The sequence below is a fragment of the Weizmannia sp. FSL K6-3076 genome, assembly GCF_038007245.1.
GTDB lineage: Bacteria > Bacillota > Bacilli > Bacillales > Bacillaceae_C > Weizmannia > Weizmannia faecalis.
Genome location: NZ_JBBOWU010000001.1, coordinates 1,613,294 through 1,728,636 on the forward strand (window position 1 = coordinate 1,613,294; position 115,343 = coordinate 1,728,636).

At 47.6% G+C, this 115,343-nt stretch carries 113 protein-coding genes, 1 other RNA gene, 1 pseudogene and 1 riboswitch (1 of these 116 cut by a window edge); of the genes and pseudogenes, 32 read left to right on the top strand and 83 right to left on the bottom strand.

Annotated elements, in window-relative coordinates:
• Together NSS95_RS07455 and allC are read right to left on the bottom strand one after the other, a co-directional pair.
• Positions 1-210, bottom strand: the beginning of a protein-coding gene (locus NSS95_RS07455; RefSeq protein WP_225620889.1) for a pyridoxal-phosphate-dependent aminotransferase family protein. 1,044 nt of this gene lie to the left of the window's left edge; only the first 210 of its 1,254 coding nucleotides appear in the window; its start codon is at positions 208-210; its stop codon lies beyond the left edge, outside the window.
• A 27-nt stretch (positions 211-237) separates the two neighbouring features.
• Complete coding sequence (gene allC / locus NSS95_RS07460; protein ID WP_035184841.1) at positions 238-1,476, bottom strand: allantoate deiminase; 1,239 nt, start codon at positions 1,474-1,476, stop codon at positions 238-240.
• Positions 1,477-1,661: 185 nt separating this feature from the next.
• On the opposite strand from allC, the gene NSS95_RS07465 reads away from it, so the two are divergent.
• The 5 genes from NSS95_RS07465 (at position 1,662) to uraH (ending at position 7,110) form a co-directional block, all read left to right on the top strand.
• A complete protein-coding gene (locus NSS95_RS07465) occupies positions 1,662-3,251 on the top strand; it encodes a PucR family transcriptional regulator (RefSeq protein ID WP_046721170.1) in 1,590 nt (529 codons plus the stop codon).
• Positions 3,252-3,449: 198 nt separating this feature from the next.
• Positions 3,450-4,778, top strand: coding sequence for a nucleobase:cation symporter-2 family protein (locus NSS95_RS07470; RefSeq protein WP_407067034.1), 1,329 nt, complete (start codon positions 3,450-3,452; stop codon positions 4,776-4,778).
• Between the two features lie 2 nt (positions 4,779-4,780).
• Positions 4,781-5,323: a 2-oxo-4-hydroxy-4-carboxy-5-ureidoimidazoline decarboxylase gene (gene uraD / locus NSS95_RS07475; protein ID WP_052042176.1), complete on the top strand. Its 543-nt coding sequence runs from the start codon at positions 4,781-4,783 to the stop codon at positions 5,321-5,323.
• The gene (locus tag NSS95_RS07480) at positions 5,301-6,734 is read left to right on the top strand and encodes an NAD(P)-binding domain-containing protein (RefSeq protein ID WP_061086907.1); all 1,434 of its coding nucleotides are present in this window, start codon (positions 5,301-5,303) and stop codon (positions 6,732-6,734) included. The genes uraD and NSS95_RS07480 overlap by 23 nt, the downstream gene beginning before the upstream one ends.
• 16 nt (positions 6,735-6,750) lie before the next feature.
• Positions 6,751-7,110: a hydroxyisourate hydrolase gene (gene uraH, locus NSS95_RS07485; protein ID WP_035184831.1), complete on the top strand. Its 360-nt coding sequence runs from the start codon at positions 6,751-6,753 to the stop codon at positions 7,108-7,110.
• Positions 7,111-7,162: 52 nt separating this feature from the next.
• On the opposite strand, the gene NSS95_RS07490 is transcribed toward uraH, so the two are convergent.
• A complete protein-coding gene (locus NSS95_RS07490; RefSeq protein WP_014098289.1) occupies positions 7,163-7,957 on the bottom strand; it encodes a Cof-type HAD-IIB family hydrolase in 795 nt (264 codons plus the stop codon).
• Positions 7,958-8,109: 152 nt separating this feature from the next.
• Here NSS95_RS07490 and NSS95_RS07495 point away from each other — a divergent pair, with 152 nt between their 5' ends.
• From NSS95_RS07495 to NSS95_RS07520, 6 genes are all read left to right on the top strand, one after another.
• Complete coding sequence (locus NSS95_RS07495; protein WP_014098288.1) at positions 8,110-8,670, top strand: DUF420 domain-containing protein; 561 nt, start codon at positions 8,110-8,112, stop codon at positions 8,668-8,670.
• A 147-nt stretch (positions 8,671-8,817) separates the two neighbouring features.
• Complete coding sequence (locus tag NSS95_RS07500) at positions 8,818-9,201, top strand: hypothetical protein (RefSeq protein ID WP_014098287.1); 384 nt, start codon at positions 8,818-8,820, stop codon at positions 9,199-9,201.
• Positions 9,194-9,661: an aminodeoxychorismate lyase gene (locus NSS95_RS07505; protein WP_026683417.1), complete on the top strand. Its 468-nt coding sequence runs from the start codon at positions 9,194-9,196 to the stop codon at positions 9,659-9,661. Before NSS95_RS07500 ends, NSS95_RS07505 begins: the two co-directional genes overlap by 8 nt.
• Positions 9,662-9,794: 133 nt before the next feature.
• Entirely contained in the window at positions 9,795-10,778 is a 984-nt protein-coding gene (locus NSS95_RS07510) for an L-lactate dehydrogenase (RefSeq protein WP_014098285.1), read from the top strand.
• A 676-nt stretch (positions 10,779-11,454) separates the two neighbouring features.
• A complete protein-coding gene (locus NSS95_RS07515) occupies positions 11,455-12,201 on the top strand; it encodes an SDR family NAD(P)-dependent oxidoreductase (RefSeq protein WP_061565759.1) in 747 nt (248 codons plus the stop codon).
• Positions 12,202-12,503: 302 nt separating this feature from the next.
• Complete coding sequence (locus NSS95_RS07520) at positions 12,504-13,694, top strand: MFS transporter (protein ID WP_014098283.1); 1,191 nt, start codon at positions 12,504-12,506, stop codon at positions 13,692-13,694.
• On the opposite strand, the gene NSS95_RS07525 is transcribed toward NSS95_RS07520, so the two are convergent.
• The 8 genes from NSS95_RS07525 to NSS95_RS07560 form a co-directional block, all read right to left on the bottom strand.
• Positions 13,691-14,119 carry a cell wall hydrolase gene (locus NSS95_RS07525; RefSeq protein ID WP_035189861.1) on the bottom strand — a complete coding sequence of 143 codons (429 nt, stop codon included), beginning with the start codon at positions 14,117-14,119 and terminating at the stop codon, positions 13,691-13,693. The two genes, NSS95_RS07520 and NSS95_RS07525, sit on opposite strands and share 4 nt — an antisense overlap.
• A 214-nt stretch (positions 14,120-14,333) precedes the next feature.
• The gene (locus tag NSS95_RS07530; RefSeq protein ID WP_014098281.1) at positions 14,334-15,089 is read right to left on the bottom strand and encodes an exodeoxyribonuclease III; all 756 of its coding nucleotides are present in this window, start codon (positions 15,087-15,089) and stop codon (positions 14,334-14,336) included.
• A gap of 23 nt (positions 15,090-15,112) precedes the next feature.
• Positions 15,113-15,982: an NAD(P)-dependent oxidoreductase gene (locus NSS95_RS07535; RefSeq protein WP_035189855.1), complete on the bottom strand. Its 870-nt coding sequence runs from the start codon at positions 15,980-15,982 to the stop codon at positions 15,113-15,115.
• Between the two features lie 362 nt (positions 15,983-16,344).
• A complete protein-coding gene (gene glgA, locus NSS95_RS07540; protein ID WP_017550405.1) occupies positions 16,345-17,772 on the bottom strand; it encodes a glycogen synthase GlgA in 1,428 nt (475 codons plus the stop codon).
• Positions 17,773-17,785: 13 nt separating this feature from the next.
• Entirely contained in the window at positions 17,786-18,895 is a 1,110-nt protein-coding gene (gene glgD / locus NSS95_RS07545) for a glucose-1-phosphate adenylyltransferase subunit GlgD (protein ID WP_035184828.1), read from the bottom strand.
• A gap of 17 nt (positions 18,896-18,912) precedes the next feature.
• Positions 18,913-20,070 carry a glucose-1-phosphate adenylyltransferase gene (locus NSS95_RS07550; protein WP_014098277.1) on the bottom strand — a complete coding sequence of 386 codons (1,158 nt, stop codon included), beginning with the start codon at positions 20,068-20,070 and terminating at the stop codon, positions 18,913-18,915.
• Entirely contained in the window at positions 20,070-22,010 is a 1,941-nt protein-coding gene (gene glgB, locus NSS95_RS07555) for a 1,4-alpha-glucan branching protein GlgB (RefSeq protein ID WP_035184826.1), read from the bottom strand. The genes NSS95_RS07550 and glgB overlap by 1 nt, the downstream gene beginning before the upstream one ends.
• Before the next feature lie 300 nt (positions 22,011-22,310).
• Positions 22,311-23,306, bottom strand: coding sequence for a glycoside hydrolase family 15 protein (locus NSS95_RS07560; RefSeq protein WP_035184824.1), 996 nt, complete (start codon positions 23,304-23,306; stop codon positions 22,311-22,313).
• Positions 23,307-23,979: 673 nt separating this feature from the next.
• Between NSS95_RS07560 and NSS95_RS07565 the strand changes: the two genes are divergently transcribed.
• Positions 23,980-24,132 (top strand): YpzG family protein, encoded by a 153-nt coding sequence (locus NSS95_RS07565; RefSeq protein ID WP_014098273.1) that lies wholly within the window; start codon positions 23,980-23,982, stop codon positions 24,130-24,132.
• Positions 24,133-24,364: 232 nt separating this feature from the next.
• Here NSS95_RS07565 and NSS95_RS07570 read toward each other — a convergent pair whose 3' ends face one another.
• From NSS95_RS07570 to NSS95_RS07580, 3 genes are all read right to left on the bottom strand, one after another.
• Positions 24,365-24,871 carry a DsbA family oxidoreductase gene (locus NSS95_RS07570; RefSeq protein ID WP_014098272.1) on the bottom strand — a complete coding sequence of 169 codons (507 nt, stop codon included), beginning with the start codon at positions 24,869-24,871 and terminating at the stop codon, positions 24,365-24,367.
• Positions 24,872-24,894: 23 nt separating this feature from the next.
• The gene (locus NSS95_RS07575; RefSeq protein ID WP_014098271.1) at positions 24,895-25,404 is read right to left on the bottom strand and encodes a GNAT family N-acetyltransferase; all 510 of its coding nucleotides are present in this window, start codon (positions 25,402-25,404) and stop codon (positions 24,895-24,897) included.
• A gap of 218 nt (positions 25,405-25,622) precedes the next feature.
• Positions 25,623-26,249, bottom strand: a complete 627-nt coding sequence (locus NSS95_RS07580) for an NUDIX hydrolase (RefSeq protein WP_014098269.1) — start codon at positions 26,247-26,249, stop codon at positions 25,623-25,625.
• A gap of 308 nt (positions 26,250-26,557) precedes the next feature.
• Between NSS95_RS07580 and NSS95_RS07585 the strand changes: the two genes are divergently transcribed.
• The gene (locus NSS95_RS07585; RefSeq protein ID WP_014098268.1) at positions 26,558-27,850 is read left to right on the top strand and encodes an Nramp family divalent metal transporter; all 1,293 of its coding nucleotides are present in this window, start codon (positions 26,558-26,560) and stop codon (positions 27,848-27,850) included.
• 85 nt (positions 27,851-27,935) lie between these two features.
• Here the strand turns inward: NSS95_RS07585 and NSS95_RS07590 are convergent, their stop codons facing one another.
• The 4 genes from NSS95_RS07590 to NSS95_RS07605 form a co-directional block, all read right to left on the bottom strand.
• Complete coding sequence (locus NSS95_RS07590) at positions 27,936-28,385, bottom strand: Dps family protein (RefSeq protein WP_014098267.1); 450 nt, start codon at positions 28,383-28,385, stop codon at positions 27,936-27,938.
• Positions 28,386-28,465: 80 nt separating this feature from the next.
• Positions 28,466-28,930, bottom strand: coding sequence for a VanZ family protein (locus NSS95_RS07595; protein WP_014098266.1), 465 nt, complete (start codon positions 28,928-28,930; stop codon positions 28,466-28,468).
• Between the two features lie 183 nt (positions 28,931-29,113).
• Complete coding sequence (locus NSS95_RS07600; RefSeq protein WP_046721175.1) at positions 29,114-30,061, bottom strand: ABC transporter permease; 948 nt, start codon at positions 30,059-30,061, stop codon at positions 29,114-29,116.
• Complete coding sequence (locus tag NSS95_RS07605; RefSeq protein ID WP_046721176.1) at positions 30,058-30,996, bottom strand: ABC transporter ATP-binding protein; 939 nt, start codon at positions 30,994-30,996, stop codon at positions 30,058-30,060. The genes NSS95_RS07600 and NSS95_RS07605 overlap by 4 nt, the downstream gene beginning before the upstream one ends.
• A gap of 168 nt (positions 30,997-31,164) precedes the next feature.
• Here NSS95_RS07605 and NSS95_RS07610 point away from each other — a divergent pair, with 168 nt between their 5' ends.
• On the top strand, positions 31,165-31,503 hold the full coding sequence (locus NSS95_RS07610) for a hypothetical protein (RefSeq protein ID WP_026683400.1): 339 nt from the start codon (positions 31,165-31,167) through the stop codon (positions 31,501-31,503).
• Between the two features lie 44 nt (positions 31,504-31,547).
• Here the strand turns inward: NSS95_RS07610 and murB are convergent, their stop codons facing one another.
• The 3 genes from murB to NSS95_RS07625 all read right to left on the bottom strand — a co-directional run bounded on the left by murB (position 31,548) and on the right by NSS95_RS07625 (position 33,278).
• Positions 31,548-32,459: a UDP-N-acetylmuramate dehydrogenase gene (gene murB, locus NSS95_RS07615; RefSeq protein ID WP_014098262.1), complete on the bottom strand. Its 912-nt coding sequence runs from the start codon at positions 32,457-32,459 to the stop codon at positions 31,548-31,550.
• Positions 32,452-32,961, bottom strand: a complete 510-nt coding sequence (locus tag NSS95_RS07620; protein ID WP_014098261.1) for a DUF1189 family protein — start codon at positions 32,959-32,961, stop codon at positions 32,452-32,454. Before NSS95_RS07620 ends, murB begins: the two co-directional genes overlap by 8 nt.
• Before the next feature lie 71 nt (positions 32,962-33,032).
• The gene (locus NSS95_RS07625) at positions 33,033-33,278 is read right to left on the bottom strand and encodes a YuzB family protein (protein WP_014098260.1); all 246 of its coding nucleotides are present in this window, start codon (positions 33,276-33,278) and stop codon (positions 33,033-33,035) included.
• Between the two features lie 289 nt (positions 33,279-33,567).
• Between NSS95_RS07625 and gndA the strand changes: the two genes are divergently transcribed.
• Positions 33,568-34,980, top strand: coding sequence for an NADP-dependent phosphogluconate dehydrogenase (gene gndA / locus NSS95_RS07630; protein ID WP_014098259.1), 1,413 nt, complete (start codon positions 33,568-33,570; stop codon positions 34,978-34,980).
• Between the two features lie 35 nt (positions 34,981-35,015).
• Here gndA and NSS95_RS07635 read toward each other — a convergent pair whose 3' ends face one another.
• Genes NSS95_RS07635 through NSS95_RS07645 form a run of 3 tightly spaced genes read right to left on the bottom strand, consistent with a single transcriptional unit; the run spans position 35,016 to position 36,742 of the window.
• Positions 35,016-35,420: a MaoC/PaaZ C-terminal domain-containing protein gene (locus tag NSS95_RS07635; RefSeq protein ID WP_017550423.1), complete on the bottom strand. Its 405-nt coding sequence runs from the start codon at positions 35,418-35,420 to the stop codon at positions 35,016-35,018.
• Positions 35,417-35,866: a MaoC family dehydratase N-terminal domain-containing protein gene (locus tag NSS95_RS07640; protein ID WP_017550424.1), complete on the bottom strand. Its 450-nt coding sequence runs from the start codon at positions 35,864-35,866 to the stop codon at positions 35,417-35,419. Before NSS95_RS07640 ends, NSS95_RS07635 begins: the two co-directional genes overlap by 4 nt.
• Positions 35,867-35,881: 15 nt before the next feature.
• Complete coding sequence (locus NSS95_RS07645) at positions 35,882-36,742, bottom strand: SDR family NAD(P)-dependent oxidoreductase (protein WP_340713849.1); 861 nt, start codon at positions 36,740-36,742, stop codon at positions 35,882-35,884.
• Between the two features lie 92 nt (positions 36,743-36,834).
• Between NSS95_RS07645 and NSS95_RS07650 the strand changes: the two genes are divergently transcribed.
• Positions 36,835-38,199 carry an FAD-binding oxidoreductase gene (locus NSS95_RS07650; RefSeq protein WP_251459600.1) on the top strand — a complete coding sequence of 455 codons (1,365 nt, stop codon included), beginning with the start codon at positions 36,835-36,837 and terminating at the stop codon, positions 38,197-38,199.
• 102 nt (positions 38,200-38,301) lie between these two features.
• The gene (locus NSS95_RS07655; RefSeq protein ID WP_035184813.1) at positions 38,302-38,715 is read left to right on the top strand and encodes a hypothetical protein; all 414 of its coding nucleotides are present in this window, start codon (positions 38,302-38,304) and stop codon (positions 38,713-38,715) included.
• A gap of 84 nt (positions 38,716-38,799) precedes the next feature.
• Here the strand turns inward: NSS95_RS07655 and mnmH are convergent, their stop codons facing one another.
• Both mnmH and selD read right to left on the bottom strand, forming a co-directional pair.
• Complete coding sequence (mnmH, locus tag NSS95_RS07660) at positions 38,800-39,846, bottom strand: tRNA 2-selenouridine(34) synthase MnmH (protein ID WP_014098253.1); 1,047 nt, start codon at positions 39,844-39,846, stop codon at positions 38,800-38,802.
• 33 nt (positions 39,847-39,879) lie between these two features.
• Positions 39,880-40,929 carry a selenide, water dikinase SelD gene (gene selD, locus NSS95_RS07665; RefSeq protein ID WP_014098252.1) on the bottom strand — a complete coding sequence of 350 codons (1,050 nt, stop codon included), beginning with the start codon at positions 40,927-40,929 and terminating at the stop codon, positions 39,880-39,882.
• A gap of 202 nt (positions 40,930-41,131) precedes the next feature.
• On the opposite strand from selD, the gene NSS95_RS07670 reads away from it, so the two are divergent.
• Together NSS95_RS07670 and NSS95_RS07675 are read left to right on the top strand one after the other, a co-directional pair.
• The gene (locus NSS95_RS07670) at positions 41,132-41,851 is read left to right on the top strand and encodes a metallophosphoesterase family protein (RefSeq protein ID WP_013859407.1); all 720 of its coding nucleotides are present in this window, start codon (positions 41,132-41,134) and stop codon (positions 41,849-41,851) included.
• 205 nt (positions 41,852-42,056) lie between these two features.
• Positions 42,057-43,121, top strand: coding sequence for a permease (locus tag NSS95_RS07675; protein WP_340713850.1), 1,065 nt, complete (start codon positions 42,057-42,059; stop codon positions 43,119-43,121).
• Between the two features lie 64 nt (positions 43,122-43,185).
• Here the strand turns inward: NSS95_RS07675 and NSS95_RS07680 are convergent, their stop codons facing one another.
• Together NSS95_RS07680 and proB are read right to left on the bottom strand one after the other, a co-directional pair.
• On the bottom strand, positions 43,186-44,433 hold the full coding sequence (locus tag NSS95_RS07680; RefSeq protein ID WP_046720828.1) for a glutamate-5-semialdehyde dehydrogenase: 1,248 nt from the start codon (positions 44,431-44,433) through the stop codon (positions 43,186-43,188).
• Positions 44,434-45,528, bottom strand: a complete 1,095-nt coding sequence (gene proB, locus NSS95_RS07685) for a glutamate 5-kinase (protein ID WP_014098250.1) — start codon at positions 45,526-45,528, stop codon at positions 44,434-44,436.
• A 576-nt stretch (positions 45,529-46,104) separates the two neighbouring features.
• Between proB and NSS95_RS07690 the strand changes: the two genes are divergently transcribed.
• Both NSS95_RS07690 and NSS95_RS07695 read left to right on the top strand, forming a co-directional pair.
• Entirely contained in the window at positions 46,105-46,554 is a 450-nt protein-coding gene (locus tag NSS95_RS07690; protein WP_035184804.1) for a DUF1641 domain-containing protein, read from the top strand.
• A gap of 34 nt (positions 46,555-46,588) precedes the next feature.
• Positions 46,589-47,770, top strand: coding sequence for an NAD(P)/FAD-dependent oxidoreductase (locus NSS95_RS07695; protein ID WP_035189951.1), 1,182 nt, complete (start codon positions 46,589-46,591; stop codon positions 47,768-47,770).
• A 151-nt stretch (positions 47,771-47,921) separates the two neighbouring features.
• Here NSS95_RS07695 and NSS95_RS07700 read toward each other — a convergent pair whose 3' ends face one another.
• The 3 genes from NSS95_RS07700 to NSS95_RS07710 form a co-directional block, all read right to left on the bottom strand.
• Positions 47,922-49,109, bottom strand: coding sequence for a DHH family phosphoesterase (locus tag NSS95_RS07700; RefSeq protein ID WP_168986022.1), 1,188 nt, complete (start codon positions 49,107-49,109; stop codon positions 47,922-47,924).
• 52 nt (positions 49,110-49,161) lie between these two features.
• Positions 49,162-49,848 carry a ribose-5-phosphate isomerase RpiA gene (rpiA, locus tag NSS95_RS07705; RefSeq protein ID WP_014098246.1) on the bottom strand — a complete coding sequence of 229 codons (687 nt, stop codon included), beginning with the start codon at positions 49,846-49,848 and terminating at the stop codon, positions 49,162-49,164.
• Positions 49,849-50,109: 261 nt separating this feature from the next.
• Positions 50,110-50,805, bottom strand: a complete 696-nt coding sequence (locus NSS95_RS07710; RefSeq protein WP_046720879.1) for a C39 family peptidase — start codon at positions 50,803-50,805, stop codon at positions 50,110-50,112.
• Between the two features lie 365 nt (positions 50,806-51,170).
• Between NSS95_RS07710 and NSS95_RS07715 the strand changes: the two genes are divergently transcribed.
• Positions 51,171-51,491 carry a MerR family transcriptional regulator gene (locus NSS95_RS07715; protein WP_014098244.1) on the top strand — a complete coding sequence of 107 codons (321 nt, stop codon included), beginning with the start codon at positions 51,171-51,173 and terminating at the stop codon, positions 51,489-51,491.
• A gap of 44 nt (positions 51,492-51,535) precedes the next feature.
• On the opposite strand, the gene def is transcribed toward NSS95_RS07715, so the two are convergent.
• The 16 genes from def to NSS95_RS07795 all read right to left on the bottom strand — a co-directional run bounded on the left by def (position 51,536) and on the right by NSS95_RS07795 (position 69,827).
• A complete protein-coding gene (gene def, locus NSS95_RS07720) occupies positions 51,536-52,117 on the bottom strand; it encodes a peptide deformylase (RefSeq protein WP_014098243.1) in 582 nt (193 codons plus the stop codon).
• A gap of 217 nt (positions 52,118-52,334) precedes the next feature.
• Positions 52,335-52,514, bottom strand: coding sequence for a FeoB-associated Cys-rich membrane protein (locus tag NSS95_RS07725; protein ID WP_014098242.1), 180 nt, complete (start codon positions 52,512-52,514; stop codon positions 52,335-52,337).
• A 17-nt stretch (positions 52,515-52,531) separates the two neighbouring features.
• Entirely contained in the window at positions 52,532-54,526 is a 1,995-nt protein-coding gene (gene feoB / locus NSS95_RS07730; protein WP_014098241.1) for a ferrous iron transport protein B, read from the bottom strand.
• Positions 54,526-54,753: a FeoA family protein gene (locus NSS95_RS07735; protein ID WP_026104508.1), complete on the bottom strand. Its 228-nt coding sequence runs from the start codon at positions 54,751-54,753 to the stop codon at positions 54,526-54,528. Before NSS95_RS07735 ends, feoB begins: the two co-directional genes overlap by 1 nt.
• A 206-nt stretch (positions 54,754-54,959) precedes the next feature.
• Positions 54,960-56,144 (bottom strand): LL-diaminopimelate aminotransferase, encoded by a 1,185-nt coding sequence (locus NSS95_RS07740; RefSeq protein ID WP_061577604.1) that lies wholly within the window; start codon positions 56,142-56,144, stop codon positions 54,960-54,962.
• Positions 56,145-56,382: 238 nt separating this feature from the next.
• Positions 56,383-57,765: an argininosuccinate lyase gene (gene argH / locus NSS95_RS07745; protein ID WP_026683381.1), complete on the bottom strand. Its 1,383-nt coding sequence runs from the start codon at positions 57,763-57,765 to the stop codon at positions 56,383-56,385.
• 186 nt (positions 57,766-57,951) lie between these two features.
• Positions 57,952-59,166, bottom strand: coding sequence for an argininosuccinate synthase (locus tag NSS95_RS07750; RefSeq protein WP_014098237.1), 1,215 nt, complete (start codon positions 59,164-59,166; stop codon positions 57,952-57,954).
• A gap of 68 nt (positions 59,167-59,234) precedes the next feature.
• Positions 59,235-60,188, bottom strand: coding sequence for an ornithine carbamoyltransferase (gene argF, locus NSS95_RS07755; RefSeq protein WP_014098236.1), 954 nt, complete (start codon positions 60,186-60,188; stop codon positions 59,235-59,237).
• A 17-nt stretch (positions 60,189-60,205) separates the two neighbouring features.
• A complete protein-coding gene (gene carB, locus NSS95_RS07760) occupies positions 60,206-63,409 on the bottom strand; it encodes a carbamoyl-phosphate synthase (glutamine-hydrolyzing) large subunit (protein ID WP_340713851.1) in 3,204 nt (1,067 codons plus the stop codon).
• Positions 63,396-64,472: a carbamoyl phosphate synthase small subunit gene (locus NSS95_RS07765; protein WP_014098234.1), complete on the bottom strand. Its 1,077-nt coding sequence runs from the start codon at positions 64,470-64,472 to the stop codon at positions 63,396-63,398. Before NSS95_RS07765 ends, carB begins: the two co-directional genes overlap by 14 nt.
• 30 nt (positions 64,473-64,502) lie before the next feature.
• On the bottom strand, positions 64,503-65,699 hold the full coding sequence (locus NSS95_RS07770; protein WP_014098233.1) for an acetylornithine transaminase: 1,197 nt from the start codon (positions 65,697-65,699) through the stop codon (positions 64,503-64,505).
• The gene (gene argB, locus NSS95_RS07775; protein ID WP_014098232.1) at positions 65,692-66,480 is read right to left on the bottom strand and encodes an acetylglutamate kinase; all 789 of its coding nucleotides are present in this window, start codon (positions 66,478-66,480) and stop codon (positions 65,692-65,694) included. Before argB ends, NSS95_RS07770 begins: the two co-directional genes overlap by 8 nt.
• A 64-nt stretch (positions 66,481-66,544) precedes the next feature.
• On the bottom strand, positions 66,545-67,783 hold the full coding sequence (gene argJ, locus NSS95_RS07780; protein WP_026683379.1) for a bifunctional glutamate N-acetyltransferase/amino-acid acetyltransferase ArgJ: 1,239 nt from the start codon (positions 67,781-67,783) through the stop codon (positions 66,545-66,547).
• A 39-nt stretch (positions 67,784-67,822) separates the two neighbouring features.
• Complete coding sequence (gene argC / locus NSS95_RS07785) at positions 67,823-68,860, bottom strand: N-acetyl-gamma-glutamyl-phosphate reductase (RefSeq protein ID WP_014098230.1); 1,038 nt, start codon at positions 68,858-68,860, stop codon at positions 67,823-67,825.
• A gap of 163 nt (positions 68,861-69,023) precedes the next feature.
• Positions 69,024-69,350, bottom strand: coding sequence for a hypothetical protein (locus tag NSS95_RS07790; RefSeq protein WP_014098229.1), 327 nt, complete (start codon positions 69,348-69,350; stop codon positions 69,024-69,026).
• A gap of 15 nt (positions 69,351-69,365) precedes the next feature.
• The gene (locus tag NSS95_RS07795) at positions 69,366-69,827 is read right to left on the bottom strand and encodes a hypothetical protein (protein ID WP_014098228.1); all 462 of its coding nucleotides are present in this window, start codon (positions 69,825-69,827) and stop codon (positions 69,366-69,368) included.
• Between the two features lie 155 nt (positions 69,828-69,982).
• Here NSS95_RS07795 and NSS95_RS07800 point away from each other — a divergent pair, with 155 nt between their 5' ends.
• Positions 69,983-70,807 (top strand): manganese catalase family protein, encoded by an 825-nt coding sequence (locus NSS95_RS07800; protein WP_014098227.1) that lies wholly within the window; start codon positions 69,983-69,985, stop codon positions 70,805-70,807.
• A gap of 49 nt (positions 70,808-70,856) precedes the next feature.
• Here the strand turns inward: NSS95_RS07800 and NSS95_RS07805 are convergent, their stop codons facing one another.
• The 5 genes from NSS95_RS07805 to dacB form a co-directional block, all read right to left on the bottom strand.
• Positions 70,857-71,324, bottom strand: a complete 468-nt coding sequence (locus NSS95_RS07805) for a hypothetical protein (protein ID WP_017550441.1) — start codon at positions 71,322-71,324, stop codon at positions 70,857-70,859.
• 161 nt (positions 71,325-71,485) lie between these two features.
• Positions 71,486-71,686 carry a cold-shock protein gene (locus tag NSS95_RS07810; protein ID WP_013859436.1) on the bottom strand — a complete coding sequence of 67 codons (201 nt, stop codon included), beginning with the start codon at positions 71,684-71,686 and terminating at the stop codon, positions 71,486-71,488.
• A gap of 320 nt (positions 71,687-72,006) precedes the next feature.
• Positions 72,007-72,252, bottom strand: a complete 246-nt coding sequence (locus tag NSS95_RS07815) for a hypothetical protein (protein ID WP_014098225.1) — start codon at positions 72,250-72,252, stop codon at positions 72,007-72,009.
• A 207-nt stretch (positions 72,253-72,459) separates the two neighbouring features.
• Complete coding sequence (locus tag NSS95_RS07820) at positions 72,460-73,374, bottom strand: S66 peptidase family protein (RefSeq protein WP_014098224.1); 915 nt, start codon at positions 73,372-73,374, stop codon at positions 72,460-72,462.
• The gene (dacB, locus tag NSS95_RS07825) at positions 73,371-74,858 is read right to left on the bottom strand and encodes a D-alanyl-D-alanine carboxypeptidase/D-alanyl-D-alanine endopeptidase (protein WP_014098223.1); all 1,488 of its coding nucleotides are present in this window, start codon (positions 74,856-74,858) and stop codon (positions 73,371-73,373) included. The genes NSS95_RS07820 and dacB overlap by 4 nt, the downstream gene beginning before the upstream one ends.
• Before the next feature lie 190 nt (positions 74,859-75,048).
• Between dacB and NSS95_RS07830 the strand changes: the two genes are divergently transcribed.
• Both NSS95_RS07830 and NSS95_RS07835 read left to right on the top strand, forming a co-directional pair.
• A complete protein-coding gene (locus NSS95_RS07830; protein WP_014098222.1) occupies positions 75,049-75,633 on the top strand; it encodes a lysophospholipid acyltransferase family protein in 585 nt (194 codons plus the stop codon).
• 231 nt (positions 75,634-75,864) lie between these two features.
• A complete protein-coding gene (locus NSS95_RS07835; RefSeq protein WP_014098221.1) occupies positions 75,865-76,317 on the top strand; it encodes a DUF2621 domain-containing protein in 453 nt (150 codons plus the stop codon).
• 39 nt (positions 76,318-76,356) lie between these two features.
• On the opposite strand, the gene NSS95_RS07840 is transcribed toward NSS95_RS07835, so the two are convergent.
• The 9 genes from NSS95_RS07840 to yneA form a co-directional block, all read right to left on the bottom strand.
• Positions 76,357-76,836 carry a CcdC family protein gene (locus tag NSS95_RS07840; RefSeq protein ID WP_014098220.1) on the bottom strand — a complete coding sequence of 160 codons (480 nt, stop codon included), beginning with the start codon at positions 76,834-76,836 and terminating at the stop codon, positions 76,357-76,359.
• 141 nt (positions 76,837-76,977) lie between these two features.
• Positions 76,978-77,337 (bottom strand): response regulator, encoded by a 360-nt coding sequence (locus NSS95_RS07845; RefSeq protein WP_013859444.1) that lies wholly within the window; start codon positions 77,335-77,337, stop codon positions 76,978-76,980.
• A gap of 46 nt (positions 77,338-77,383) precedes the next feature.
• On the bottom strand, positions 77,384-78,091 hold the full coding sequence (locus NSS95_RS07850) for a cytochrome c biogenesis CcdA family protein (RefSeq protein ID WP_014098219.1): 708 nt from the start codon (positions 78,089-78,091) through the stop codon (positions 77,384-77,386).
• A 200-nt stretch (positions 78,092-78,291) separates the two neighbouring features.
• A complete protein-coding gene (locus NSS95_RS07855) occupies positions 78,292-78,510 on the bottom strand; it encodes a YneF family protein (RefSeq protein WP_013859446.1) in 219 nt (72 codons plus the stop codon).
• Between the two features lie 67 nt (positions 78,511-78,577).
• Positions 78,578-79,015: a sporulation inhibitor of replication protein SirA gene (sirA, locus tag NSS95_RS07860; RefSeq protein ID WP_014098218.1), complete on the bottom strand. Its 438-nt coding sequence runs from the start codon at positions 79,013-79,015 to the stop codon at positions 78,578-78,580.
• Positions 79,016-79,301: 286 nt separating this feature from the next.
• Entirely contained in the window at positions 79,302-81,308 is a 2,007-nt protein-coding gene (gene tkt / locus NSS95_RS07865) for a transketolase (RefSeq protein ID WP_014098217.1), read from the bottom strand.
• 118 nt (positions 81,309-81,426) lie between these two features.
• Positions 81,427-81,660, bottom strand: coding sequence for a DUF896 domain-containing protein (locus NSS95_RS07870; protein ID WP_014098216.1), 234 nt, complete (start codon positions 81,658-81,660; stop codon positions 81,427-81,429).
• Positions 81,661-81,750: 90 nt separating this feature from the next.
• Entirely contained in the window at positions 81,751-82,404 is a 654-nt protein-coding gene (locus tag NSS95_RS07875) for a YneB family resolvase-like protein (protein ID WP_014098215.1), read from the bottom strand.
• The gene (gene yneA, locus NSS95_RS07880; RefSeq protein ID WP_340713852.1) at positions 82,401-82,739 is read right to left on the bottom strand and encodes a cell division suppressor protein YneA; all 339 of its coding nucleotides are present in this window, start codon (positions 82,737-82,739) and stop codon (positions 82,401-82,403) included. Before yneA ends, NSS95_RS07875 begins: the two co-directional genes overlap by 4 nt.
• Before the next feature lie 206 nt (positions 82,740-82,945).
• Between yneA and lexA the strand changes: the two genes are divergently transcribed.
• Complete coding sequence (lexA, locus tag NSS95_RS07885) at positions 82,946-83,566, top strand: transcriptional repressor LexA (protein ID WP_014098213.1); 621 nt, start codon at positions 82,946-82,948, stop codon at positions 83,564-83,566.
• 218 nt (positions 83,567-83,784) lie between these two features.
• On the opposite strand, the gene glnA is transcribed toward lexA, so the two are convergent.
• From glnA to NSS95_RS07900, 3 genes are all read right to left on the bottom strand, one after another.
• Positions 83,785-85,122 carry a type I glutamate--ammonia ligase gene (gene glnA, locus NSS95_RS07890; protein WP_014098212.1) on the bottom strand — a complete coding sequence of 446 codons (1,338 nt, stop codon included), beginning with the start codon at positions 85,120-85,122 and terminating at the stop codon, positions 83,785-83,787.
• 69 nt (positions 85,123-85,191) lie between these two features.
• Positions 85,192-85,581: a MerR family transcriptional regulator gene (locus tag NSS95_RS07895; RefSeq protein WP_014098211.1), complete on the bottom strand. Its 390-nt coding sequence runs from the start codon at positions 85,579-85,581 to the stop codon at positions 85,192-85,194.
• A 92-nt stretch (positions 85,582-85,673) separates the two neighbouring features.
• Positions 85,674-89,273 (bottom strand): dynamin family protein, encoded by a 3,600-nt coding sequence (locus tag NSS95_RS07900; RefSeq protein ID WP_017550446.1) that lies wholly within the window; start codon positions 89,271-89,273, stop codon positions 85,674-85,676.
• 165 nt (positions 89,274-89,438) lie between these two features.
• Between NSS95_RS07900 and NSS95_RS07905 the strand changes: the two genes are divergently transcribed.
• Positions 89,439-89,642, top strand: coding sequence for a hypothetical protein (locus tag NSS95_RS07905; RefSeq protein ID WP_014098209.1), 204 nt, complete (start codon positions 89,439-89,441; stop codon positions 89,640-89,642).
• Positions 89,643-89,766: 124 nt separating this feature from the next.
• Positions 89,767-90,605: pseudogene (locus NSS95_RS07910) on the top strand (SPFH domain-containing protein).
• 46 nt (positions 90,606-90,651) lie between these two features.
• Here the strand turns inward: NSS95_RS07910 and NSS95_RS07915 are convergent.
• The 10 genes from NSS95_RS07915 to NSS95_RS07960 form a co-directional block, all read right to left on the bottom strand.
• Positions 90,652-91,965 (bottom strand): nucleobase:cation symporter-2 family protein, encoded by a 1,314-nt coding sequence (locus tag NSS95_RS07915; RefSeq protein ID WP_014098207.1) that lies wholly within the window; start codon positions 91,963-91,965, stop codon positions 90,652-90,654.
• The gene (locus NSS95_RS07920) at positions 91,962-92,549 is read right to left on the bottom strand and encodes a xanthine phosphoribosyltransferase (RefSeq protein ID WP_014098206.1); all 588 of its coding nucleotides are present in this window, start codon (positions 92,547-92,549) and stop codon (positions 91,962-91,964) included. Before NSS95_RS07920 ends, NSS95_RS07915 begins: the two co-directional genes overlap by 4 nt.
• A gap of 152 nt (positions 92,550-92,701) precedes the next feature.
• Positions 92,702-92,803, bottom strand: a riboswitch (purine riboswitch).
• Positions 92,804-93,095: 292 nt separating this feature from the next.
• The gene (locus tag NSS95_RS07925; protein WP_014098205.1) at positions 93,096-94,616 is read right to left on the bottom strand and encodes a carboxypeptidase M32; all 1,521 of its coding nucleotides are present in this window, start codon (positions 94,614-94,616) and stop codon (positions 93,096-93,098) included.
• Positions 94,617-94,697: 81 nt separating this feature from the next.
• The gene (locus NSS95_RS07930) at positions 94,698-95,843 is read right to left on the bottom strand and encodes a THUMP domain-containing class I SAM-dependent RNA methyltransferase (RefSeq protein ID WP_014098204.1); all 1,146 of its coding nucleotides are present in this window, start codon (positions 95,841-95,843) and stop codon (positions 94,698-94,700) included.
• Between the two features lie 154 nt (positions 95,844-95,997).
• An RNA gene (gene rnpB / locus NSS95_RS07935) (RNase P RNA component class B) lies at positions 95,998-96,389 on the bottom strand.
• Positions 96,390-96,573: 184 nt separating this feature from the next.
• Positions 96,574-96,876 carry a cell division regulator GpsB gene (gene gpsB / locus NSS95_RS07940; RefSeq protein WP_013859462.1) on the bottom strand — a complete coding sequence of 101 codons (303 nt, stop codon included), beginning with the start codon at positions 96,874-96,876 and terminating at the stop codon, positions 96,574-96,576.
• Positions 96,877-96,956: 80 nt separating this feature from the next.
• The gene (locus tag NSS95_RS07945; protein WP_014098203.1) at positions 96,957-97,508 is read right to left on the bottom strand and encodes a DUF1273 domain-containing protein; all 552 of its coding nucleotides are present in this window, start codon (positions 97,506-97,508) and stop codon (positions 96,957-96,959) included.
• Positions 97,509-97,577: 69 nt separating this feature from the next.
• Positions 97,578-97,829: a CotD family spore coat protein gene (locus NSS95_RS07950; protein WP_014098202.1), complete on the bottom strand. Its 252-nt coding sequence runs from the start codon at positions 97,827-97,829 to the stop codon at positions 97,578-97,580.
• A 338-nt stretch (positions 97,830-98,167) separates the two neighbouring features.
• Positions 98,168-99,466 carry a ribonuclease H-like domain-containing protein gene (locus NSS95_RS07955; protein ID WP_017550448.1) on the bottom strand — a complete coding sequence of 433 codons (1,299 nt, stop codon included), beginning with the start codon at positions 99,464-99,466 and terminating at the stop codon, positions 98,168-98,170.
• Complete coding sequence (locus NSS95_RS07960; protein WP_017550449.1) at positions 99,447-101,747, bottom strand: DEAD/DEAH box helicase; 2,301 nt, start codon at positions 101,745-101,747, stop codon at positions 99,447-99,449. The genes NSS95_RS07955 and NSS95_RS07960 overlap by 20 nt, the downstream gene beginning before the upstream one ends.
• 149 nt (positions 101,748-101,896) lie before the next feature.
• Here NSS95_RS07960 and NSS95_RS07965 point away from each other — a divergent pair, with 149 nt between their 5' ends.
• Entirely contained in the window at positions 101,897-102,328 is a 432-nt protein-coding gene (locus NSS95_RS07965) for an Hsp20/alpha crystallin family protein (protein WP_326241871.1), read from the top strand.
• A 76-nt stretch (positions 102,329-102,404) separates the two neighbouring features.
• Here NSS95_RS07965 and NSS95_RS07970 read toward each other — a convergent pair whose 3' ends face one another.
• From NSS95_RS07970 to NSS95_RS07980, 3 genes are all read right to left on the bottom strand, one after another.
• Positions 102,405-102,899, bottom strand: a complete 495-nt coding sequence (locus tag NSS95_RS07970) for a YppG family protein (protein WP_014098198.1) — start codon at positions 102,897-102,899, stop codon at positions 102,405-102,407.
• Positions 102,900-102,970: 71 nt separating this feature from the next.
• Positions 102,971-103,333 carry a YppE family protein gene (locus tag NSS95_RS07975; RefSeq protein ID WP_014098197.1) on the bottom strand — a complete coding sequence of 121 codons (363 nt, stop codon included), beginning with the start codon at positions 103,331-103,333 and terminating at the stop codon, positions 102,971-102,973.
• Positions 103,334-103,400: 67 nt separating this feature from the next.
• The gene (locus NSS95_RS07980; RefSeq protein WP_014098196.1) at positions 103,401-103,640 is read right to left on the bottom strand and encodes a hypothetical protein; all 240 of its coding nucleotides are present in this window, start codon (positions 103,638-103,640) and stop codon (positions 103,401-103,403) included.
• 263 nt (positions 103,641-103,903) lie between these two features.
• Between NSS95_RS07980 and NSS95_RS07985 the strand changes: the two genes are divergently transcribed.
• The 3 genes from NSS95_RS07985 to NSS95_RS07995 all read left to right on the top strand — a co-directional run bounded on the left by NSS95_RS07985 (position 103,904) and on the right by NSS95_RS07995 (position 107,630).
• A complete protein-coding gene (locus NSS95_RS07985; RefSeq protein ID WP_014098195.1) occupies positions 103,904-104,014 on the top strand; it encodes a hypothetical protein in 111 nt (36 codons plus the stop codon).
• A 182-nt stretch (positions 104,015-104,196) separates the two neighbouring features.
• Positions 104,197-104,802, top strand: a complete 606-nt coding sequence (recU, locus tag NSS95_RS07990; RefSeq protein WP_014098194.1) for a Holliday junction resolvase RecU — start codon at positions 104,197-104,199, stop codon at positions 104,800-104,802.
• A 92-nt stretch (positions 104,803-104,894) separates the two neighbouring features.
• Positions 104,895-107,630, top strand: coding sequence for a PBP1A family penicillin-binding protein (locus tag NSS95_RS07995; RefSeq protein ID WP_328229152.1), 2,736 nt, complete (start codon positions 104,895-104,897; stop codon positions 107,628-107,630).
• 87 nt (positions 107,631-107,717) lie between these two features.
• Here the strand turns inward: NSS95_RS07995 and nth are convergent, their stop codons facing one another.
• The 6 genes from nth to dinG form a co-directional block, all read right to left on the bottom strand.
• Positions 107,718-108,377, bottom strand: coding sequence for an endonuclease III (gene nth / locus NSS95_RS08000; protein WP_014098191.1), 660 nt, complete (start codon positions 108,375-108,377; stop codon positions 107,718-107,720).
• 47 nt (positions 108,378-108,424) lie between these two features.
• On the bottom strand, positions 108,425-109,120 hold the full coding sequence (locus NSS95_RS08005) for a DnaD domain-containing protein (protein ID WP_014098190.1): 696 nt from the start codon (positions 109,118-109,120) through the stop codon (positions 108,425-108,427).
• A 107-nt stretch (positions 109,121-109,227) separates the two neighbouring features.
• Positions 109,228-110,520, bottom strand: coding sequence for an asparagine--tRNA ligase (gene asnS, locus NSS95_RS08010; protein ID WP_035184709.1), 1,293 nt, complete (start codon positions 110,518-110,520; stop codon positions 109,228-109,230).
• A gap of 95 nt (positions 110,521-110,615) precedes the next feature.
• Positions 110,616-111,803, bottom strand: coding sequence for a pyridoxal phosphate-dependent aminotransferase (locus NSS95_RS08015; RefSeq protein WP_017550453.1), 1,188 nt, complete (start codon positions 111,801-111,803; stop codon positions 110,616-110,618).
• A gap of 22 nt (positions 111,804-111,825) precedes the next feature.
• Complete coding sequence (locus NSS95_RS08020) at positions 111,826-112,278, bottom strand: cell wall elongation regulator TseB-like domain-containing protein (RefSeq protein WP_014098186.1); 453 nt, start codon at positions 112,276-112,278, stop codon at positions 111,826-111,828.
• A gap of 192 nt (positions 112,279-112,470) precedes the next feature.
• The gene (gene dinG, locus NSS95_RS08025) at positions 112,471-115,263 is read right to left on the bottom strand and encodes an ATP-dependent DNA helicase DinG (protein WP_035188085.1); all 2,793 of its coding nucleotides are present in this window, start codon (positions 115,261-115,263) and stop codon (positions 112,471-112,473) included.
• Between the last annotated feature and the right edge of the window lie 80 nt (positions 115,264-115,343).

The window sequence follows — 115,343 nt, forward strand, 5'->3', positions numbered from 1 at the left end:
GGAAGTTCCGTCAACCGGGTAAGCCCAATGGTTTTTTGTCTGAAATACTTGGCGGAGCATATCCATTACTTCATTCATAATGGCTGTAAATGCCGGATCGAATTGACCGAGGATCGGTGTGCCCATTGCCCGCAACACACGCGGGTCGACCTCAACCGGGCCGGGTGTCAGGATGATTCGTTTCGGTGCCGTTAATTCTGCATATGCCAATTTCATCTTCTCCTTATTGTGCATCATTTAAGTGTAAGCCAGCTTGTATAATACGCTTTCCAATAAATCAATGCCGGTTTCAAGATCGCGAATAGCGCTATATTCTCTCGGCGAATGACTGATACCGTTCCTGCTCGGTACAAATAGCAGCAAAGTCGGGCAAAATGAGCCGAAAATCTGGGCGTCATGCCCGGCGCCGCTCACAATATCTTGAAAAGCAATCTGCCGGGATTTAGCAATGGATCGCGCTATTTCGGCCAATGCCGGATCCAGCGCGACCGGTGCTGTATCGAGCCATTGTGTAATCGAAATATGGATTCCCTTCTTTTTGGCGTTGCGCTTAAATGTTGAAAAAACATCGTTGCAATAGTGTTCCATGACTTCCTGCCTGTGATGGCGAATATCCAGGCTGAATGCCACTTCACCAGCAATCACATTGGCTACATTCGGTTTCACGTCAATCTGGCCAACGGTTGCCACTAAACCGGGATCGGTTTCTTTTGCCTTTCTTGTTAAGTATGAGATGAACTGGGCAGCAGCAGTAACTGCGTCTTTTCTCAGGGCCATCGGTGTCGTGCCGGCATGGTTGCTTTCTCCTTTTAGCCGAATCGTATAGCGGCGCTGCCCAACAATATGCGTGGCCACTCCGATAGTCTTATTGTTTTGTTCCAGCACCATTCCTTGCTCGATATGGAGTTCCAAAAATGCCCGGATATCCGTGCGGGCAGGGGAGATGTATTTTCCTGGTCCAAAACCCGCCCGCTTCATCGCATCGGACAGTAAAATTCCATTTTCATCCTGTATGCCATCCGCATCATGAAAATGATACAGGCCGCAAATATTTTTCGATCCCCAGAAAGTGATGGGGAACCTGCTGCCTTCTTCCTCGCACAATGACGCCGTTTCAATTGTTTTTTTGGGCGGCCCGTATTTCCGGAGGAGCCTTGACACAGCGATAAAACCGGCTATCACACCGTATGCGCCATCATATTTTCCGCCTTCTGTGACAGTATCAATGTGCGACCCGGTTAAAATTGCCCCGCTTTTTTCCGTACCTTGGACTCTGCCATATAAGTTCCCAACACTATCAAAATACGTTTCAAGCCCTGTTTCCTTCATTTTTGCTTTCAGGGCGTGCTGTGCCGCTTGCCATTCCGGTGTATACAATCGCCTTGTGACACCGCCCGTTTTTGTTTTTCCAAAGGAGGCGAGCCATTCGATCATCTCGCTTACTTGGTTTGTCTCAGATAATTGGTTTACGGACATTGGAATCGTCAACTCCTTTTCCATAAAATGGACGATTTTCTAACATGGCCTATCTATAGTGTAAAGGGTGTTTTTCGAAACTTCATTATGTATTTCATACAAATTTTCCGACCATTTTGTTTATAATCAACAATTTATGATACAATAATACTTAATTTGAATATTTAGGAAACGGGGGAAAGCAAATGAATGTGCAGGATCTGCTCGAAGTCCCGGAACTTGCCGGCATATCCATTGTTGCGGGGAAATCCGGGCAAAACCATGAAATCCGGACGGTGAATATGATGGACGCGCCCGATATTGTCCATTATTTAAAACCCAATGTCATGCTGATTACAACTGCGTACCATTTTAAAGACGACCCGAAAAAGCTGGCGGAACTGATTCAAGCCATGTCTGACAAAGGTTGTGCCGCACTTGGGATTAAGACAAAACGATTTTTGGGGAAGATACCGGATACCGTCTTAGAACTTGCTGAACGCTTGTCTTTTCCGGTCATTGAGTTGCCGCTTTCCCTCACGCTTGGAGAAGTGGTAGATCTGACATTGCGGGCAATTGTAGACAAGCATGCACGTGAGTTAACGATGGCACTTGAAGCCCATAAGCGGTTTGCTGATGTGGCGATGCGCGGGGACGGCATTCGCCCGATCCTTCATGAACTGTCGAAAATGATCCATTGCCCATGTGAATGCCTTGACCAGCACTTCGATGTGGTTGCTCGTTGTCCGGGTGCAGGAGCTGCTTTCGCTTCGCTTGAGGCAAGCCTGCCCGGCCATTTTCCGGCAAAATCCCCGGCATTCTCCTTAACATTTTCTGTTATACGGGATCAAAAGACATACACGCTGTTTCCTATCCATATAAAAGAAAAAAAGACGGGCTTTTTAGCCATTACGGGGGAGTTAGACCAGGCGGACCACTTGCGCGCGCTGCTGATTGAACAGGCTGTGAATGTCATTTCGTTTGCCCTTATGAAGGAGCAGGCTGTTAAGCAGCACGCCCGCAGCATCCGGAATGATTTTTTTCTTCATTTTCTTGAAGGGGCGTTCTCTTCGCAGGCGGAAATGATAAATCGGGCTGCTGAGTTTGCTTTGCGCAATGATCAGGCATATGTTTGCGTTGCCGGAAAAATAGACGGCGGTTTATTGGATGGTCAGGATGAAATTTATGAATTTATAGAAGACGACGTGGCACATTCGCCAGGGGATGCTCATTTTTTTACGAAGGGGGAGCTCTGTATTCTGCTCTATGAGGTGCAGACATATGACAGCAGCTGGATAGAAGCGCAGCTGCATAAAATCCAGGAAAAAGTACAGGCTTATTTCGGACGAACGATGTCATTTGGAATCAGCAATTTGAGCCATAGCTTTTTAGAAGTCCGGAGTGCTTATAAAGAAGCCATAGACGCGTTAAAATCCGGTGAATTGTCGAGAAAGTCCGCATATATCCAAACGTATTTAACGAAAGATATCGTGTCATTGCTGCGCCTCATCCCGCGTGAAGATCTGGAAAACTTTTACCGGCATGCGTTTAAAGGCTTTCGCCGCATAAAAAAAGAGGAACGGGAATCGCTGCTTCAGACTTTATCTGTATTCTTGGAAACAAACTGCCAGATATCTGAAACGTCCAAACGGCTTTATGTCCATCGCAATACTGTTGTTTACAGGATTGAAAAATGCAGGGAGCTGCTTGGAAAAAATTTAAAAGATCCGGATACCAATCTGCAGCTGCGATTGGCGCTTCGGATCCACAATCTGCTTGAGCCAATCGGCAGTTAGAGCCATGCTGACGTGTGGCTCTTTTTTTATTTGTGAGAAAACCTCACATACATCTTTGCTTTTTATTTAAATTGACCAGTAAAAATGCAAGTTTTTAGTGAATTTATCCATTGATCATCAAAAGCAAAGGGACTATCATGTTAAATAATATAACTCCAATATGTTATTAAATTATCCATGAATAAAGGAGGAATGGAATTGAATCAGAAAACAGGGATTTCAAAAATTTTTTCACTAGGCCTTCAGCATGTGCTTGCCATGTATGCCGGTGCCATTTTGGTTCCAATCATCGTTGGCAACGCGTTAAAGTTTTCCCCCGAGCAGCAGGCATTTCTAATCTCGGTAGATTTGCTGACATGCGGGCTCGCGACCCTTCTTCAATCATGGGCATCAAAATGGTTCGGAATCGGCCTCCCGGTTGTCATGGGTACTTCCTTTGTTGCTGTGTCCCCGATGATTACGATCGGCACCGGATACGGCATTCATGCCATTTATGGCGCCATTATTGCTGCAGGTTTGTTCATTATTTTGTTTTCCAAAGTATACGGGAAATTGTTAAAACTATTTCCGCCTGTCGTAACGGGGACGGTGGTGATGATCATCGGATTATCCCTGATCCCGACCGGTATAAACAATATGGGCGGCGGACAGGGGAGTAAAGATTTCGGATCTCCCGAAAATTTGCTGCTTTCCTTCGGTGTGCTGGCGCTGATCCTCATTATGAACCGCTTTTTTAAAGGTTTTTTGCGCGCCATTTCTGTGTTGCTCGGGATCATTGCCGGCACAATTGCTGCAACCGTTATGGGGAAGGTTGATTTCACAGTCGTTGCGGAAGCTTCCTGGTTCCGTGTTCCGGCCCCTTTTTATTTCGGCATGCCGGCATTCCATATTGTCCCTGTCATCACGATGATCATCGTCGGAACGGTCATTCTGGTGGAGTCCACTGGTGCTTTTCTGGCACTCGGGGAAATGACGGACAGGAAATTAACCGGTAAAGACATTACAAACGGTTACCGGGCAGAAGGAATTTCTTTTATCCTCGGGGGGATTTTTAACGCCTTTCCTTACAGTACTTTTTCCCAAAATGTCGGCCTTGTCCAGCTTGCCGGCATCAAAACGAAAAAAATCACGATTGCTGCCGGCATCATCCTGATCTGTCTCGGAGTGCTGCCGAAAATTGCCGCATTGGCGACGATCATTCCAACTGCTGTATTTGGCGGCGCAACGGTTGTCATGTTCGGAATGGTTGTGTCTTCAGGGATCCGGATGCTGCGGAATGTTGATTTCTCGGAAAACAGCAATTTGCTGATCATTGCCTGCTCCGTTTCGCTTGGGCTCGGTGCGACGGTTGTCCCGGATTTATTTCATGTTTTGCCGCCCATGCTCAGAATCCTGGTGAATGACGGCATCATCTGCGGCAGCCTGTGCGCCATTATTTTAAACTTGCTCTTGCCGAAAAAAGACCGCGTGCGTGCGCCTTCTGACATTCCCGTACGTGTCGTGGATCCGGCTTTGAAAGAAGGATGAAGATGGCGACGATCCATGAATTCAATCAAATCACGAAGGATGCATTTATAGAGCAGCTTGAAGGGATATTTGAACATGCCCGGTGGCTTGCCGAACAAGCAGCAGCTGGCAGGCCTTACCATTCGCCGGATGAATTATTCCGGAAGATGGTAAAAATGGTGGAAGACTCAGGGGAAGACCGGAAACGGGAGTTGATCCGGGCACATCCGGATTTAGGCGGCAGGATGAGGATGAGCGCGCATTCGGCGTCAGAACAAAGGGAATCCGGGCTGCAGAACCTGACAAAGGAAGAATATACAAAGTTTCAAAGAGCCAATGAAAAATATAAGAAAAAATTTGGCTTTCCTTTTATATTGGCCGTTCGCGGAAAAAACAAGGAAGAGATTTACGCGGCAATGCGCGAGCGGCTTTGCCACAGCAGCGAACAAGAATTTCAAACCGCACTGGAGCAGATTTATCAAATTGCTTATTTCAGGTTTACTGCGCTCTTTAACCAATCGAACGAAAATGGAGGAAATAGTGATGAGTTTGGAAGCACTGAATAAACGGGTACAAAAAGATCTATCTTGCCTAGCGTTTGGCGGGGCAGACTGGGTTCGGCCGGTTGTTCATCAGGAAGGCCATGTATATGATGCGATTATAATTGGCGGCGGACAGTGCGGCGTTGGCGTGGCATTTGGTTTGTTAAAAGAGCGGATCTCCAATATTCTTGTAATTGATGAAAATCCCAATGGTTATGAAGGACCGTGGGATACGTATGCACGGATGCTGACGTTAAGAACGCCAAAACACCTGACCTCCATTGATCTCGGGATTCCCTCACTTACTTTCAGGGCCTTTTGGGAAGCGCAATACGGAGAAAAAGCATGGGACGAGCTGGACAAAATCCCACGCCGAGAATGGATGAATTATTTACGCTGGTACAGGAAAGTGCTTCGCCTCCCAGTTCTGAACGAAGTTACTTTAACCTGTATAGCGCCTGAAGGAGGGGTGCACAGGCTGCAGATTGAAGGGAAAGGGGCACCTTCTTCATTTTTACTTGCGCGGAAAATCATCCTTGCCACCGGAATTCAGGGCGGCGGGGAATGGTATGTGCCGGACTTTATAAAGGAAAAACTTCCGTCCTATTTGTATGCCCACACATCGCAAAGGATAGAAATGGAAAAGCTGAGAGGAAAGAAGATCGGCATTTTGGGCGGCGGTGCATCTGCTTTTGACAATGCGAACCATGTGCTTGCAGAAGGGGCGGCAGAGGCCCATGTATTTATCAGGGGAAACGATTTAAAGCGGATTAACCCGATTCGCCAGATGGAACTTTCCGGAATGATTGAACGGTACCATACTTTGTCTGATAAAGATAAATACGCAGCGATGGCCCATTTTTTCAAGTATAGCCAGCCGCCGACAAATGATATTTTTAACCGTGCCAGCGCCTGGCCGGGCTTTCGGCTCCATACCGGGTCACCGTGGCTGGATGTAAGGGAAGAGAGAACACAGGCAGTTGTCACCACCCCGCATGGAGCGTTTGCTTTTGATTTTTTAATCATTGCCACCGGTCTTGTTTCCAATCCATCATTGCGGCCGGAATTGCGGCTGGTTGAGCCGTATATTGCCCGCTGGCAGGATCGGTTCAGTGCGCCGGAAAAAATAAAAAATCCTTTGATTGATGCGCATCCATACCTTGGTCCGGATTTTTCTTTCCTTAGCCGCAATGAAAAGGGGAGGCGGATACTCTATGGTTTGTTTGCTTTTAATTATTCGGCCCTCATTAGCTGTGGGTTGTCTGCTTCCGCTTTATCAGGCTTAAGATTTGCAATCCCGAAAGTTGTCCAAGGCGTTGCAGATCAACTGTTCCTTGATGACCGGGAACAAATATTAAAAGACTATTTTTCCTACCGTGAAATAGAATTTACCGGCAATTGGACAGAAAAAGCGATTGCCTCCGCTGAGTTGTAAAGAAAGGATGGCGCATATGCCCGGTTTAACAACACATATTTTGGATTTAACACATGGCAAACCTGCTGAACATGTAAAAGTACAGTTATTTAAATTTGATCCGGCAACATCAAGGTGGCGGTGTCTTGCCAAAACGGTAACAAATAAAGACGGCCGGACGGATGCCCCACTGTTATCTGCTGAGAAAATAGATTCCGGCTTGTATCAGCTTGTTTTTTCTATCGGTGATTATTTCTGCAGCCAGGGAGCAAATCTTCCGGACCCGCCTTTTTGGGGTGAAGTGCCTGTCCGGTTCAACATTTCTGATCCGGCTGCCGGTTACCATATTCCGCTATTGATTTCTCCCTGGGGGTATCAGACCTATCGCGGAAGTTAAAAAGGGAAGAGGCAGTTTGAACGGCCTTCACCGTTTAAACGGACGCTCCCCCTTATGCTTGATCGATCACCCCGAGCATTTCCAAACCATGGTAAATACCGGATTCGGTAACGCTTGTCGTCCGGTGTTTTGCATAAGCAAACAGTCCGGGGTTGCTGTTTGCCATCGCAAAACTTTCGCCGACTGCCTCCAGCATTTCTTTATCGTTCATGCCGTCCCCAAACGCAACGGCTTTTTCTTTTGGAATGCCGAGGATATCCAGGGTTTTGGCTACAGCCATGCCTTTATTCACTTTATCAAGAATAACGTCGTAACAATGCCTGAATCCATCAATGTTGACCTGGGATAAATGCAGGCCGGGCAAATCTGCATACAATGCGGCGCCGTTTCCCCGGACATTCACAAGCGTAATGCCCAATACTTGATCAAGTACTGCCGGTGTAAAAGGGGCGTTTTGGCGAAGGTGGATTTTTTTTATAAAACTTTTCACTTCAGGCACATCAAAAGAAGTGATAAAGTTTTGCCGGTCCGTATACAAAACGACTTCATGTCCGTGCTTTTCGGCAATGCCAATAAATTTATCGACAATTTTAGGGTCCATTACCGTTTTAAAAAGGTTTTTTCCTCTATAGACAGCAAGTGTGCCGTTATAGCCGATCGCGGATTCGATTTCCAGTTCGTCCATCAGCCACGAAATTTCATGAAGCGGCCTCCCGGTTGCCAGGAAGACTTCCATGCCGTGCTTTTTTGCTTTGACCACGGCCTTTTTTGTTGAAGGCTGGATCGTATCTTCCGGTGTCAAAATCGTTCCGTCTACATCTAAAAAAAGTGCTTCATAGTGTCCCATCATTTCGCTCCAGTATGTATAATTTTTCACTTTTACTTTACCACAAATAAAAATGAATGTGAAAAACTTCGCTATTGTTGTTTGTCTACCAATCTTCATGCTATCATGAAAGCATATGATTACAGAATATAAAATGCGGGGTGCATGAAAACATGAATAAAGGGAACAGTCCTTCTTACCAACCGAAAAGTGATAAAAATTTTACGGCGCTGATTATCACCGTTTCCCTTATCGCAAATATTATCATTTTGCTGCTCTTTTTTACGAACATCGGTTACAAGGGTAAAGTAGGATTTGATATTTATATTTTGCCGAGGATGAACGCCGTTTTTAACAGCTTTACGTTTATTTTTCTCGTCTGCGCGCTCATCGCCATTAAACGGAAAAATATCAATGTGCATAGAGGATTTGTACTGGCCGCTTTTGCGTCAACGTTTTTGTTTTTGCTTTCTTATTTGACATTCCATTATCTTTCGCCTGAAACGGCAAGATATGGCGGGGAAGGGGCAATCCGGTTCATCTATTTCTTTATCTTGATTACCCACAGTTTTCTCGCGGCCATTATTGTTCCGCTTGCTTTGTTCGCACTTGTGTGGGGATGGACAATGCAGGTGAAAAAGCACAAAAAAATTGTCCGTTGGGCGATGCCAATCTGGCTTTATGTCAGCATCACCGGCGTGATCGTTTACTTGATGATGGCACCGTATTATTAAAGAACAGTACACCAGCCGCTGGTCCGGCTGGTGTTTTTTTTGTGCAACTTTTGTCATAAATTCTTGTTTTTTATCGAAAATAAAAGGCTGGACATGTATAATAATAGGGTACAGGAAGAAGATTTTTGAAGGAGGGGTACATATTTGATGGTCTGGACATTGGTAATTTTATTTGCGGTATCCGTTGTGTTGCTGATCATGTCCATCTTTAAAACGCGGAACCGTGCGAAAGAGGAACAGCAGGAATTGGAAACGGTGCATTTGGCACTCATGGATGAAATCAATCATCTGAAAGACGGCATCCGGACGCTTGAACTGGAAATGGACATTCTTGAAAAAGAAGCCGGCATCCAGCTTTCTGCCTTTGATAAACAGTTCAGGCTTGAAGTGCTGGATTTATATAAACGCAACTACTCTATTGAAAGCATTGCAGAAAAAAAACAAGTGACAAAAGCGGAAATTGAGGAAATTCTGGCCCCGTTTATGGCGGCGAAAAACGAAAGGAGCAAGGTTGCCGGTGGGAATGAATAAATTGAGCAGCTTTGCCGCAGGGATTTTGCTCGCCACGGCTGTAACAGGCGCCGTTTATTTTTCCGAAACAGGCAAAGCAGCGGACAATACGGTGAAAAAAACAAATACGGCTGAAACTGCAAAACTCTCCAACAGCCAGATGAAAGACAAACTAGAGCATGCAGGATATGTCGTTCAAACCAAGGCTGCATATGACAAAGATCTGGCTGATGCGAAGTCATCCGCTGAAAAATCCGCGAAAACCAAAACCGTCAACCGGGTTGTGTTCCAGGTGACGGATGGGATGACGAGCATTGATGTCGGCAAATTGCTTGAGAAAGCTAATATCGTGGATGATGCATTTCAATTCAGTAAAGATGTCGAAAAGAAGGGTGTTGAGAATCATCTTCGCCCTGGTACTTATGTCGTGGACAGCACGATGAGTTACGATAAAGTGATTTCAACCATTTTTAAAAAATAATCATGAAGCTAGCTGCCTGCCGTACTGCGGACCGGGCAGCTTTTTTTGCGCCGTTTTTCCGGTTTACGAAATTTTCACTGCAATAGTATGATTTTAAATGTTAAAATAAAGAAAACAAGGAGGGAAGACAACTGTGAAAAAGACAAAATTAGTAGTTGCAGGCGTTGGGCATGTCGGTTCGTATGTGCTTGCAAATGCGATGAAACTGGGCCTTTTTTCGGAAATTGCTGTATTGGATAAAAAGAAAGGGGTCGCATTTGGGGAAGCGCTCGATTGGAGACATGCCACGGCACTTACATATATGCCAAACACAAGCGTGAAAGCAGGGGATTACTCGGAATGCGCCGATGCGGACGTCATTATTTGTGCAGCAGGGCCAAGCGTGCTTCCGTCGGAAAAAGACGAAATGCCGGACCGGGCAGGGCTTGCCAGGACGAATGCCGCCGTGGTGCGGGAAGTCATGGCAGGGATTACGAAATATACAAAAGAAGCTGTCATCATTTTCATTACAAATCCGCTTGATACGATTGTCTATATTGCTGAAAATGAATTTGGCTATTCGAAAGGGCGGATATTCGGAACAGGCACCATGCTTGACTCGGCCCGCCTCCGCCAGCTTGTTGCCGAAAATTACAGCATTGATCCGAAAAGTGTAACGGGTTATATGATGGGCGAACACGGGTTTACCGCATTTCCGGTTTTTAGCCGTTTAAATGTACAGGGATTCCGTGAAAAAGAACTGGACAGCGTGTTTAAGGGAAAAGAACCGTTGGACAGGGAAGCTTTCAGACAAAAGGTGGTGAAAACTGCTTTTGATGTCCTGAATGGGAAAGGGTGGACCAATGCCGGTGTTGCTGAAGCTGCAGTGACATTGGCAAAAGCCGTGATGCTGGATGAAAAAAGCATTTATCCGGTTTCAGCCACTTTGCATGGTCAGTACGGATATAACGGTGATGTCGCTTTAAGCATACCAAGTGTCATCGGCCGTAACGGGATCGAACAACAGCTTGAAATTGAACTCGATGAACAGGAAACATCCTGGCTGCACGAATCGGCAAAATCGATCCAAAATACAATGGCATCGGTAAAAACCGGAAAATCGTATATTCAGGCTTGATCTAAAAAATCCGCTGCATTATACAGCGGATTTTTTAGGTGAAAACGATTCTGGCCAAAGATAATCTCTGGGTACAAGGGAAAAGGAGTGGCCGGGCAACTCCGCAATGTGATGATTTTTATCTAGTTAACATAATATATATTATAGCTAGTTGAGGAGTAAAACGAAATTTTGTCTCAAAAAAGAAGATTACTTAAAACATTGAGACAGAAACATTTTTTCCGTGAAACACAATCTTTATTGCATCTTTCCATCTCATCAGGATTTCGGTTTGTCCGGTATGCGTTTCATTGATCGTTCCAGATTTATTCCATCACGCAGCGTTGTTGCATTTTCGCACATGCTTTCATTGAGTCATCTAATCTTGGTTTGTTCTTTTATTTGCAATCCCTGCACATTCTTTTGCCTTAAAATTCTTCTTCTGGCTGATTTTCCTATATTTGTGCATGAATGAGCATTCCTCATCGGTTTCATTTTTCGCCTGTTTTTTCTTTAAAATAACTGCAAGTGTTTATCCTTTTTTGATGGTTTTAAACCTGTCTATTGATATAAGTCGATTTTTCGAACTGTTCTTTCCTTTTATTGTAAACCTTTTCTTGCGGTGATACACTAAAAATTGTAAAGAAAAGTAAACGCTTACTTTTTCTAAGAATATATCCATCAGGAGGTATGCATCATGTCAGGCAAAGTTGCAGTGATTACAGGCGCCGGCAGCGGGATTGGCCGGGAAACCAGTTTAACTTTTGCACGTAAAGGCGATTCCGTTGTGGTTGCCGATATTGATGAAGAAAAAGGGCTTGAAACGGTGGAATTGATCAAACAAGAAGGCGGAGATGCTGTTTTTGCCAAGACGGATGTTTCCAAATTCGAAGAGGTTGAATCACTTGTCAATCAGGCGGTTGAAATATACGGGACGATTGATGTGATGTTCAACAACGCCGGAATCGGAACGCTCGGGCATATCCTGAGTTTGAAAATAGAAGATTACTTGCGTGTCATTGATGTCAATCAGCACGGCGTTGCATATGGAATCATTGCCGCTGGCAGAAAAATGCGCGAGCTGGATGTCAAAGGCGTTATTATCAACACGGCTTCCGTATTCGGATATTTGGTCAGCTTCGGTACTTTCCCATATCAGGTTGCAAAAGGCGCAGTCCGGATGATGACCCAAAATGCTGCGCTTGAACTAGCACAATACGGTATTCGCGTCGTCGGCATTGCACCGGGCAGTGTGGATACGCCGATTATACAGGCATATAAAGATGCCGGAATGACACAAAAAATGACAGAACAGCAAATGCGCAAAAAACTGATCCGTCCTGAAGCCATTGCAAATGCGGTTTATCTATTAACGCTTGAAGAAGCAGATGTCATTAACGGAAGTGTTGTCATGCTTGATGACGGCTATGCTTCTTTCAAATAACTTTCTTCATTTGTTTTTTTCACACGTCCCCTATTCCTCCCCGTTCCGTTCAAAAGAGCCTCCTCCCTTTTGAACCGGATGTGGATATCCCCCTCTCTATTTCTTTAATCTTATGGCCACCTGCACGAAAAAGTGAAAATCCAAACGCTATACGATAGCAAATGAACCTTAGCGCAGCGGTTCTTTTTGTCATTTTAGTGGCAAATTATGTTACAATATTCATACAGCTCTCGTTGTGGGTCTGGCTGTCTTCGTCCACTCCTGGGCGATTTGAAAGAAATTACGAGAAAGTGGGAGTATGTATGGGAAGTCAATCATTTACATCAGCGCCGTTAGAGGCAGAAAATCCTTTTTTTCGCCGTGCGCTGTTTACGTTCAGCGGTGCGCATTTTTTAAATGACCTGGTGACAACCGGCATGGTCCCTGCCCTTGTTGTCATGTACAAGCATGCGCTCCATTTGAATTATACGCAATCCACTTTAATTGTGCTGGTTTCTTATTTTACTTCATCGGTCACACAGCCGGTTTTTGGCATACTGACGGACCGGAAACCACGGGTCTGGCTTTTTTCGTTTGGTGTCTTTTTATCGATTGCCGGCCTGAGCCTAACCGCAATTGCGCCATCACTCACATGGCTTTTGCTTTTTATTGCGCTTTCCGGATTCGGGTCAGGCGTCTTTCATCCGGAAGCATCACGCGGCACCCATTTTGCGTCCGGGTATAAAAAAGGATTGGCACAGGCAATATTCCAGGTTGGTGGAAATGCCGGACAGGCTTTCGGGCCGCTTATGATTCCGCTCTTTTTGGTACATACCGGCATACACGGCCTGATCTGGTTGCTTCCGGTTGCTCTTTTATCCCTTATTTTAACCGCCCCTTTACTTGGCTGGATGAACAGCAAAGTGCAAAATATCCAGCGCCGGAGAAAAGAAATCGCCGGAAAAAACCATATTCCCGGCGTCATCCTGCTTGTTCTGGTCATTATTTTGCGTTCCTGGTGCCAGGTCGGGGTTGTCATTTTTCTTCCGTTTTACATGAAACATGCAAGCTTGGAAATGAGCGAACTATTGAACTTTGTCTTTGTCGGGGCCGGGGCACTGGGCACACTTTTTGGCGGCATGATTTCGGACCGGGCCGGCATGAAACGGCTGCTTGTCGTGTCCATGTTCCTTGCCACGCCTTTTGCACTGCTGCTTCCGCATTTAAGCGGCTGGCTGGCTGTACTCGATTTGCTCTGTTTCGGTTTCAGCGTCCTTTCAAGCTTTTCTGTCGGCGTGATCTATATGCAAAAGCTGTTGCCTAAAAATATCGCGCTTGCATCCGGCCTGTCAATTGGTTTCGGGGTCGGCGCCGGCGGGATCGGTTCTGTTTTCATGGGCGGCGTTTCTGATATGTTCGGGGTTGCCAGTGTATTTACCATTTTATCTTTCTTGCCCATGATCGGTGCTGTTATATCCTGCTTCTTGCCAAACGAAAAAAGGCTCGCAAATTAAAAAGTGTTATACACATTTTCGCATGTTTCAGCTGTCGGTTCGTAAAAACAATGCAATTTATACCGGGCAACGAACGGCTGGTCGTACCATGTGGGCGGGCAGTCCCCCTGCGGCCTGAAATACCATAAACTGTATTTGGCGGGCCAATGCCTTTCGCCGTTAATCGCACGTCTGGCCAACCGCCGTTCGCTTTCCCGTGCCCGCTGGTAAAAATATCCGTGAATCACTGCTTCAAAAGCATGCGGCTGATAAACCATTTGCGGAATGGTCCGGAGTCCGATAAAATCCGAACAATTCGCCCTGATCCGGTTTACGCCGACATTGCCGACAAGCAGCATGCCAAGCTGCCCCTCTCCTTCTGCTTCCGCCCTTAAAAGCCGTGCCAGTAAATCGATGTCTGCACTTGATGCCTTTACGACTGCCATTTTAAGCCTCCCTGAATTTGCAAATTGCGCACAAGTTTCGCTTTTTATCTTATGCCGCAAAACACAAAAAGAGAACCCCGCCTGTGTCCGGAATAAATCAAGCACCCGGGCGGAAAACACCGGATGCTTGATGTTTGTTAAATCGGAAGAGTACCGGGCTTTAAGTTTGGGCGCACGGCACAAAAGGGCAATCGGCAGAAACGGATCCTGCAAATTAAAAATTGGTTTCTAAAAATACCGGACAGTGGTCACTGCCCATGATCTCCGGATACATGCCGGCATCTTTTAAACGGCCGGCCAGTCTTTTGGATACGAGAAAATAGTCAATCCGCCAGCCGATATTCCTTTCCCTCACTTTGTTCATATAAGACCACCATGTATAAGCGCCTTCCCGCTCAGGATAAAAATACCGGAACGAATCAATAAATCCGCTGTTCAGCAGCCCGGTCATTTTACCGCGTTCTTCCGCTGTAAACCCAGAATTGCCAACGTTATTTTTTGCATTTTTTAAATCTATTTCCTGATGGGCAACGTTCATATCGCCGCATACAATGACTGGCTTCTTTTTGTCAAGCTCCGTTAAATAGGCCCGCATCCGGTCTTCCCATTCGAGGCGGTAACCGAGGCGGGCTAGATCGCGCTGGGAATTCGGCGTATAAACATTAACCAAATAAAAATCTTCATATTCGAGTGTCAAAATCCGGCCTTCCGGTTCTGTCCGATCTTCGCCGACGCCGTAGCGCACGGAAAGCGGCTCTTTTTTTGTAAAAACGGCCGTGCCTGAATACCCTTTCCGCTCGGCATAATTCCAATATTGATAATAGCCGTCCAAATCAAGGGCGATCTGCCCTGCCTGCAGTTTCGTTTCCTGCACGCAAAAAATGTCGGCGTCCGTTTCTGCAAAAAATGCAAGAAACCCTTTTTTTACACAGGCGCGGAGCCCGTTCACATTCCAAGAAACAAATTTCATCCCCGGTTTCTCCTCCATTGCATTTAAAAGTTCAGCTGTTTTAATGCTTGATAAACCGCAGCGACGTCCGCTTTTCCGGTTCCGTCTGCTTTCGCCCGGCTGTATGTTTTTTCGGCTGCATCCGCCAGTGGCAGCGACATACCGGCTTTTTTGATTTCCTCTTTTGCAAGGCCAAGATCCTTTGCCATTAATTCGAGCATAAATGCAGCCGGAAAATCTTCTTGTAAAAATGCCTTCTTTTTCATTTGGAAAATAGGTGTATTGCATGCAGAAGCCGAAATCATTTCAATCAGATCCTTCTTTTCAAGCCCTAGTTTTTCCCCGAAGAGAATGGCTTCGGACGCTCCCTCGATCGTCAGGCCGAGCAGCAAATTAATCGATAATTTCGCGGCACTGCCTTTTCCGTTTTCGCCAAAATGAATGATGGTTTTTCCTAATACTTCAAACATGGGGCGCACAGCATCAATCTCTTCTTTCCGGCCGCCGGCAAGAATGACGAGATTCCCTTCTTTTGCAGGCTGTACTGAACCCGATACCGGTGCATCAATAAAATGCCCGCGCTTTTCTTCCACCCATTTGGCAAAACGGATGGAATCGGAAGGGCTGACGGTACTCATATCCACGACTGTTTTCCCTTTCGTAAGGCCGGCAAGCACCCCGTCCTCTCCTTGTAAAACGTTTTCTACTGCCGCGGCATTGGTCAGCATCGTGACAATGACGTCTGTATTTTCGGCGATGTCTTTCGGCGTTTTGCAAACGGCTGCGCCGGCTTCAGCTAGTTTTTCCGTTTTCTTAATTGTGCGATTATACACAAACAAATCGAAATGCGCATCTAAAAGGCGGCGGGCCATCGGAGATCCCATATGCCCTAGACCGATCCAACCTATCTTCATGACAAAAGCCTCCATATTTAGACAAATTCACCTGAAAAGCCATAAGCTTTAAAGGGATATTCTGTTCTTATTCTAATGTTAAAGAAAAAATGCGGCAAGAAATACGCAATTTTTGTAGAAATATTTGGTGTTTGTATTGAAGAAAAAAGCGGTATTATACAAGTACAATCGATGTTCGCCAATCCTTGTGTGGGGGGGTGGGAAAAGTGAAAATCAAAGTCGGAAGCTGGAATATGTTAACGCTTCAAGATAAGTTATCGATTTTAAAGGCCATCAGCCGGAGAAACAAACATGGGCATCAGTAAAAGGCGCCAGTACGAAGCAGGCGCCTTTTTCCATTTTGTTTAAGAGCTCCCCGTTCTTTACGGGCATAACTCTTCATACAGCCGGATATATGCATTTGCAGAATGTACCCAGCTGAAATCAAGCCCCATCACCCGTTCAGATAACGACTGCCATGTTTTCGGCTGGTAGCGGAAAAACCAAACGGCCCTTTCAATCGTGTACAGCATATCGTGCGCGTTATAGTTTGTGAACGAAAACCCGTTGCCTTCGCCCGTGAATTCATTGTACGGCTTTACGGTATCTTTCAGCCCGCCGGTTTCACGCACAAGCGGCAATGTGCCGTACCGCATGGCGATCAGTTGCCCGATGCCGCACGGTTCAAATTTGGATGGCATTAAAAACAAGTCACTGCCCGCATAAATTTTATGGGAAAGGGCTTCATCAAAATAAATATGTACGGATACCTGACCTGGATACTGGCTTTCAAGATGCCGGAATGCTTCCTCGTACTGATGCTCGCCTGTGCCAAGAAGTACAAACTGGACATTTAAACTTAACATCTCATGGATCACATGCAGCACCAGATCGATGCCTTTTTGTTCTACCAGCCTTGTCACCATTGATATAACGGGAATGCCGGAATCCACTTGCAAATGGAAGGCTTCCTGCAAGGCTTTTTTATTCTTTAATTTTCCCGGGTAGTCCTCATATGTAAAGAACAGTGCATCGTCTGTTTTGGGATTGTAAGCATCCGTATCAATCCCGTTGATAATGCCTTCCAAGCGGTTGCTTTTCATCCGCAAAAAGCCGTCAAGATTTTCCCCGTAATACGGCGTCTGGATTTCCCGGGCGTATGTCGGGCTGACGGTTGTAATGGCGTCTGCATAAGCAATCCCTGCCTTTAAGTAGCTGACATTCCCGTAAAATTCAAGACCATCCACATGGAAATATAATTCGCTTAAATCGAGCAGATCTGACAGGACACTTTTTGGAAATACCCCCTGGTAGCGCAAATTATGAATCGTAAACATCGTTTTGATGCCCTGGTAGAAAGGATGGCTGGAAAAATGCGCTTTTAACAGTACGGGAATCGGCCCGGTTTGCCAGTCATGGCAATGAATGACATCCGGTTTTTCATTCAAATAAGGAAGGGCTTCAAGCACTGCACGCGAAAAAAAGGCGAACCGTTCGCCATCATCGAAATAGCCGTAACTCCCATGCCGTTTAAAATAATACTCGTTGTCCAAAAAATAATAACGGATCCCCCCTTCTTCCAATGTTTCAATCCCGCAATACTGCTTCCGCCATCCAACCGGCACGGTCAGGCTGGTCATAAAGGAGAGGCGCGCTTTCACTTCAGGCTGTAAATCTTCATATTTCGGCAGGATGACTACCGGATGGATCCCCGCTTTTTTCAAAGCTTTGGGCAATGCCTGGATCACATCGCCCAACCCCCCTGTTTTAATAAATGGTGCGCATTCTGAAGCAGCAAATAATACGTTCATCTTGTCTCCTCCATCAAATGATCTCTTTTTTGGATAATACTGTCGGATGCGACGGGGTCCCGACAACCACCTTATGCTGGGTAACGGCTACCTGCTTGTCTGCGATGACATTTTCCAATACCGCATCTTCTTCCACTTCTGATTTTTGCATGATGATACTGTTTTTCACGACTGTTCCTTTTTTGATTTTTACGCCGCGGAAAATAATACTGTTTTCCACCGTCCCTTCAATTAAACAGCCGTTCGCAATAAATGAATTTTTTACGTCCGCTGTTTGTCCGTATTTTGTCGGCGGCTCATGTTTGATCTTGGTCAGAATTTCCCAGTCGCTGTAAAAGAAAGCGCGGATCGTATCCGGGTCGAGCATGGCCATGTTTGCCGCGTGGTAACTGTCCATGGAGTGGATAAAGATCATATTGCCGCGGTGGTGATACCCCTTAATTTTAAATTTATGGACATTCGCTTTGATCGCATCCCGCAAAAAGTCATATTCTCCGTTTTCATAACAGGTTTGGATGAGATCCATCAGCAACGGTTTTGACAGCACATAGGTTTCCAGGCAGACAAGATCACCCTTTTGCGGAGCGGTAAACAGTTCGATGTCCCGTACGTTGTCCTCTTTATCTACCACTACTTGATGATAGTTCGGTTTTTGGATCGGCTCCCCGTCATATTTTCTGTATACAACGGTGATATCCGCCTGGCTTTTCTCATGGGATGCGACCAGCTCACAAATATCGAGTTTGCTGACGTTGCTTCCCGGCGAGATGATGACAAGGTCTGCCGAGGCCCGTTCAAAGAATTCGCGATGATCATAAAAGCCCTGGATATCCCCCTTCAATTTTGCATCATCGGCAACCGGCGGCAGGATAAACAGCCCGCCGTCGTACCGGTCCAAATCCCATTCCTTTCCGGAACCAATATGGTCTATGATCGATCTGCCGTTGTCTTTCGTAAAAACGGCAACCTGGGTAATTTCAGCATGAATGAGATTGGAAAGTGCAAAATCAATGAAGCGGTATCTGGCGCCGAACGGAACGGAAGCAAGGCAGCGGTGTTTTGTCAGCTCCTTTAAAATCGGCTTTTCATTGATCAAATTGATAACTCCTAGTACGTTCGTCATGTTTCACCCGTCCCTCTTTATAAAACTTCTTTTATTTCCGCTTCTTCGCCGTTTTGCGGACAGCTGTACAACTGAATATCATTTGGTTTTGAAGGCGTGATTTTTTTGCCGTTTTCAATGACGGTGCCGCTTGCAATAATGGCGCGTTCGATGGTCACATTGCTGCCGATCGTGACATTCGGCATGATGACGGAATCCTGGATTGTACTGTTTTTGCCAATATAAACATGATCCGAGATGACAGAATGGAAAACATTCCCGTAAATCCAGCTGCCTTCGTTGATGAGTGCGTTTTTAATATTGGATTGGGGCGCAATATATTGCGGAGGATGGTTCGCATCTCCGGTGAAAATGCGCCAGTCCGGATCATCCAGATCAAATGCCGGTTTTTCTTCCAGCAAGTCCATATGTGCTTCCCAGAAGCTTTGGACCGTGCCGACATCTTTCCAGTAACCTTCAAATTTATAAGCATACATTTTCTTTTTATCTTTCAGCATTTTCGGAATAATATCTTTCCCGAAGTCGTGCGAGGAAGCGCTGTTTTTCTCGTCCTGTATTAAATATTCGCGCAAAAGCTTCCAATTAAATAAATACACGCCCATAGACGCGAGATTACTCTTTGGGAATTTCGGTTTTTCTTCAAATTCAACAATTCTTCCTTCTGCGTTTGTTACCATAATGCCGAAGCGCCCTGATTCCTGCCACGGGACTTCAATTACGGCAATACTCGCCTGCGCCCCTGCTTCCATATGCGATTTTAACAGTTTCCGATAATCCATTTTATAAATATGATCGCCTGAAAGAATGACAACATATTCCGGGTTGTAGTGGTCAATATACTGGATATTTTGGTAAACCGCATTGGCTGTCCCCTTATACCATTCGCCGCCGTCTTTCCCTACATACGGCGGCAGCACGGCTGTTCCGCCGAAATTTTTGTCAAGGTCCCATGCTTTCCCGTTTCCGACATACGAGTTTAAAAGATGGGGTTCATATTGCGTCAGCACACCGACCGTATCAATGCCCGAGTGCATGCAGTTGCTTAGTGAAAAATCAATAATTCTGTACTTGCCGCCAAAAGGCACTGCCGGTTTTGCCAGCTGGGACGTCAAATCCCCGAGCCTTGTTCCCTGTCCGCCTGCTAAGAGCATTGCCATCCATTTCTTTTCTGCCATTATTTTTTGCCACCCCTTTGCCGTTTTTTTGATTGCTTTTTAAAGATCAATGCACTGAGTGGGGGAATGCTGATTTCCATACTGTATGGCTGGTTATGAAAAGGCTCCTTATCCACTTGGATTGCTTCTTTGTTCAACAAACCACTGCCGCCGAACCGTTCATCATCCGTATTGAAAATTTCGATATATTTCCCAAATGAAGGCACGCCGATTCGGAATTTGTCATATTTGATTTTTGAAAAATTACAGAGGACGATGCAATAATCCCCTTTCCGCTTCCCTCTTCTCATAAAAATTATGATGCTCTGCCTGCGATTATTCGGATCAATCCATTCAAAACCTTCAGGGTCATGGTCCAAGCGCCACAAGCTTCTTGTGTTTTGATAAAATGCGTTCAAGGCTTTTGTAAACTGAAAGAAGGTACGGTGCGTTTCAAAATCCAGCAGCATCCAATCCAGCTGCGTCAGGTCTTTCCATTCGTCAAACTGTCCGAATTCGCTTCCCATGAATAATAATTTTTTACCCGGATGTGTCATAAAATAAGCATAAAGAAGGCGTAAATTTGCAAATTTTTGCGGGAAATCCCCGGGCATTTTATTGAGCAGCGATTTCTTCCCGTAAACCAGTTCATCATGCGAAAAAGGCAGTACATAGTTTTCCGAAAAAGCATAGTACATGGAAAAGGTGAGGAGATCATGGGCATCAGGCCTTTTTTCCTCCGGTGTCTGCATATAGGTGAGCACATCATGCACCCAGCCCATATTCCATTTATAATTAAAACCGAGCCCGCCCGCGTAAACCGGCGCTGTTACGAGCGGCCACGATGTTGCTTCTTCTGCAATCATTAAGGCATGCGGAAACATTTTAAAAACGGCTTCATTTAATTTTTTGATAAACTCGACAGCTTCCAAATTGACATCACCGCCATATTGGTTTGTCAATTTCTTTTCGTCTCCCCTGTCATGGTTTAAATAAATAAGAGAAGAAACTGCATCCACCCGGAAGCCATCAATATGATAAACGTCTATCCAAAAAATGGCGTTGGAAATAAGAAAACTGAAAATTTCAGGTTTCTGAAAGTCAAAATTGTATGTACCCCAAATCGGCCGTTCTGCCATGTCAGGGTCTGCAGGCTCGAACAGCGGTGTTCCGTCAAAGCGCCCGAGTCCGTGGGCGTCTTTGCAGAAATGGACGGGAACCCAGTCTAAAATCACCCCGAGGCCGTTCTGATGGCATTTGTCGATAAAATACATGAAATCTTCCGGCTTCCCGTACCGGCTTGTCGGTGCATAGAAACCGGTAATCTGATAGCCCCATGACCGGTCAAACGGATGCTCCATCATCGGCATGAGCTCGATATGCGTATAGCCATGCCCGGCAATGTATGGGACCAGTTCGTCTGCCATTTCACGGTAGGTGTAAAAATCGCCATTGGCTTTTTTCTTCCATGAACCGAAATGCATTTCATAAATCAGCATCGGCTCGTGGTACGGATCGGATTTTGCTTTGTGGCTCATCCATTTTCTATCCTGCCACTGATATGTGCCGGGATCATAAATGACAGATGCCGTTTTCGGACGCACTTCCGAATAGAACGCATATGGATCCGCTTTAAAAAAAGTGTTGCTGGAAGGCCCTGTAATTTCATATTTATACAGCTCACCCGGCGCGAGATCCGGAATAAACAACACCCAGATGCTCGAATCTTTTAGTCGTTTCATTTGGTGTTTGCTGCCGTCCCAGCCGTTAAAATCGCCGGCTACGGCAACGGCTTGCGCATTCGGCGCCCAAACTGCAAACCGCACGCCCTTTTTTCCTTCATACTCCATGACATGTGCCCCGAACAAAGTATAGCTTTCGTAAAGGGTGCCTTCGTGGAATAAATAAAGCTCGAAATCAGTGGGCAGGACTTGTTGCGAATACTTAACTGAGTTTTCCAATGTCACACCTCCGCTATTTCAGCATACTTTTACTATTCGTTATGAATTTTACGAATCCTGCAAAAAAAGCCGTCTAATTTTGTCGAAATGGAAACAATATGATTTTATTTGCAAATTCGTCATTCCGTTTTTCAATAGACGCCCATGCTGCAGTGAACGCTGCATCAGTGGAAAAAGAAAATCAGCCGGCGTATATTTTCAGAATAGAAAAAAGCTGTTTTAAATGCGCCGCATTGGTTTGACATGCAATGAATATGCGGGTCGCGACTTAAAACAGCTTAAAATCGGCTGTTCAATTGTTTAACGGACGTCCATTGTTTTGAAGAACTGGTACGCCAAAGAAACAGACCAGGCAAGCGGTTTATTTCCATTCGGCACGTACTTGCCGCCGATATAAAGTTCCGGGATTTCCCAATTTTCCGTAATGATGCTTTTGGTTTTTTCCACATATTCATTTGCCTTATCATACATACCCAGTTCATAGAAACATAAACCAAGCCATGGAAAACCAAAGCACCATTCGGCTTCGGCGCCTTCATTATAGTATTGGTCGTTGACATAGCGGATCACGCCGTATTTCCGTTCAAGCGTTGTGGTGACATCTTCCAGTATTTGAAGCGCCATATCTCGGCTGACAATCCGGTAAGGGTAAATGAGAGACAGTAAAGCAAGGTCGGTCGGTTTGCCTGCGCTCTCCCGCGGCAGCAGTTTATAAAGTGTTTCTTCCCCTTTTTCAATCAGCCCATCCTCCACATGCACGAGCATCCTGACTGCTTTTAAGCCGGCAACGCATGCCCCGACACTTGAAGCATGCACTTCCATATTCTCTTCCCACATCCCGTTATCTTCGGCCTGCCAATATTCCAGACACTCGAGATAGTCAACCAGTTTTTGGATAATCTCCAAATCTTTCTGGCTGCGGATGATTTTTTGGCCGTGGTGGACGCCTTCCCCTACGCCCCAAAGGAAAGCACCGATAGCATCGTTTTGGGCATGGCCCCATTCTTGCGGGAGTTCCTCGAGGTCAGTGGAATAGCGGGCGTGGATATATTCGTATAAATACCGTGGCCTTTTCTTTGTATGAATGTCAATTTTCCACTCATAGCGGATAAACAGATCAAGCAATGCCTGGTATGCTTTTTCATAATACGGGGACGGCGTGGCTAAAAAAGGCAGAACGGTATATACGACATCTCTGATCCAAACATAATGGTAGTCGGAAGACAAACTGGCGGTATAGGCACCGTTTGGCAGGCGCATCCGGTCAATGACCTCAACAGCTTTTTCGATGTTCATCAATCTTCACCTCCAAAAAGTTGATCCATACCATTAGTGTTGGCAAGAGGCTGATCCTTTTATAACCATTCCAACATAACTCCCCTGTTTTAAAGCGCTTTCAAGAAGATCTTTGCTTTTTGCAGATGCATTCAAGCCGGGAAAAGCCGTGATTTGACAAACGGCGTTGCTGCCATTGCCAGCCATTTCTTTTCCTGGACGGTTGTTTTTTATATATTATGTCTGCATTTGTTGGATGATTATATAGAAAGCCTAATCAAGCCCGATTTTTTTGCCCGTTTCTGCCCGCTTGAATTCCGGCATCCCGGAGTTTTTTCCGTTCCTTTCCCTTAAATGCTTGTTTTGGTTTTTGTTTTTATTGTGTTATCAGCACACAGTGTAATTTGATTATTTAGGCGCGGCATGGTTTCCAATTTGGCATAATTGCGGCTTTGATCATTTTCTGTTATTAGTACAATGTGCCATACGTACATCTTAATCTTGATATGGATGGGGAAAATGTGACAATGTATGAGTTTTTAGCACATTGTGTCTTTTGATTTTTTTGCTCTGCCTTTCAGCCGGATTTTGCCCAAAACACACAGGATGTGTAATTTTGCCCTTTCTGCACAAGCTAGAATTGATATTCGGTATGAATATCAGCGGTATCCAAATCCTTCCAAGAGGTGATCGTATGAGCTACAAAGACCAGTTGGATCCGCATTCCGAGTTGTTCCATTACAACTGGACGCGGCGGAAACATACAAATTCCCAGGTCAATGGCGAGACGGAAGTTACACAAAACACCATCATCTTGAGGAGCAATGCAAAAGCGCATCGCTGGTGAGGATACTAAAAAGGCCGGGATGATTCCCGGCCTTTTTTGGTTGTGGTAATAAACGGAAATCCGCCAAAACGCTTGTTTTTCGTTTAAAATCATGCTATATTGGTATAGCGATGAGCTGAATTGCATAAGCCGGCAAGGCAACCTTTTTGGAATGCACAATGTGGAGTGCAAGCCTTAGCCGCCGCAAGAAAGATTGGAAAAAAGCGCCCCGGACCGGGCGCTTTTTTCATGTTTATATGGCCGCCACATAGGTTTCTTCTCGCCATGCTTCATGCATGGACTGAACAATAAAATCAACCGGGCGGGCTCCCGAAATCGCATATTTCCGGTTGATGACCATAAAGGGGGCAAAATCCGCGCTCAATAGATCTGCTTCTGCCTGGTCTTTTTTGATATGCTCCAAGTAAACATCCGTTACAATGGCTTTTTCAGCCGCTCTTTTATTCAGTCCGGCCATTTGGGCAGCATGTAATAAATCTCCTGTACCTGGTGAAGGCTGCCGGGCATACGTTTCAAACAGTGCCTTCGCAATGAACGTCTGTTTCCCGTGTTGTTTTGCAAAGTGCAGCAATTTATGGCTCTCTTCAATATGTACTTCTTTTTCGGGGTTTTTCACGAAACTGCGAAATTCCAGTTGAATGCTTTCCCTGTGGCCAAATTGTTCCAGTGCCTCGCCAAGTCTTACAAAGGCAAGATAAGAATCTGCCGATGAAAAATCCGACCATAATTCTATTTTCATAACTTTATAGCTCCTTAAGCCTTTCAAAATCCTTGAATTTTTTTACCAGTGATGATTAAATCGTGCATGCGTCCGTCAAGCACAGCCACTTCTTTCAAATGCCCCCAAGTTTCAAACCCGAAGGATGCAAACAACTTTAAACTGGCCTTGTTTTCGCTGAAAATAAAGCCGAGCAGTGTTTCCACCCCTAGCTTCGGGCAGGCTTCCAACATTTTCCCGAGCAGGTGCTTCCCGGCTCCTTTTCCTCTCCATTTTTCGCTGACATAAATACTGACCTCAGCAGTAGGCTGGTAAGCGGGCCTTCCGTAAAAATCGCTTAAACTGATCCAGGCAGCAATCTCCCCGTCTGCTTCCAACACCCAAAGCGGCCGGCTGTCCGGGTGATGGGCTTTAAACCATGGCAACTTTTCTTCTACGGTGACCGGGACTGTGTCAGCCGTTATAATCCCGTTTCCGATGCAGGCATTATAAATGTCCAGAATCTCCTGCAGATCTTCTTCTGTGGCATTTCTGATTAGGCCATGCTGTATCATCGCTCATTTTCCCTCAATTGTAAAAGTCCCCTCCGTTTCCGGAACGGAAGCTTTGTATTATAAACAACATTTTATAATAATTTCACGTAATTGAACAGTTTTTTTATGTCCTGCACACCAGACCATGCTGAAAACACCCGGTATGAAGGCACCCGGCTGCCGGATTCCGGCGGCATTTCCGGTTTCCGAAAGGGCAGGACAGCCGCCACGGGCATCATTCAAGCTTTGTCCGCACCCAAAATATCCATAAAGTTTTTCAAAATGCCGGCGGTTAATCCCCAAATAACATAATCCCCGTAGTAATAAAAATACTCGTCCATTTGCTGGCTGTTCCATTTATATGATTTACCACCCTGAATTAAATGGAAAGGAAAATCCTGGTCAGGCTCTACCTTAAATTCAATCCGGTAACATTCCGGCGCTGTTTTGGCAAAATGCGAAAGCGGGACTGTAAAGACTTCTTCCACCTCGCCCGGATTCGGATGAAAAGGCATATCCGGCAAAAAACCCGCAAACGGAAAGATCGCGCGCCTTCCATATGATGAAACGACATAGTCAAGCGGGAATACGTTGCGGATGACAGACGCATCCATGCACAGTTCCTCGGTTGTTTCCCGAATCGCGGCTTCCATTGGGTTTTTGTCCGTCGTTTCAATTCTGCCGCCCGGAAAACAAATTTCCCCCGGCTGTTTTCTTAACTGCCGGGACCGGACTTCAAATAAAACATGAAGGCCATCGCCTTTTTGAACGAGCGGCAACAGGACCGCAAACTGGGACAAACGGTCCATCCCAAAAACGGACGGTTCCCGCCTTTTTAATTTTTCGATAATGAATGCCTCGTTCAATCGATTCCCCCCTTTTAAACCTCGTTTCCATGTTGTGAAAACAGTTTTCCCTATACCTAATATATACCACAGTTTTCAAGAAAAGGATGCATTTTTCTCCCCTCCTTTTTTCTCCCGGAGCAGAAGCCATAACAGCACAGGAATCGGGCATAATGAACAAAAAGCATGTTTTCCATAAAAAATACAGGGGAAAATGCATGCAAAAGGTTTACTTTTTCGCAAACATTGAATACAATAGTACTAGATAAAGTTTTCCCTAAGGAAACTTTTTTGTTTCAGGGTTAAAATTAAAGAAAGGGGAAACATCTATGAGTGAAAAAACGATGAGCCAAAAAATGCCAGGCCGCACGTCCCATAATACAACGAGCGCACAAGCTGTACTACGGGGGGATGTGAAAGGGTTAAAACGGATTTTGCCTTTCCTAGGCCCGGCCTTCATTGCAGGCGTTGCTTATATCGATCCCGGTAATTTTGCCACCAATATTACGGCAGGATCGAAATACGGCTATATGCTGCTTTGGGTCATTGCCTTTTCAAACTTAATGGCCGTTTTAATCCAGTCCCTTTCCGCAAAGCTCGGCATTGCAACCGGGAAAAATTTGCCGGAAGTGGCACATGACCATTTTCCAAAACCGGTGTCGATCTTTTTATGGATTCAAAGTGAGTTAGTCATTATTGCAACAGATTTGGCAGAATTTATCGGCGCAGCTTTAGGCCTGTATTTAATTTTCGGCCTTCCGCTTTTGCCGGCCGCATTGATTACAGCAGTCGGATCGTTTGCTATCCTCGAATTGCAGCGCCGCGGCTACCGATCGTTTGAGGCAGTGATTGCCGCCCTTGTGATGATTGTCGTGCTCGCTTTTGCTTTGCAAACATTTCTGGCAAAACCGGAATGGGTAAAAGTATTCGGTGGGATTGTCACGCCAAAATTCGATGGCATCCAAAGCATTGTCCTGGCTGCCGGCATTCTCGGCGCCACCGTCATGCCCCATGCCATCTATTTGCACTCTTCATTGACGCAAAACAGAATCGTCGGAAAAAACGAGCTGGAAAAAAGAAAAATTTTCAAATTTGAATTGATCGACATCATCATCGCAATGGTGATCGCCGGGGCCATCAATATGAGCATGCTTGTGATTGCGTCCAGTGTATTTTATAAAAACGGCCTTGTCGTGGAAGATCTGGATGTCGCGTTTCGTGAGTTCTACACCCATATCGGACCGGCAGCGGCGATCTCTTTCGGCCTTGGCCTTTTGATTGCAGGGCTTTCCAGCTCCTCTGTCGGCACATTATCCGGTGATGTCGTCATGCAAGGGTTTATCAACAAACGGATCAATCTTTATTTGCGCCGTGCGATCACAATGATCCCGCCGCTTCTCATTATCATGATGGGCACCAACCCGACAAGCGCGCTTGTAATAAGCCAGGTCATTCTCTCATTCGGGATCATCTTTGCCCTTGTCCCGCTGATTCTGTTCACGAGCAACAGACAGATCATGGGTGAACTGGTGAACCACCGGATAACGAGCATCATCTCGTGGATCGTGGCAGGATTCGTCGTATGCCTGAATCTGTTCCTTTTGATTGATACATTTATATAAAGTGAAACAGCCCTTCCATCAAATGGAAAGGCTGTTTTTTTATTTGCCGCTGCTTTTTCACGGCTTAGGAAAAAAGCAGCGGCATTTACCGTTTGTCCGCCATCGCATCCAGCATCCAAATATCTTTGTCAAACCGGGTCAGAAAACGGGTGAGCAGATTGACGGTGGCATTGTCCTTGTTTTCTTCCGCCAGCGGAATCCCCGTTTCCCGGATTTCCTTTGCCAACTGCGCCAAATCCTCCCTTAATTGCTGCAGCAGTTCGCCCTCTTCATTATCCGCGCTCGCTTCAACAAGCGTCTTCTGGTCAAGGAATTTCGACATGGTCGCAAGCGGCCGTCCCCCGATTGCCAAAATTCTTTCGGCAAGCACATCCATTTGTTTTGAAAATGACCGGTACAAATCTTCAAAATAAGCATGGAGCGTGAAAAAGTTTTTTCCCTGAATATACCAGTGGTAACGGTGCAGTTTGATATAAAGCACTGTAAAATTTGAAAGTTCCTGGTTTAAAAATCGGACCAGTTTTTCTTCATCCAATGCATACTTCCCCCCTTTTACAGGCCGGCCATTGATTGGTCCTCGTTAGATTTTCACCGCAGGGCTTTTCTTATGCATATTTAACGCCAAATCTCAATTTTGATTTTTTTCACAAGCTTGCGGACCAGTAAAAAGATACCGTAACCGCACAATCCACCCGTTGTATTCAGCAAAATATCATCCACATCAAAACCTCCGACATGGAAATATCCTTGAATGGTTTCCACCAAAGCCGATGCTAAAAACGACAGCAATCCCATTATCCAGACCTTTCTCAGCCGCCTGAAAAGAAAGGGCAGGAAAAACCCGAACGGCATAAACATGAAAATATTCCCAAACAGATTGGAAAACCAGACTTCAAATTGAAAGTAACGGTAATAAAGGATATACATTCGGATCGTTTTAAACGGAATGATATTTTGGCTGGCAGAATTGGGCGCATGGCGGTACGGGATAAAGAACAAAAGTTCCGCTAAATAAGCAGCATACACAATGAAAATGAACAAAACGGCCGCATTGATTTTTTTCCGGTTATTTTTTCCCATATCATCCTCCAGCGGTTCGGGCAAGCCTCCCATTATCATCCTATTCAGTGGGTGCACACGCTATGCGCCGCCCGTACAGCCTGATACACCCCGCCCCCAAAAAAAGCAAAGAGAGACCTGCTCTTGCAGATCCCTCCTTCACCCAGCCCTTTGCCGCCATTTTACCTGAATTTACCCGCTGTATCAAAACGCAATATCGCGTTTTTGAAAATACCAAAAGGTCAAGACCATAAAAACGACATAATAAACAGCAAGTGTGATTAGTGAAAACGGCAAGGTGACGCCGTCTGTAAGTTTATCCTGGTACGCGTAAACAGACAAGTCCAAATGCGGGAAAATCAGGAATTTCAGCCAATGGTACCGGTCCATCAGAAACAGAAAAATCCCGCCCAGTGTGTTTGTGATAAACAGGGCAAAAATGCCGATCCCGACAGCCAGAGCCTGGCTCTTGAACAAGGTCGAAAGCATGAACGCAATCGCGCTTACCATGACAAGGCTCGGCAAATAAAGGGCAAATTTCAGGAAAAATTGCGGTCCGATTTCTTTAATTTTATATTGGCTGTAATCCAAAGTATTTTCGATCATTTTCATATGGAAACTGCCGGATCCCTGAAAAAGGATACCGATCAAATAGCCGGCTATAAGCAGAACGGCAAGCAGCAATACCGCGTATGCTGTGACAGCAATGTATTTGGACAGCAAAATTTTCCATCTCGCATGCGGGCGGATCATCAGTTGCTTAATCGTCCCGGATGCAAATTCCGATGAAACGTTGGCGCTCCCCACGATCACACTGAACAAGGTGACAAATGAACCGAGCGGAATGACCACATTGTTCATGAAATGCCAGTTTGAATGGGCATCCGGATTGATATTGTATTTCAAATAATCTTGGTTTTTTTGGATGGTTGGCGCAAGGTCCGCGTATTGTTCAGGATCCTTTTTCATTAGTGCCTCATCCGCTTTGATTTCTTTCTCGATTTTCGTACGCCAGTTTGGATCGTCTTTGCCGTAAACCTTATTGTAAAACAGTGCAGCAATCAGCACGAACGCTACAATCAGGAGCATATAGACCCATGCGCTTTTCCGGGCAAATATTTTCATCCATTCATTTCGGATTAAAGCGATCATTGATTTTCCTCCCCTGTTGTATGATTCGTGAGTTCAAGGAAACGGTCTTCCAGCGTTTTCTTTTCAAAATGAATTTCATAGACGTTGCAGCCGTTTCCTACCAATGTTGCGTTGATAACGGCTGCATCTTTGTAAGCTGCCGAAACCAAAATGCGCGTATCATCGACAATGGAAACCGGAAAATGGAGCTGTTTCTCTACTGCCTGCTTCGCCCTTTCGCTGTCATCCGTTGCAAACAGGATATCGCGGCGGTCATCCTGTTTTACCGTTGTCGTTTCTGCCATCGTTTCAATATGGATCAGTTTCCCTTTTTCAATAATGGCATACCGGTCGCACATCAATTCCATTTCCGAAAGAAGGTGCGAGGAAACGAGGACAGATACCCCGCTTCCTGCCAGCTCCCGCAAATAGCCCCTGAATTCGCGGATGCCTTGCGGGTCAAGGCCGTTTGTCGGCTCATCAAGAATCAATAACGAAGGCCGGTGCAAAATTGCCTGTGCAACCCCAAGCCGCTGTCGCATTCCTAACGAATACGTTTTGACTTTTTGTTTAAGCGCATCTTCCAGTTTGACAAGCTTTGCGACTTCCCATAATCTCTCTTCAGAAATGGGTTTCCTTGACATTCTCTTATAGTGGACCAGATTTTGATAGCCGGTCATATACGAATAAAATTCCGGATTTTCAACGATCGCGCCGATTTCATTCAAAGCGCCTTTGAAATCTTCATCGAGGCTTTTGCCGTTAATAAAGATTTCTCCGCTTGTGCGTTTCATCAATGAAACAATCATCCGGATAATCGTTGTTTTACCGGCGCCGTTCGGACCGAGAAGGCCGAAAACCTCGCCTTTTTTCACTTCAAAACTGACCTGGTCTACAATTTTGCGCGAGCGGATTTGTTTTGTAATCCCTTTGACCGAGAGTGCCATTTCACTCATAACATCCCTACTTTCTGCTAAACGAGTCTAATCCATATACGAAACTGGCCTTAAAAAGTTTCAAAAAAGATTCGGTTAAAAAAGCATTTGATTGTGGTATATACATATTTTAATGAAGAGCCCCATAAAGATATTCATAGAGACGTTTTGGGAGTAGAGGGATGACCAATGGAAAAACTGAAATGGAAACTGGCTTTATTCATCATCTGCCTGGCCGTGCTTGCAGGATTGATCTTTTTTCAGCGCCCGGTAAGCTATCAGCGCGTAAAGATTACCGATAAATTTTACACGCCCAACCGGAAAGAAATGCCGGTTGCAACCGGTGTGAAAACAAAGCGAAAAATAAAAGTGGCACCAACAACGACAAAACCGTATTGCGCGATCGCATTCAATAACGGCAAAACGCTTGCGATCGACTGCGATACGTATTTAAATTTTAATATTGGCGACCAAGTGTACATCAAATACCGTGGAAACCGGTTAACCGATATCCGCCGGAAAGGATGAAAAACATCCCGGTTCCTTTGCGTATAAAAGAACCGGGATGTTTTTTAATCTTCCCCGATAATTTTTACTTCTGTCTCAAGATCTACCCCAAATTTTTCTTTTACCGTTTTTTGGACAAATTTGATCAAATTCATATAATCCGTTGCCGTTCCGCCGCCGACATTCACCATAAACCCGGCATGTTTGGTCGAAACCTCGACGCCACCGATGCGTTTCCCCTGGAGCCCGCTGTCCTGAATCAGTTTCCCTGCAAAATAGCCGGGCGGCCTTTTAAACACGCTGCCGCACGATGGATATTCAAGTGGCTGTTTCGATTCCCTGAGATCAGTCAATTCATCCATTTTGGCTTTGATCTCCTGTGCGTCGCCCGGCTCCAGGCTGAACGTCCCTTCAAGCGCAATCTCCCCGTTTTCCGCAATTGAACTTTTCCTGTACTGGAAGGACAAATCGCTTTTTTCAAGCCTTTTCATCTCGCCTGTTTTGGTCAGGACAAGCGCGCTTTTCAGAACATCTTTGACTTCCCCGCCATACGCCCCCGCATTCATATACAGCGCACCGCCGACAGATCCCGGTATCCCGCAGGCGAACTCAAGCCCTGTCAGCTTTTGCTTTAAAGCATAGCGCGATACATCGATAATGGCTGCACCACACTGGGCTGTAATGTCATTGCCTGTGTGCGATATTTTCGCTAATTTGGTCAGAATCAGCACAATTCCCCTGATGCCGCCGTCTTTGATGATCAGATTGGAGCCGTTGCCGAGGATCGTGTACGGCACGCCGTTCAGAGAGGCAAAACGGACCGTCTTTTGCACTTCTTCATATGTCTCAGGAAAAATCAAAATATCCGCTTTTCCCCCTGTTTTTGTAAAAGTATATTTGCTTAACGGTTCATCTTCCAGAATTTCACGCGGATAAATGAGCGAACGCAAGTCTTGTAAAATTGTCTTTTCAGCCATGCTCTTCTCCTTCTTTTCTTTGATGCCTCTTTATTTCCGGATAGTGGAGGATCATCGCCGCCAAACAAAAAAGCGGATACCCGATCAGCACCACACCCGAAACAAAACCGTTTTTCGTAAACCATTCATGAATGATTGTATGTAAAATAAACGGGACCGTCATGACAAAGCATGACATTTTCCATAAATGCTGGTACGCCAGTTTTCTCTTCCACAGCTTCCTGAGCCCGTATCCGGCACAAGCGAGCAGGGAAATGCCGGCCAATACGCCACACAGGACAACGAGCACATAAGCGAACAGAAAATAAAAAACAAATTGGATGGCATTCAGGGCATCAAGGGATCCGCCGGTTAAAAGTGCAGGGATATGCAGACAGGAAACCATAAGAACAAGCAGAACCACATACAAAACAGTCCTGTCCATCGGAAGCCTGTTCAAACGAAAAGCAGCTCTTTTTCCCGGCAATAAACAGCTGTATTTGAATGCAGTCCAAATATCCATCCTGTTATCCCCCTCTCCCGAATGCTCCACTCCACATTATAATATAAAAAACAATTTGAAACGAGAACCATTTACGACAGATTCTTTAATTCCGTTTCAATTGCTGCTTTTATTTTTTCAAGGCAAGCCTCAGGCGTTTTGGCAAAAATCCTTTTTCCGTTCACCATCGCAAACGGACTGTAGGTGCATAACCCGCACGCCATTAAGCATTCATTTGAAATCACCGCAACTTCAGGATACCGGGATTCAAGTTCTGCTTCCACATCAATTGTGTTGATCAGGCTGCCTTCACATATTTCGACTAAAATAATGCCCAATCCCGTTTCCTCCTTTTGCTTAAAAGCCGTAAAACGGCATCTTTATCCATTATACTGTAAGCTTTAAAAAAATCCCAACAGGCGCGCTTTCCCGGAGGTCCCCGTTCATCGGAAATCGTATACACGGACACTTCTTTCCCGGAAAATATAAATATTTTCCGGCCAGGCTGTCTTTTTCTTTATAATAACAGGAGATATTTGGTACAATAATGTAAGACTTCCATTTTGCTTGCAGCCACCTGCGCGCAAAGGAAAGACTTTACAATCTAATCATGTTGAGGTGTCTACATTGGAAAAACAGCAAATCGGCGTCATCGGTTTGGCCGTCATGGGGAAAAACCTTGCGTGGAATATCGAAAGCAAAGGTTACACCGTTTCGGTCTTCAACCGTTCCCGTTCAAAAACCGAGCAAATGTTAAAAGAATCGGAAGGAAAAAATATTTTCGGTTATTTTACAATGGAAGAATTCGTCCATTCGCTTGAAAAACCGCGAAAAATCCTGCTGATGGTCAAAGCGGGCGAAGCAACAGACGCCACGATCGAGCAGTTAAAACCGTTTCTCGACAAAGGCGATATCTTGATTGACGGCGGCAACACATTCTTTAAAGATACACAGCGCCGTAACAAGGAATTAAGTGCACTCGGCATCCATTTTATCGGCACCGGTGTCTCAGGCGGTGAAGAAGGCGCGCTGAAAGGCCCTTCGATCATGCCTGGTGGGCAAAAAGAAGCATACGACCTTGTTGCACCGATTTTAAAAGACATTGCTGCTAAAGTAAATGGTGACCCGTGCACAACCTATATCGGTCCGGATGGTGCCGGCCATTATGTGAAAATGGTTCATAACGGCATCGAATACGGCGATATGGAGCTCATCTCAGAGTCCTACAATCTGCTCAAAAATATCCTCGGCCTCACTGCGGACGAGCTGCACGAAGTGTTTGCCGACTGGAACAAAGGCGAGCTCGACAGTTATTTAATCGAAATTACCGCTGATATTTTTACAAAAAAAGACCCAGAAACCGGCAAACCGCTTGTCGACGTCATTTTAGATACGGCCGGCCAAAAAGGGACAGGCAAATGGACAAGCCAGAGTGCGCTTGATCTAGGGGTTCCGCTGCCATTGATTACGGAGTCCGTATTCGCCCGCTTTATCTCGGCCATGAAAGAAGAACGGAAAGCGGCAAGCAAATTGCTAAAAGGGCCTGAAAAACCCGCTTTTTCAGGAGACAAAAAAGCGTTCATTGAAGCGGTCAGAAAAGCATTGTACATGAGCAAGATTTGTTCTTACGCCCAGGGCTTTGCGCAAATGCGGGCCGCTTCGGAAGAATATAACTGGGATTTGAATTACGGTGAAATTGCGATGATTTTCCGCGGGGGCTGCATCATCCGCGCGCAATTTTTGCAAAAAATCAAAGATGCGTACGACCGCGATCGCAATCTTAAAAACCTGCTCCTTGACCCGTATTTCAAGGAAATCGTGGAAAGCTACCAGGATGCGTTGCGCGAAGTCATCGCGACAGCTGTCCGCTTCGGCGTACCTGTGCCGGCTTTGTCCGCAGCGCTTGCCTATTACGATTCGTACCGTTCGGAAGTGCTGCCTGCCAATCTCTTACAGGCCCAGCGTGACTATTTCGGTGCCCATACGTACCAGCGCGTTGACAAAGAAGGCATCTTCCATACGGAATGGCTTGAGTTATAATTCAGAAAAATCCCGCCGCACCTGGCGGGATTTTTTTACTCTCCGTACATTTTGAACACGATTTCGCCTTTGATCACTTTTCCCCCGTCTTGATTGGCCACCACTGCTTCATACGTTTGCCGGGCGCCTTGCGCTTCTTTCAGCGTTGCCGACAGTGTCAAGCGATCGTCTAGAAAAACCATGCCCGCAAAGCGCACGCTAAATTTTTCGATGAATCCTTCGCCAACATACGGTGTAAACAGCTTTCCGAGATTTCCCATTGTCCACATCCCGTGGGCAATAATGCCGGGCAGCCCGGCTTTTTCTGCTGCTTCATCGATCGTATGAATCGGATTAAAGTCGCCGGAAGCACCAGCGTACTTGATTAAGTCCAACCTTGAAACCGGCGGGAGTTCCATGCTTTCCAGGCTGTCCCCGGGTTTTTTCGCGCGAAGGTTCATCCTTTCATCCCCTTCCGGACCGTTTCAGAAAGAATAATCGTTTGGGTTGCGGTCATGACGATTTCACCATTCTTATCTTCCGCCGTGCTTTTTATAAACAAGAAACCCATCTGTCCGAGCTTTCCTTTTCTTTCCTGGTATTTTTCAATTTCCCTATAGCAGTGCAATGCTTCTCCGACATAGAGCGGCCGTTGATATTCGAAATTTTGTTCCCCGTGTATGAGCCCAGCTTTCGGAAGGTCCAGGCCTTCTATTATCCCGTAGTCAAACGTGACCGGGAATGTCGGCGGTGCGATGTTGGCTTTAAACCCTTTTTCAGCCGCAAAGGCAGGATCTGTAAAAACAGGGTGCGGGTCACCGATGGCTTCGGCGAACTTTCTGACAGCGCCCCTTTCGATCGTATTTTGGACCGGATTTGACCGTTTTCCAATCAGTTCTTCAAACATCCGCCCGCCCCCTTATTATGCTTTCGGCCCGCCGGCAACATAGAGCACCTGGCCGTTTACGAACGACGATTCTTCCATCGCAAAGAAAAGGACCGCGTTTGCAATATCTTCCGGCTTTCCTGTCCGACCGACAGGAATCATCGATTGATTAAATGCGATAAAGTCGTCGAATTTAACGCCGAGCCGCTCAGCCGTCGCTTTTGTCATGTCGGTTTCAATAAAGCCGGGCGCAACCGCATTGGCGGTAATGCCAAACTTTCCGAGTTCAATGGCCAGCGTTTTTGTAAAGCCCTGAATGCCCGCTTTTGCCGCCGCGTAGTTTGCCTGGCCGCGGTTGCCGAGCGCGGAAGTGGAAGAGGTGTTGATGATTCTTCCGTATTTGTTTTCAACCATATTTTGCTGGACAGCCCTTGAAAAGAGGAACGCCCCTTTCAAATGGACATTCATGACGGTATCCCAGTCTTCATCCGTCATTTTAAACAGCAGATTATCGCGGATCACGCCTGCATTGTTGACAAGAATATCAATCTTTCCATACCGGGTGCACACAGCTGAAACCACCGCTTCCACCTGCGTGCGGTTTGCCACATCCGCCAGCTGCCCGAATACATCGTAACCGCTTTCTTTGAGAGCCTTTACAGTTTCTTCTAAAGCCTTTTCATTGATATCGACGAGACAGACTTTTGCCCCTTCTTTGGCAAAGGCGGCTGCAACGGCTTTGCCGATCCCTCTGCTTGCACCCGTTACAATCGCAACCCTGTTTTCAAACCTTTTTAAAACCGCTCCCCCCTCGAATGTTCGAATTTTTCTGTTTGTTTTAAATATATACAGTAAACAGTTTAAATTAAACGCTTCCTTTTGTAAATATTTGTGCATCCCTTTCAAGCACTCCACTGCCAAAAATTTTGTCAGCGCTTTATTTTTCGTATATTATAAAAAGTAGAAATATACATAAAGAGGTGGCAAGCTTGGAAAATTTTATTTTAAAACTGAAAGAATTGATCGGCCCGGATTTGGTCAGCGGAAATGAAACGGTTCTTGAGCAGCACAGCAGAGACGAATCCTATCATACACCCCATTTGCCGCAGGCTGTTGTATTTCCCGAGTCGGTGGAGCAAGTAAGGAAAGTGGTTGCTTTTGCCAATGAAAACCGCATTCCGGTGATTCCTTTTGGCCTCGGTTCCAGTCTCGAAGGCCATGTCATTCCTTATCAGGGCGGGATTACGCTTGATATGATGCGGATGAACAAAGTGGTAGAAGTACTTGACCGTGACTTTATTGTCCGGGTGCAGCCGGGTGTGACGCGCACGCAGTTAAACCGGGAGCTGAAAAAGTATGGTTTGTTTTTCCCGGTCGACCCGGGGGCGGATGCAACATTGGGAGGGATGGCCGCGACCAACGCCAGTGGCACCACTTCTGTTAAATACGGGGTCATGCGCGACCAGGTGTATGATTTAGAAGTGGTACTGGCGGACGGAACGGTCATTCATACCGGAAGCCTTGCCGCAAAATCATCGTCGGGCTACCATTTAAACGGGCTCATGGTCGGGTCTGAAGGGACACTGGGCGTCATTACCGAACTGGCTTTAAAAGTATACGGCATTCCGGAAGCAATGGTTGCGGCAAGGGCCGTTTTCGAAACGGTCAGGCAGGCGGTTGATGCTGTTGTCGCGATCCGCCAAGCCGGGATCCCGATGGAAAGGATGGAACTGGTTGACAAACGGTCGCTTCAGCAGGCAAACCGGTTTATGGGGACATCGTATCCGGAATGGCCCACTTTATTTTTGGAATTTACAGGGAACGAATCCGGGTTAAAACAAGATGTCAACTTTGCGAAAGACATCCTTGCCGAATTCCAATGCAAAAATGTTATGTTTGAAAAAGATGAAAAAGCGCGCCATAAGCTCTGGGATGCGCGGCATAAACTTGCCTACGCTTTTGTCCGCGGCACGCCGGGAAAGAAAATGATGGTAACCGATGCCTGTGTCCCCCTTCATTTCCTTCCCGAAGCCATTGAAGATACGCGCAAAACGCTTGACAGAATGGGCATGGACGGGGCCATTGTCGGCCATGTTGGCGACGGCAACTATCATGTCATTTTAATGATCGATATGGGAAATGAAAATGAAATTCGGCAGGCACAGGCGTTAAATGAACATATTGTGTCATTTGCGCTTTCAAAGGGCGGTACCTGCACAGGCGAACACGGCGTTGGGATTGGAAAGGCAAAATATCAGCGTGAAGAACACGGGCCCGCTTATGGGATGATGAAGAAAATCAAGGATCTGTTTGACCCGAATCATATTTTAAACCCCGGTAAAATCTTTATTTGAGGCTTTTGCCCGCATTTTTTTCACTTTTTGGGGCAAATGTCTATAACCATGCGCCCTGATCCACATACTCTAATGTTGAACACCGAAAAGGAGTGGGTTGAGATGGAACAAACATATGGAAATTATCCGCAATCTCAGGGGTTAGGGCATTTCGGCAGCTATGCCGGGGGAAGCCAGCCTTATTATGATGATGATATGGATATGATGCAGCATTACGGTCCGATGGGGCAAATGGGCCAGATGGGAGCATCAGACGGTTTGGCAGGGCAATATCCGATGGCAGGGCAAATGTACCCGGGACAGCATCCCGCAACTTCGATGTATCCGGGCATGTACGGCATGCCGGGGTACGGTCAGCATATGGGATTGCCGATGGGCCCGGGGTACACAGGCGCCGGTTACGGCCATGGACAAATGCCGGGTTATCCAGGATATGCGGGCGCTGGGATGGGCATGGCCCCGGGAATGATGCACGGTTATTACCCGGGCATGACAGGCAGGGATTGTCATTGCTGACCGGGGCATACCCGCGAGCCAAATCCATAAGGCGTACCAAATAAATCCGCAGTGATACATGTAAACAGCCGGCCTGCCATTGCTTTAGTGCAACGGAAGGCCGGCTGTTTTTAACATTTCTTTTAATTGGCCGAGCGCTTCGTCGGTATGTCCGGCCCGGATCGTTTTCACCCTTTCTGTCTCCTCTATTCCGAGCGAATGGTCATATCTTGGATCATAATAATATTCGAGCAGCCATTTTACGGCCTCATGATATCGTTCAGTCTGTAAATCTTTCTCGATTTCTTTTGCAACCGGCGTGTGAATCCGTTCTTTGATGCTTTGAAAGGCACGGATGCACGCTTCTTTGTTCTCCCACGGCCGGTAATCATCCAAAATATTGCGGACCCGTTCCTCCACCGGCAATTCAATCATAATTTTCGTGCCGCGCGCTTTGTTTTCCATCAAAAATTCCGGCACCACTACTTTTCCGATTCTTTTGCTTTCCGCTTCCATCAGAATATACGGCGCATTTTTCAATTGTAAAATGCGCTCTGCCAACAAAGCATCGAACGTTTTCTGGTTATGGGAGCTTAGGCCGATATCCCCGAAAATGCTGCCGCGATGATTGGCCATGCCTTCCAGGTCAAGGACCGGATAGCCTTCCGAAGCAAGCGCCCGGAGCATATACGTTTTACCGGTGCCTGTATAGCCGCCCAGCACATACGTAACCGGATGAAAGTCCATATTTTCAAGCAGACCTGTCACCCATTTCCGGTAGGCGCGGTAGCCTCCCTGGAGCCGGTAGGCATGGATGTCCATCAGATCCAAAACGGTTGCCGCCGTTTTGCTCCGCATACCGCCGCGCCAGCAAAATACCGCTTTTTCCCCTTCTATTTCACGGAAAGCCTCGATAAAACCGGGCAACTTTTTCGAAAAAATTTCAAGTCCGCGTTCTTTCGCAGCGCGGTTGCCGGATTGGGCATAAATCGTCCCCACTTCCGCCCGTTCTTCATCATTAAATAAAGGAATATTCACGCTCCCCGGAATCGTTGCGTTCCGGTATTCGGAAGGGGAACGGACATCCACCCATGTGAGCTGCTTTTTCTCCATCCGTTTTCTTGCTTCTTCAATGGTAATGTCTTGAAACAAATATTTCCCGCCTTTCTATGGTTCCTGATGGGACTATTGCACTTTGATACGGCCGGGATGACTCGCGACGACTTCACCGATCAGGCTGGCTTCCACCCCTGATTTTACAAGTTCTTCGAGCAGCTGTTCCGCTTCATCGCCGGCAACGGACAGCAATAGGCCGCCTGATGTGACCGCATCACTTAAAATCCATTTATCTATTTGGTCCATGCCTTCTGGGAAGTCGACGACATTTTCAATATGGGCAAAATTATTCTTTGTGCCGCCCGGAACAGCACCTGCTTCCGCCAGTTCACGCACGCGCGGCAGCACCGGCACTTTGTCTTGGTAAATACGGAGCCCATTTTTGCTCCCCTGCGCCATTTCGGATGCATGGCCCAAAAGCCCGAACCCGGTCACATCGGTCGAAGCATGGATGGTGTAATCCCGGGAAATTTCAGCTGCTTTTTTATTTAAGGTGGCCATGACATTGGTCACGCGTGTGATCTCTTCTTCCGTTAATAAATCCCGTTTAATGGAAGTGGTCAAAATCCCGACCCCGATCGGTTTCGTCAATATCAGCTTGTCCCCCGGTTTGGCCCCTGCATTCGTGCGGATATTTGCCGGGTGGATCGTGCCAGTCACCGCCATCCCGAATTTAGGTTCCTGGTCATCAATCGAATGCCCACCGGCTAAAGTGACCCCGGCTTCTTTGCACTTATCACCGGCGCCTTTTAAAATATCGGCAAGAATGGCTTTGTCGAGGGTATGGATCGGAAAAGCAACAATATTCAGCGCAGTTAGCGGCGTACCGCCCATGGCATAAATATCACTAATTGCGTTTGCCGCCGCCACCTGGCCGAATGCATAAGGGTCATTGACAATCGGTGTAAAAAAGTCGACTGTCTGCACGATTGCCAAATCATCCGTCAGCTTGTAAACGCCGGCATCATCGTTCGTATCGAGCCCGACAAGCAAATTCGGATCCGCTGCCTTCGGTGGCAGCGTCCGCATCACCTGCTGCAAATCCGCCGGACCGATTTTGCATCCGCATCCGCCTTTTGTTGTCAGTGAAGTCAATTTTATTTTTTCTGATTGTGCCATATTGCATCAACCTGACCTTTCTTAAAGCATGTCTGATCCTTGTACCATTATAGACCACTTCGCAGCAAAATGCATTTTCTTCCGCTCCGTCCGCCTAATGAGGACGCTGAAAACGGGTCCCGGTGGTGAAATCAGGCAAGCCGGGATAAACCCGCAACCCATTATGGTATAATAAAGGAAACAAATTTTTGAGGTGATCGCGTTGAAACTGGCATTTATATCCGATATTCACGGCAATGCGCATGCGCTCGAAGCCGTGCTGGAAGATATTGAACAAAAGCGGGCCGATAAAATTTTTGTCCTCGGCGATCTTTGCTTTCGCGGCCCGGAACCGCAACGGGCATATGAGATGGTGATGGCTTTAAATACGGAAGTGATTAAAGGGAATGCCGATGAATGGGTGTACAGGGGCGTCGGCATGAATGAAGTGCCGGAAAAGGCTTATGAAATGATGAACCGGGAGCGGGACTGGACGGTTTCCCGGATGGAACAAAATGCAGTGGAGTCGCTGCACCAGCTTCCCGAAGAGGTAAAATACGAATACGGTGGCATTAAAATTCACGGATTTCACGCCACCCCGTACAGTTTGTTTGAAAATGTGCCGCCGGATAGTGAAAACAGCAAGTTGAAAGAGAAGTTAATGCAGGAAGACGCGGATATTTATTTATATGCGCACATCCACCTGCCGTTTATCCGCACGTTTGATGGCAAAACGTTTGTCAATCTCGGCAGTGTCGGTCTGCCGTTTGACGGGATCGCCAAAGCCTCTTATGCGATGGTGGAAATTGGCGATCACGATTACCAGGTTTCCAATGTCCGTGTTTCCTACGATGTGCAAAAGACGATCGGGTTATTTGAAGCTTCCGATTATCCGAATAAAGACAAGCTGATCGACATTTTAACCCGGGCAAAAAATGATTAACCCCGCCCCCCGGTTTTAACCGGGGGTTTTTTGCGGCAGAAGTTTTTGTGAAATTTTTCTCGAGTAAGCATGAAAAAGTGCAGCAGCCCCATGCCAAAAAAGAGACAGCCATTGGCATCACCCGCCATTTATTTTTTCACCTTATTATGTTATCATTAACAATTGGTATAAATTTTACTGTCATAGAAATGGAGATGTTGTTGCTTTGGCTGTTGTGAATCATACGGCAAAACCTGAACAGCAATCCGAGAAAAAGGCGGCATGGCTTGCCGTTTTGTTTCTCGTCATTGCCGCGTTCGGCCTTTTTTATGTAAAATGGTGGCCGTACTATGAGAAGTCTTTGCTTGCCGCCCATACGCATTCCATCGGGACATCGATTCTCGGGGATCCGGGCAAATCGGCATCATTTTCATGGGATGGCACCTTCCAATATGTGATCGCGTATTTTCAGGCTGTTTGGAAAGCGGCCGTGCTCGGCATTTTGCTCGGTTCGCTCGTGCAAGTGCTCCTGCCTTCTGCATGGCTGCTTAAAGTGCTCGGCAAAACGTCATTTGGAAGTACGGTCATTGCCGGAGCGAGCGCCATTCCCGGCATGATGTGCACATGCTGCGCTGCACCGATTGCAGTCGGGCTGCGCAAAAAACAAGTGTCCACACCTGCGGCACTCGCCTTTTGGATTGGCAACCCGATGCTGAACCCGGCAACGCTGATTTTCATGGCTTTTGTATTATCATGGAAGTTTACCCTTCTCCGCATCGTGGCAGGAATCATCATGACGTTCGGGGTCAGCTGGCTGGCGGGCAAGATCGTAAAAAACGAACAACCGGTGGATATCCGCCAGTTCGAGCCGGATGCCGGAGAAAACAACGGGTCCTTTTTCTTAAGATGGGGAAAGGCCGCCGGAAATATGATCCTTTATCTTGTTCCGGCTTATTTGCTTTCGGTTGTTGTGTTGAGCGTGGCCCGTTTCTGGTTGTTTCCGGCATTCGGCCAGCATGCCGGAAACAGCATTACGGCGGTGATCCTGCTTGCTCTTGCCGGCATGCTGTTCGTTATTCCGACAGCGGCTGAAATTCCGATTGTCCAGACGATGATGGCTTTCGGGCTCGGGACAGGCCCGGCCAGCGCACTGCTTGTGACGCTTCCGGCAATCAGCCTTCCTTCCTTGATCATGGTTGGCCGGTCGTTTTCAAAACAAACCCTTCTGTTTGTTGCCGCCTCCTGTGTTGTGATCGGGATTGTGGCAGGATTATGCGGAATGTTTTTTTAACCAAACGATTGCCCGGAACATATGAACAAAACGGCGCGGCTCAAATAGCTGCGCCGTTTTGTATTCATTCCCTGGTTTGCCCGCTCCCGTAAATCCAATATTTTGTGGACGTTAAAGCATCCAGCCCCATTGGACCACGGGCATGCAGTTTCTGGGTGCTGATGCCGATTTCCGCCCCGTATCCGAACTCAAAACCGTCTGTAAAGCGGGTGGACGCATTATGGTACACACAGGCGGCATCCACCATGAACATGAAATGTTCCGCCCGGGCCCCGTCTTCTGTTACAATCGCCTCTGAATGTTTTGTGCCGTAACGGTTGATGTGCCGGATCGCTTCATCTGTATCTTCCACCGTTTTGACGCTGATTTTAAGCGCGAGATATTCGCAATACCAGTCCTCTTCCGCCGCCTCTTTTGCAGCCGGAAAAATTTTTCGCACCGGCTCGTCTCCGTAAATTTCCACCCCTTTTTCGGCCAGTGCGCTAAGCAGCTTTTCACCGTGCTGGGCGAGCCAATGCGCATGGATTAAAAGCGTTTCGATAGCATTGCAGACGGATGGGCGCTGTGTTTTTGCATTGACTGCGATCCGCACGGCCATTTCCGGCTGTGCTGTTTCGTCAATATATAAATGGCAATTGCCCGCCCCGGTTTCAATCACCGGTACAGAAGCTTCGCGGACAACAGTATCAATCAGCTTTTTCCCGCCTCTCGGGATTAAGACATCAAGATAATCACGAAGGTGGAACATTTCTGTTGCCGCCTCCCTGCCTGTATCTTCGATGAGCTGGACGGCATCTTCAGGAAAGCCTGTCTCCGCCAATGCGCGGTGAATGGAAGTGACGAGCGCCTGATTTGAGCAGATGGAAGACGAGCTTCCCCTTAAAATGACCGCATTGCCCGTTTTGATCGCAAGCGTGGCAGCATCGGCCGTAACATTCGGGCGCGCTTCGTAAATCATGCCGATGACACCGACCGGCACTTTCTTTTTGAGGATGAGCAATCCGTTTTCTTTCTTGATTTCCTCGACCGTTTCCCCGACCGGATCTCTTAATTTCACAAGCAGCCGGACCGCTTCTGACATATCATGGATCCGCTTCTCGTTCAGCATCATCCTGTCGAGTATATTTTCCGGAAGGCCTGCCCGACTCCCCCGGCTGAGGTCTTTTTTGTTTTCGGAAATGATCGTTTCCCGGTCCTCAAGCAAAACACGGGCAATCGCCAAAAGCGCTTTGTTTTTTTCTTCCGTTGTTTTTTTGGCGAGCACCATGCTAATATTCTTCGCTTTTTTTCCCTTTTCTGCGGCTTCAGACATTTAACCCAGCCCCTTTCTGTTTAAAGGCACCCAATGATCGCGGTGAATGACTTCTTCTGCTGCCCGCCCGCTAGGCCTCATAAGCACGCGCAACAGCTCTTCTGCATCATAAAGCACTTCCCCTTTTCCAAGCAGCCCTTTTGCGCCGTAGACGTCCACGACATCGCCTTTTTGGAATGTGCCGGAAATTTTTTGAATGCCTGCCGGAAGCAGGCTGCTCCCTTTTTGCAGCAAAGCCTGTTCCGCGCCGCGGTCAATGTATATTTTTCCGGCACTTTCCGAAAACAGCGCGATCCATTGTTTCCGGCTCTTTACAGCTGGGCGGGTGGCTCCGATATACGTGCCGTCCCCTTTTCCTTCGAGTATCCTGACGAGTTTATCGCACCCTTTTCCTTTTCCAATAAACACCCGGACGCCGAGGGAGACAGCTGTATTTGCGGCTTTTAACTTTGACAACATGCCGCCTGTTCCCGCTTTCGACCCGGCGCCTCCAGCCATTTTCATCATCTCGGGCGTAATATGATCGATAAAATCAATGCGCTGCGCACAACGGTCGTATTTTGGATTCGTGCTGTACAGCCCATTTACATCCGTTAAAATGATGAGGCATCCGGCGTGGACAAGCCCGCTGACAAGCGCTGACAGCATATCATTATCGCCGAAAGTCAGTTCTGAGACCGACACGGAATCATTCTCATTGATAACTGGGATGACGCCGCGGCGCAAAAGCTCTGTTATCGTTGAATAAGCGTTATGGTACCGGTCTTTTGTGGAAAAATCTTTCCGGGTCAACAAAATTTGCGCCGGTATTAAGCCGTAAGCACCGAGCGCTTCCCTGTAACGCTGGATGAGCACACTCTGGCCGATAGCAGCAGCAGCCTGCTTCCCTTTTAACGTGACGGGCCGCGCCGGGTAACCGAGCAGCCGGAACCCGCACGCGACGGCGCCGGATGAAACGACGACCACCTCATGCCCGGCTTTGTGCAATGCGACAAGGGCGCCGATATGATCGGCAAACTTCTGTTCATCGATTTCACCGGCGTCATTTGTTAAAGAACTGCTTCCGATTTTTACGACGACTCTGTTTTTCTCCATGGCTTTTCTCTCCTTCTAAAAAAGGTGAAACAAAAAGGCCTTTCCGTCCCTGTAAAAAGGACGAAAAGGCCTTGCTTTTCGCGGTACCACCTTTTTTGGGCGACATTTGCGCCCCGCTCTTTTTTGATAACGCAAAACTTTGCGCCCGGTTTTCCGGGACTCGGAAGGCAGGTTCGGCAGGCCGCCTGCTGCTGCACCTTTCAGCCTGTGGGTGCCGCTCTCTTATGCAAGGGTGATCCGCCTACTATTCCTTCGTTCACGTTCAGTATTTTTAATTATCTTACAACAGCAGTCGCAGAAATGCAAGCAAAATATTTTGCTATGCATAACCCAGGCAGCCGGGACAGAAAATAAGCTTACATGCGGATTTCCCCCGAAAATGGAAAGCAAATTACTTTCTATACGGTGAAAATTTGATATACTAGTCATGTATGAGGTTTCATCACCTTTCTTTGTGAATCTTGGTACGTAATTATGGGAGGAAATTCACAATTAGGAGGGGGGAATCAGGGAACCCGTATATTTTTTTGCATCTACATATGTGTGGGAATTCCATCAGAAAAGGAGAAATAGAAGATGGCAGAAACTTCAGCTCAAAAAGGCAATCCTGAAGAAAAACCGGAAGTAACCCCGGAAACGGCAGTCGTACAGAAAGATTTGCTGGATCAATTATTGGATCCGGAAATCCAGCAATCTTTGACGGTGTTGGTTGAAAGCCTGCCGAAAATGGCCGAACTGGTCACCATGTTAAACAAAGCCTATGATTTTGCGCAATCCATTATGACAGATAAAGTGCTGGTCAATGATTTTAAAGGCGGATTTCTAGGCTTTCTGGATCCCGTTGCCGAAAAAGCAAAGGGGCTTGCCCAAACTGCGATTGAAGCAAAAGACCGTGCCGAGACGTCCACAGACACAATCGGATTGTTCGGCCTGTTGAGGTTGCTGAAAGATCCGCAAGCCCAGAAGCTGTTCCGTTTCCTGCAGTCTTATCTTGCAGTCGCGGAAGAACGCAGCAAACAGCAGTAAGGTGAATGAGAACTAATGAAAACGGGGGATCCATATGAGTAAAAAAATTGTCATTTTAGGGGCCGGTTATGGCGGCCTGTTATCTGCGTTATCAGCGCGTGAATATTTGTCAAAAGACGATGCAGCGATCACGGTCGTAAACCGTGTGCCGGACCATCAAATTATTACGGAATTGCACCGTCTGGCGGCGGGCGGCGTTTCTGAAAAACGGGTGTCGCTTCCGCTCAGAAAACTGTTTAAAGGTAAAGATGTCGACGTTCAGGTGGATGAAGTCACAAAAATCTCGCCTGATTCGAAAGAAGTATCGCTCGGAAGCGGCTTTAAGCTGAATTACGATGTGCTCGTTGTCGCACTCGGCAGCGAAACAGCTTTCTTCGGCATTCCGGGCCTTGAAGAAAACAGCTTTCTGTTAAAATCAGTGGACGATGCGAAACGCATTCATGCCCATATCGAGTCCTGCCTTGCGCAGTATGTCAAAACGAAAAACAAAGCGGATGCCACATTTGTTGTCGGCGGTGGCGGCCTGACCGGGATTGAACTGGTTGGCGAGCTGGCGGACAAGGTGCCGGCATGGTCGAAAAAATTTGCGATCGACCCTTCTGAAATCTCGCTTATTTGTGTCGAAGCGGCGCCTTCCATTTTGCCGAACTTCGCGCCAAATCTAATTGAGCGGGCAACGAAGAGCCTGGAAGCGCGTGGTGTGCAATTTTTGACAGGCATCCCTGTTACGAAATTCCAGGATAATGTCGTGGAATTAAAAGACGGCCAGAAAATCGAAACAAAAACGCTTGTCTGGACGGGCGGCGTGCAAGGAAACCGTGTCGTTGCAAATTCCGGGATTGAAGTAAACCGCGGGCGTGCAACGGTAAACGCCTTTTTGCAATCCACTTCCCACCCGGATGTGTTTGTTGCAGGCGACAGCGCGGTTGTCTTCCCGTCAGAAGGCGCACGCCCTTATCCGCCAACAGCACAAATGTCATGGCAAATGGGCGAATTGATCGGCTATAATCTTTATGCTTATTTAAAAGGCGGAAAAATGCAGACGTTCCAGCCGGTCAACTCCGGTACGCTTGCAAGCCTCGGCAGAAAAGATGCCATTGCATTTATCGGGGAAAACCAAACGCAATTAAAAGGCTTCCCTGCTTCCGCTATGAAAGAAGCAAGCAATATTCGTTACCTGGCCCATATTAACGGGTTATTCTCACTTGTATATTAAGGAAAAAGGCGCATCCAAACGCGGATGCGCCTTTTTTAAGCCCCTTTTTCCCCGGCAAAACCTAAGTTGCAGGCCGCGCTTTTTTTCGTGCAAATTGGCCGCAACCGGCTCTATACCTGCACGAAAAAAAGCCCGGCATCACCGGGCAGCTTTACAAACCACTTTCGCTTCTTTTTTTCTTTTTGTCCATATATTCCAAATACGCCTCATCGTGGGTAAGCCATGCTTGGAACTGGCGCTTTACAAATTTTTCCGCTTCTTCAAAGGCAGAAAAAGAAGGAGACTGCTTTAAGCCTCTTGCTTCGATCGCCCAGCCTTTTTGAGGGTCTTTATAAATAAAGATTGGTTCCCCGCTGCGGTTTTGGTATAAACATCCCGCTTCCTGCCCTTTGATATTGGACTGGTTATGGGCAAAATCGCGTTTCAGCGGTTCTGTTTTAAACGTTTCGACGACAAACTGCCGGAACGCCTCTTCCGTCAGCACGGCCCCCGATGCTTTTTTGTGCCCGCCCCCGTCGTATTTTTTGGCAATTTCCGATACGTCAATATGGTCATGAATCGTCCTGAAACTGATCCGTTTCTTTCCGACCATGCAAATGGCGATATAATCGAGATGCGGGTATTCTTTTGCAACGGCATTCCCCAATTCGGAATGATGCGACTCGGCATGAATAACGCCTGCATAATAACCGTCAATCACAGCCTGGTAGACTTCCCGCTTTTTTCCATTTATATATCTTTCGATTTTTTTCTCTTCCAGATCGAGGATCTTTTCTTCCAAATCATCAAATGAAAACGTTTCACTGCCGCTAAGTTTATGTAGCAAAATCTCTTCAAACTCTTCGATCGGATACAGATAGAAAAGATCATTTAATTTTTTGGCCTGCATATTCCCGTTGCGTTCCCATTCCCATGTATCCATTTGCCGGACAAGTTCGACAAACGCGTCAACAGCACCTGTCGGGTTGATTTTTCCTTCCGCTTGCAGATACCGATAAAACAAAGAAGTGGCGCTTGCCTGTTTGCCGTCTTCCTCCACCTGGACAGAAGCCCATTCATGCTCATTTAAGTGAAGCGCGCTTTTATGGTGGTCAATCAGTTTCACTTTTCCGCCCTGTGCGGCATAGGCATCAAGGAGCTCCGCATTTTTTTCGTTGACCGATAAATCGGTAATCCATAACATGTCTTCTTTATGTTCTTTTTTCAAAAAAGCTTCAACCTGGGGATTTAAACCGGACACGGAATTATACTGGATTTCAATGTCTTTTCCGAATGCAAGCCTGGCAAGAATCCCACAGCCAAGCCCGTCCAGGTCATTATGGGTTAATAAACGATACATCAATCTTCCTCCGAAATTAAAATTTCTGTATGGTCTCCCATACGGATGTTTTTCACAAAATAATATTCTTTGCCTCCGCCCGGTTCTTGGTATATACCTTGCTGCCGTCCCCGATGACAACAAGATCGCAAATGCCGAGAAAAAGCCCGTGTTCAACAACACCTGTGTAACCATCAAGCCAGGCTCCAAACGCGCCGATATCAGGCGATTTGAGCTTTATATCCACGATATAGTGGCCGCCGTCTGTTACATACGGCCGGCCTTCTTTCATCCGGAGGACAGGGTTTAATCCTTCCCGCTCAAACGTTTTCATCAAATGCTTGTATCCGAACGGGACCACTTCCACCGGCAGCGGAAAAGCGCCAAGTTGTTGAACCATTTTCCGGGAATCCACCACCCAGATATTTCTTTTTGATGCCTTTGCCACCAGCTTTTCAAACAACAACGCCCCGCCGCCGCCTTTAATGCCATTTAAGGAAGGGTCCACTTCATCGGCCCCGTCAATGGTCACATCCATTTGTGCCGTGTCGTTCAAGTCTGCTATCGGAATGCCGCATTCGCGCGCAAGTTTTTCTGTCGCACGCGAGGTGGGCACACCGGTGATGTGCAGGCCGCTTTGCACCCGTTCCCCTAATTTTTTTATCGTGTAATAAACAGTTGAGCCGGTCCCAAGCCCGACAATCATTCCATCTTCTACGAGTTCCGCTGCTTTCTCCCCGGCCATCTTTTTCCCGTCCATACCTCTGCACCTGCCTTTACTTTGATTTTATAACAGTCTTAAAGAATTATAAAGGAAAGCGCAAACAGCCATGAAATGAAAATAAAAAAATCGCTCTGCCTTTCAAGGTTTAAACGCAACACGCACACACACGGGCCATTTTTGGATAATATAACCGGACATGCCGGGCCTTATACAAGCATACATTCACGGGCGGCCGCTTTTTGCGCTTTTTCGGGCAATCCAACAACTTTGAAGCTCGTTTTCCGTCAGGCTTTTTGTTCACCGGATTACAATAGCTTGGCTGCCCATCTGCTTCCACGCTTTCTCAAATGCTTCACGGCCAAGCTGCTTATTTTTTGTTCCATACGGGTCATTCACATAAATATGGCCTGCATCATACCCCGTGATGACTACACTGTGCTCGCTGTATGTGATGTTAATGCTTCCCCGGGGCGTGTCCCATGTTTTGAAATCAGAAACCGGCTGAAACCGGGCTGTCGTAATCACCCAGACAGCATGCCCTTCCTCAACATTTTCCAGGATTTTTGAAAAAGGCTGTCCCGTTAAATCCGCCGCTCTTTTGCCGGCATATTTTTTGGCCAGTTCAAAAACAGGGCCGTGGTACACGCCATACCCGGGACCATCCTCCATGTTCCCGACAAAACCTGCGTTCGGATTGCCGTGCTGCCCGTTTTTATAGGTAAACGGCACATACTTGATTTCTTCCGCCAATTGATTCTTGGTCACATGAAAACCGTTATCGACAAGCAGCATCGCGAGGCTTGTCACTTCACAGCCGTTATAAAGGCGGGGCGCATCCATTTGCCTGATAATCGGCACATCGAGCAGTTTTTTGGCAGCAGCGTTATTTTGCGCGGATTTTTGGGCCGATTCTTTATGGGTCAGATACTCATTTAAGGCGAGCAACATGACGATCAATACGATTGCTGCAAAAATGAGCCTGGATGATTTCATCTGTGCTACTCCCCTTTCGGTTATGGCGAAAGCATTCACCGTCTTTCCGTTCTTTCCTGTATGCACTTTAACCCCTGCCGGCCGGGGAAGCGCACGGGAAACTGTCTGTCCCGCTTTTAAGCCGGCCACGGGAAGCCGCCATTCCTGCAGAGAAACCAGTCTTGAATTATTATATGGATAAATTGGAAAGAACTCAACTCCGCGTAAGAGCAATCCAAAATGAACATCAAAGGACTGCTGTTATGTAATCTCACGTGCCGATGAAAAATACGTATATTTTTGTCAGGTTTTCTTACACAAAGATGGTCTAAACGGCTTTTTTGGTATATATTAATAAAAACACCTTACAAAGGGAGGATGCACCGGTGGCAACGAATGAATCATACTTGGAAAAGAAAGTCATCTCGATCGGAACGGTATGTGAATTAACCGGCTTAAGTGAAAGAAGAATCCGCTACTATGAAGAAAGGAAATTGATTTTCCCGGAACGGACAAACAGAGGGATCCGGAAATATTCATTTACCGATGTTGAACGCCTGATGGACATCGCCAATAAACGTGAAGAAGGCATCCAGACTGCGGAAATCCGCAAAGAATATATGAAAGAGAAAAAATACAATGAACGCACGATGCGCGAACAAGTCATCCGCGGCCAGCTGAATGCTTATTTCCGCACAAGAGAATAATGCATCAAACGGCAGCCGGGCAGGCTGCCGTTTGCGCAAGCTGTTTATTCATACACGCTCCGGATATCCGTGTTTGCAGGAAGGGCGAACGGATTGTCCTTGTTAATATGGTCATAGAACATAATCCCGTTCAAGTGGTCCATCTCATGCTGAAAAACAATCGCGGGATAGCCCTTTAATTTAATGAGCACTTCATTCCCGTCCAAATCGTATGCCTTTACTTTAATCCGTTCATAACGCGGCACAAAACCATCCACTTTCCGGTCAACCGACAGGCAGCCTTCCCCTTGCGGAAGGTAGATCATCGATATCGAATGGCTGACCAGTTTTGGATTAAAAACCGTGTACGCCTTTTCACCGTCTTCATCCGCAATATAAACGGCAAACATCCTTTTATTAAGGCCGATCTGATTTGCGGACAATCCAACGCCTGCACGCAAATTGCATTTGCCGGCAATCTCCGGATCCTGGCTGTTTTTTAAAAACTGGAGCATGCAGCGCAGTTCCGCTTTGTCTTCTTCAGTTGGCGGCATGTTCACTTCATCCAGCACTTTTCTTAAAATCGGATCGCCTTCCCTGACGATATCATCCATTGTAATCATATAATCATCATTATATTTGCTCATAGATTGAACCCTCATCTGCCTTTTTCCTGAAATTCTATTTACCCGGCACGGGACGGCCCCGGAACCGGCTGCCATTATACCTGTTTGGACATTGTTAATCTTACCATACCGCAGCAAAAAAATCTAAACAGACGGAACGCCGGACACGGTTTCCGCCAATGCGAACCCCCTGCCTATCATAAACCGGGCACACCTTTTAAAGGGCGGCCCGGTATTTTCAGCTTTTTGCCGTTTTGGCCCGAGATGGAGCGTCCGGCGCACAACAGCTTGCTGTATTGCAGTGGTTTTTCAATGCACAGGAAGCGCACTGCCCTTCCCTGCTTTTTTTGATAAAACGGATCAGCGTAAATGCCGCATAAGCAAAAATCACAACACCGAGCAAAATACTAAATAACATCGGAACATTCCCCCGTTTTAAAAAGCGATGAACCGCCCAATATTGTAAATCAGAAAAGCGATCAAGTAAGCAATCACAAGTGCATAAGCGATCGAAAAAAGCGTCACTTTCCCCGAACCGGTTTCTTTATGGATAATGGCCACGGTCGAAAGGCATGGAATGTATAAAAGAATGAATACCATGAAACTATAGGCCGAAAGCGGTGTAAAAGCATGGGAAATCACACCTGCCAGAGATGCGCCGTCTGGAACAAAATAGAGGACGTTCATCGTCGAAACGACCACTTCTTTTGCCATAAAACCGGTCAGAAGGGCAGCCGCGGCCTGCCATGTTCCAAAACCGAGCGGCTTGAAGACAGGCGCAATCCATCCGCATAGGATCGCCATAAAACTTTTATCGACAGGCACATTGAATCCGCCCGGCCCCGCATTCGAAATGAGCCAAATGGCTACCGTGCCACCGAAAATCAAAGTCCCTGCTTTCCGGACGAAACCTTTCCCTTTATCCCATGTGCTTCTGTACAAACTCCGCGCATTCGGCACGCGGTACGGCGGCAGTTCAATGACAAAAACAGAACCTTCCGTTTTTACCACCATTGAAAATACTTTGGCAAGCAAAAGCGCAACGACAATGCCGAGCACATACAGCGACAGGACAATGAGTGCCTGATGGTGGCGGAAAAAAGCCGCGACAAACAAACTGTAGACCGAAAGCCGCGCAGAACAGGACATCAATGGGGTCAAAAGCGTCGTTAACAGCCGCTCTTTCGGCTGTTCAATCGTCCTTGCTGCCATGACGCCGGGCACATTGCAGCCGAAGCCGATAATAAGCGGAATAAACGCTTTTCCGTTCAAGCCGACTGATTCCATCACCCTGTCCATGACCATCGCTACCCGTGCCATATATCCGGAATCTTCAATCACCGAGATAAAGAAAAACAAAACAAAAATTTGCGGCACAAAAACGAGAACGCCGCCAACTCCGGCCACAATCCCGTTTAACACAAGATCACGGATAAACGGTGTTGCCCCCGCTTCTTTCAACCCTGCTTCAATCCAGGCGGTCAGCGGGCCTGAAAAAAACTTGTCAAGCCAATCCGATAAAGGGGTGCCGAGCCAGTTGAATGTAATGCAAAATACCAAATACATCATCACAAGAAAGATCGGCACGCCAAGGTATTTATTCGTGACGACGGCATCTATTTTCTCCGTCAGCGTTTTCTTTTCTGCCGCCGTTTTTTCAACAGCGGTTTCCATTAGCCTGTCAATAAATTGCTGCCGCTTTTTAAACATTTCCTGCTTAATGGAAGTATGCGGGTTGGCGGCACGGAGCCTGCGCTCCACACCCGCGCAAAAATCTTCGAGTTCCGGCTTTACATTCATAAACGCCGGAATTTGGCGAATCACTTCATTGCCTTCCAAAAACTGGAGCGCCAGCCATCGTTTGTTCAATGACCGGAAATCCGGCAGCCGGTCCATGAGATAGGTCGCCGCATGCTCCAATTCATCGCCGTAATCAATACGGAAATCGGGCACAACCGCCTTTTCTTGCATCTGCTCCGATATGGCCTTGCATCCTTTTCCTGTCCTTGCAATAATCGGCACGACTGGAATGCCGAGGGCTTCTGCAAGTGAACGATCGTTCACTTTCATGCCGCGCGATTTTGCAACATCTATCATATTCAGCCCGATCAAAACCGGCTTTCCGTACTCCATCAATTGGATGGTCAAATGCAGGTTCCGTGCAAGCTGGGAAGCGTCGACGATATTCAAAACGGATGTGAAGTCTTCCTCAATTAAGAATCTCGATGCCACCGCTTCATCTTTAGAAAGCGGGTTCAAGGCATAAATACCGGGCAAATCAATCAGCACCCCGGCATTTTCCTTCAGCTGGCCCACCTTTTTTTCAACGGTGACACCTGTCCAGTTTCCAACATATTCATATGATCCGGTAAGCTCATTAAAGAGTGATGTTTTTCCCGTATTGGGGTTTCCAAATAAAGCGACCTGCATTATAAACACTCCACTTGGATCCGCATTGCTTCTTTTTTGCGGATGCCGATGCACTGCCCGCTGACTTCAAGCATGCAAGGCCCGCCGAAAGGCAATCCGCATTTATAACAAACTTCCCGGCCTTCAAGCACACCCAAATCAAGAAGGCGCCTTTGAATACTTTGATCAATGCTTGATAAATCTGTAATAATCCCTTTGCTTCCGGGTTTCAGTTCGGTCAAGACCATGGTATGCCCCTCCCAGAGATAGAGAAATAGCGTCTGTTCATTGATAATGATTATCATTCTATATTCCTATCATACCGCATTTCATTGTGAGCGTCTATCTTATTTTCAGGAAACAAGGGAAACTTTCACATATTTATGTGAAATTATTCACATAAATATGCATTGACAGCCGGCTTGTCCGCCACAACATGCAAAAAGCGGGCCCCTTAAAGGAGTCCCGCTTTTTGCGGCAAATGCACGCCGCTTTTTTCAATGCGGCGGACAGCTTCCATAAGCCTTTCTTCATCCTGTACAAGCGCGATTCTGACATATCCTTCGCCGTGGGGACCAAAGGCGTTGCCAGGCGTAACCACAACGCCGGCTTTGTCCATCAGTTCATATGTAAAAGCGAGGGACTTTTTGCCTTCCGGGATTTTGGCCCACAAAAACATCGTAGCATCAGACGGGCGGATTTCCCAGCCGATCCGCGATAATCCGGAAACAAACAAATCCCTTCTTTTCTCATACAGTGCAGCATTGTGGCGCGCGAATTCCTTGCCGTTTGCCAAAGCAGCGGCAGCCGCCCTTTGGACCGGTTCAAAAATGCCGTAATCCATATGCGATTTCATTTGGGCAAACAGCCGGATCACTTCCCGGTTCCCTGCCAGAAAACCGATCCGTGCCCCCGCCAGGTTAAAGCTTTTCGATAAGGAATTAAATTCAACCCCCACATCTTTTGCCCCGTCAACAGACAGGAAACTGATCGGCTTTTTCCCGTTAAAGACGAGTTCACAATAGGCAAAATCGTGGACGACGACGAGATCATATTGTTTTGCAAACCGGACGGCTTCTTCAAAAAACTTTTTCTCAGCAAGCACCGGGATTGGGTTGCCCGGAAAATTCAGCATCATCATTTTCGCTTTTTTTGCGATCTCTTCCGGGATTTTTGACAAATCCGGCATAAATCCGTTCTCTTCCAGAAGTGGCATCGGATAAGGTACGGCTTCCGCCAGTTTTACCCCTGATTCATAGGCTGTATAACCGGGATCCGGAACGAGAATGATATCGCCGGGGTTACAAAAGACGAGTGGAAGATGGATAATGCCATCCTGGGAACCCGCAAGCTGAATGATTTCGTGTTCAGGATCCAGTTTCACTCCGAACTGTTCGTAATACCGGGCCGCCGCCTCGTAGAAAGCTCCGATCCCGGAAATTGTATACCCGTATTGGCGTGGGTCAGCTGCATTTCGGGCCATTTCTTCCATTACAAAAGCAGGCGGTGCCTGATCCGGACTCCCGATGCTTAAGTCAATCATCCGGTTGCCTTCTTCTATTTTTTTCTTTTTGTACGCCAAAAGCTCATTGAATATCAACGTCGGTAACTGGTTCATGCGTCTTGCAGTGTCAACCAAAAGCTTTTCCTCCCAATTTCCCGGTCCTAGGGCTTTGTGTGCCTGTTCCAGGATGCATTAGCATAAGATTAAAAGGTTTATAATGATTTATTGTACCACACTTTCCGGCATCCTGGGAGCTGTTATCATACAGTTATAGTTGGAAGCGAAGGATCCGGCCTGATTAAAAGCCTGACGATTGCGTAAGAAGCCCGTTTCTTATGCTTTTGATTCCGTAGCCACGTTTGCATCCGCTTGTTCAATCCGGTTTGCGGAGTTGTTTTTCCGCCATCTGAAGCTGTGCCGCCACTTGTGCATGTCCTGTTCCCCCGGCGCTGTTCCGCATTTTTACAACATGAACCGGTTTCAGCACTTCAAAAATATCGGCCTCAAAAAGCGGGCTGAACGACTGGTATTCATCCAGTGTCAGGTCAAGCAAATACTTGCCGTGCTGAATGCCATAAAGGACAATCTGCCCGATCACCGCATGCGCCTCACGGAACGGCAGCCCTTTTTTTGCCAAATAATCGGCAATATCGGTTGCATTCGCGTAATCGTTCGAGACAGCCCGGAACATCTTCTCCCGGTTCACTTTCATCGTTTCAATCATCGGCGCAAGCAGCTTAAGCGCCCCTTGAAGCGTATCAGCCGTATCAAAAATGCCTTCTTTATCTTCCTGCATGTCTTTATTATAGGCAAGCGGCAACCCTTTCAGGACGGTCAACAGCCCGATGAGGTTCCCGAACACCCTTCCCGTTTTCCCGCGCAAAAGTTCGGGGACATCGGGATTTTTCTTTTGTGGCATAATGCTTGACCCCGTGCAAAAAGAATCATCCAGCTCGATAAACTGGAATTCCTGGCTCGACCACAGCACCAGTTCTTCCGACAAACGGGAAATATGCGTCATCAATATAGCGGCATTTGCCAAAAATTCAAGCACAAAGTCGCGGTCGCTGACAGCATCCAGGCTGTTCGGATAAATGCGGGAAAATCCGAGCAGTTCGCGCGTCCGTTCCCTGTCAATCGGAAAAGTCGTCCCGGCAAGCGCCCCGGCACCGAGCGGCAGCCAGTCCGTCCGCTTTAAGCTGTCTGAAAATCTCTCTTTATCACGTTCCAGCATCCAAAAATAAGCGAGAAGATGGTGGGCAAACAACACCGGCTGCGCCCGTTGCAGATGGGTGTAACCGGGCATCATCGTTTCTTTGTTTTCTTTTGCTTTCGTCACGATGGCTTCCTGGACGAGCGCAATCAGGCGGATCATTTCTTTTGTCGTTTTCCGGACATACAGGTGCATATCGGTCGCAACCTGGTCATTCCGGCTCCGCCCTGTATGCAGCTTCCCGCCGGCAGGGCCGATTTCATCCATCAGCATTTTTTCGATATTCATATGGATATCTTCATTCTCAACTGTAAATGCTGCTTCCCCGTTTTTAATTTTTTCGGCAATTTTCCGAAGCCCTGCTTTGATCTGTTCCACATCGTTCTCAGGCAAAATGCCGCATTCGCCAAGCATTTGGACATGGGCAAGGCTCCCTTCAATATCTTCAAAAGCAAGCCTTTGGTCATATCCGATCGAAGCTGTATAGGTTTCAACAAGCTGATTCGTTTCCTTTGTAAAACGTCCGCCCCAAAGCTTTGACAATGTCATTTCCTCCTGCTGCAATAGAATTAAAAAATGAAGGCTGCACGGCAAACCGCCACAGCCTTCCGGATATTTTACCGTTTTCTCCCGGCCCGGTAAACAGGTGAAAAATACCTGAACGGGCCGGTTCCAACCTTGAAATTTGCCGTGCTTATGATTTAACATCAGAAACAACGGCCAAATGGCTTATTGATTTAACACTTTCCCGTTTTCCTGGATTTCGGCAAATACTTTTGTCGGCAGCCCCCACAGTTTGATGAAGCCGACTGCAGCATTATGGTCAAACGAATCGCCTTTCAAATAGGTCGCCAGTTCTTCATTATACAGGCTGTATGGGGATTTTCTTGCCACTACCGTGTGGGTGCCTTTAAACAGTTTCACGCGGACCGTGCCGGTGACCGTTTTCTGTGTTTCCTCGACAAACGCATCGAGCGCGGCCTTTAACGGCGAATACCAGAGCCCTTCATAAATGATTTTGGTCAACTGCTGTTCCACCGTTGTTTTAAATTGTGTCACTTCACGTGGCAGCGTTAAAAATTCCAGTTCTTTATGGGCATTGATCAGCACGACTGCAGCAGGGTTTTCGTATACTTCGCGCGATTTGATCCCGACAAGGCGGTTTTCAATATGGTCGATTCTGCCGATGCCATGTTTGCCGGCTGTCAGGTTCAGCTCTTCGATCATTTGGACGAGGCCCATCGCTTTGCCGTTTAAGGCAACCGGGACGCCTTTTTCAAACGTAATTTCAATATATTCTGGCTCATCCGGCGTCATTTCGATCGGCGCAGTCCAGTCGAATGCTGCTTCCGGCGCTTCGTTCCAAGGATTTTCAAGGACGCCGGCTTCGCACGCTCTTCCCCATATATTGGCATCAATCGAAAACGGATTATCTAAGTCTACCGGAATCGGAATATTGTTTTTCTCCGCATATGCAATTTCTTCATCGCGGGTCATGCCCCATTCACGGACAGGCGCAACGACTTTCAGGTTCGGGTTCAGCGCCTGAACGGACACTTCAAAACGGACCTGGTCGTTCCCTTTTCCGGTACAGCCGTGCGCCACGGCAACGGCGCCTTCCTGTTCCGCGACATCTACCAAAAGCTTTGAAATAAGCGGGCGGCTGATCGCAGAAGACAGCGGATATTTTCCTTCATAGAGCGCATTTGCCTTTAATGCCGGCAATATATAATCTTTTGCAAGCATTTCTTTCCCGTCTATGATCACAGCTTTGATTGCACCGACATTCAGCGCTTTCTGGCGGATTGCATTTAAATCTTTGCCTTCGCCGACGTCAATGCCAAGCGCAATAACATCATAGCCGTATTTTTCCTGAATCCATTTAATCGATACGGATGTATCCAAACCGCCTGAGTAGGCCAATACAATTTTTTCCTTTGCCATTTCTCTCTCCCTGCCTCTTTGTATAATTAATATTGAAGTTGAATTTTTATACACCCATTATATCGGATTCATTCAACATTTTCCAGTAGTTTTTTTAAAATGGCTTTATGGGCATGGAGCCGGTTCTCCGCCTCGTCAAAAACCGCGGAATGCGGGCCGTCAATGACCGCCTCCGTGACTTCTTCGCCGCGGTGGGCGGGCAGGCAATGGAGGAAAAGAAAATCTTTTTTTGCCAGTTTGCATAATGATTCATTTACCTGATAATCTTGTAAATCTTCGAGCCGTTTCTTCGTTTCGTCTTCCTGCCCCATGCTCGCCCACACATCGGTGATGACCACATCGGCATTCCGGATCATTTCTTCCGGGTTTTGGCCCATTTCAATACAGACCCCTTTTTTGGCCGCTTCTTTTTGAGCCCCGGCAAGAATGCCGGCATTCGGCAAATAGCCTTCCGGGGCAGCGACGGACATATGCATACCCGCCTTTGCCGCCCCCTCGAGCAATGAGTGGCACATATTGTTATTGCCGTCCCCGAGGTAGCAGATTTTGAGCCCGGCCAGTTGTCCTTTATATTCCTGAATGGTCAGCAAATCGGCCAAAACCTGGGTCGGATGGTGCAGATCGGTCAGCCCGTTGATCACAGGGACATCTGCGTGGCGCGCAAAAGATTCGATGGTTTCGTGCGCGAATGTGCGGATCATCAGGCAGTCGACATAACGCGACAACACTTTTGCCGTGTCATGGATCGTCTCACCGCGCCCGAGCTGAATATCCCTTGAACTGAGGAAAAGAGCGTGGCCGCCGAGCTGGAGCATGCCGGCTTCAAATGAAACCCGGGTGCGCGTGGATGATTTTTCAAAAATCATACCGAGCACTTTCCCTTTTAAGTACGGGGTCTCCTTCCCTTCTTTATGCGCTTTTTTTAAAGCGGCCGCTTCCTGGAGCAGATCGTTCAGCTCCTCTTCCTGCAGCGCGCCGATTGTTAAAAAATCTTTCTTTTTCGTACGGGCCAATGTCGCCATCTGTATCTTCCTTTCTGCTAAACTTCTGCTTTTATACGGTTAAAATCGTGAAGCGGGGCCACTTTTGGCGTTGTCCCTGTGGCATAGCGGGTAATGGCTTCCAATGTATCCAGACAGGTAAACAGCGGAATATGGAAACGCATCGCTGCTTCACGCAGCTTGCTGCCGCCCCTTCTTTGGTCCCGCCCTTTTGTCGGGATGACCACCGCAGCGGTCACGGGTTGCTGTTCGAAAAAGGCGGAGGCATCCTCAAGGCCTACTGTTTCCGCCGCCACGCCGTTTTTCGCCAGGAACCGGGCCGTATGTTCCGTTGCGGCAATCCGGTAGCCTCTGTCCGCCAATGTTTTCAATACCGGGAGCGCGGCTGCTTTTTCGCGGTCCGTCACCGAGCAAAATACAAATTGTTCTTCAAGCGGCGGCTCAAACACCGGATCTTGGACGGACAGAAGCGTTTTTTCGAGTGCTTCCCCGAATGTCCGGGCAAGGCCGAGCACTTCGCCTGTTGATTTCATTTCAGGCCCTAAAACAGGGTCGACATCTTTCAGTTTTATATAGGAAAATACCGGTGCCTTCACGGCGACAAGTTCCGGCGGTGCAGGAAGCCCTTTTTCTGCAAGCGGTTTTCCGAGTTGTATGGCAATGGCGAGATCAATCATCGGAATGCCGGTGACTTTGCTTAAAATTGGGACGGTTCTTGAAGCACGCGGATTCACTTCCAGCACATAAACGGTCCCTTCATAAATTAAAAACTGGATATTGGCAATGCCTTTGATTTTGCCCTTTAAACAGATTTTTTCGGCATACCGGATAAGCGTTTCCTGCACAGACGGGCTTAAATGCTGGGGCGGATAAACGGCCATGCTGTCGCCGGAGTGGACGCCCGCTTTTTCAATATGTTCAAAAATGCCCGGGATGAGCACCTTCTCCCCGTCACAAATGCAGTCGAGTTCGCATTCCGTACCCGGCAAATACTGGTCAATCATAAGCGGCCAGCTTTTTTCGCTTGCGTACTTCAACGCATCCGCATAAGCGTTGAGTTCGTCTTCGTGGTAAAAAATGAACATTGACTGTCCGCCAATAACATAGGACGGGCGGACAAGCACCGGAAACGACAGGTCTTTTGCCCCCCGTTTCAGTTCTTCTGCATCATAGGCGGTATGCCCTTTAATATGCGGAATGCCAAGCTCATCCAGCAGCTTGTAAAAAAGGTTGCGATCCTCAAGCTGGTCGATTTGTTCCACGTTCGTTCCAAACAGTTTCACGCCTTCAGCTTCAAGGCTCGATGCGACATTGATCGCGGTCTGGCCGCCGAATTGCGTGAAGACGCCTGCCACCTGCTCTTTTTCAATAATATGCAGCAAATCTTCCGGGCGCAGCGGGTCAAAATACAATTTATCCGCCATTGAAAAATCGGTGCTGACCGTTTCCGGATTGTTGTTTACAACAATCGTTTCATAGCCAAGTTGTTTGAGCGCCATAACGGCATGGACCGAGCAGTAATCAAATTCAATTCCCTGCCCAATGCGGATCGGTCCGGAACCGATGATCAGCACTTTCGGGCGGTTTGATACTTCCACTTCATCCCGGCCGCCCCAGGTGGAATAGTAGTACGGCGTTTGCGCCTCAAACTCGGCGGCACAGGTGTCCACAAGTTTATAAACCGGCATAAGCCCGAGCTGTTTTCTTTTTTCGCGCACCGCTTTTTCGCTGCATCCGCATAATGCCGAAAGACACTCATCACTGATGTTCATTTTTTTGGCTGCGCGCAGCAAAGCAGCCGGCATCGTATCGATCGTATATTGCTTGCATGTTTCTTCCATATCCACGATATTTTTTATTTTTTCAAGAAACCAGCGGTCGATTTCCGTGTATTTTTCAATGTCATCCAGCGCCATGCCTTTACGCATCGCTTCCGCCACCGCAAACAGGCGGATATCGGTCGCTTCCGTTAAAAGTGGGACCAAAACATCCGGCTGTTTTTCAGCAAGCGCCGGATAGAACAGACCTGAAAGCCCGAGTTCAAGCGAACGGATTCCTTTGTTAAGCGCTCCTTCAAATGTGCGGTCGATCGCCATTGCTTCGCCGGTCGCCTTCATTTGCGTGCCAAGTTTCCGGTCCGCTTCCGTAAATTTGTCGAACGGAAAGCGCGGAATTTTCACGACAACATAATCAAGGGCCGGTTCGAAGGAAGCAAACGTGTTGCCGGTTACCGGGTTTAAAATTTCATCCAGATGATAGCCGATTGCGCATTTCGTGGCAATGCGGGCGATCGGGTAACCGGTTGCTTTCGAAGCCAAGGCGGATGACCGGCTGACGCGCGGATTGACTTCAATAATATTGTACTGGTCGGAGTGGGGATCGAGCGCAAATTGGATGTTGCACCCGCCGATCACCCCGAGCGCGCGAATCACTTTTAAAGAAGCGTCCCGGAGCAGCTGGTACTGCACATCCGATAAAGTCTGCGATGGCGCGACCACAATCGAGTCGCCCGTATGCACTCCGACCGGATCGATATTTTCCATATTGCAGACAATGATGCACGTGTCGTTTGCATCGCGCACGACTTCGTATTCAATTTCTTTCCAGCCTTTGATGCTTTTTTCAAGCAGCACCTGGTGGATCGGGCTCAGGTCAAGGCCGCGCTGGAGCACTTCCCGAAGTTCTTCATCATTGGCTGCAAATCCCCCGCCGGAGCCGCCAAGCGTATAAGCGGGGCGGATAATGACGGGGTAGCCGATTTTTTTCGCAAATGCCAGCCCGTCTTCCATATTTTCCACAATTTTTGACGGCGGGATCGGTTCCCCGATATCAAGCATCAACTGGCGGAACTTTTCGCGGTCTTCCCCCTTCTGGATCGAATCCACCGGTGTCCCGAGCAATTGTACCCCATACTTATCGAGAATCCCCGCTTCATAGAGCTGGACGGTGAGATTCAGGCCGGTTTGCCCGCCCAATGTCCCGATAATGCCGTCCGGACGCTCTTTTTGTAAAATCTGTTCTATCGACTCCACCGTCAGCGGGTCAAAATAAATCCGGTCGGCCATTTCTTCATCAGTCATGATCGTTGCCGGATTGCTGTTGACAAGCACGACTTCAATTCCTTCTTCTTTCAAGGCAAGGCAGCTCTGCGTACCCGCATAATCAAATTCGGCGGCCTGGCCGATAACAATCGGGCCGGAGCCGATCACAAGCACTTTTTTGATCGATTTATTGAATGGCATAAGACAAAACTCCCGCTCTTTGTTGTACTCGTTGTAAAAAGTGGTCAAAAATGTATTCGGAATCACGCGGCCCCGGATGTGCTTCCGGGTGGAACTGGACGGAATAGACCGGCAAGTCCGGATGGATGCAGCCTTCAACCGTGCCGTCATTCACATTCTTAAAGGAAAGCTCGAGTTCCGATCCGGCAAGTGATGCTTCATCGACAACATAGCCATGGTTTTGGGCTGTCATCAACACTTTTCCAGTCTTTAAATCTTTAACCGGATGGTTGCCGCCCCTGTGGCCGAACGGCAGCTTTTTCGTCTTTGCCCCGTAAGCGAGTGCCAATAGCTGGTGGCCGAGGCAAATGCCAAGCACCGGATAAGCGGCGCTTACTTTTTTGATTTCCGGCAGCCACTCGGCTAGTTTAGCAGGATCCCCAGGGCCGTTTGAAATGACAATGCCGTCAGGTGCAAGTTCCGCCATTTGTTTTGCCGTAAAATCAAAGGGCACGACGGTCACTTTGCAGTTGCGGTCAAGCAAGTATTGCAAAATGGATTTTTTGTAGCCGAAATCCATCAAAGCAATGTGCAAAGGGCCATCTCCATACGTTTCCGGTTGTTTTATGGCCACTTCGGCTACGAAAAATTCATCGCCGCCGCATGGCACTTTTTGATCGCGGGACGTTGAAACAAGGCCGCGCACAGTGCCGCGTTTTCTGATCGTTTTTACAAGCGCGCGCGTGTCCACTCCTGCAAGGCAAGGGACACCCGACTTTTCCAAAAAGGATAGGGCCGTCTTTTCCACTTTATAAAAACTCGGGCTTGCGCATATTTCACCGGTCACAACCGCGCGCGCCGAGATGCTTTTGCTTTCGTGATCATCGCCGTTTACGCCGTAATTGCCGATTAAAGGGTAACAAAACACCAGAATCTGCCCGGTGTACGACGGGTCGGTGAGCATTTCCTGGTACCCCGTCATGCCGGTGTTAAATACCACTTCTCCCGTTGTTTCAGCGGGGTTTCCCGCAAAAAAGCCTTCAAAAATTTCTCCCGTTTCAAGAATAAGATATCCGCTTGTCACGATGTCTGTCCTCCCTTGTCTCTTTGCCGGTTAAAGATTGTTTTGGCTTGCCTTAGTAAAAACAGTTTTCATTTTTTCTGCAAAAAGCGCCGTTTCCTTTTCCGTAATAACAAGCGGCGGCAACAGACGGACAACATGCGGGCCTGCTGTTAATACAAGCAAATGCTCAGCCAATGCCGCCCGGGTGATTTTTACAGCTTCCATTTCCGTTTCAAGGCCGGCCATCAGCCCTTTCCCGCGGATTTCTTTAATAAAAGAAAATTGCGTCTTCAAGTCTTCCAATTTTGTCCAAAAATCGATGCTTTGTTTTTGGACATGTTCGATGATATTTTCTTCCGCAAACGTTTCAAGCGTTGCCAGACCGGCTGTCGCAGATAGCGGGTTGCCGCCAAAAGTGCTGCCGTGCGTACCGGGCGTAAAGCTTTGCGCGATTTTTTCTTTCGCGAGCATGGCGCCAATCGGAATGCCGGACCCCAGCCCTTTTGCAAGCGTCATGATATCCGGTTCGAAGCCGTACTGTTCATAGGCAAACAGTGTACCGGTACGGCCCATGCCCGTCTGCACTTCATCTACAATGATTAAACAATCGTTCTTTCTGCACGTGCGGACAAGGGCATCCACCCAATCCTGTTCCGCAGGGATGACGCCGCCTTCCCCCTGAATCAGTTCAAACATGACGGCAATGGGCTTAAGCTTTTCGAGATCGCGGAGTGCCGTGATGTCGTTAAACGGCAAATAGGTGAATCCCGGCACAAGCGGTTCAAAGCCATGCTGGATTTTTTCCTGTGCCGTTGCCGACAATGTCCCGAGTGTCCGGCCGTGGAACGAAGCCTTGAAGGTGACGATGGGCCCCGATTTTCCGCGTTTTTTTGCATCAAGGCGGGCCAGTTTGATCGCCGCTTCATTGGCTTCCGCGCCGCTGTTTGCGAAAAACACCCGGTCAAATACGCTTTGTGCTGCTAGTTTTTCAGCCAGCTCTTCCTGCGGCCCGATTTCAAACAGATTGGAAGTATGCCAGATTTGGTCCAGCTGGCCGGTCACCTTGGTTTTTACCTTTTCGGGGACATGGCCGAGATTGCAAACGGCAATGCCTGAAGTAAAATCCAAATATTTTTCTCCATTTTCATCCCATACATAACTGCCTTTTCCTTTTACAAACTTTACCGGCGTCCGGCTGTACGTTTGCATAAGTGCTTGCTTTTTTACCGTTTGCGTCATCTTATCCATCGATCAAAACCCCGTTCCCTGTAAATTTCGTCCCGGTTTTTCCGCCGCCTGCCAAAAACAGGAGGCTGTCTTCTTCTGTCCCGTCCACAATCACCACTTCTTTTACGCCGGACCGGATGCATTCCGCTGCTGCCCGGACTTTCGGAATCATGCCACCGGTAATGACTTGTTTTTGGATGAGCCCGTCAACCTGTCCGGGGGTAAGATAAGGGAGCACTTTCCCTTCCATCATGACCCCGGGGACATCCGTCACCATCCAAACACGCGCGTTCATTTTCCGGGCAACCGCGGCTGCTGCCAAATCAGCATTGACATTCAGGCGCTGGCCGTTTTTATCCGTCGCAACCGGGGAAATGACTGGGATAAACTGCTGTCGCAATAAAGCAAGCAGCACCTGTTCGTTTACAGATTCGATTTCCCCGACATACCCGAGATTCGGTGTCTCAATCTTCCTGGCAGTTAAAAGCCGTGAGTCGGTTCCGCTGATGCCGACCGCTTTGGCCCCCGCCTGCGAGAGCCGGCGCGTAATCCATTTGTTGATGGAGCCGGAAAGCACCATCTCAACGACGTTTAACACCGGCTCGGTCGTAACGCGCAACCCGTTTTTAAATTGCGTTTTGATCTGCATTTTTTCCAACATGGCTGAGATCGCCGGTCCCCCGCCGTGAACGATGACAGGTTCAAGCCCGAATCGCGCTTTGATTTGCACCAGATTTTCAAAAAATGCATCCGGCAGCTGATGGAGAATGCTGCCGCCGCACTTGATGACAACGTATGCCAATTTGGCCAACCCCTTATAAATAGTTATTGAATTGTATAATTATGCAACAATGCGTGCACAAACATTATGAACGATAAGTGGCATTGATTTTCACATAATCATAGGTCAGGTCGCATCCCCATGCAGTACCCTGGCAAGTTCCGGCACCAAGGTCGATGGCGATACAGATTTTGTCATTTTCCTTTAAATAGGCATGTGCCTCGTCTTCGGAATAGGAAGCCGGCATGCCTTTTTCCACTACGGGAATCCCGCCGATGCGGATAGAAAGCGCTTGTTCATCCACTTGGACGCCGCTGTATCCGATCGCATTGATAATCCTTCCCCAGTTCGCATCGGCGCCAAAGACAGCAGCTTTTACCAAATTTGAGCCGATAACGGTTTTTGCGACCGTTTGTGCCTCTTTTTCCGTTTCAGCCCCGGTTACACAGACTTCAACCAGTTTCGTCGCGCCTTCCCCGTCTCTTGCAATTTGTTTGGCAAGTTCCCGGGCAATATAGGCAAAGCTTTCTGCGAATTTCTTCCAATCCGGGTGTGCATAGGAAAGCGTATCGTTTCCGGCCAGCCCGTTTGCCATTACAACGACCATGTCATTTGTGCTTGTGTCGCCGTCCACCGTAATCATATTGAACGTTTCATCGACCGTTTGTTTCAGCAGGTTTTGCAATGCAGCGGCCTCAACTTTGGCGTCTGTCGTGATAAAAGCGAGCATCGTTGCCATGTTCGGATGGATCATCCCCGATCCTTTGGCGCAGCCAGCAACCGTGACCGTTTTCCCATCAATTTCAAGCGTTACGCAGGCGCGTTTTTGAAAGGTGTCCGTCGTAAGTATCGCTTTTTCAAAAAGGTCCGGATGGGATGTGCCCTCTTTCTCGATACGGCGAATGCCGGTTTCAATTTTTTCAACCGGTAAAAGCTCGCCAATGACACCTGTTGAGGCAACGCCGATCAGGCTTTCGTTTACGCCGATTTGAGCGGCGAACCATTCCCGCATCAGGCGGGCGTGGCGGAGGCCTTCATTGCCTGTAAAGGAGTTCGCGTTTCCCGAATTCACAATGATGCCGGACAGCTTCCCACTTTCCATAATGCTTTCTTTTGTAATCTGGATGGGTGCAGCTTGAAACTGATTCGTCGTGTAGACCGCAGCCGCTTGTGCCGGGACAGCGGAGTAAAGCCACCCAAGATCCGGACGTTTTCTTTTAATGCCGCAATGGAGCCCACCGGCAAAAAATCCTGCCGGGCTCGAGATGTTTCCGTCTGTTTTCGTAAAAAATGCAGTACTTTCTTTTTCATATAATTGATTCATTGCCATCCTCCATATATAAACGGTATGTTTAAGATTGCCTTATGGATAAACCGGAACATGGTCGAGCCCTGTATCTTCTTCCAGCCCGAAAAGCAGATTCATATTTTGGATTGCCTGCCCGCTTGCACCTTTTACAAGATTGTCAATGGCAGAAATGACCACGAGCCTCCCCGTCCGTTCATCCACATGGACGCCTATATCACAGTAATTTGAGGCGTATACTTCCTTTGTAGATGGAAAAGAACCAGCCGGCCTGATCCGGATAAATTTCCGGCCTTTATACACTTTCCTATAATATTGGCGGACATCTTCGGTGGTGACTTTTTTTGCTAAAGGCGCGTATATCGTGCAAAGAATCCCCCTCGTCATCGGAATAAGATGGGGCGTAAATGAAATTTTCGCTTCTTTTCCGGCAAACGCCTTGATGAACCGCTCGATTTCCGGTGTATGCTGGTGGCTTCCGACTTTGTACGCACCGGTATTTTCATTTACTTCAGTAAACAAGTTGCCTAGAGAAGGGGTTCTTCCCGCACCGGAAACACCGGTTTTACCATCAATCACAATAAAGGAAGTATCGATGAACCCCCCTTGAACAGGCGGGAGAAGTCCTAAAAGCGCTGCGGTCGGGAAGCAGCCGGGATTGGCGATCAGTTGAGCCTCTTTTATCCTGTCCGCATTCATTTCTGAAAGGCCGTAGATAGCTTTATCCAGCTCTTTTTGCGGGGCGGGTTCGCGTTTATACCATTGCCTGTACGCTTCCCCATCCAGCCTGAAATCCCCGGACAGGTCGATACACTTTAAACCTTTATCAACAAACCGTGGTACCCAGTTTTTGGCTACCCCAGACGGCGTTGCGAAAAACAATAGTTCTACCCTGCCTGCGATTTCATCCGGAACCATGTCTTCCAATCCGGCTTCTATGATTTGCTGGAAATGCGGGTAATGTGCGGTCAGCATCGTGCCTTTTGTGCGGTGCGATATCAACATTTCCAGTTGTGCGCGGGGATGGCGGGCAAGAAGTCTGACAAGTTCCGCACCGCTGTATCCGTTTGCCCCGACAATCCCTATTTTCAACATTTTCATCTCCCTATTGTTATGTATGTGCATTATTATAATTCATTATGTATGATTATACAAGGTTAAAAATATAAAAAAATAGAAACTTTTCGCTTTCAAGCATAACAAAAAAGATCAAGGCCTGCATCCGGCAGGGCTTGATCTTTTTCGTCTGCAAGGAAAATTAGTCGTGTGCCAATACGACGATTTTTCCGTTTGCCGCCGCACCGACATACCGGGTGGCAATTTCAAGCGGAATTCCGAGCTCAAGGACCTTTTCCAATATTTTTTCCGGGTATGTTTTTCTTTTGACCAGTGCTTTCAGTTCATTCATGAGATCCACATCCGTATGAAGGCATATTCCGTTTACACCTTTTCCGGCTTCGCGGCCGACTTCACGGATGGCCGCAGCATTGTTGGCGATGACAGTAATGCGCCCATTTTCTCTATGATGATGTAAAATGGCTTCCGCTGCTTCCCCGGGTCCGGCAAAAATTCCAATTAACTGCATATGCGTGTCCCCATATTAATCACCAAAAGAAATGACGAGTTTTTCCAGTTCCGCCGCGCTGGGTTCCGTCATCGTAAAGCCGAGTCTTTTCATTTCTTCAGCTACTGCCGCTGCATGGCTTTGATCCGTAACAATAAAGGTGCGGTCGCGCTGAATGGTGTCTTTCACTTTCGCCAAAAAGGAAAACAAAGCAGCGGTTTTCGGTTCTTGAATTTCACGCATAAAATGGGAAGATTTCTCGGTTACCGGCAAAATCCAAATCTCACATGCATATGGCATTTTTAAAATTTCATAGAAAGCATCTGTTTTTTCGAGCGGCGTACGCAGCGTATAATCGAAAAACTCATACACTTTCCGGCTGGAAAAAGGGAAGTTTGCAAACGGGCGAGAATCTTCCTTGTCGAACACGTGAATGTCCACTTTCGATTTATTTTTTTCAAAATAATTGTCTTCTGTTTTTGCAACGATATTTTGCATCGTTATGTTCCCCCTTGTATGTAAATCAGATTTCTTTTTATATTGCCTTTTTGCCCCGTTCTTAAACACCGGCGTTCGTTTTTTTCGAATGTTTAACCCGTTTTTCCTAGGGTAGACAGGAATTGAAGATCAAAACCGGAACAGGAGTGGAGCAGATGTTTTTACACAAAAAAGAGTTGCAGTTTGAAGCAAAACCTGAAAGGCCGGATCCGGTTTTCGCCAATAAAGTGCAGGAAGTGCTCGGCGGGCAATACGGGGAAATCTCTGTGATGATGCAGTATCTTCTCCAAGGATGGAACTGCCGGGCAGATGAAAAATACCGGGATATGCTGCTTGATATCGGGACAGAAGAAATCGGCCATGTGGAAATGCTCGCCACATTAATCGCCCGCCTGCTCGATAAGGCACCGGTCAAAATGCAGGAAGAAGCGGTTGCGAAAGACCCTGCCATTGCAGCTGTCATGGGCGGGATGAATCCGCAACACGCCATTGTCGGCGGGCTCGGCGCGTTGCCGGTCAACAGTGCGGGTGTTCCGTGGAGCGGCAGTTATATCGTATCAAGCGGGAATTTAATCGCTGACTTCCGCGCCAATCTCAACGCTGAATCGCAGGGGCGACTTCAAGTCGTCCGCTTATATGAAATGACGGACGATCCGGGCGTGAAAAAAACACTATCGTTTTTGATCGCGCGGGACACGATGCATCAGAACCAGTGGCTGGCCGCCCTGCGTGAACTGGAAGAACAGGAAGGTGTTGTCGTGCCGAGCACATTCCCTCCTGAACAGGAGCCTGAAGAATTTACCCATCTCTTTATCAATCATTCGGAAGGCAAAGAAAGTGCCAAGGGAAGATGGGCGAGCGGCGAAAGCATTGATGGAAAAGGTGAATTTAAATTTGTCGAACCTTTTGCATCCCATGACCGTGTCGGACAACAACCGGCACCGCCCTATGTGCACGGAACACTGCCAATCGTTAAATAAAGCAAAAACCGAAAGAAGACTTTCCTTCTTCCGGTTTTTTTGCCATTTCTTAATATGCACCCGCCATCACCGGTTGGCGGTAGGCAGATAGCGACTCATCCATGATTTTTTGAAAAAGCGGCTCAAGATGTGCGGGGATCAGCTGGCCGGCAAAATCCCACGCATTTTGCTCAATCGTAAGTGCCAGTGCTTGCTTTTCCGGTAAATGCCCGGACTCTTCAAAGGCGGCGGACAATAGAGGCAGATTTTCATCCATCGCATGGCCGATTTCATGTGCAAGCACAATCGTGGCGTAAGGCAAAAACCATTCGCAGCTTCCAAACAATAGCTCGCACTGCCGCCGGATTGTCTCTATATACAGCGTAATCGTATCGGTGTGCGGATGGTATTTGCCGCCAACAAGGCGCCCGCCGGGGAACTGTTTCTTTATTTTCAAATGGGCGGTGCACCCGGCGTTTTTTAGTAATTCTGTTGCCATTTCTCTGATTTGCAAAATTCCCCTGTCTCCTTTATCCATATTGGCATTGCTCTTATCATATATTATGAAAGATCGCGATTGCAATATGTATCTATTTTTTATCCGAAGCGGCCGGATTAAAAGGATATTTTTTTTCCTAGCAAAGGGACGTGTGAACCTGATTCCCAAGGCAAAAAAAACAGGCCATAAAGGCCTGTTTTTTATAATTTCGAAACGTTTGCAGCTTGTGGTCCGCGGTTGCCTTCTTCAATATCAAAAGATACGGATTGGCCTTCTTCCAAAGTTTTAAAACCTTCGCCCTGAATCGCTGAGAAGTGAACAAATACATCGCTGCCGCCTTCACGTTCGATAAATCCGTAGCCTTTTTCCGAATTAAACCATTTTACTTTACCTTGTTCCATTTTGTTTCCTCCTAATGTGTTTGAACACAAAATTACTATCCTTGCTCAAGTGATTTCAGGGGGTCAGTTTTAAAACTTTTTCCTTCCTTACCATACCGAACAAAAATAATTCTTTATTATAATAGCAGATTATAAATGTGGTGTCAAGACGAATTGATTATTTTTTTCTTTATTTTTTTCTTTATTTTTTTCTCCACTAATGCCGTGATTTTTTCGGATGAAAACCTTTCATGGCTGCCGAATCCATCCGCCTGGAAAAATGCTGCTGCAAAAATGGGAAAAAGATGCCTGCACGCAGGCATCTTTTTCGGTAAAGCGTTTTATTTTTCTTCCCTGTACCCGTGGCCCGGAAAATTCCCGTATCCGCTGTGGCCGTAATGCCCGGAATGGTAATGATGATGGTGGCCGTGCGGGTAACCATAACCATGTGAGTGGCCGTACGAGTGGCCGTACGAATGCCCGTACGGATAACCGCCGTAACCACCGTATCCTCCATAATGGTGGTGGTGCCCATACGGCATATAATGGCCCGGATAGCCGCCATAATACTGCCTGGATTCTGCCAAATTTGTCACTCCTTTATCCATTGCTGCTTTTACAATATGGCAGTTGGAAGCGCATCGTTTGTGCATCCGCCTGCAAGCGGGAAAACAGGCGCCAATTTAAACGGCCGGATGTGCGTCTGCATTGTAAACCCCTTGCTAGGCCAGCCTGCTTCCGGACATACCGTACGGGCAATAAGTATGCGGTTATGATGAGAACGATATGCAAGCTTATTCAACGACAATGGTTTCGCAAAAATGCAGGCGTTGGCCTACCGTATCCAGTGTGACCGGGATGCCGAGCGGAAGCGCCAGATTCGGGGTACCGTGCCCGGACTGTATGCCGGCAAGCACCGGCTTACCGCTCCCGTAAAAAAACTTTTTCAGGACATCCTGTGCCGTAAACCCATCCGCGTATGCTTCCGGCTCACAGTCCGTCCATTGCCCGAGCACAAACCCGGAGGCGTCATCCAGTTTTCCGGAAAGCTGAAGCTGGGTCAGCATCCGGTCGATCGCATATGGCTCTTCATGCACTTCTTCAAGAAAAAGAATTTTTCCGCTTGTATCGATTTCAAACGGCGTTCCCATCAGTGCGCAGATTAATGACAGATTCCCGCCTGTAAGCGGCGCTGTCATGACCCCTTCACCCCACGCTTCCCCCGTGTAACTGCCGGTAGGAACACCGGTTGACGCCAGCTTGAGCAATGATTGTACCGAAAGCGCATCGTCTGTGATAAATTCGACAGCCGCCATCGGGCCATGGATCGTGGCGAGGCCGCATTTTTGCTGGAAAACGATGTGTAGTGCTGTAATATCGCTGTAACCGATAAATAATTTCGGATTCTCCCGGATCCATTCAACGTCGAGATACGGTAAAATTTGCGGTGTCCCGTACCCGCCGCGCAAACAAAGAATTGCCCGCACGTCATCGTCTGCAAACATCGCATGCAGATCGGCTGCCCGTTCAAGCGGCGTACCGGCCATATACCCACCGTATACTTTCTCCGCATTTTCTCGCACTTTTACCCGGAAACCGAGCCGCCGCAATTTCGCAACAGCAGTTTGAAGCCTTTCGATTGAGACCGGGCTTGCAGGCGCGACCAGCCCGATCGTATCTCCCGCCTGTAATCGTTTCCCTTTTCTCATCCTTCTCCCCCCTGGTTGATGAATTGCAGTACAATTTGCTCTTCCGCTTGATGTACTGCTTCTTCATCCAGTACATTATTGATCAAAATGGAAAAAATCAGCTTTTCCCCGGATGTTGCCTGCATATAGCCGGAAAGTGTGCTGACGCCTGTAATCGACCCAGTTTTGGCAAACACCTGTCCTCGAGCAGCCGTCCCCTTAAACCGGTTTCTGAGGGTTCCGCCTTCCAACCTGTTTTCAGCCCCCGCAACAGGCAGCGCATCGAAAAAGCACGGAAACCAGTCTTTTTCCTGTATCCGGTATAAAAGCGCCGTCAAATCATTTGCCCGGACCAAATCGGCGTGAGATATGCCCGAACCATCACGGAGCATCATCTGGTCAGGGTCCATGCCAAAGTTACCTGCAACGCTGCGAATGACTTCAAGCCCTTTTTCCCAGCTTCCTTCCCCTTTTTCCGTTTTCCCCATTTCTTTTACAAGCATTTCGGCGATGGTATTATTGCTGAATTTTAAAAACGGCACCATGATGCTTGATAAAGGCGGCGATTGCGAAAAGAGAACCGGAACTGCTGCATCCTTCACCCTGCCCGTTTTGATTGTGCCTTGAACGGTGATCCCGTTTTCCTCTAACGTTTTTTTGAAAACAGACAGCACCCATTTCGCCGGGTCCCAGACCGCTTTCCATTGCCGGACTGCGGCGGAATCGGCTGTAATCGTCCCGCTTGCCGTAAACGTATTCCCGCCATGTGCCCGGCTGATGACGATATCGTCCTCCTGCTGCTCACCGTCTCGCACGGTTCGGACATGGTTGACCAGTTTAACCATCCCGCTTTCCGGAACCATTTTGATTCGCGCTTTCATGCCGGGTTTTTTTGCCGGAACAACTTCAAAAATGGCCGTCCCTGCATCATAATCCCGGTTAGGCGATAAAGTTAAAGCCGAAATTTGTGCGCCGTAATATTCCTGTTCATCGCTCCATGGCAAGTCAAGTGAATACCGGGTATCATCATAGCGCGAATCATCCCCGACCAGGTCCCCCTGAATACGCCGGATTCCCTGCTTCTTTAATTCAGCCGCCCAGTCCGCTAAATCGGATTTCAATAAAGCAGGATCTCCTCCCCCTTGTATGTATATATCACCGTAAAGCGTACCGTTTTGGATCGCGCCTGTCCGGTACACGCCCGTTTTAAAACGGGTATTTTTCCCGAGCGTTTCAAGCGCGGCGGCTGCGGTCAGCAGTTTCATATTGGATGCAGGGCGCAGCAGCGTATTGCCATTTTGTTCGTAGAGCAGTTTCCCGCTATCAGCCGAACGGACGCTGATCGCAACGATCCCGCCTTTTAAAGGGGCGGCCTCAAGAATACCGGCAATCTTTGCGTCTGTTTCTTTTTTCCCGCAGCCTTCCCTGTCCCCTGCTGCATAAGGCCCAGTTCCCTGAATAAATAGAAATGCCATCGTCCATATCACGACCCATCTTTTATGCAATCCGTTTCCCTCCGTATGAAATTCTGCCTTGCTTTATCATATTCCTTCTTTATTTTAATCTTTCCGTAAACGCTGTTTTGGCTGCTATCTTCTTTTTTCCAATGATTCATTTCGCGTTTTTAAATATTTTTTTCCAAATTAGTAGAACAAGCATGCCTGTATAGTATAAAATGCTTGTGGGGGTGTAATCATGTACCGGTTTGGCTATTATGTTGTTGCCGGCATTTTTTGGCTGCTTGGCGGCAAAATCAAAAAAGAAAACAAAGAGAAAATCCCTGCGGCTCCGTTTGTGGTCGTTTGTACCCACCAAACATGGCTGGATATTATTTACCTGGCGATTGCCATCTGGCCTGTCCAAATTCATTATATGGCGAAACAGGAACTTTTCTCTAAAAAATGGTCAAAATGGCTATTCACGAAGTTGCACGCTTTTCCCGTCAATCGTGAAAATCCGGGCCCGAGCTCGATTAAAATTCCAATGAAACTTTTAAAAGAAGGGAAGGTCGTCGGCATTTTCCCTTCCGGAACACGCAAAAGCGAACATGTTTCTTTAAAACGCGGTGCCGTGACGATTGCTTTAAAAGCAAATGTGCCGCTTGTCCCGGCCATTTACGAAGGGCCGAAAACGTTCAAAGAAGTCCTCGCGAGAAAGCCGAAACGCGTGCGCTTTGGCGACCCGATCAGGCTGGCAGACGAAAAAAAAGGAACAAAAGAAGAAATTGAAAAAACGATTGTTCTGCTGCAAGACACTTTTGAAGCGCTGAAAAAACAGTAAAAATGCTTTCTGCTTGCCCGAAGCAGATGAAAAAGCACAAAAGAAATCAAAAAAACGGCGAGGCACCGCATTCAAAGTGCCTCACCGTTTTTTTCATGGACAAATAAAGATAAAACATCCCTTTTTCTCTGTCCCCTGCCGGCCGGCGAAAGGGTTTTTCCTTTTTTAATTGAAAAAACAGTCCATCTTTTCTTATAATAAAAGCGAGTACTTGCCAAGGAGGAGAGCGTCATGCTGAGTGGATGGTTTTCTGCCTTTATTTTAATATGGATCCTCTGTCTCGTTTTTCTCTTTTCAGTTGGCGGCTATTTTATGTTCCGGAAATTTTTGAAAAGGCTTCCGAAAGAAGACGGAAAATCAATACTTGACCGGCAGGAGGAGACAATCCTTAAAACGCGGCACCTCTGGACGCCGGAGTACAGGGAACTGCTTGAAGAACTGGTAAGCCCTGTCCCGGAATTGTTCCGCGATGTGGCCAGGAAAAAGATCGCAGCAAAAATCGGGGATGTGGCGCTTTCCAAAAATACAAAAAAAATGACACTGGACAATATCATTCAGGGCTATATTCTCGCTACGCCGAAACGCGACCATAAATTCCTCCGAAAAAAATTGAAGCAGCTGAACATCGACGACAGCCGATATGAGCAATTGTTTGCGCAGGAAAAAACAAAATCGGCCCAATAAATGAAAAAACATCATTCGGCAAAAGCGAATGATGTTTTTTCAAGCACGGACCCCTTCATCCAGTTCCTGCATGAGCCGCCTGTACTGAATATACATGGCGACGCGCCACGGCAGAATCATGCCGAATGCGAGCAGAAAAAACATGCCGCTCAGCTGCCCGATTTGAATCGAAGAACTAAGCACCACCTTCATCAGCAACCGGATGAGAAGAAGCCCGATCAAAATAAACGGAAAAGCTTTCGATCGTTTTAAATATACGTTTCCGTCACGGACTTCGAAACGGGAAGTTTTAATTAAAAATATGGAAAAGAACATTCCGACCACAAATGCTTCCAATACTTCGGCAGGTGTCACACGAAAATACGGGACGACAAACATCAATGCCCCGGTACTCATAAAGACCGGCGGCAACAATATTTTTTTTGTGGAAACGGGCTTGTTCTGCCCTTTTAAACGGACAAAAATGACCAAAGACCCCATCAAAATCGCAACAATGAACGAGATGATAATGCCTTCCATGTCTCAACCCTCTTTAGTAACAGATTTTTAACAAAAGAAATGTAGATACGATAAATATATGTTTCCTATGGTAATATTCAACCATAAAAGCGGGGTTGATGTCCAGCCGGAATGCCTGCCTCCCTTTTTTTGTGGCGCCTGTCAGTTCAAAACGCGTTCAACCGCTTCTAAAACACGCGTTTCATCAAAAGGCTTGACGATAAAATCCTTTGCGCCGGATTCAATTGCTTCGACGACCAGTTTTTGCTGGCCAAGCGCGGAGCAAATAATAATTTTTGCGTCCGGGAATTCGCGCACGATCTTTTTTACCGCTTCAATGCCGGTCATCTCCGGCATAGTAATGTCCATCGTCACAACATCCGGCCTGACTTCACGGTATAATTCAATCGCCCGCTGCCCGTTCTCCGCTTCGCCTACAACGGTATGGCCGCCGTTTTCCAGCATTTTCGCCAAAGTCATCCTCATAAATTTTGCATCATCCACAATTAACACATTTGCCATCGATCGAATTTCTCCTCCTCATTGATCCGTTAAAATGCAACCCGGATTAAAATCCCTGGAATCCCCCGAACAGTGCACTCATATAACCGGAAATGACAGGCATCCAGTCAAAAAAGAGCAGGATTCCGGCGACTATCATCACAACACCGCTCCATTTTAAAAGTTTTACGCTGTATTTTTGCATCCACCCCAACCGTCCGATAAAAAAAGCAAGGACAAAAAAAGGTATGGAAAAGCCAAGTACATATGCAGCCATATAGACCGACGCAGAAGCCGGATGGGCCACTGCCATTGCCAATACCGAGGCAAGAATCGGCCCGGTGCAGGGCGTCCAGCCGGCAGCAAACACTAGCCCGACGAGAAAAGAACCCAAAAATCCCGCCGGCTGCTTTTTTATATCGATTCGGTACACCTTCATAAAGATCCCCGGATGAAAAATGCCCGCTGCAAGCAGCCCAAAAAAAATGAGCGCGACTGCACCGAGCTGCCGGATGACATCCTGGTAACGGATAAAAAAACTCCCGATCCAGGAAGCACCAAACCCCAATGCAATAAAAACAGTGGAAAATCCCGCGAGAAACCAAACGGTATGCAGGATACTTTTCCACTCCCGCATGCCGCCCCCGCTTTTTAACCGGCTGACAGAAGCGCCTGTTATATAAGAAACAAAAGCAGGATAAAGCGGCAGGCAGCAAGGAGATATAAAGCTCATGAAACCTGCCCCGAAAGACAGCCATACAGTTACATCAGCCATCGGTTCACTCCCCATCCCGGCTCATTTTCATTTTAACATAAACTGATTGAAAGAGAAAAAACATCGTGAAAAGCATAAAAATGGAACATGAAATCAAAAACCACCTTTTCTGTGCAGAAAATTGGCAGAAAAAGTGGTTTACAGAATCGTGAGAAGCTTAACAATGGTGATGGATATACCACAAAAGCCGGTCGCCCAGCTTAAGATTTCATTTGTTTGTTCATGGCATTCATCATTTGATTGATTTTCTTTTGAGACGGCTTCATACCCATTTGCATCATCATCATTCTCAGCATTTGTTCATTAATCGGCGGATTTTTCTTCAGGTAATTCATCATATATTTACGGGCGATGAAAAACCCGATTGCTGCGCCTGCCAAAAGAGCAATTAGGGCTACAAGAACGAACACCCAAATCATAATATACCTCCTTCACTCACATACAGTGTACTAAATCCATTTGAATTATACAATACTTGTTTTCTTCTCACACGAATTTTCTTTCTTTAACCGGTTTTATCCAGCCGAATCGTTTATGGTCATAATCGATTGCAAGCAAATCTCCTTTAAAGTTCCTCAGAATTTCAAAAACGGCGGTTTCTGTATCATAACTCCCGTATACGTTCAGCTGGAGCATTCTTTCTTCTATGGTCACTTCCAGCACCTGCCCCTCTTTCTTTGAAAGAAGTTGGCAAGCGCCTGTTTTCGTCATGTTGCTGGTGTCAGAAAATAACGGCTGCAAGACATGATGGACAGACAAGAGCGGAATCGGCTTTGTAATATAATGGATCTGTCTGCTGAGGACATTTTTCAAACTTCCGGAAACGTGCGCATACTGGTGAAAAAGATTAAAAAACATTCGTTCCCTGCCGTAATAATATTGTGCAAACTCCTCTTTTATCAGATAGATAGAATAGGACCGCATATGATCTCACTCCCGCAACTTTGTTACCTTCACTATAATGGACGGGCCTCAAAAAAGTTGTCGTTTGTTGTAACAAAATTTAAAAAATGAGTTTGAAACATTTGATTGCATGTACAGACAAGAAAATAAGCGTAAATACATCAACGCGCTGCCGATTATGCGGTAGCATCCAAGGGAAAAGCCATTCAGCTCAGCCCCCGCACTTTTAGTCCCCCTTTTCTTATACCCTTCCTGCATAAAAAATGAGCCTGCTTTCGCGAATACCGCAAAAGCAGGCCCGGAACGATTACATGCCCAATAATTTTTTTACACGTGCCACAACATTTTCAACGGTAAATCCGTATTTTTCCATAACGGTTTTACCGTTTCCGCTGGCGCCAAACGTATTAACCGACAAAATATCGCCTTCATCCCCGGTATACCTTTCCCAGCCGAATGGTGAAGCCATTTCAATGGCAAGGCGTTTTTTCACCTGTGCCGGCAATACGGATTCTTTGTATGCTTTGCTTTGCTGTTCAAAACGGTCCCATGACGGCATGCTGACAACAGCAGCATCAATCTTTTGTTCCGCCAATTGCTGTTGCGCGAGCACAGCCAGATGGACTTCCGACCCGCTGGCAAGAAGGAGAACGTCAGCCGTTTCTTTTTGTGCAGGGGACACGACATAGGCACCTTTTGAAACGCCTTCCAACGCTTTTTCAGACGTCCCTTTCAAGGTTGGCAGCCCTTGGCGCGTCAAAACAAGCGCTGTCGGATGGTTTTCAGATGACAGAGCAAGGCGCCAGGCAGCCGCCGTTTCATTGCCGTCCGCGGGGCGGATGACCGACAAGCCCGGCATCGCTCTTAAAGAAGGAAGCTGTTCAACCGGTTCATGTGTCGGACCGTCTTCCCCGACAGCGATACTGTCATGCGTAAAGACGTACGTTACCGGAAGGCCCATAAGAGCAGCTAGGCGGATGGCAGGACGCAAATAATCCGAGAAAACAAAGAACGTGCCGCCGTATACATGGACACCACCATGAAGCGCCATACCGTTCATGGCTGCGCCCATCGCAAATTCGCGGACACCGAACCAAATATTGCGCCCTTCATAGGCATCCGGCATATAGTCCTTGTCTTCTTTCAGCCGCGTATTGTTGGATCCGGCAAGGTCTGCAGATCCCCCGAACAAAGACGGCAAATGTTTGGAGACGGCATTTAGCACTTCCCCGCTTGCCGCACGGCTGGCAAGGGTTTTGCCTTCTTCATAGACCGGAATGTCCTTGTCCCATCCATCCGGCAGCCCGCCTTTTATCGCCTGTTTTAGTTCAGCCGCAAGCTGCGGGTATTGTTTTTCATAGGCCTCAAACAGGGACGCCCACTCCTGTTCCTTTTTCACGCCATTTTCCACAACCAATTCACGGAACCGTGCGTAAACTTCATCCGGAACATAGAAGTCTTCTTCAAATGTCCATTTATACGCTTCTTTCGTTAGTTTCAGTTCATCTTCTCCGAGCGGGGCGCCGTGGGCAGCCGATTTCCCGGATTTGTTTGGAGAACCGTAACCGATGATCGTTTTCACTTCAATGAGTGTCGGCCGACTTGTATCCGCCTTTGCTTCCTCGATCGCTTTTGCGACCTGTGCCATATCATTCCCGTCTTCAACCCGCAAATACTGCCAGCCGTATGCTTTAAACCGGTCGGCAACACTTTCGGAAAAGGCCTTATTTAAGTCGCCGTCAAGGGAAATGTCATTGGAATCGTACAATACAATGAGACGTCCCAATTTTAAGTGTCCCGCCAATGAAGCAGCTTCGGCAGATACGCCTTCCATTAAGTCGCCATCTCCGCATAAAGCATATGTATAATGGTCAATGACAGGGAAATTTTCTTTATTGTATACAGCCGCCAGATGCCGTTCTGCCATCGCCATTCCGACTGACATGGCAATCCCCTGCCCGAGCGGACCGGTCGTTGCTTCCACGCCTTCCGTATGCCCGTATTCCGGATGACCCGGGGTTTTGCTGCCATATTGCCGGAAATTTTTAATATCATCCATGCTTAATGCATAACCGGATAAATGGAGCAGGCTATAGAGCAGCATGGAACCATGCCCTGCGGATAATACGAAACGGTCCCGGTTAAACCAGTGCGGGTTTTCCGGATTATGGTTCAAATATCTTGTCCAGAGGGTGTATGCCATTGGTGCAGCCCCCATCGGAAGCCCCGGATGACCGGATTTTGCTTTTTCGATGGCGTCAATGGACAATGTTCGGATTGTTGTGACTGCCAGTTCGTCCGTTTTATCAAACATCTGTTAACATCCTTTCTTCATGGGTTACAACTCTATATTAAGGCAAGTGAAACCCATAACACAACTCTTTTACCATTTTGTATGGATTTTGTAAGAAAAAAGCAGGATGGTTTCCTTTTTAGTGCAGCTTTCTTTTTGTTTGAATTTGCTTAATTTTTTCCGGGGTAACGTCCTGGCCAGCCGGGTCAAGCACACGGACATTTTCAATCGTTTTTCTGAATGAAGAGCGGAACGCCTGCAAATACTCGCTTCGCAATTTTGACTGTTCCTTTGCTTCTTCACTTGTCAGGGCGCCGGTTTTCGCTTTTTTCGCCAATTCGTTAATCCTTGCCATTTTTTCTTTTGAAAGCATATTTTCTCTCCTTTTATCCGTAATTGATGCCATCTTACTAAAATATGGACCCGCCTGCAACGAAAGCGCACCCGTGAAACGGTTTTGATACTATTTATCATGCCCCGTTTCCTCCATATATTCCCTGTAACGCCGGTGGACGGTTGCTTTTGAAACTTGGTAGCCGAAACCGCGCATAGTCGCAGCAATTTCTTGAAAAGTCAAGCCGTTATCCCGCAGGCGGATAATTTCTTCAACCGGCACTTCCTTTCGCTCCCTGCCGTCCGGATTCCGCTTCCCTTTTAAATTTTTTTCCGGACGGTAGCCGTTTTTGACTGCACGCTCCATTCCCCTTTTAATTTTTAAGTTATGCAGCTTTCGCTGATACTCTTCAACCATGCTGACAATTTTCAGCACCATTGAATCAGATTCCGAAAGCTCCAATTCTCCGTTTTGCGCATAACAATATACTTTAATCCCTTTTTTATATAAAAAATGAAGCAATGCAATTTTTGCATTTCCTCTTCCGATCCGTGTTTCATCCTGCACCAGTACGGCGTCAATCTTTTCATTTTCAATCGTATCAAGAAGATCAAGGATGCCGGGCCTGTCCAGGTCATAGCCGCTTGCCCGGTCACAGATCACCCCGGCCACTTGAAAACCGTGGGAATCCGAAAGCTTCTCCAGCTCTTCCCGCTGCCTCGCCAAGGAAGTTTCCTGGCTTTCTTTTTCCGTGCTTACTCTGCAATATAAAACAACTTTCATTTTTTCGTCTCCCGTTGTGATTTCATCGCAAGTTCCCTATTATCATCGCTGAATTCATTTTTTTCTATTGGAATGACAATTTTTTCGCCGGCTTTGATCATGTTGCCGTCAATATCATTATGACGCTCAACCCAGCTGATAAATGCTTCCCTCGACATTTTGCCCTTTTCCGCATACTGCCCGGCGATGTTCCAAAGCGTATCGCCCCCTGTGACGCTGATTTTGATATAGTGTGGGGATGGATCCCGCAGACTTCCAATCATGAAAAATCCGAAAACAAGCGTAAGCCCTGCTAAAATCATAACATAGTTATACTTTTTCCATAATCGTGACATCTCCATCTTCCTCCCGCGAATATTCGTTCGTCCAATCACCAGTTCTATTATAAAACGAACGCCTGTTTTTCGTCAACATTTTTTCGAACTTACGTTTGTTTTATCTGCTGCAATGTGATATAATAATAGCAAATAATGGCATTCCTCCCGTAAACGTCCCCATACGCAGCGCGGGTGCCAAACAAAACTGTGACGAGGTGAATAGAATGGCAAAACTATCAAAACGGCAACAGGCGATACTTGATTTCATCAAGCATGAAGTAAAAACAAAAGGTTATCCCCCTTCCGTGCGGGAAATCGGCCAGGCAGTCGGACTTGCTTCCAGTTCAACTGTCCATGGCCATCTCGCAAGGCTTGAAAGCAAGGGGTTGATCAGGCGCGACCCTACAAAGCCGAGAGCGATTGAAATTTTGGACCATGATGAAGAAATACCGGCCCAAAATGTTGTCAATGTGCCTGTTGTCGGAAAAGTAACAGCAGGCATACCGATTACCGCTGTAGAAAATATTGAAGAGTATTTTCCGCTTCCGGAACATCTTGTCCCGTCTGACGAGTCCGTCTACATGCTGGAAATTGAAGGGGACAGCATGGTGGATGCCGGGATTTTAAACGGCGATTATGTGATTGTCCGCTCCCAGCAGACGGCAAACAACGGAGATATCGTGGTCGCTATGACAGATGAAAATGAAGCGACAGTAAAAAGATTTTTCAAGGAAAAAGACTACTTCCGGCTGCAACCTGAAAACCAGACAATGGAACCGATCATATTGAAAAACGTCACCATTCTCGGCGTTGTCATCGGGCTGTACAGGCAAATGGTGCACTGATCAAAAAGAAGCAGTTTCGGCTGCTTCTTTTTTAATAGAGCATATGCGAGTTTGATGGCAAAAATGCCTGTGACACTTGAGGATTTCTGGGCTTCCAATCTATTTTCGAAGGAAAAATCGGGGCAATTAATGGGCATTTTGTTTTTCTGGGCGTTCGACGCAAAAATGCCCGATAAACAAAAACCCCTCAAAGCCTTACGCTTCAAGGGGTTTCTTGCTTAATACATTTCGATATACTGGTCGCGTTCCCATTGGTGGACTTGTGTGCGGAACATATCCCATTCAATTTCCTTAGCTTCAAGGAAGTGTTCGAGAATGTGATCGCCAAGGGCGTCTACCATTACATCATCCGATTTTAAGTTTTCCAGCGCCTGCAGCAGTGTGCCCGGGAGGTCGACAATGCCGGCTTCTTCTCTTTCTTCTTTCGTCATGACATAGATGTTGCGGTCGACCGGTTCCGGCGCCTGCAATTTGTTCGCGATGCCGTCAAGCCCTGCTTTTAACAGGACGGCGAGCGCGAGATACGGATTGGCAGACGGGTCAACGCTGCGCACCTCAACGCGCGTGCTTAAACCGCGGGAAGCCGGAATCCGCATGAGCGGGCTGCGGTTGCGAGCGGACCAGGCAACATAACAAGGCGCTTCATAACCCGGCACAAGCCGTTTATAGGAGTTCACCGTCGGATTCGTGACAGCCGTAAAGTTCGAAGCATGCTTCATAATGCCGGCAATGAACTGGTATGCCGTATCGCTCAGCTGCAGTTCTGCATCGTTCGGGTCATAGAATGCATTTTCTTTTCCTTTAAAAAGCGAAAGATTGGTGTGCATCCCGGAACCGTTCACGCCAAACAACGGTTTCGGCATAAACGTCGCATGCAGGCCATGTTTGCGTGCAATCGTCTTGACCACCAGTTTAAAGGTCTGGATATTGTCGCATGCCCTGACTGCATCCGCATATTTAAAATCAATTTCGTGCTGGCCGGGTGCAACTTCATGGTGGGACGCTTCAATTTCAAAGCCCATTTCCTCGAGTTCCAATACGATGTCGCGCCGGCAGTTTTCGCCAAGGTCCGTCGGCGCCAGGTCAAAATAGCCGCCGTTGTCGTTCAGCTCCAGTGTCGGTTCATTTTTTTCATTCAGCTTGAAGAGGAAGAATTCCGGTTCAGGCCCAAGATTAAAACTCGTGAAGCCAAGTTCTTCCATTTCTTTCAATACCCGTTTCAAATTATTCCGCGGATCACCTTCAAACGGGGTGCCGTCCGGATTATAAATATCGCAAATCAGACGGGCGACTTTCCCTTTCTCAGCGGTCCACGGGAAAATGACCCATGTATCATAGTCCGGATACAGATACATATCCGATTCTTCAATCCGGACAAACCCTTCAATCGAAGAGCCGTCGAACATGATTTTATTGTCGAGCGCTTTTTCAAGCTGGCTGAGCGGGATTTCCACGTTTTTAATCGTCCCCAAAATATCCGTGAACTGCAAGCGGATGAATTTCACATTTTGTTCTTCGGCATTCTTCAAAATATCTTCACGTGTAAACTTAGGCATGAACAGTATTCCTCCCTTTAGGCAATAAAAAGTATATATCTAAGCTATAAAACTAGCTTTTCAACAATGTTAATGGAAAAACCGGGGCGCATCGGACAACCGCTGGCTCGGTCTTTGAAAACGGCCGGCCTGCAGCAGTTCCTGGCGAAGCCGTTTGCGGATTTCTTCATCCGTTACATGATTTTTGACGAGTACCGGCCCGGTTCCGCGGCGGTCGTTCATCAATAAGATTTTTTTGATGCCTGCAATATTGATCCCCTGATCCAGCAAATCTTTAATATCAAGAAGCCGGTCGACATCATTTAAAGAATAAAGGCGGCGATTGCCTTCCGTTCTTGCCGGTGTAATCAGCTCGTGTTCTTCATAATAGCGGATCTGCCGGGCCGATAAATCTGTTAGCTTCATAACGGTTCCGATCGGCAAAAGCGGCATCGAACGGCGGATTTCTTTTCGACCCATGTTATACGCTCCTTTTCTTTATATTTTTACTATATTCCATGTGAGTTTTTTTGTCAACAAAATGTTATATTTTCTCACATCATTTTTTATCCTCAGGAAGGCAAAACGAGTTTTTCGCGGATTTCCATCCATTCTGCCACGTTCACACTTTCTTCAAGGGCTTCAAGACGGGCATCGAACTGTTCGGCAATATCGAGTAAAGCTTCCGATTGCATTTTCGCAAACTCTTCCTCCAGCCATGAGCGGAACGAACCGGCAAGCTTTTCTCCTTGCACGTCAAGATACTGCTGCGCAAGCGGTTCAAACATCGCCTGCAGTTCTTCCTGCATGCCGGCTTTTCCCCCTTTTTCAAAAAAAGTGCGCGCATTTTTAAAATGGCGGAATGCCTTTTCAAACGGTTCCAAATCCGTTTCCGAAAAGGCCGCAGGAAAATCAGGCGTAGCGTGTGCGCCCGCTTCAAACGTGCTGACAGACAAATCAGGAAGCAAACGTTTCATCTCCCTGTTCCATTCCGCGCTTTGCAATGTGAATAATTTCCGGCAATGGGCTTCAAGCCTTACATTTGTCGCCCGCATCTCCTGCGCAAAATCATAGCCAACGAGTTCTGCAAGCTCTTGAAGGGCGCCCGGCAAATCTTTCGCTGCCTTCACCGTTGCCGGATTAAAAGCTTCCTTGAAAAAGTCGGCGAAGCGGTAGAAAACGCGCTGTTTTACGTAATAGAGCAGCTCCTTCTGCTCCTGCATGAAGCTGTCCGTGAAAAACGCCGGCTTTGTATTTTTCAAAATGGCTTCTGCCTCTTCCCGCCGTTTCCGGAGAAGTTCCCGTTTCGCTTTCTTTGTTTCAATCGATTCATTGGCATCGCGGATCACGGCATCCACCATGGCAAGGCCGCGTTCCAGCTCGTTTTGTGCAGACTGAAGCACCATATTCAGCAAATCATGGTCGAGAAATTGGCGGAAGCCCGCTTCAAATTCGGCCATTTTCGCTTCCTCCCGCCTGCCTGAAAGCGCAAGCAGGCTTGATACACCATAAAGGCGCGGATTGCGGATGCCGAAATGGAGCAGTTGACCCCTGACATAGTCCATCACTTCTTTATATTCTTCGCCGGACGAGGCAAGATCAATCGCATTGACAATAAAAAACATCTTATCCAGTTCAAATGCTTCTTTTACCCGCCCGAGCTGGATGAGAAATTCCCTGTCTGCGCGCGCGAAGGCATGGTTGTAGTATGTGACGAAGAAAACCGCATCCGAGTCTTTAATATATTCAAATGCTACGCCGGTATGCCGGGCATTGATCGAGTCGGCTCCGGGCGTATCGACAAGCGTAATGCCAAGTCTTGTGAACGGGCAATCATAAAACAAATCAATGGATTCAACAAAACAAGACTGGGTTTCATCGGCAACAAACCGGCGGAACGCTTCCATTCCGACATTCAAGTTCTGTCCGTCCCGCCCGTTAAAATCAGGGAAGCCTTTCGCAAAGGCACGCAAAAAAGATAAATGGACTTTTTCGTTTGCTTTGCCCGTTTCTTTTGCTTGTAAAGTTTCAATTTTTTCAAGCGCTTCTCCGAACGAACGGCAACTATGCCCGAAAACAGCGAGCGACTTGTTTACATCTTCCAGCATCTGCGCCTCCGTTTTCAGCTTTACGGCTGCTGTTTTATGCGGATGTGCCGCATCAGGCGGGCAGATCCTGCAAATGGCCGCTGTGGTGGGATTCGGTGAAACCGGCAGTACTTTTTCGCCGGCAAGCGCGTTTGCAAAAGACGATTTTCCCGCGCTGAACGCGCCGAACAGCGCAACGGTATAGCGGCGGTTTTTCAGGCGCCTGCTTTTGGTTCTGAGCGTTTCGGTATACCGCCCGAAACCGTGCTGGTGCTTAAGCAGCGTAATCGCCTGCTCTATTTTGGCAAGCACGGTTTCAGGCGGCAATGTGCCGGCTTGTTTTTCTGTCGGGCCCGGGCTTTCTAAAGCCTTGCCGGTTTCTTCAGGCTGTTTTGCATCCTTTTCCCCGCGATACACCCGGTAATGCGCCTTTTCACCCGCCCATTCTTTCTCTATTTCAGCCAGCAGCTGTTCCGGATGTGCGGCAGGCGCTTTCAATTCAGTCCGTTTTTCGGCAAGCTGCCTTTCTATTTTTTCGAGATTCCTGTAAGCCTCTGCCAGTTCTTTTGCCTGCACGGCCTTTTTCCGAACCATTTTAAGCTGTTCATCCGTTTCCAAGGCAGCCTGTTTCAGGACGAGCGCTTTCCAATCGTTCCAAGCCTCACGGGCGGCTCGTTTGATTTCATCCGAGACATTTTCGCAATAATGGAGGATATAGTCGCCTGTCAGCCGTGCACCCTCTTTTACCTGGGCGGCGAGCATTGCTTCGCTGAAATCTGCTTTAAGCATGCCGGCCTGTTGTTCCAGCATTTGCGCGCCAGCAAGATGCAGCGGTTTTAAAGCTTCTTGCGCCAGCGGGCGGAGATGCCAGTCGATTTGTGCTTCGGTATTGGCTTCGAGGGCGGCATAGAAATCATGGAGCCGCTGTTTTCTTGCTTCTTCGGTTTTTTTCTTCTTTGCAAAAAAACCGCCGGCATGGAAATCTTTTTGCATGCTTTCAAGATACGCCTTTGCTTTCTCTCTCGTTTCAAACGGCATTAAATAGGCGCCGTCCAGAAGCGTTTGAAGCTTTTGCCGCGTATCCTCATCCCAATTTTCAATGCGGGTAAGAAGCGCCCGTTCTTTTTCAAGCCACTCTTGTTCCGCTTCGTACGCTTCCGTTTTCCCGGTGCCCGAATATTTTGCAAGCACTTCCTCATATGCTGCTTTTTGCGGTGCGTACTGCGCTTCAAGCCAGTCGTCATGCTCTTTTTCCAAGACGCTTAAGGATGCTTCAACAGACCGTTCCAGTCGGGCGGATTTTTCGGAAACGGCGTGGTCAATGAGCGCTTTCAGCCGGCCAAATTCATTATCGGGATGATCCGGGTCTTTTAAAGAGGTGTAAAAAATGCCGCCCGGCTGGACATGCCAGGATGCAAATGCATTTTCAACCCCCCGCCGGAATGCGGAAAACGGCAGCTCTTCGCTCTGGTGCTTGTCAATCTGGTTAATAATTAAATAAAGTTCAAGCCCGTGATCGAGCAGTTCTTTTGTAAAGGTAAAATTGAGTTCCGACTGGACATGGTTGTAATCCATCACATAAAAGACAAGATCCGCCATATAAATAGCCGATTCCGTGGCAATCCGGTGCGCATCGTTGGTTGAATCGACACCCGGCGTATCCATCACCGTCAATCCCGCCGGCAAATCGGAATCGGGCTTAGTGATTTCAATTTCCTGGACATGCCCTTTTTTGCAATAATTTTTGACAACTTCAAAATCATACGGCGCGTGAAAAATCAAAGGGGCTTCCCCTTTTTCATAAACGATGGCACAGTCTTCCGTCCCCTTTTCAATTTTGACAAGATTGGCGCTCGTCGGAATCGGGCTTGACGGAAGAACACGGCTGCCTAAAAGCGCGTTAATCATGGTGGACTTGCCGGCTGAAAAATGCCCGCAAAACGCGATATGAAAGTCTTCGCGGCGGACTTTTTTCAGCAGGTTTTTCGCTTTTTCCACCCTTTGTTCATCCCCGTTTTGCCGGAAATGTTCAATTAAGCTTAAAATCCGTGTTGTGTTTTTGCTTTTTTCCTGTAGTTTGGCCATCACTTTACTCCCCATTGTGTGTTGATAGCTCTATTTTAACGAATTTTTCATCGTATTCATACTATATTAGACTCATTTTTTCCCTTGCCTGGGCGAATGCCGCGGGCCGCGGATAATTTTCCGGAAAAAAACCTATAATATGGCTGTATCAGGAGGTGACCGCAGATGGGATTATTTCGTTCCCTTTCTGCCTGGCAGTCCGCAAGACGTGAAAAATACATATCCACGATGCAGGAACAAAACAAATGTCCGGATTGCGGCGGGCGCGGTTTTATCATGCCGGCCGCATACGAATACGCTTATCCGTTTGACTGTTCCGGATGCAACGGAACGGGCTCCTTTCAGGAATGGCAGTCAAACCGGCAGTAGCCGCCACACTTCGGCGGCTTTTTGTTTTGTTAAAATAGTACGGGATTTTCCCCGCCTCAGCGTGACGGCAATATGCCGGCATGTTATGATGAAGTGAAGAGAAATTAAAAGAGGTGGGGATAAGATGTCCGAAAAGAAAGCCTGGCACATAAACGGTTTTCTCGGGATTTTAGCGATTGTCGTTTTCGCGCTTCTAGGTTTGTTTTTCCTTTTTGCCGTCAATTTTTTTGCCGGTATTGTCCTGCTTGCCATAAGCGTCCTGCTTGTCTCGGGAATTTGTGTCATCCAACCGAATCAGGCGCTGGTTGTCACTTTTTTCGGCCGCTATGTAGGCGCGATCCGGGAAAGCGGCTTTTACGTAACGATCCCGCTCAGTGTAAGGCGGCGCGTTTCGTTGCGGGTAAGGAATTTTAACAGCGCCAAATTAAAAGTGAATGACGTGGACGGAAATCCGATTGAAATTGCGGCAGTCATCGTGTTCCGTGTAGTGGATGCTGCAAAAGCCGTGTTTAATGTGGAGGACTACGAGGAATTTGTTGAGATTCAAAGCGAAACGGCGCTCCGCCATGTTGCCACAAAATACCCTTATGACAGCGCGGAGGAAGAAGGAATTTCACTGCGCGGAAACGGGGAGGAAGTCTCCAAACATTTAAAAGAGGAACTCCAGCCGCGCCTTGACGTTGCCGGCGTGGAAATTATGGAAGCGCGCCTCACGCACCTTGCCTACTCTACAGAAATTGCCAGCGTCATGCTGCAGCGCCAGCAAGCTTCCGCCATTCTTGCCGCCCGGAAAAAAATCGTGGAAGGGGCAGTCGGCATGCCCAGATGGCGATTGCGCAACTGGAAAAAGACGGCTTTGAACTGGACGAAGAGCGGAAAATGGTGATGATCAACAATCTGATGGTTTCGATTGTATCCGACCGGGCCGCACAGCCGGTCATCAATACCGGCGATTTAAATTAACCCGAAAAAAGCTGAACCGGATTCCGGTTCAGCTTTTTTCATGCTGTCAGGATGCCTGTGTCCCGACTTTTTTCACCTTTGCTTTTGCCGCTTGTTTATTCGGAAGGATATGGAAAAAAAGATTCAGCACAATCGCCGTCACACTGCCTGCGACAATCCCACTTTGCGTAAGGAGCTGGATATTCGATGGCAAACCTTTGAAAATATCCGGTACCACCGTGACGCCAAGGCCAATCCCGATTGAACAGGCAATGATAAACAAGTTTTCGTTATTGGCGAAATCGACTTTGCTTAGCATTTTGATGCCTGACGCAATGACCATCCCGAACATCGCAATCATCGCCCCGCCGAGTACGGAAGATGGAATAATCGTCGTTAGGGCGCCTAATTTCGGAATCAGCCCAAAAAGGAGCAAAAAGGAGCCGACAAGTACCATCACGTTTTTCGATTTCACGCCCGAAAGCTGGATGAGGCCGACGTTTTGAGAAAAAGCGGTGTACGGGAAAGCATTAAATAATCCGCCAAGCATGACGGCAAGACCTTCAGCCCGATAACCCCTCGCAAGGTCATCTTCATGGAGCGGCTGTTTGGTGATCCCGCTTAAAGCGAAGTAAACACCGGAAGACTCCACAAGACTGACGAGCGCCACAAGGATCATCGTGATACAAGCGCTCCACTCAAAAGTCGGCATGCCGAAATAAAACGGCTGCACGATATGCACCCATGAGGCTTCCGCAACCGGGGCAAAGCTGACCTTTCCGAACAATGCAGCCGCGACGGTGCCGATTGCCAGCCCGATTAAAATCGAGATCGAACGGATAAACCCTTTTGCAAACCGCTGCAAAAGGACAATAATGAGCAAAGTGCCGAATGAAAGAGCAATATTGGTCAGGGAGCCGAAATCTTTGCTTCCGTCTCCGCCCGCCATATCTTTCATGGCAACCGGAATAAGCGTCACGCCGATAATCGTGACAACCGACCCAGTTACAACTGGCGGGAAAAAGCGGGCCAGCTTGCTGAAAAATTTGCTGATCAAAATGACAAACAGCCCTGATACGAGAATGGCGCCGTACACAGCTGAAACGCCGTACTGCTTGCCGATTGCGATCATCGGCCCAACAGCGGTAAAGGTGCAGCCGAGCACAATCGGAAGCCCGATGCCGAAAAACCGGTTTTTCCAGATTTGCAGCAGTGTCGCAAGGCCTGACATGAAAATATCAACGGAAACAAGATACGTCAGCTGCCTGCTGTTCATCCCCAGGGAACTGCCGGTAATAATCGGCACAATGACAGCACCCGCATACATCGCCAAAACGTGCTGGATCGCCAGTACGGTCATTTTCGTTTTTTCCGGTTTCATTTGGCATGCGCCTCCTCTTGAAATGTGACCGTACCGTTTTCAAGCGACCGGATGGATGCGAGCGACTCCACGCGGATGCCCCGGTCGCGCAGCCTTTTTCCGCCCGGCTGGAATGCTTTTTCAATCACAATGCCGATGCCGCAAAGTTCAGCCCCCGCCTGGTCTATTATATCGATCAGCCCTTCTGCTGCCTGGCCGTTTGCGAGAAAATCATCGACGATAAGCACCCGGTCAGCTTGATTTAAAAAAGCGCGCGAAACGGAAATGATATGGTTTGTTTGTTTTGTAAATGAATGAACGGAAGCTTCATATACGTCCGCGTCCTGCGTGAACGGTTTTCTTTTCCGGGCAAAAACCATCGGAACGTTTAATTCAAGTGCTGTCATTAATGCGGGCGAAATACCAGAAGATTCGAGCGTCAAAATTTTGGTTACACCATCCTGCTTAAACAGCCCGGCAAATGTTTCCCCGATCTGTTTCATAAGGACAGGATCGACCTGATGATTTAAAAAAGCGTCCACTTTCAGCACCTCGTCCGAAAGCACGATGCCATCTTTTCTAATTTTTTCTTGTAAAGCTTTCAATGTTTTTCCTCCTCTTTGCCTTCGCTGCATTGATCTTGATTGAAACATGCGGCCTTCAGAAAAAAAGCCCAAAGGCCGCTGCACCCACAAAAAATGGAGTAAGCAACGCCTTTGAGCTTTTTCATGTGCAAAAAGGAAAAGGAACATCCACAACGTTCCCATTGCCCACCCATAGTCAGGCCGTTTACGGCAGCCTGGTAGAAACTTGCGGGCCATATTCCCGCGATTATATGAGTGAATGCGTTCAGTTTTTATAATAAAAGTATAAGGGTATCTTTCCGGCATGTAAAGACGAAATTTCCGAACGGCGGATTTTCCGTCTTTCTTTTTGTTCGCGTTTGGCAAAATGCAGGCAACATCCGCCGAAAATTTTACAGAAAAGTCGGCGGGCAACATGGATAGAAAAACCGGAATATCCACCGTTTTTTCCATCGTTACAATTGCCTGTGTTAGGCTACGCACACCGGATCTGCAGCATACGCAGGTTTCCGGTTTTCTTTCTGAAACCGGCGGCTGCCGCACTGTTTGTTAGCCGAAAGTTCTATCTTAATCTTTGATCCGGTATACATCGGTATATTTTTCGGTTAAGTAATCAATCAAGTATTTCGGGTTGAGCGCTTCACCAGTGGCATCGCGCAAAATATCGGCAGGTTTTTTCAATTTGCCGAACCGGTGAACATGCGCCGTGAGCCATTCTCGGACCGGCTCCAGATTGCCCGATTCCACAAGCTTGTCAAAATCTGGAAGCGATTTTAACATCGCATGTTTGAACTGGGCGGCGTACATCAGGCCGAGCGCATAAGACGGAAAATAGCCGAAATCCCCGCCGGCCCAATGCACATCCTGGAGGACGCCTTCCCCGTCATGTGCCGGCCGGATGCCAAGATAGTCCTCATATTTCGCATTCCAGATTTCCGGGAGGTCCCCGATTTCGATTTCATCATTGAGGAGCGCTTTTTCAATTTCATACCGCACCATAATATGAAGCGGATACGTCAGCATATCGGCTTCAATCCGGATCAGGGATGGTTTCGCCTCGTTCACTGCACGGTAAAATGCTTCAAGCGGCACGTCATCAAACTGCCCGGATGCAAACTGTTTCAAAAGCGGATAATTTTTCTTCCAGAACGGAAAAGAACGGCCGATGATGTTTTCAAAAAACAGGGATTGTGATTCGTGTATCCCCATTGACGCGCCTTCTGCAAGCGGCGTACCCGACAGATCTTTTGAAATATGCTGCTCATACAAAGCGTGCCCGCCTTCATGCATGACACCGAACACATCGACGCGCCAGTCGTTTTCATTATAACGTGTCGTAATCCGCACATCCCCCTGGTTGATGCCGGTTGCAAACGGATGCACCGTTTCATCCAGCCGTCCCGCCTCAAAGTCAAAGCCCATTTGCTTTAGAATTTCAAGCGTAAACGCTTTTTGCTTTTCTTTCGGGAACGGGTGAAAAAGAAATGCCGTATCCGGTTTTTCTTCCGACATACTGATTTTCTGGACAAGCGGCACAATCGCATCCTTCACTTGTTTGAACACACGGTCGAGCACATCGACCGTCATGCCCGGTTCATACAGATCGAGCAGGGGATTATACGGATGGCCTTCATACCCCCAGTAGCGGACAAATTTCTTTTTGAATGCCACGATTTGTTCGAGATAAGGCTTGAACAAGGAGAAGTCTGCTTTTTCCTTTGCTTCTTCCCAAACATTTTCCGCTTTCGAGACGAGCACCGTATAAGCCTGGTATTCGTCAGGCGGGATTTTTTTGCTGCGTTCGTATGTTTTCCGGCATTCTTCCAATGTACCGGCTGTCCGTTCCGGCAATTGCTGCTTGTGCGGCAAAAGCTTCTCCAAAAATTCGGCCATTTCTTTTGAAGTTTGCATGTCAAAGACTTCACCCGATAAAATGCCGATCACTTCCGCGCGCTGCCCGACGCCTTTTTTCGGCGCGCCGGTCCGCAAATCCCAGTATATGAGGGCGAGCGCTTCTTCATAAGCTTTGATTTTTTTGACATATGCCAAAAAGTCCTGCTCCAGTTTTTCAATCGACTCTGTTCCCATCATCATGCCTCCCGTCAAATCACTTGCACGTCCATCTTATCATGTTTCACGCGGCGCACAAACGATAACCATTCGGCTTGCTTAGTTTTCTGTTTTCCGCGGCAGGCGCGGTCCCCAAAACTGGTACAGATCGGTTTTGATCGACCCGTTATAAAGCTTTCTCTTTTTCGTCGCTTTTTTGCCGTATGCGCGTTCAAACTGTTCGTCCGACGTCAAAATATAAACTGACCACGTGTCAAGCTTGGCAAATGCCCGGCCCATCTCCCGGTACATGTTTTCCACTTCCGCCCGTTCACCAATTCTCTCACCGTACGGCGGATTGCCCACAATCGTGCCGTATGCTTCCTGCGCCGTAAAATCGGCCACTTGCATCTGTTTAAACGTGACGATGCCGCCAAGCCCTGCCTCATTGGCGTTTTGCTGTGCGATTTCAACCATCCCGGGGTCGATATCTGAACCGGCTATATCAAGCGGCTGGTCGTACTGGGCGAGATCTTCCGCTTCTTCGCGCGCTTTTTCAAAGACGGTCTCACTCATCCACGGCCATGTTTCACATAAAAAATCGCGGTTAAAACCCGGTGCAATATTTTGCCCGATGAGCGCAGCTTCGATCGGAATCGTGCCGGAGCCGGAAAACGGATCGCGAAACGGCCGGTCCGGGTGCCAGTTTGTCAGCCGGATCAGTGCAGCGGCAAGCGTTTCTTTGATCGGTGCCGGCCCTTGTGCCGCGCGATAGCCGCGTTTATGCAGCCCGGCCCCGCTTGTATCGATCGTAATCGTGGCCACGTCTTTTAATAACGCCACTTCTATTTTAAAAAGCGGGCCGTTTTCTTCAAACCAGCTCGTTCCTTTATAGCGGGACTTTAGCCGTTCAACGATTGCTTTTTTGACGATCCCCTGGCAGTCCGGGACACTGAATAGCTTTGACTTGACCGATTTTCCGGTGACGGGGAACTCGGCATCGCGCGGCAGAAAATCCTCCCAGGGAACCGCTTTTGTCCCTTCAAACAGTTCATCGAAAGTTTCCGCCTTAAATTCAGCGGCTTTGATTTTGACGCGGTCCGCGCACCTCAGCCAAAGATTGGCACGGGCAATCGCCGATTCATCCCCGGCAAATTCGATTTTCCCGTTTTCCACCGTACAGTCGTAGCCGAGTGCGCGCACTTCTTTTGCTACAAGCGCCTCGATCCCCATTGCGCTTGTCGCGATCAATTGAAAGTCAGACATTTTCCCACCATCTCTCGTCTAATATTTCTTATTGTATGGCATGCCGTACCAAATAACACGTTTTAAAAAATTATGTATAAAAAAGGCCGGGCGCCTGCTGTATATCAAAATACCGCAGCGCCGGCCCGATTCTTCCGATTCAGCCAGAATAACGTTCTGTAAGCCATGTTCTGTGCCTTTGTACTGCAAACGATGTGGCGTCATCTCGTACGAAGGCGGTAATCATCTATCTACAAGCAATACGCTTGTCTCTTTCCTCGTTCATTTCCTCAGAAAGAGTGCCTCTACCATGATTTGAGTTGCTCACTTGCGGGGTTTACCTCGTTCCACCTCTACGGTTTCCCGTAAAGCTTCGTCACTGTGGCACTTTCAAGGGTACTCCGCCATGCCGTTAAAGGTTTAGGCGTTTTCCCTGCCGTCAGCCTTGAATCAAGGCTGCCCTGGCTTATGAATTCGCCAGGCACAAACACTACGGGCATCTCAGCACCGTGCGAGCATGGACTTTCCTCAACAGCCGTTTTCAGGCTGCAGCGATTACCCGAACGTTATTCACAACGCTTATCTATTATATAAAAAGAAACCGGGACTTGCAAGCTGTAATTTTTAACGGATGTGTCAATTTCTTCCCCCTGCATTGCCATACCGGGTTCGGGCAAGCGATTGTCTGTTTTTTTTATGCCGCTTCCCCGTGCCCTTTTCTACAGAAAAATTTCACACATTTTTTAGCCGGCTATTCATTTAATTTGTTGCCGAAAACATGTTTTTCAAGATTGGACAGCCGTTTTAAAATATCGAAATTCGTTGTCCCGGTCATTTGCTGTACAGGCTGCCGTTTTGCTAGTTCTTCCGCCTGCTTTTTGAGCCGGAGGTTTTCCTGCTGGAGCTCCTCAATCGTCTGATTAAACGTTTCATAATCTTTTATGATCAGATCCAGAAATTTGTCTACTTCTTCCTGCCGGTAGCCTCTGACAGCCGTTTTAAACTCTTTTTCCAAAATGTCTTTCGCCGTCAATTTAATTTGATCCGATAACATGTTTGCACCACCTTACATCTCCCAGACATAATTTCATTTTTTCAAAAACCTTTTTATTTGTCAATTGTACCACAGCTTGCCTAAAAATCTGTCTGTTCTTCTTCTATTATTGCCTGTAAATCGTAAAAGTCAATGATGCGGATGTCATACGGGTGCGATTCGCTGAACTTTTTTGCAGCTTCGAACAAGTATTTCGGAGACCCTTCGCGTTCTTCGTCATACACAATCATCAGGCAGTCGCTTTTATGTAAGAAAATCCGGTTTTTATTGCGGAACTGCTGCGGGCTTTCGTACGGCCTTTTCGAGATGGCGGCAACAAAATCGGCCTGGGAAAGCACCATCTCGTAGTATGCTTTTTGTTCGTCTTTCCACTTTTCTTCCTGCCCTTCAAACGGCATTAACACAGCGAGTTTAAGTTCCGGGTATTCCGCTTGTAGATCAAAAACGGTTTCAGCAGCCCAAAGTTCGGTGCCCTGCTGCCCGGAAATGAGTACCCATTCGTACCCTTCATCGAGCAATTCCACTAACCGCCTTCTGATGGCCGTTTGAATATAGCGAATACCCGGGTGGTCCGTCCCGAATATCCCCAGTTCATACGGTTTATAACCTGTAATAGCGACAACTTTTCCCAATGCATTACGCTCCTCGTTTTTTGTTTTCCTAAAAGCAGGACGGCAAGGATTACCCTTGCCGTCCATTTGTCAGCAGCACTTCGGCCCGTGCGGTTTGACTGGATCAAAAAAGTTGCTGACCGTTCCCGGGTCGGTTTGATTGACGTACGATTCCGTGTGCGGGAAGTAGTTTTGCTGATGAAATACATGGTGATTCACATGGGTTGTATGCGTCGGGAAAACATGCGGCACGATGACATCCTGGACGGTGTGCGTAACGCAGCATTTTGTCGGATGCACAACAGCCGGCATGATCCGCGGCGGGCAATGGTGGTGAAACATGTTCCGATCTCCTTTCATCATCAGACGTCTTTTTTCTTACACTACTAACCTATGACTCGGAAAGGGAACATGTACTAAGGAAAAAACCCAATTTGCCGTTTTAATCCACAACTCCCTCTCCCACGTCGCCCGGTGCATCGTTTTTCGACCTCTTTAACAATTCATTTTGATCAAAAACCATTTTAACGGGACTTTTGGCGGACTGCAATAAAAATGGCGGAAATCGACAAAGGACGCGCATTTTTCTCTGATCCAAAAGAAACCGACAAATCCCAACAAGGGGCGTTTCAAAATCCCGAATTCCCCGTCGAATCATGCGCTTGCCCAGGAAATAGCGGTTAAAAACCGGTTCTTTTCCCGGACATTTCCTTGCTGAAAGAGGATCTCGCCGGGATTTGGGCTTTCCGGTACAACCGTAAAAGGCGTTTTTCCGTTTCCAAACAGCATTTTTTCCATTTCCCTGAACCGAACTTGCCGTACTTTTGATAAATTTCCAGTCCCTTTTCGGCATAGCGGACGGCTTGCAAAAGGTCTTTTTTCTTGTGTTCATACAGTTTGGAAAGCTCAATGCACGCTTCGGCTCTGATCGTATCCGGCGCATTTTCGGCTAATTCAGCCCAAAGCATTCCGGCTTTCCTGTATGCTTTTTGTTTTTTATACTGGAAGGCCAGACGGTGTTTGGCAGCCAGATCATTTTCGCCGGCGGCCGCTTCAAAACTTTTCACGGCGGCATCATCTTCGCCGATATATTCAAACCATTTCCCGATAAGCCGTTTTTCCTTTGCCGTCTGGTTTGGGTCGGTCTCAAGAATTTGAAACGTAAGGTGGGTATACAAAGAAATAAGCGATAAAATGTCCTCTTCGTTATGGCGGATGACGCCAAGCAGGCCTTCCGGATTTTTGCGCTCAACGAAATCAAAATAAATCATCGGCGCCAAATATCCCGGAATATCCTCCTCGCGTTCCACTCCCAGAATTTCACGCTCCACATTCGCTAATTTCACGGACCCAAGTTCATCTTTCCACAGCCTTTTTGCCGCGTGGTACAAGTCAAAATGGCCAAATTCAGGCAGACGCGGGACGTGGTCGCGGATAAGCGTATGGCGCGTCTTTACCTGGGGCCAGTCAAACGCCTTCCCGTTATATGTAACGAGCGCAGTGTAATCGATATTTTCCAGGAAACTGTAGTAAAGCGGCACTTCAAGCCCCGGTTCCAGAAGAATATGCTGTTTTAAAATGACATTTTCTTCGGTAAAGGAAGCATATCCGAGCAAAAAAATCGTGTTGCCCGCCCCTCCCCCGAGGCCGGTCGTTTCGGTATCGAAAAAAAACAAATCAAACGGGCTGTAGCCTTTGGCGGATAAAGGGTGCCGGACCGGTTTTTGCTGCCACAATTTGACGGCATCAAAATAGTCGCGAAAAGCATATTTGCCGTGCTTTGTTTCAAGCGGGTAACGGACTTCACGGATGAGGCAGTACTCGCCATCCAAATCATACAGCGAAGCGCCCGCCTTTTCCCACATTTCAAAGAAAGGAACAGAATCGGTCCGGGATGCTTCCACCCGTTCGGCAGGCTCAGGCTGGTCTCTCACGATATGGTTTTTCATCCGGTTTAATTTATCTTTTAATCCCGGCATGTTGCGCCCCTCCTTTGATCGCCCCGAGCCAGAAATCAAACAGCCGGACGGCGGCCTGCTTTGCGCCCGCGGCAGCCGTTTCTGCGCCCGTACAGGAAGGGCACCCGTCTTCGCAAGGGCAGTTTACAACCATCGCTCTTGCAGATTCCAAAATTTCCCTTGCCCCGCCATAGATTTTTTCGCTCAGGCCGATGCCGCCCGGATACCGGTCATACAAAAAGATTGTTGGCTTTTCGTCATGGATCGCTTTCACTTGGGGCACGGCCTGGATATCATGGGCGTCACACATGGCAAAAAGCGGCGCAATCGACTGGAGTGCGTGCGCAGCGCCGGTAAGCGCGCCTTCCAGCAAATGTTTTGGTACCGCGTCTTCCCCCATGGAAAACCAAACGGCATTCGTGTGCAGTTCCATTTCCGGAAGGTGGATCGGCCCCGAGCCAATGTTTTCATGCGTGTTAAATTTAATTTTTTTGAAAATCGTCGGCATCGCCCGGACCATCACATCCCCATAGCCGATAATGGCATCCTGCAAAACGGTCTCTCGGTCCTGTTCCAGCACTTTCAGCTCCACCGCCAGATTGGCATCCGTGTAATAATCAACAGCGACTTCACGGACAAAGGCTTTTTTCTCTTCCCAGTCCAGCTTTTCAACCTGATACTGCACCGCCTGATGCAAATAAATCGCTTCTTCATGGAGCAATGTCATCGCGCTGAACTGGTCCATTTCACCGATCACGCGCACATCCGGCGCATGGGTCATATCGATAATGACGACATTTTCCTGCGACGCGGAACGAAGGCTGATATTGTGGGCCGGAAAAGCATCATTCATCCAGTACCAGGCATCCCCGCGCCGGTGGAGAATCCGTTCATCCGCTAAAAACTCGAGCACGTCCTCGATTTCAACGCCGCCAAACGTTTCCCCTTTTTTAAACGGTAGTTCGTATGCAGCGCATTTGACATGGTCGACTAAAATGACAAGATTATCAGGGTTGATGCGCGCTGTCTCCGGGGACCGGTTGAAAAAGAAGCCCGGATTGCGGATGATGTACTGGTCAAGCGGGCTTGAGCCGGCAACAAGGATGACAAGTGATTCCCCCTGCCTTCTTCCTGCGCGCCCGGCCTGCTGCCAGGCGCTCGCAATTGTGCCCGGATAGCCGGTCATAATACAGACCTGGAGCTGGCCGATATCGACACCGAGCTCGAGGGCGTTCGTGCTGACAATCCCGTATATGTCCCCATTTCTTAATCCCTGCTCGATTTTCCGCCGCTCCGTTGGAAGATATCCTCCCCTGTAGCCCATGATCGACTTTTCCCCGAGTTCATCTTTTACGAGTTCCTGCAAGTATTTTAAGATGATTTCGACGCGCACACGACTTCTTGCAAAAACAATCGTCTGGATTTTGTTTTTCAAAAGTTCCCCTGCAATTTTCCGGACTTCAAGCGTGGCGCTTCTCCGGATGTTCAACGGCTTATTCACAAGCGGCGGGTTGTAAAAAAGAAAATGCTTCGTTCCACTTGGCGCGCCGTTTTGGTCAATCAGTTCCATTTTTTTGCCGGTTAGCTTTTCCGCCAGCTCTTTCGGGTTTTGGATCGTCGCGGACGTGCAAATAAAAACCGGATCGCTCCCGTAATAACGGCAAATCCGCTTTAATCTGCGCAACACATTGGCGACATGGCTGCCGAACACACCGCGGTATATATGCAGTTCGTCGATCACCACAAATCTTAGATTTTCAAAAAACGACACCCATTTTGTATGGTGGGGCAAAATGGCGGAATGCAGCATATCCGGATTGGTAATGACGATATGGCCGGCTTTGCGAACGCGCTGCCGGATATTTGAAGGCGTGTCCCCGTCATATGTATAACTGTTTACCGGCACGCCGGCTTCTTCAATGATTTCGTTTATTTCACTTTTCTGGTCCTGCGCGAGCGCTTTTGTCGGAAACATATAGAGCGCGCGTGCATCTGGGTTTTGAAGGATGGTCTCGAGCACAGGCAGATTATAACAAAGCGTTTTGCCTGATGCAGTCGGGGTAACGGCCGTAAAATCTTTTCCTGCCATGGCAAGCTGATATGCCTCTGCCTGGTGGGTATACAATGACGAAATTCCTCTTTTTTCGAGTGCCGAAAGCACAGCCGGTGTGATGCTGCCAGGAAAAGGCACCGTTACAGCCGGCTTTCCTTCAATCGTATGCCAATGGACAATCCGTTCCTGGAAAGAACGGTCCATCTGCAACTGCTCCAATATTTCCTGCAAATTCTTTTTTCTGAACATCTTTCCTCACCCCGCTATCTATTATATCGAATAGACGTTCGTTTTAAAAGCATTCTTTCACATTTTCCGCTTGGTTTTCATATTATACAGCGAAAGAGTGCTGTGCAACCATTCATTTTCTTTATCATCAATAAGAAAGGAGCCTGCCGATGTCCAATTTATCCGGCCCGGATGAAAAGCATCCTTTTTACGGGCTGATGCAAGCGATGGACCAATTTTTTCAGGAAAAACCGGTCAAACATTTTTTTGAGAATCTCGATGAATTTTTTTCTTTTGATACGATCCCGGTCCGCCTTGAAGAAAAAGATGAAGCTTATGTACTGACAGCCAAACTGCCCGGGTATGAAAAAGGCCAGATTGAGATTGAAGTTTATGATCAATATCTCACCATTAGCGCCAGGCATGAGGAAGCCGTTTCAAGTTTGGATGAAACGAAAAAAGCTTACGAAAAGAAAAGCGCATTCCGCCGGATAAGCCGGACGGTGCCCCTGCCGCCACTGGTGGACGGGGATCAGATTCAGGCAAAATTTGAAAACGGGCTGCTTGTGATTTTGATGCCGAAAGGAAAGAAAAAAAGCTGAGGATTGAATAAGAGGCCGGGAGCGTCCCGGTTTTTTCCGTTTTTTGTCCCTTTTTTAAGCAAAACGGCCCGGAAGCCTATTTTGTAAACAGGCCCCCGAGCCCTTTGACCATCGATGATACTTGATTAATCGCATTGATCATCTGTCCGGCAGTATTGACCATTTTATTAAAATCAATGGAGCCATCCTGGGATTTGAAGGAATTCAAAAAAGATCCCCCCATTTGCGGCGGCTTTGGCGGAACAGGCTGATGCGGGTACGGATGGCCGAACCCTGCCGCACCGTGCTGGGTGTTTGGCTTTTCAGCTGCCTCGAGCGGGTTTCCGAACAAATGCATGGCAGCTTCTTCCCCGGCATGCTGGCCGCTTTGTCCGTGCATATGCCAGGCCTGACCGTACCCGCCCGGATGCTGGCCGTACGGATACGGCGCTGGGGGGTATCCATAAACATGCGGGGAATGCTGCCCGGGATATGGAAATTGCGGGTAATACGGACCGGCCCCCGGCATTACAGGATACCGTCCTATGTTTCTTGTGCGCCGGCTGCTGTAAGGATCTTGAAAAACGCGCATTGCCATCGCCTCCTGCCTGCTTCACCAATAATGTATGTGGCATCTGGCAATTGGTGATGTGTCCATATCCTTTACGATTTCTCCAATGCTTCCTGCAAGCATTGGAGAATATATTTCACCGACTGAAAATGGTCGAGCATCATTTTGCGGCTCGATGACGGGTAAAAAGCACGCACCGCAACCATTTGCAAATTTTCGGCCGTATGTTCAAGCTGGGACGGAAAAAGATGCGCCGGCCTCCGGGCTTCCACCCATGCTTTTGCGGCCGGGAGCCACCTGTCAATGGCATCCTGCAACGTATCGCAAAAAGGCTTGACTTCGCTGAAAAAATCCTTTTCCACCCCTGTTTCCTTTACTTCCTGGTACAGGTCGTAAAGCTCAAGCGTGTACGCAATCAGCTGCTCGTTTAACGCTTGTAATTGCCCTTCTTCCATTTCTGTTCACCCTTCTAACCGGATATTCTCCCTTCGCCGGGTTTTTTTACGGGAGACTTCTTTCATTTTAGGAAGTTTTTTTGTTTTCATCAATCCGCAAGCTTTCCGCCCTGTATGTTTTTCTGAATGCTTCCGCCCTTTTTTCCAAATGATCCAGCTTCATTTCTGCTTTTTTCAAATGGTACCACTGCTTTATCGACTGCTTTCTTGCTTCCTTCTCCGCCTTATGCCGGATCTCTGTCCCAATATTTTCGAGTGCCTCTTCCATTTTTTCCAGCCCGTTTAAAAATGCGGCTTTCGGTATCATTTGTTTTCCCCCTTGAATTTCATCATGCCTATTCATTCTCTGCCAGGCGGCCCGGTCCCTTCATGCCTGACAAAACTAGAAGCAATTCGGCAAAGAAAACGGGTTTCTTCATTTTGCGTTTTCTTTCGACAGCGTGCCTCCATTTTGGGCGCATTTTTCCCGGCTGCGCCAACTTTCGTGCCGGCATGTATGCAAAAGGCGGAACTGCAAACAATAAATATGCCGGAAAATCCGGTGACACCAATTTCAGGAGGTGGGTTTCCATGAAAACGAATGACAACAAAGCACAACAACAGAAAAAAGCACGGGAACAGAAAGGGTCTTTGGCAAAAGGAGATAAGAAGCTGAACGGCCCTGACCGCCCTTCCACCTAATGAAAGCAAAAAGCAAGGAAATGTTTCCTTGCTTTTTGTTTTGCCTGTTTTTAGCGAAAAAAACCGGGCAGGCCGGTTCCTTGTCCCCCGCCGGCGCAAAAGGGGCCGAAAGACTGTTTTTTTTATTACATATTCTTTGTCTGTTCTGCTATGATATAATTTAGCTTATGAGGTGAGGGAACATGGAATTGCGTTATCCAAACGGAAAAAAGTATAAAGGGAAAAAAAACAAAGCCGGACGGAAAAATGCGAACCAAATTTTATACGGCAACCGTGGGATGACACTGGAAGAGGATCTGAATGAAACCAATGCTTATTATTTGCAGGAAGGCATTGCCGTTATCCATAAAAAACCGACCCCGATCCAGATTGTCCAGGTCGATTATCAGTCACGGAGCACAGCCGTCATTAAAGAAGCCTATTTTAAACAGCCGTCCACAACCGATTACAACGGGGTGATGAACGGTAAATATATAGACTTTGAAGCAAAGGAAACGCAAAACCATACTTCTTTTCCGCTTCATAACTTCCATGAGCATCAAATCAGCCATATGAAACAGGTGGTGGCGCAAGGCGGAATTTGCTTTGTCATTCTCCGTTTTGCGAAAGAAGAAGAAATTTTTTTGCTGGAATCCCGCCATTTATTTTTTTATTGGGATAGAATGCTTGCCGGAGGGAGAAAATCGATAAAAAAAGAAGAAATTGAAGAAAACGGGCACCCTATACCGGTTGGATACCGGCCGAGAATTGATTACATCGCCGTTTTAAAACAATTGTATGCTTTATAGTTGTTGCCCGGCCGAATGATTGACGGATCCGGCAACAATATGTTTTGAATCTAAATCGGCTTTTTCAGATTTAGAAGAAAGGAATGCTGAGCATGGCAGAAAAATACCAATCCCGCGAAGAACGCCGGAAACAAATGCAGGCAAATCAACATAAAAAGAAAAGGAAAAAACCGAAAAACAAATTTTTAACATTTATAAAGCGGCTCATTCTTGTCTGCTTTCTTGTCGGGCTGGCCGGAGTCATTGCGGGAATCAGCACTTTTGCGTATTACGCAAGCAGCTCCCCGAAACTGACGAAGAAGCAGTTATCCGACCCGATTCCATCGGTGATTAAGGATAAAAGCAACAAAACAGTCGCAACGCTCGGGGCACAGAACCGGAAATATATTGATTATGAAGAGCTTCCAAAACAGATGGAAAACGCGATTCTTTCGACAGAAGATGCACGGTTCTATCAGCACCACGGGATCGACCCGATTCGGCTTGGGGGTGCGGTGGTCGCAAACTTTACCAAAGGGTTCGGATCCGAGGGGGCGAGCACCCTCACCCAGCAGGTCGTTTCCATGGCGTTAAATAATAAAAACGAAAAAACATTAAAGCGGAAGGCCCAGGAAGCGTGGCTGGCGATCCAGCTTGAGCGGAAATATACAAAGCATGAAATCCTTGAAATGTATGTCAATAAAGTCTATATGTCAGACGGTGTCTTCGGCTTTGAGACAGCCGCTGAACATTATTATGGCAAATCTTTAAGCAAATTATCACTGCCGGAAATTGCCGTACTGGCCGGCATGCCACAAAGCCCGAATAATTATAATCCGTTTGACCATCCGGATCTGACGAAGAAAAGAAGGGACATTGTCCTTTCGATGATGTACAAAAACAATAAAATTACAAAGGCAGAAATGGAAAAAGCGCAGGCCACCCCGGTTTCGGCCGGACTGGTCAAAGAAAAAGAGCGGAATACAAACGCGAACAAATATCCTGCCTTTGTCAATGAAGTCATTAAGGAAGTGCAGAAACTCGGGAACTATAATGTGTATGCCGATGGTTTAACCATTTATACAACCCTGGATTCTTCCGCACAGCAATATACGGAAAAAATCTTAAACACCAATTCGATCATCAATTATCCGGATAAAAAAATGCAGGCCGGCATTGCCCTGATCGATACGAAAACAGGCGAAATCCGTGCGCTCGGCGGCGGGCGCAATATGAAACTTGACCGTGGCTTCAACTATGCCGTTGATACGAAGCGTTCGCCGGGATCAACGATCAAACCGATTCTTGACTACGGGCCGGCGATTGAGTACTTGCACTGGTCAACCGGGCACCAATTGAACGATGTGGCAACCACTTATTCGGACGGAACGCCGATTAATGACTGGGATAACCGGTTCCTTGGCAAGATGAGCATGCGCAAGGCACTGTATTTATCACGGAATATTCCTGCCTATGAAACGTATAAAGAAGTCGGCAAGGAAAGGGCCATCCGTTTTGCAAAAAAACTCGGCCTTGATTTAAACAGCAAAGAAATCGTTGAATCTTCATCCATCGGCGGAGGGGTGCAAGTTTCACCGCTGCAGATGGCTTCCGCTTACGCCGCATTCGGCAATGAAGGCATATACAACAAGCCGCATGCCATCCGGAAAATTGTCCTGCGTGACGGGGTCACGGAAATCAAACCGCATGTCCAGTCCAAAATCGCCATGAGTGATTTTACGGCTTATATGATTACGGACGTGCTGAAAGATGTGCTGACAAAAGGCACCGGGACAACCGCCCATATTCCAGGATTGCCTGCCGCCGGTAAAACGGGCACAACGAATTTTGATAAAGATGAGCTGGCAAAATACGGGATTTTGAGTTCTTCTGTGCGGGATTCCTGGTTTGCGGGCTACACGACAAGATATTCGTTAGCTGTATGGACCGGATACGAAAGCGAGAAAGGCAAAAAATATGGCGTCACAAGGCCGTATCAAACGGTCGCGCAGCAAATTTACCGCCACTTGATGCGCTATGTATCGGAAGGCAAAGAAACGCCTGACTTTACGATGCCGAAAAGTGTCGTCAGAATGGGAAGCGAATTGTATATCCGCGGCCATATCGATACAGCGATTGATAAAAAATCCGTTACCCAGGATGCGCCGGCAAATGTTCACGCAGCGTATGATGCAAACAGCAAAAAAATTACGGTTACCTGGGATTATGAAGGATCAGGTGCAACCTTTAACGTCTCCGGCACAATAAACGGCAGCGCGGCGTCATTCGGTTCGACTTCAGGAAAATCGATCACCGTTGCCAATCCGAAAGCGGGCGCAACGTATGTCTTCAATGTCACCGCCACGGTAAATGGCGTGAAAAGCAAAGCGGCATCCGCCAGTGTAACGGTTCCGGGGGATAGCACGGACACGAAGGCGGATGATAACCAAAACAAGCAACCGGAAGACAATGCCCAAAAACAACCGGATGCAAACAATTCAAATACGAATAGCAATACCGGCACTGACACCAATCAGTCCGGCGAAAACAAAGACAACACCGGCTCAGACAAGGGAACAAACAGCGGCAATTCAAACGGCACCGGCTCGGAAAACAGCGGAAACGGCAACAGCAACAAAGATAACAACAACGGTCCAGGAAACAGTTCAGGCACTGGCCCTTCAAGCGGAAATGACAGACCGGCAAACAATGGAGCAGGCACTCATGGCAAGGGAAACAGCGGTTCAAACGGAAACCAAGGGACCAATACGAACGGCGGGAACAGTTCCAATAAAGGCGAAAACAGTTCGGGCAACACGTCCGCAAATAACAATACCGGTTCTAAATAAAAAAGCACGTGATTGATGACTTCCTGTGCTCCCGCCGGTTCGCACCAAAAAAGCATGGAGAATCAGTTCTCCATGCTTTTTGTATTGTTATTTCTTGTTCTCTTTCTGCTTCATCCGTTTCTTCCCTTCCCTGCACAGGTCAAGAAGCGGGCAGATTTCACATTGCGGGCGCTGGGCCTTACAATGGTAGCGGCCGAAGAAGATCATCCGGTGGTGCGTGATCGACCATTCTTCTTTCGGCACTTTTTTCATTAAGGTTTGTTCCACTTCCAATACACTGTCTTTGTAGCGGCAAAAACCGAGCCGTTTGCTTACTCTCTCCACATGGGTATCGACAGCAATGGCCGGAATGCCAAAAGCAACCGACAGGACAACGTTTGCCGTTTTTCTGCCGACGCCGGGCAGTTTCATTAGTTCTTCACGTGTTTGCGGCACTTCCCGCCCGTATTCCTCGATGAGCATCCGACAAAGTTTTTGGATGTTTTTTGCTTTGTTGCGGTATAGGCCGATCGACCGGATGTCCTGCTGCAGTTCTTCAAGCGGCACGGCAATATAATCATCCGGCGTTTTATACTTTTGAAACAGATTTTTTGTCACTTTATTGACGAGCGCATCGGTGCACTGGGCGGATAATGTTACCGCGATCAGCAGCTCAAAAGGATTTGAATGATTCAATTCACAGCGGGCATCCGGAAACATTTCCCCCATTGTCTCAAGGCAATGCCGGATTTGTTTTTTTGTCAGCATTTCTCAAACTCCTGTAACTAGTTTACATAAAATTATTATTGTCACCTTTATTGTTCGAGCCAGTTATAAAACGGCACCGGATTGGTCGTTTTCGGTTTTTCTGTTTGCGGTTTTGACGATTTACGGAAATTCCTTCCATATTCACGTGCTTCATCCACCGTCCGGATTCCGTTCTTTTTCCATTCAAACAAAATGCGGTCTATGTAGCGGAAATTCAGTTTGCCGGAGATGACGGCTTCGCGCAGGGCGGCTTTGATCAGATCAGGGGATTGCCCGTCCTGGTCAATCCACATCGCCAATGTTTCGCATTCGAGCGGCGACAGCGGCCTGCCAAACTCCTGTTCAAACGTGGTGTATAAATCGGTTTCTTCGTTTACGCTTTTTTCAAGCTCGTCCTGTTTTTTCTCATAGATAAATTCATCGGCGAGTTTCGCCCACAGCGGCATGATCGAATATTTTTCATACAGGATGCCACCTTCCCCTTCCCCTTCTTCAATGGACAAAAACTGATGCTGGATTAGACGCCGCAAAATCGAAACGCACATACTTTCCGGAATGGTAAGCCTGCCTGCCAGATCTTCAGGCGTCGGAAACGCATTTCCCTCTTTTAAAAAAGAATAAACTTGCAGCAAAAGCACAAGTTCCGTTTCATTCAGGCCAAGCTGTTTGTATTTTTTCAATAAGAGCTGGGGGACGGTCAATATCCCTTCTTCCCACCAGGCAAGCAAAAGATCTTTATCCATGTTGGACACCTCAATGTAAGTATAGCAGTTTAAAAACGGCAAGGGAATTGAAAAAAACATCTGAAAAGAAAAACGGCTGCACACCGTCAATGCAGCCGTTTTTTCAATTACGGATAGATCCGGTTTAAAAGCCTCGGGAACGGAATCGTTTCGCGCACATGCTCAACGCCCGAAATCCAGGCAACCGTCCGCTCAAGGCCCAGCCCGAAGCCGGAATGCGGAACAGAACCGTATTTTCGTAAATCAAGATACCATTTGTAAGCTTCTTCCGACAGATTGAAATCCTTGATCCGTTTCAGCAACAAATCATAGTCATTGATCCGCTCGCTGCCGCCGATGATTTCCCCGTACCCTTCCGGCGCAATCAAATCGGCGCACAGCACGACTTCCGGGCGCTTAGCATCCGGCTGCATGTAAAACGGTTTGATTGCAGCCGGATAATGCGTAATGAACACCGGCTTGTCGAAACTTTCGGCAATCGCGGTTTCATGCGGCGCACCAAAATCTTCGCCCCACTTGATATCCTCAAATCCTTTTTCATGGAGCAATTCAATTGCATCATCATACGTAATCCGCGGAAACGGCGCCGACACTTGTTCAAGCTTTGAAGTATCGCGGCCAAGCCGGTGCAGGTCGAGTTTGCAGTTTTCCAAAACGGACCGGACGATATAAGAGACATACTGTTCCTGTACTTTCAGGCTGTCTTCATGTTCATAAAAAGCCATTTCCGGCTCGATCATCCAAAACTCGATCAAATGGCGGCGCGTTTTCGATTTTTCGGCGCGGAACGTCGGGCCGAAAGAAAATACTTTCCCGAATGCCATTGCTGCCGCTTCCATGTAAAGCTGCCCACTTTGTGATAGATAGGCCTCTTCGTCAAAGTACTTCGTATGGAACAGCTCGGTCGTTCCTTCCGGCGCACTGCCGGTTAAAATCGGCGGGTCGATTTTCGTAAACCCGTGCGTATTGAAAAACTCATACGTCGCCCGGATGATCTCGTTCCGGATTTTCATGACGGCGTGCTGGCGGCGGGAACGGAGCCATAGATGCCTGTGGTCCATTAAAAATTCGGTCCCGTGCGCTTTTGGTGTGATCGGGTAATCTACGGCTTCATGAATGATCTCTATGCCGGTCACCTGGAGCTCGTAGCCGAACGGGGAGCGGGCATCTTCCCGGACTGTCCCGGTAACGTAAAAAGAAGTTTCCTGGCTCATCGATTTCGCCGTTTGAAAGACCTCTTCCCCGGCTTCGTTTTTTACGACAACCCCCTGGATAAAGCCTGTCCCGTCACGCAGCTCGAGAAAAGCAATTTTGCCGCTTGAACGTTTGTTGTTCAGCCAGACCCCGATCGTCACTTCCTCCCCGATATGCTGGTGTACTTCTGAAATGGTGATTTTCACGGTATTTCCCTCCAAAACAATTTCCGGCTTGTCTCCCATATGTACCGAAATCCATTATACTAAACAAAGGCGGAAAAAGGAAACAAGCCAAAGTTTCACGCTTTTTTCCGTGTTTCCACGAACTGTTTGATCCGCTTGAGCGCTTCTTCGAGATTTTCCAAAGAAGTGGCATAAGAAAGCCGGATATTGTTTTCCGCGCCGAAACCGGAACCCGGGACGACGGCAACGCGCGCTTCCTCGAGCAAAGCCTCCACAAATGCGTCAACCGTTTGAAACCCAGTCAGCTTTGCGGCTTCTTTCACATTCGGGAATAAATAAAAAGCGCCTTGCGGTTTGATGCAGGTAATCCCGTCAATTTCAATCAGCTGGTTAAAAACAGCATTGAGCCGTGCCTCGAAAGCCTGGCGCATCTCTTCCACGGTGCGTTCATCCCCGCTATATGCGGCGAGTGCCGCGAACTGGGAAGGCGTTGCCGGATTGGAAGTCGAATGGCTGGCAAGATTTGTCATCGCTTTGATGATATCCCCGTTTCCGGCCGCATAGCCGATCCGCCAGCCGGTCATGGAATGGGATTTTGAGACGCCGTTAATGATCACCGTCTGTGCTTTCAGTTCCGGTGAAATGGTGGCGATCGAGACATGCCGGCTGCCGCCGTACACCAATTTTTCGTAAATTTCGTCCGACACGATCAAAATATCGTGTTTCAGGCAGACTTCACCGAGTTTTTCAAGTTCTTCCCTTGTATACATCATGCCGGTCGGATTGCCGGGAGAGTTGAGTACAAACGCTTTTGTCCGCGGCGATATGGCTTTTTCCAGCTGCTCCGGCGTTATTTTATACTGGTTTTCTTCTTTGCCTTCTACAAAGACCGGGACGCCTTCTGCAAGCTTTACCTGCTCGGGATAGCTTACCCAGTAAGGAGACGGGATGATCACTTCATCGCCCTGGTCGAGCAGCACCTGAAACAATGTATACAAGGCGTGTTTTGCCCCGTTGGTAATGATGATTTCATTTGCTTTAAAGCCAAGCCCCTGGTCTTTTTGGAATTTTTCAATGACGGCCTCTTTCAGCGATGCCATTCCGCCGGCCGGGGTATACTTCGTCTGGCCGTCCAGCATCGACTGGTACGCGGCTTCGATAATCTCCCTCGGTGTATTAAAATCGGGTTCACCTGCGCCAAGGCCGATCACATCGATGCCTTGCGCCTTCATTGCTTTTGCCTTTGCCGTAATCGCCAACGTGGATGACGGCGTTAATGCACTTACCCTTGATGCTAGTTTCATACGATTCACCTCTCCAAACGGATCAATTGGATTTTTTTAAAAAAGGAACCTCATCATAGCCGAGGCTGTTTCCTTTTATATAAGCAACTTCCCAAATGGGAACCTGGCTTTCCATGCCGAGCCGCACAGATAAAATTTTATCCGGCTGCCTTTTCTGCACCACTTGTTTCACTGCATCCTGTTTTGAGATGCCGGTATTCAAGTCTAGGACGGTCACACGTTTCGGTTTCTTTTCAGGGATCCAAACCGCTTTTTTCTTCCCGCCTTTTCCTTTCCCCACGACAACATAATAGGTGCTTTTGCCATTGTAAAGATAAAATGCATCGGCAGCCCGGATGCCGGCTTCGCTTTTGGCAACAGCGACCGCTTTGTTGTAGGCTTCATGATACGGTTTCCGTGCTTTCCAATAAGTCTCTGCCGCAAATCCGGCTATCACGATGACCAAAATGCAAATCGAGATCAGTGCTTTTTTCATTCCGAACCCTCATTTTCCATGGCGTAAATCCTTTTAAGCAGAAATTGTCATTCATATCAGTTCCCATGCAGGCCATCCTAAGCTTAGAATCATTTCCTTCATCATTATACAGCAAAAATGAATGAAAAAATGATGCATTTGATCATTTTTCCGGTCTACCCTGTTTTGTGCTGCATTGTCGCAGCACTTTTTTTACAGCCAGCTTTCAATGACCTCAAGCGTCTCGTTCAGATCCAGGTGCCTGATGCGGACCGGCGGCAGAGACTTTGTGAACGCCGGCCCGTATGTGGCCGTTTCAATCCTCCGGTCCAGGACAAGAAAAATGCCGCGGTCATGACGCGTCCGGATAAGCCTGCCAAACCCTTGTTTGAACCTGAGCACGGCTTCAGGCAAGGCATAGGCGGAAAACGGGTTTTTCCCCTTTGCCCTGAAATAATCGGACTTTGCTTCAGTAACCGGTTCATCCGGGGGCAAAAACGGAAGGCGGGCCATCACAAGGCAGGAAAGGTCATCGCCAGGGATGTCGACCCCTTCCCAAAAGCTGCTTAAACCGAAAAGAATGGCTTTGTCAAATTTTTGAAAGCTTTTCGTTAACCTCGACCGGCTGCCGCTTGATATTCCCTGGGCGATAAACATATAATCTTCAAGCATTCCGCTTTCTTTCATCAGGTGGTACACGTTTTTCAGCAAATCAAAGGATGTAAATAAAATCATCATCCTGCCTTTTGTGGCCTCCGCAACGGCAAGCAGATAACCTGCCATTTTTTCCGCAAAGTCTTCTATACTGACGGATCCGATATCGGGAAGGTCGTTCGGGATAATAAACTGCACCTGCCTGTCGAACCGGAAAGGCGACGGAATGCGGACCGTTTTTGTGGTGTGCGCTAGCCCCGTCTCGTCCAGAAAATAGCGGAAGCTTCCGCCAACGGTCAATGTCGCGGAAGTAAGCACAACGCTCTTTTTTCGCGAAAAAAAAGCTTTTTGCAATGTTTCTCCGGCATGCACCGGCTGGCAATAGATGACAAGGCTGTTCGGGAGGGCGCGCAAATCCCCTTCCACCCAGACGACATTTTCATCCCCGCCGTTTTGGCCGGCGAAAATGGCCAGGTTGTCGCGCAAAAGGCGCCAATCTTCCAAAAAGCTGTACATTTCTTCGATAAAAGCGAGTGCCTGTTCTTTCATCTGTTTTTCGGAAAGCAACTGCGAAAGTCTTTCTTCCAAAGCCTGTGAAATCTCTTTCATGGACGCCCTGATCCGTTCCGTACAGAGCAGAACTGCCTGCCATGCTTTTTGTTTCCAATTTTCTTTTTTAATTCTTAATTTGATTTTCTGGTAACCATTTGTTTCCCGGTTCACGCGCATTACTTTTTGGGCAAGCATACCGAATAAATCATCGAGCTCAGCCTCAAGGCCCTGCAGGATTGCATCGCATTCAAACGCGTGCAGTCTGGCTTTTAGCCCATATTTTTCCATCATTTTTTCCAATTTGTAAAACAGTTGTTTTTGCTCATACAGACCAAGCCTTGCCATCATATATTTCATTTGGTTGTAACTTGCGCGTTTCCCGATCGTTTCCCGGGCCGCTTGTTCAAGGCGGTGGGCTTCATCAATGATGACGTATTGAAATCCGTCAAACACCGACTGGTCCCTTTCAAGTTCCGCGCACAGCATCGCATGGTTCGTGACGGCGATGTCAGCAGAGGCTGCGCAGGCTTTGGCGTAAAGATAAAAATCCCGCGATTTCCACGGATCTTTTTTATCCGTATGCCAGCCGTCCTGTTTAATCCGCTGCCAAAAATGTTTTCCGCCGCCAGATAAATGAAGCTCGTCAAGATCGCCGCTTTCTGTTTCGGTAAGCCAGACCAGGATTTGCATTTTGGCAAATACGGCGTCGTACTGCCGGTCCGGTTCTTTTAACGACTGTTCAAACTTAAACAAATGCAGGTAATGGCTCCTCCCCTTTAGCAACACGGTCCTGACCGGGGTTTTCAGCATCTGTTCAAGCCTTTTGATTTCCTTATTTAAAAGCTGGTGCTCAAGCGCAACAGTATACGTGCTGATTAACACCGGTTTCTGTTCCGAAATCGCTTGGAAAGCGGCCGGCACAAGATAGGCAAGGGATTTGCCGATGCCCGTGCCTGCTTCTAATGCGACATGCTCCTCAGCAGAAAAAGCTTCCCGGACATGGTCCATCATTTCAAATTGGGCGGGGCGCGCTTCCATCCCGGTACCTGAAGCCGCAAACCAGGATTCTTTTTCAACTGCATCCTGCGGGTAACGGCCAATCTCACGCGGTCCGTTATCCGGCGGGAGGATTTTCCGCTTTAATGCAATACCACGGTATACTTCCATATCCGGCGGCAAATGCTCGATATGCCGCCGTTTCTCTTCCAGTATATCCTCAAAAATGCCGGCAAGGTCGTTTTTCAAGGAATAAGAAAGCGGCACGAGTTGTTCAAGTGTGACGACAGGAAGGGACGCACACTTTTCCATGCAGGCAAGAAGCAGCTTTGCCGTCACAAAAGCATCACTGTCCGCCCGGTGCGGCCGTTCATGATAAAGAGACAAAGAATCGGCCAGATCCCCCAGTTTATAACTGTTCAAAGTTGGAAATGCAATTCTCGAAAATTCAACGGTGTCAAGGCTCGGCCCGCGAAACGGCGGAAACCCCGCAGCCTTTAATTCCTGCTGCAAAAACGGCAGGTCAAACAGCACATTGTGGGCGACAAATATGCTGTCTTCCAAAATTTCCATAATGCGCGGGGCGATCTCCGAAAATACCGGCGCTTCTTCAAGCATGCCGTTATCGATCCCGGTCAATTCCGAAATAAACGGCGGTACCGGCTTTTCGGGATTAACGAAGCTTGTAAATTGCGTTTTTATCTCCCGGCCTTCAACCACAACAGCGGAAAACTGGATGATGCGATCGCCTTTTTTTGCTGAATTTCCTGTTGTTTCAAGATCTACGACTACATAGCGCTGCATAACATCACCTGACTAAAAATAATTGCCCCGTTTCTTCCATATTGTACTATTTTAACATAAAATCGATCATTCGCCACAAG

Excerpts from the sequence above, each read along its gene's own strand:
- allC (WP_035184841.1), bottom strand. The coding sequence starts at position 1,476 with ATGTCCGTAAACCAATTATCTGAGACAAACCAAGTAAGCGAGATGATC.
- NSS95_RS07465 (WP_046721170.1), top strand. The coding sequence starts at position 1,662 with ATGAATGTGCAGGATCTGCTCGAAGTCCCGGAACTTGCCGGCATATCC.
- uraD (WP_052042176.1), top strand. The coding sequence starts at position 4,781 with ATGGCGACGATCCATGAATTCAATCAAATCACGAAGGATGCATTTATA.
- NSS95_RS07480 (WP_061086907.1), top strand. The coding sequence starts at position 5,301 with ATGAGTTTGGAAGCACTGAATAAACGGGTACAAAAAGATCTATCTTGC.
- uraH (WP_035184831.1), top strand. The coding sequence starts at position 6,751 with ATGCCCGGTTTAACAACACATATTTTGGATTTAACACATGGCAAACCT.
- NSS95_RS07490 (WP_014098289.1), bottom strand. The coding sequence starts at position 7,957 with ATGGGACACTATGAAGCACTTTTTTTAGATGTAGACGGAACGATTTTG.
- NSS95_RS07495 (WP_014098288.1), top strand. The coding sequence starts at position 8,110 with ATGAATAAAGGGAACAGTCCTTCTTACCAACCGAAAAGTGATAAAAAT.
- NSS95_RS07500 (WP_014098287.1), top strand. The coding sequence starts at position 8,818 with ATGGTCTGGACATTGGTAATTTTATTTGCGGTATCCGTTGTGTTGCTG.
- NSS95_RS07505 (WP_026683417.1), top strand. The coding sequence starts at position 9,194 with ATGAATAAATTGAGCAGCTTTGCCGCAGGGATTTTGCTCGCCACGGCT.
- NSS95_RS07515 (WP_061565759.1), top strand. The coding sequence starts at position 11,455 with ATGTCAGGCAAAGTTGCAGTGATTACAGGCGCCGGCAGCGGGATTGGC.
- NSS95_RS07520 (WP_014098283.1), top strand. The coding sequence starts at position 12,504 with ATGGGAAGTCAATCATTTACATCAGCGCCGTTAGAGGCAGAAAATCCT.
- NSS95_RS07525 (WP_035189861.1), bottom strand. The coding sequence starts at position 14,119 with ATGGCAGTCGTAAAGGCATCAAGTGCAGACATCGATTTACTGGCACGG.
- NSS95_RS07530 (WP_014098281.1), bottom strand. The coding sequence starts at position 15,089 with ATGAAATTTGTTTCTTGGAATGTGAACGGGCTCCGCGCCTGTGTAAAA.
- NSS95_RS07535 (WP_035189855.1), bottom strand. The coding sequence starts at position 15,982 with ATGAAGATAGGTTGGATCGGTCTAGGGCATATGGGATCTCCGATGGCC.
- glgA (WP_017550405.1), bottom strand. The coding sequence starts at position 17,772 with ATGAACGTATTATTTGCTGCTTCAGAATGCGCACCATTTATTAAAACA.
- glgD (WP_035184828.1), bottom strand. The coding sequence starts at position 18,895 with ATGACGAACGTACTAGGAGTTATCAATTTGATCAATGAAAAGCCGATT.
- NSS95_RS07550 (WP_014098277.1), bottom strand. The coding sequence starts at position 20,070 with ATGGCAGAAAAGAAATGGATGGCAATGCTCTTAGCAGGCGGACAGGGA.
- NSS95_RS07560 (WP_035184824.1), bottom strand. The coding sequence starts at position 23,306 with ATGAACATCGAAAAAGCTGTTGAGGTCATTGACCGGATGCGCCTGCCA.
- NSS95_RS07565 (WP_014098273.1), top strand. The coding sequence starts at position 23,980 with ATGAGCTACAAAGACCAGTTGGATCCGCATTCCGAGTTGTTCCATTAC.
- NSS95_RS07570 (WP_014098272.1), bottom strand. The coding sequence starts at position 24,871 with ATGAAAATAGAATTATGGTCGGATTTTTCATCGGCAGATTCTTATCTT.
- NSS95_RS07575 (WP_014098271.1), bottom strand. The coding sequence starts at position 25,404 with ATGATACAGCATGGCCTAATCAGAAATGCCACAGAAGAAGATCTGCAG.
- NSS95_RS07585 (WP_014098268.1), top strand. The coding sequence starts at position 26,558 with ATGAGTGAAAAAACGATGAGCCAAAAAATGCCAGGCCGCACGTCCCAT.
- NSS95_RS07595 (WP_014098266.1), bottom strand. The coding sequence starts at position 28,930 with ATGGGAAAAAATAACCGGAAAAAAATCAATGCGGCCGTTTTGTTCATT.
- NSS95_RS07600 (WP_046721175.1), bottom strand. The coding sequence starts at position 30,061 with ATGATCGCTTTAATCCGAAATGAATGGATGAAAATATTTGCCCGGAAA.
- NSS95_RS07605 (WP_046721176.1), bottom strand. The coding sequence starts at position 30,996 with ATGAGTGAAATGGCACTCTCGGTCAAAGGGATTACAAAACAAATCCGC.
- NSS95_RS07610 (WP_026683400.1), top strand. The coding sequence starts at position 31,165 with ATGGAAAAACTGAAATGGAAACTGGCTTTATTCATCATCTGCCTGGCC.
- murB (WP_014098262.1), bottom strand. The coding sequence starts at position 32,459 with ATGGCTGAAAAGACAATTTTACAAGACTTGCGTTCGCTCATTTATCCG.
- NSS95_RS07620 (WP_014098261.1), bottom strand. The coding sequence starts at position 32,961 with ATGGATATTTGGACTGCATTCAAATACAGCTGTTTATTGCCGGGAAAA.
- NSS95_RS07635 (WP_017550423.1), bottom strand. The coding sequence starts at position 35,420 with ATGAACCTTCGCGCGAAAAAACCCGGGGACAGCCTGGAAAGCATGGAA.
- NSS95_RS07640 (WP_017550424.1), bottom strand. The coding sequence starts at position 35,866 with ATGTTTGAAGAACTGATTGGAAAACGGTCAAATCCGGTCCAAAATACG.
- NSS95_RS07645 (WP_340713849.1), bottom strand. The coding sequence starts at position 36,742 with ATGCACAAATATTTACAAAAGGAAGCGTTTAATTTAAACTGTTTACTG.
- NSS95_RS07655 (WP_035184813.1), top strand. The coding sequence starts at position 38,302 with ATGGAACAAACATATGGAAATTATCCGCAATCTCAGGGGTTAGGGCAT.
- selD (WP_014098252.1), bottom strand. The coding sequence starts at position 40,929 with ATGGCACAATCAGAAAAAATAAAATTGACTTCACTGACAACAAAAGGC.
- NSS95_RS07680 (WP_046720828.1), bottom strand. The coding sequence starts at position 44,433 with ATGTCTGAAGCCGCAGAAAAGGGAAAAAAAGCGAAGAATATTAGCATG.
- proB (WP_014098250.1), bottom strand. The coding sequence starts at position 45,528 with ATGGAGAAAAACAGAGTCGTCGTAAAAATCGGAAGCAGTTCTTTAACA.
- NSS95_RS07690 (WP_035184804.1), top strand. The coding sequence starts at position 46,105 with ATGGCAGAAACTTCAGCTCAAAAAGGCAATCCTGAAGAAAAACCGGAA.
- NSS95_RS07695 (WP_035189951.1), top strand. The coding sequence starts at position 46,589 with ATGAGTAAAAAAATTGTCATTTTAGGGGCCGGTTATGGCGGCCTGTTA.
- NSS95_RS07700 (WP_168986022.1), bottom strand. The coding sequence starts at position 49,109 with ATGTATCGTTTATTAACCCATAATGACCTGGACGGGCTTGGCTGTGGG.
- rpiA (WP_014098246.1), bottom strand. The coding sequence starts at position 49,848 with ATGGACGGGAAAAAGATGGCCGGGGAGAAAGCAGCGGAACTCGTAGAA.
- NSS95_RS07710 (WP_046720879.1), bottom strand. The coding sequence starts at position 50,805 with ATGAAATCATCCAGGCTCATTTTTGCAGCAATCGTATTGATCGTCATG.
- def (WP_014098243.1), bottom strand. The coding sequence starts at position 52,117 with ATGAGCAAATATAATGATGATTATATGATTACAATGGATGATATCGTC.
- NSS95_RS07725 (WP_014098242.1), bottom strand. The coding sequence starts at position 52,514 with ATGTTATTTAGTATTTTGCTCGGTGTTGTGATTTTTGCTTATGCGGCA.
- feoB (WP_014098241.1), bottom strand. The coding sequence starts at position 54,526 with ATGCAGGTCGCTTTATTTGGAAACCCCAATACGGGAAAAACATCACTC.
- NSS95_RS07735 (WP_026104508.1), bottom strand. The coding sequence starts at position 54,753 with ATGGTCTTGACCGAACTGAAACCCGGAAGCAAAGGGATTATTACAGAT.
- NSS95_RS07750 (WP_014098237.1), bottom strand. The coding sequence starts at position 59,166 with ATGGCAAAGGAAAAAATTGTATTGGCCTACTCAGGCGGTTTGGATACA.
- argF (WP_014098236.1), bottom strand. The coding sequence starts at position 60,188 with ATGGCGACATTGGCCCGTACGAAAAAGAAAGATTTTTTAACAATCGGC.
- carB (WP_340713851.1), bottom strand. The coding sequence starts at position 63,409 with ATGCCATTCAATAAATCGATCAAAAAAGTGCTTGTGATCGGCTCCGGC.
- NSS95_RS07770 (WP_014098233.1), bottom strand. The coding sequence starts at position 65,699 with ATGGATAAGATGACGCAAACGGTAAAAAAGCAAGCACTTATGCAAACG.
- argJ (WP_026683379.1), bottom strand. The coding sequence starts at position 67,783 with ATGAATCAATTATATGAAAAAGAAAGTACTGCATTTTTTACGAAAACA.
- argC (WP_014098230.1), bottom strand. The coding sequence starts at position 68,860 with ATGTTGAAAATAGGGATTGTCGGGGCAAACGGATACAGCGGTGCGGAA.
- NSS95_RS07790 (WP_014098229.1), bottom strand. The coding sequence starts at position 69,350 with ATGCAGTTAATTGGAATTTTTGCCGGACCCGGGGAAGCAGCGGAAGCC.
- NSS95_RS07795 (WP_014098228.1), bottom strand. The coding sequence starts at position 69,827 with ATGCAAAATATCGTTGCAAAAACAGAAGACAATTATTTTGAAAAAAAT.
- NSS95_RS07800 (WP_014098227.1), top strand. The coding sequence starts at position 69,983 with ATGTTTTTACACAAAAAAGAGTTGCAGTTTGAAGCAAAACCTGAAAGG.
- NSS95_RS07805 (WP_017550441.1), bottom strand. The coding sequence starts at position 71,324 with ATGGATAAAGGAGACAGGGGAATTTTGCAAATCAGAGAAATGGCAACA.
- NSS95_RS07810 (WP_013859436.1), bottom strand. The coding sequence starts at position 71,686 with ATGGAACAAGGTAAAGTAAAATGGTTTAATTCGGAAAAAGGCTACGGA.
- NSS95_RS07820 (WP_014098224.1), bottom strand. The coding sequence starts at position 73,374 with ATGAGAAAAGGGAAACGATTACAGGCGGGAGATACGATCGGGCTGGTC.
- NSS95_RS07830 (WP_014098222.1), top strand. The coding sequence starts at position 75,049 with ATGTACCGGTTTGGCTATTATGTTGTTGCCGGCATTTTTTGGCTGCTT.
- NSS95_RS07835 (WP_014098221.1), top strand. The coding sequence starts at position 75,865 with ATGCTGAGTGGATGGTTTTCTGCCTTTATTTTAATATGGATCCTCTGT.
- NSS95_RS07840 (WP_014098220.1), bottom strand. The coding sequence starts at position 76,836 with ATGGAAGGCATTATCATCTCGTTCATTGTTGCGATTTTGATGGGGTCT.
- NSS95_RS07845 (WP_013859444.1), bottom strand. The coding sequence starts at position 77,337 with ATGGCAAATGTGTTAATTGTGGATGATGCAAAATTTATGAGGATGACT.
- NSS95_RS07850 (WP_014098219.1), bottom strand. The coding sequence starts at position 78,091 with ATGGCTGATGTAACTGTATGGCTGTCTTTCGGGGCAGGTTTCATGAGC.
- NSS95_RS07855 (WP_013859446.1), bottom strand. The coding sequence starts at position 78,510 with ATGATTTGGGTGTTCGTTCTTGTAGCCCTAATTGCTCTTTTGGCAGGC.
- sirA (WP_014098218.1), bottom strand. The coding sequence starts at position 79,015 with ATGCGGTCCTATTCTATCTATCTGATAAAAGAGGAGTTTGCACAATAT.
- tkt (WP_014098217.1), bottom strand. The coding sequence starts at position 81,308 with ATGTTTGATAAAACGGACGAACTGGCAGTCACAACAATCCGAACATTG.
- NSS95_RS07870 (WP_014098216.1), bottom strand. The coding sequence starts at position 81,660 with ATGCTTTCAAAAGAAAAAATGGCAAGGATTAACGAATTGGCGAAAAAA.
- NSS95_RS07875 (WP_014098215.1), bottom strand. The coding sequence starts at position 82,404 with ATGAAAGTTGTTTTATATTGCAGAGTAAGCACGGAAAAAGAAAGCCAG.
- yneA (WP_340713852.1), bottom strand. The coding sequence starts at position 82,739 with ATGTCACGATTATGGAAAAAGTATAACTATGTTATGATTTTAGCAGGG.
- lexA (WP_014098213.1), top strand. The coding sequence starts at position 82,946 with ATGGCAAAACTATCAAAACGGCAACAGGCGATACTTGATTTCATCAAG.
- glnA (WP_014098212.1), bottom strand. The coding sequence starts at position 85,122 with ATGCCTAAGTTTACACGTGAAGATATTTTGAAGAATGCCGAAGAACAA.
- NSS95_RS07895 (WP_014098211.1), bottom strand. The coding sequence starts at position 85,581 with ATGGGTCGAAAAGAAATCCGCCGTTCGATGCCGCTTTTGCCGATCGGA.
- NSS95_RS07900 (WP_017550446.1), bottom strand. The coding sequence starts at position 89,273 with ATGGCCAAACTACAGGAAAAAAGCAAAAACACAACACGGATTTTAAGC.
- NSS95_RS07905 (WP_014098209.1), top strand. The coding sequence starts at position 89,439 with ATGGGATTATTTCGTTCCCTTTCTGCCTGGCAGTCCGCAAGACGTGAA.
- NSS95_RS07915 (WP_014098207.1), bottom strand. The coding sequence starts at position 91,965 with ATGAAACCGGAAAAAACGAAAATGACCGTACTGGCGATCCAGCACGTT.
- NSS95_RS07925 (WP_014098205.1), bottom strand. The coding sequence starts at position 94,616 with ATGGGAACAGAGTCGATTGAAAAACTGGAGCAGGACTTTTTGGCATAT.
- NSS95_RS07930 (WP_014098204.1), bottom strand. The coding sequence starts at position 95,843 with ATGTCTGACTTTCAATTGATCGCGACAAGCGCAATGGGGATCGAGGCG.
- gpsB (WP_013859462.1), bottom strand. The coding sequence starts at position 96,876 with ATGTTATCGGATCAAATTAAATTGACGGCGAAAGACATTTTGGAAAAA.
- NSS95_RS07950 (WP_014098202.1), bottom strand. The coding sequence starts at position 97,829 with ATGTTTCACCACCATTGCCCGCCGCGGATCATGCCGGCTGTTGTGCAT.
- NSS95_RS07955 (WP_017550448.1), bottom strand. The coding sequence starts at position 99,466 with ATGCCGGGATTAAAAGATAAATTAAACCGGATGAAAAACCATATCGTG.
- NSS95_RS07960 (WP_017550449.1), bottom strand. The coding sequence starts at position 101,747 with ATGTTCAGAAAAAAGAATTTGCAGGAAATATTGGAGCAGTTGCAGATG.
- NSS95_RS07965 (WP_326241871.1), top strand. The coding sequence starts at position 101,897 with ATGTCCAATTTATCCGGCCCGGATGAAAAGCATCCTTTTTACGGGCTG.
- NSS95_RS07970 (WP_014098198.1), bottom strand. The coding sequence starts at position 102,899 with ATGCGCGTTTTTCAAGATCCTTACAGCAGCCGGCGCACAAGAAACATA.
- NSS95_RS07975 (WP_014098197.1), bottom strand. The coding sequence starts at position 103,333 with ATGGAAGAAGGGCAATTACAAGCGTTAAACGAGCAGCTGATTGCGTAC.
- NSS95_RS07980 (WP_014098196.1), bottom strand. The coding sequence starts at position 103,640 with ATGATACCGAAAGCCGCATTTTTAAACGGGCTGGAAAAAATGGAAGAG.
- NSS95_RS07985 (WP_014098195.1), top strand. The coding sequence starts at position 103,904 with ATGAAAACGAATGACAACAAAGCACAACAACAGAAAAAAGCACGGGAA.
- recU (WP_014098194.1), top strand. The coding sequence starts at position 104,197 with ATGGAATTGCGTTATCCAAACGGAAAAAAGTATAAAGGGAAAAAAAAC.
- NSS95_RS07995 (WP_328229152.1), top strand. The coding sequence starts at position 104,895 with ATGGCAGAAAAATACCAATCCCGCGAAGAACGCCGGAAACAAATGCAG.
- nth (WP_014098191.1), bottom strand. The coding sequence starts at position 108,377 with ATGCTGACAAAAAAACAAATCCGGCATTGCCTTGAGACAATGGGGGAA.
- NSS95_RS08005 (WP_014098190.1), bottom strand. The coding sequence starts at position 109,120 with ATGGATAAAGATCTTTTGCTTGCCTGGTGGGAAGAAGGGATATTGACC.
- NSS95_RS08015 (WP_017550453.1), bottom strand. The coding sequence starts at position 111,803 with ATGAAACTAGCATCAAGGGTAAGTGCATTAACGCCGTCATCCACGTTG.
- NSS95_RS08020 (WP_014098186.1), bottom strand. The coding sequence starts at position 112,278 with ATGAAAAAAGCACTGATCTCGATTTGCATTTTGGTCATCGTGATAGCC.
- dinG (WP_035188085.1), bottom strand. The coding sequence starts at position 115,263 with ATGCAGCGCTATGTAGTCGTAGATCTTGAAACAACAGGAAATTCAGCA.